The following is a 114288-nucleotide window of genomic DNA, read 5'->3' as shown; positions in this document are numbered from 1 at the left end:
CGCGCGGCGATCACCGCCGGCGAGCCCGTCTCCCGCGACATCGTCGACCGGCTGGTCCTCCCCCTCGTGGACCGGTCCGTACCGGAGATGCGGTCCGCCCTGGACGCGCTCCTCGCCCTCCCGGAGGTCGACGGGCCGGTTGGCTTCTCCGGCGGCGTGATCGCCGTCGGCGTCCGCCTGGCGCTGGTCGAGCCGCGCATCGTGGCCGCCGGGCTCTTCGCCGGCAGCTACGTGCCTCGGTCCACCCTGGACGAGGCGCGCCGTGTCACCATCCCGCTGCACGTGCTGCTGCAGTGGGACGACGAGGGCAACGACCGCCAGGCCGCCCTCGACCTGTTCGACGCCTTCGGGTCCGCCGAGAAGACCCTGCAGGCCAACCTCGGCGGCCACACCGGCGTCCCCGCCTTCGCCGGCGAGGACGCGGCACGGTTCTTCGCGCGGCACCTCCGGTGAGGCGGCGCCCCGCCCGCCGCCCGGGCGGGCGGGGCCCGGCCTGCGCCATGATGACGCCGTGGACCTCGACCTCGAGCCCTACCGCCGCGAGCTCGTCGCCTACTGCTACCGGATGACGGGCTCGTTCCACGAGGCCGAGGACCTGACGCAGGACGTGATGCTGCGGGCGTGGCGCGCCCGCGACCGGTACGACCCGGCGCGGGCGTCGCAGCGGACGTGGCTCTACCGGATCGCGACGAACGTCTGCCTCACCGCGCTCGAGCACCGGGCGCGGCGGCCCCTGCCGTCCGGGCTCGGCGCGCCGAGCGACGACCCGGGGGCGCCGCTCACCCCGGCCGCCGACGTGCCGTGGCTGCAGCCGTTCCCCGACGCCCGGTACGACACGGCCGCCCGCACCGACCTCCGGCTCGCCCTGGTGGCCGCGATGCAGTCCCTCCCGCCCCGCCAGCGCGCCGTGCTGCTGCTGCGCGAGGTGCTCGAGCTCAGCGCGGCCGAGGTGGCACAGCTGCTCGGCACCAGCGTCGCGGGCGTCAACAGCGCGCTCCAACGGGCCCGCGCGGCCGTGGCCCACGTGGGCCCGGCCGAGGACGTCGGCGACCCGGACGACGCCGCGACCCGCGCCGCCGTCCAGCGGTACGTGCAGGCGTTCGAGGCGGCCGACGTCACCGCGCTGGTGCGGCTGCTCACCGCCGACGCGGTGCTCGAGATGCCGCCCGTGCCCCTCTGGTACCGCGGGCGGGACGACTACGGCCGCTTCATCGCGCGGGTGTTCGCGATGAACGGGACCGGCTGGTCGGTGCGCACCCTGACGGCGAACGGGCAGCCGGCCCTCGCCGCCTACGCGCCGGCGCCGGGCGGAGGGCACCGGCTGCACACCCTCCAGGTCCTCACGGTGACCGGCGGCCTCGTGTCGTCCAACGTGGTCTTCATCGACCCCGGCGTCCTCGCGTCGTTCGACCTGCCCCCGACGCTCGACGGCGAGGGGCTCGCGCCGCCGCGATGAGTTCCGGTGCCCTCGGCGGTACGTACGGACGACCTGTCCGACCGTCGACCGAGAGGCACCACCATGAGCACCGTCGTGATCGAGTTCGTCACCCTGGACGGCGTCGTCTCCGACCCCGACCCGTCGACCGGCGCGCCGCACGCGGGCTGGGCGTTCCGGCACGGCCCCGAGCCGGTCTCCGGCGACGCCTTCCGGCTCGGGAGCACCCTGGACGAGGGCGTCCTGCTGCTCGGGCGCCGCACCTGGGAGCTGTTCGCCCGGATCTGGCCGCACCGCGACGACCCGTTCGCCGCGCGGATGAACGCCGCGGCCAAGCTCGTCGCGTCCCGCAGCCTCGCCGACGAGGCCGCCGGGCGGACCTGGCCGGGCTCGCGGGTGGTCGCGGGCGACCTGGTGGACGCCGCACGCCGCGAGGAGCGGGACGTCGTCGTCATGGGCAGCGTGAGCGTGGTGCGCGCCCTGCAGGCGGCCGACCTCGTCGACGAGTACCGGCTGCTGACGTTCCCCACCGTGCTGGGCGACGGGGAACGACTCTTCCCCGCGGGGTCCGCACCCGCGGAGCTGGAGTGCCTGGCCGTGGAGCAGGCCGGGGCGGCGGTCCGGACGCGGTACCGGCGGGTCCGCGCCTGACCGCGAGCGGCAACGGAGGCCGGGCCCGGGGCGCGCGCGCCCGGGCTCAGGCCCCGTCGCGCAGCGTGCGCCGCTGCTGCTCGATGGCGAGCAGGTCGGTGAACGCCTGCTGGTAGGCGGCCGGGTCCTTCTCGGCGTCGAGGCGCTGCAGTCGGCTCTTGGCGTCGGCGATGCGCCGCGTGAGCCCGAGGTCCACGAGGGCGCGCACGACGTCGGCCACGTACTTGCCGATGACCGCCTCGCGGTCCTCCGGGACCGGGGCGACGGCGAGCTCCGTCACCAGCGGCGCGACGGTCTCCGGCGCCTGCTCCGCGACGCTCTCCACCCACCGGCCGCCGTCCACGTCGCGACCGGCCGCGACGCCGCCCGCGGCGCGCACGGCGTCGTGCACCGCGCGCCACGCGGGGACGCCGAACGCCGCCTCGCCCAGCTCGTCGAACGACGCGGGCACGTGCTGCGGGTACTGCAGGACGACGATCAGGGCCTGGCGTTCCAGCCGAGCCACCGGGTCGCGCGGGTCGGGCGCCGCGAGGACCGGCACCGCGGGCGCGGCCTCCGGCTCGGCCCGGGAGTCGCGGCGCTGGTCGTGGTCGGGCCTGGCGCGCGCCGGCGTCGAGGCCGCGCGCGCCACCTCCCGGCGCACGTCCTCGGTGTCGATGCCGATCCACCGCGCGAGCGAGCGGGCGTAGCCGAGCTGCATCGACCGGTCGCGGATGCCCGCCACCAGCGGCGCCGCGGCGCGCAGGGCGCCGACGCGGCCCTCCACCGTGTCGAGGTCGAACGTGTCGAGGGTGGTGCGGATGACGAACTCGAAGAGCGGCTGGCGGCCGTCGACGAGCGCGCGCACCCCCTCCGGCCCGCGCGCCATGCGCAGCTCGCAGGGGTCCATGCCGCTGGGCTCGACCGCGACGAACGTCTGCGCGTGGAAGCGCTGGTCCTCGCCGAACGCGCGCACGGCGGCCTTCTGCCCGGCCGCGTCGCCGTCGAACGTGAAGATCACCTCGCCGCCCAGCGACGCCCCCGACGCGAGCTGCAGCCCGCCGCCGGCGGTGGTGTCGCCGAGCAGGCGCCGCACCACCTTGGCGTGCTCGGCCCCGAACGCGGTGCCGCAGGTGGCCACCGCGGACTCGACGCCGGACAGGTGCGCCGCCATGACGTCGGTGTAGCCCTCGACGATCACGACGCGCTTGCCCTGCGCGATCGACCGCTTGGCCAGGTCGATCCCGTACAGCACCTGGGACTTCTTGTAGAGGGACGTCTCGGGGGTGTTGAGGTACTTGGGGCCCTGGTCGTCGTCGTACAGGCGGCGGGCGCCGAAGCCGATCACCGCCCCGGTGACGTCGCGGATCGGCCACACGAGGCGCCCGCGGAACCGGTCGTAGATGCCGCGCTGGCCCTGGCTGACCAGCCCGGAGGCGACCAGCTCGGCCTGCGTGAACCCGCGGCCCTGCAGGTGGCGCAGCAGCGCGTCCCAGCCCGTCGGGGCGTAGCCGACGCCGAAGTGCTCGGCGTCGGCGCGGTCGAAGCTGCGCTCCGCGAGGAACGCGCGACCGGCCTGCGCCCCCGGGCCGAAGAGCTGCTCGGCGTAGAACTCGGCGGCCACCTTGTGCGCCTCGACGAGGCGCTGGCGCTTGCCCGGTTCCTCCCGGCGGCCGCGGTCCGCGGCGGCGCCCGTGCGGGAATCCTCGTAGCGCAGCTGCACCCCCACGCGGTCCGCGAGGAACTCGACGGCGTCCGTGAACCCCATGCCGTCGACCTTCTGCACGAAGGAGATGACGTCGCCGCCCTCGCCGCACCCGAAGCAGTGCCAGCGCCCGACGCCGGGCCGCACGTGGAACGACGGCGTGCGCTCGTCGTGGAAGGGGCACAACCCCTTGAGGGATCCCACCCCCGCGGGCTTCAGCGTCACGTGCGCGGAGACGATCTCCTCGATCCGCGCGCGCTCTCGTACCGCCTCGACATCCTCCCGCTTGATCAGCCCCGCCACGGGCCGAGTCTATGCGCGCCCGGCGCCGACCAGGTCGGCCGTCCCCCGCGTCCGGCCGGCGAGCGACCCGACCTCGTCCCGCGACGCCGCGCAGCGCCGTGCGTAGGCGGCCGGCGGCATCCCGAGGGCGCGCGCGAAGTCGGTGCTCAGGTGGGCCTGGTCGTAGTAGCCGACGGCGGCGGCCAGGTCCGCGAGGGGGCGCGCGGGGTCGGCGGCGACCAGGTCCGCCGCGAGGTGCACGCGGTGCCGCTGGAGCACCCACTTGGGGCTCACACCGACCCAGGCGGCGAACAGCCGCTGCAGGGAGCGCGGCGTCGTGCCCGCGAGCGCGGCGAGGTCGGCCACGCCGGCGTCGGGCCCGAGCTCTCCCCCGACCACCGCGGCGAGCACCCGGGCGACGCGGTCCAGCGCGTCGGCCGCGCGGGGCGTGCGCCGGACCGCCGCCGCCGCGCGCAGCAGCGGCGTGACCGCCGCGACGGCCCCCGCGTCGTCCCCGGCCAGGGCCGCGGCGACCGCGCGCCGCCCGGCGACCTCGACGTCGGCGCCGGTCGGCCCGCCCGGTCCGGTCGCCAGGGCGCTGGCCGCGGGCGCGACCAGGCCGGGGCGCAGGGCGTCGGGCCCGTCGAGCAGGACGCGCAGGGCACCCGGCCGCAGCTTGGTGCCCAGCACCGCGCCCGAGCCCCGCAGCGTCCGCTCGAACAGCCCGCCGGGGATGCCGTGCACCGCGAACCCGTCGGCCTCGGCGACCACGTTCGCGTTCGGGTGCGGGATGACCACCTGCGTGAACTCGACGCCCGGCGGCAGGTCCCACCGCACCACCCAGTGCCGCTCCACCAGGTCGGCGAGGTCCGGAGCCGGGTCCAGGCGCACCAGCGCGAACCCGCCGCGGGCCGCCGTCGGGTCGACGATGCCGCGGGTGGACGCCGTCGGTCGCGGTTCGAACACCTGTCGCATTCCTCCAAGACTGCCCCCACCCTCCGACACCAGCATGGGGAAGGTCAGCCGGCCCCGGCCGGAGCACCGCTGGAGGGAGCCCCATGGACCTGTCACCCCTGCACCCCAACCTCACGGTCGCCGACCCGCGGGCCGCGATCGACTTCTACGTCGCGGGCCTGGGCGCCGAGGTGATCGACGAGATCACCGCGGGGGACGCGATCATCCACTCGGACCTGAGGATCGCCTCCGGCTCGGCCTGGTCGACGTTCACCGTCGCCGCCGCGTTCCCGTCCGAGGGCGCGGTGGCGCCCGAGCCGGGCGGCGGCACCACGGGCTCGTTCACCCTCAACGTGGACGACGCCGACGCCGCGCACGCCCGCGCGGTCGCGGCCGGCGCCACCAGCACGCAGGAGCCGGGCGACTGGTTCCCGGGGTTCCGGCAGGCGGCCGTCCGCTGTCCGGCGGGGCACCGCTGGTTCTTCGCGCAGGTCGCCGACCACGTCACGCCCGAGGACGTGCAGCGCGCCAGCGACGCGTGGATGGCCGAGCAGTCCTGACCCGGGTCCGGCGGAGCAGCGGTCAGCGCCCGCGGACGAGCCTGTCGTGCCACTGGCTGGCCGACACGTCCGTGAGCGACGCGACCTGGTCGACGACGACGCGCAGCCGCGCGTCGTCGTCGGCCGCGGCGCGCCAGTCCGCGACGAACGGCGCCTCGAGCGCGTCCGGCCCGCGGTCGGTCAGGACGTCGACGAGGTCGGCGATCATCTCGCGCTGCGCGCCGTACACGGGCTCGGCCTCGCGCGGGGCCATGACGTACGCGACGGCGACGCCCTTGAGCGCGAGGATCTCGTCCGCCGTCTCGGGCGGCACGACCAGCCGCGCGACGTAGCGGGTGAGGGGGCCGTCGCCGAACACCTCGCGCGTCGCGTCCTGGGCCGCGCCGCTGAAGCGCCCGATGAGCTGGCTGGTCGCGTCCTTCAGCCGGGCGAGCGCACGACGCGAGCCGTCGAAGTCCGTCACCAGGTATCCGGTGTCGCGCAGGCGGCACAGCGCCGCGTCGATCGCGTCCGGCTCGTGCCACGACCCGTACCAGGCCCGCACGTGGGCGGCGACCCGCGCCCGCTCGTCGGCGTCGTCGAGCATCCGCAGGTCGAGGCGGCCGCCCACGACGGCGTCCTCGACGTCGTGCACCGAGTAGCTGATGTCGTCGGCGAGGTCCATGACCTGCGCCTCCATGCACCGCACGCGCCCGCCGGGCGCCCCGCGGCGCAGCCACTCGAAGACAGGGCGGTCGTCGGGGTAGACGCCGAACTTGCCGGTCGCGCCGCCGTCGGGCCGTGCCGGGCCGGCGCCCAGGCCCCACGGGTACTTGACGCTGGCGTCCAGGCTGGCGCGCGTGAGGTTCAGGCCGCGGGGCGAGCCGTCCGCCGCGAAGACCTTGGGCTCGAGGCGCGTCAGCAGCCGCAGCGTCTGGGCGTTGCCCTCGAAGCCGCCGATCCCCTCCGCGATCTCCGCGAGCGCCCGCTCCCCGTTGTGGCCGAACGGCGGGTGACCCAGGTCGTGCGTCAGGCAGGCGGTGTCCACGAGGTCGGGGTCGCAGCCGAGGGCGCGCCCCATCTCCCGGCCCACCTGCGCCACCTCGAGGGAGTGGGTGAGCCGCGTGCGGACGAAGTCGTCGCTGCCCGGGCCCAGCACCTGCGTCTTCGCGCCGAGCCGGCGCAGCCCCGAGGAGTGCACCACCCGGGCGCGGTCGCGCTCGAAGGCCGTGCGGTGCTTGGACTTGGGCGGCTCGGGGTACCAGCGCTCCGTGTCGGCGTCGGTGTACGACCCGAGCCACTCCTCGCCCGTGTCCGGGCGCACCGACCGGCCCATCACCTCGGCGTCGAACGCGCCCTGCTCGAACGTCTGCACGAGACGAAGCCTAGCGAGCGCCGCCGACGCGCCTCGCGGCCTCGACGACCTCCCGCAGCCCGGCGTCGAAGCTCGCGTAGCGCGCGGCGCCGACCGCGTCGGCGAGCTCGCGCTCGACGTCGGCGACGATCGCGTCGGACCGCGCCATCTGCCGGCGCCCGCGCGGGGTCGGCACGACGAGCTTGGCGCGACGGTCGTCCGGGTCGGGGTGCCGTTCCACGTAGCCGAGCGCCTCGAGCTCGTCGACGAGCTTGCCGATGACCTGCTTGTGCTGGCCGGAGCGCTGCGCGAGCTCGGTGGCGCGGCTGCCGTCGGCCTCGATCCAGGCGAGCACCGCGCCGTGCTGCGGGCGCAGGTCGTCGAACCCCTCGGCGGCGAGCCGGCCGAACAGGGCGCCCTGGACGGCGAACAGGAGCCGCCCTGCCAGCACGCCGAGGTCCGGTCGCTCCGCCTTCGCCGCCGCGCGCGACGTGCGGGCCTCGTCCATGCGGTCTCCTCCTCGGGCTGGCGGCCGGGAATATAGTCACCTATGTTGACGATATAGGTAGGTGACCACATCGTACGTCCGACGAGCGGAGCGACCATGACCACCACCCGACCCGGCGCGGCGCCCGGCCGCCCCGTCACCGTGGAGCTCACCCGGTTCCGCGTCCCTGCGGAGCGCGCCGACGAACTCCTCGCCGCGCGGCCCGGGATGCTCGCCGCTTTCGCCGTCGGCCGCCGGGGATTCGTCGACGCCGAGCTGGTGCGCCTCGACGCCGAGACCTGGGTCGACGTCGTGCGCTGGGCGAGCCCCGAGGACCTGGCCGAGTCGCAGCGTCGCGGGGGCGACGACCCCGCCGTGGCCGCCTTCTTCGCCCCGATCGCGGAGCTGCTCGCCGCCGAGTCGGGCACCGCGGTCGCCGCACCGTCGGCCGGGGACGGCCGGTGAGCGCCGCTCCCCCGGCGCAGGGCGCGCAGGGCGTGCAGGGCACCGTGGCCCCGGGCTTCGCGCCGGTGCGCGCGGCCTTCGAGCGCGCGCTCGCGCGCCACCCCGAGCCCGTCGGGGCGCAGCTGGCGGTGCGCCACCACGGGCGCGTCGTCGTGGACCTCTGGGCGCCCGACACCACCGCGGACACGGTCACGGGCCTGTTCTCCGTCGCGAAGGGCGTGGCCCACCTCGTCGGGACGCTCGCCGTGCAGGACGGTGCCGTCGACCTGGCCCGCCCGGTCGCCCACTACTGGCCGGCGTTCGCGGCCGAGGGCAAGGGCGCCGTCACCGTCGGCACGCTCTGGTCGCACGGCGCCGGGCTCGTCGCCGTGCCGCAGGGGTTCGGCGTCGACGAGCTCGCCGACGACGCGGCGCTCGCCGAGCTCCTGGCCGGTCAGCGCCCCTGGTGGCGGCCCGGCGACGGGTACGGCTACCACGCGCTCGTGGTCGGGGCGCTCGTCGCGGAGGTCGTGCGGCGCGCGACCGGGGCGACCCTCGCGGAGCTGTACGCCGAGCGCGTGCGCGAGCCGTTCGGCGTGGACCTCCACCTCGGCCTGCCGGAGGCGGACCGCGCGCGCCTCGCGCCGGTCACCCGGGCCGCCGGAGCGCCGGGACCGCGGCGCGCGCCCGTGCCGCTCGCCGAGGCCACCCTCATGGAGCTCGCCTTCAACCAGCACACCGCCGAGCCCACCGACGTCGTCGGGCTGGCCTCCGACCCGCGGGTGCACGCCGGCGGTCCGTCGTCCTCGGGCGCCTTCGGCACGGCCCGAGGGGTCGCCGCGCTGTACGCGGCGGCGATCAGCGGGTCCGGCTCACGGCCCGCGCTGCTGGCGGCGTCGACGGCCGCCGGGCTCGCGACGCCGCGGCAGGCCGGTCGCGACGTCGTGACCGGCGAGCCGGACCACTTCGGCGCCGGCTTCGAGCGCATCGCCTCCCGGTTCGCCGCCGCGCCGGCCGGCGCGTTCGGCCACTCGGGCGCCGCGGGGGCGCTCGGGTTCGCCGACCCGGGCTCCGGGATCGCCTACGGGTACGCGCGGTCCCTGTTCGGCGCGGGCGGCGGGGCCGCGCCGGAGAACGGGCTGCTCGTCGCCGCCGTGACGCGCGCGGCCGCTCAGGCCGACGAGGACGCCGCCACGATGCCGCGGTAGACGCCGGTGCGCAGCTCACGCTCCCCCTCCGCGTACCGCGACGTCGGCGAGCACCGCCTCGAGCGTGTCGACCAGGCGGTTGCGCGCGCTCTGAGCGCTCAGGACGTGCGCAACCGCCTGCTCGGCTCTCAGGCGAGGCGCACGACGGCGACACCCGGCCCGTCGCCGGCGACCTCGAGGCCGTCGGCGGTCGCGCGGACGCCGAGGCCGCCGTAGAGCACCTCGGGCGCGGCACCGGCGGCGAGCAGGTGCCCCGGGAGCCGCACGCCCGGCCACGGCGCGCGCGCCAGCACGACGAGCACCCGCTCGCCCGGCGTCTCGCGCAGGTAGGCGACGGCGTCGTCGTGCACGGCCGCCCACCGCAGCCCGCCGTCGCGCAGGGCGCCCGACGACGAGCGCAGCGCCGACAGCCGCCGGTACACCTCCAGGGTCGCCGGGTCCCAGCGCGGGCCCCCGCCGGCGGACTGGTCCCACGCCATCGTGGTGCGGGCGTGCTCGCCGTTGGTGCCGGTGGCGCCCACCTCGTCGCCCGCGAACACGACGGGTGCGCCGGGGTAGGTGAACAGCAGGGTCGCGGCGACCTCCACCAGGTCCGGCGACCCGACGATCGAGCGCAGCCGCGGCGTGTCGTGCGAGCCGAGCATGTTCCACTGCGTGGCCGTCACCCGCCACGGCACCAGGGCCGCGACCTCGCGCATCGTCTCGACCATCGACGCGGCCGGGCGGCGCGGCACCGGGACGGGCAGGTCGAGGAACGGGACGTCCGAGCCGTCCGGCACGAGCCACGACCACGCGGGCCGCGTGAAGCCGGCGTAGTTCATGTTCGCGTGCCAGCCGTCGCCGGCCAGGTCCCCCGACGCGTCGTGGAAGTGCTCGGCGACCAGCGCGCCGTCGGGCCGCTCGGCCAGGATGCGCGCGCGCAGGGCCCGCGCGACGGCGTGGGCGCGGTCCGCGCTCCCCCGGCGGCCGGTCATGTTCGCGACGTCCACGCGCCAGCCGTCGAGGGCGAACGGCTCGCGCAGGTAGCGGGCCACCACGGCGTCCTCGCCCGTGACCATCCGGCGCCACGTCTCCTCGGCGGCCCAGTCCAGCTTGGGCAGCGACCCGTGCCCCAGCCAGCCCACGTACCCGTCGGCGCCCGGGCCGTCGCCGGGGGGCACGACGTCGGGCCCGCCGTCCTCCCAGAGGTACAGGTCGCGCTCGGGGGCCGCGGCGTCGGCCCGGGCGGCGAGGAACCACTCGTGGCCGGCGCCCGTGTGGTTGGTCGTCACGTCGCCCATGAGACGCATCCCGCGGGCGTGCACGGCCCGGGCGAGGCGCGCGTAGGCCGCGTCCCCGCCGAGCAGCGGGTCGACGTGGTCGAAGGTCGACGCGTCGTAGCGGTGGTTCGACCGTCCGGGGAAGACGGGCGTGAGGTACAGGGTGCGCACGCCGAGCGCCTCGAGGTGGTCCAGGTGGTCGACCACGCCGTCGAGGTCGCCGCCGAACAGCTGGGTCCCGGCGAGCGGGCCGGAGCCGGCGGGCTCGTCGTCCCACCCGGCGGGCGCGGCCCAGGCGGGCGCGTCACGACCGGCCGCGGCCGCCGAGCGGGCGAACCGGTCGGGGAACACCTGGTACGCCAGGCCGTCGCGCAGCCAGCCCGGCGCGGGTGCGTGCGTGGTGAGGCGGAAGCTCGCGGCGTCCGGCACCTCGCGGTCGTGCACGCCGCGGCCGTCCAGCCAGCGGTAGCCGCCGGGCACGTCGAGGAAGAACCGGTACGACGTCACCGGGTGGTGCACGACGAGGTCGGCCGCGTACCAGTCCTCGTGCTCGTCGCCCCCGTCGCGGCGGGCGGGCAGCAGCCGGGGCTCGCCGTCGCGCACCGTCCGCAGGCGCACGTCGCGCACCCCCGCGCCCTTCGGCACGCGCACGCGCACCGTGACCTCGTCGCCCAGGGCGGGCGTGCCGTCGGGCGCGAAGAGCGCCGACCCGTCGTGGTGCGGCTCGTCGAGCAGCGTGCGGGTCGGCGTCGCGACCCCCGTGAAGGCCTGCGTGGTCATGTCGTCCTCTCGTCGGTCCGGCGGGCGTGCCGCCCGGCCGACGTGAGGACGGCTCAGTGGCGGCGGCGCCCGATCGCCCACCCCGCGGCGAGCGCGATCGCGATCCCGACGATCTGCCCGCCGAGGATCACCTTGTTGAGGTCCAGCACCGGCTGGTAGCGCGTGCCCTCGGCCGAGACCACGAAGACGCCCAGCGGCTTGACGCGCAGCCCGTAGCCGCCGCCACCGCCGCCACCCTCGCCGTGCCCCTCGCCCCGGGCCTCGCCGCGGGCCTCGCCCTTGAGCTCTCCCTGGGCGTCACCCTGCGCCTCGCCGGACGCGTCGCCGTGCGCCGAACCACCCTGGCCGCCGGGCGCACCCGGCGCGCCGGCCGCGTCGTCCGCGACCTCGGCCTCGCCGGCGTCGGCCGCGGTGTCGGAGGAGCCCGAGCCGAAGCTGAACGACCGGCGCCAGCCCGGCGAGCTGCCCTCCCCCGAGCTCTTGCCGGTGCCGCGGCCCGAGCCGCTGCCGGTCCCGTTGCCGGAGCCGGTGCCGGTGCCGAGCGCGGACCCGGCGCCGCCACCGCCCCCCGAGCCGGTCCCGATCCCGCCCCACACCTTGGCGACGGGGATGATCAGCTGGCCCTGGTGCTCGTAGGGCTCGCCGTACGCACGGCGCACGGAGAACGAGTCGTCGGCGGCGTCGGTGAGACGCGCGAGGTCCGGGGAGTAGGAGCGCGAGTCGTCGGTCATGACGCCCAGGCTAGGACCGCGCTGTGACGGCCGCCACAAGGATCGCGGGTGGATCCCGACGAACTTCGTGGCGGCCGCCGGTCAGCCCTTGACGGAGCCCGCCGTGAGGCCGCCCACGATGTACTTCTGCAGGAAGAGGAACAGCGCGAGCACGGGGATCGCCGACAGCACGGCGCCCGCGGCGAAGAGGCCCCAGTTGGCCTCGAGCAGCGACGACACCCAGCCGTAGAGACCCACAGCCAGCGTCCAGTTGGACTCCGACTGGAGCACCACGCGGGCGATGATGAACTCGCCGAATGTGCTGATGAAGCTCAGCAGCGCCACGACGGCGAGGATCGGCGTCACCAGCCGCAGGATGATCGTCCAGTACACCTGGGCGTGCGTGGCGCCGTCGATCTTCGCCGCCTCGTCGAGCTCGCGCGGCACGGTGTTGAAGAACCCGTACATGAGGAACGTGTTCACGCCCAGCGCCCCGCCCAGGTACACGCAGATCAGCGCGAGCTTCGAGTTGAGGCCCAGCACCGGCACGACCTGCCCCAGCGAGATGAGCAGCAGGAAGATCGCGACGAACGCCAGCATCTGCGGGAACATCTGGATGATCAGCAGCGACGTGAGCCCCACGCGCCGCCCGGCGAACCGGAAGCGCGAGAACGCGTACGCGGCCGCCGCGCCCATGAGCACGGTCCCCACCGACGTCGCGACGCCGATGACGAGCGTGTTGCCCATCCACGTCCAGAACTTCGTGCTCCCCAGGGCGGCGTAGTTCACGCCGCTCACCTGGGCGAACAGCTCGTTCGAACCGGTGAGGGTGCCGTTCGGCGACAGCGACGCCGAGACGACGTACACGATCGGGAAGACGGCGTAGAGCACCGCCACGACCCCGACGACGTGCCGCCATCCCAGCTCCCGGGCCCAGCGGCCCGGCGACATGCGGTGCCGCAGCTCCTGCGGGGCCCGCGGCGCGGTCTGCGCGGCGTGCGCGGTCTGCTCCGTCATGAGCTCAGCTCCTCAAGCTTGCGGGTCTGCCGGAAGGCGATCGCGGAGATCACGCCCACCACCACGAAGATCACGATGGACAGCGCGCTGGCCAGGCCGTAGTCGCGCGGCGCGGAGCCGTCCAGCCCGGACACGTTGTAGACCATCGAGATGAGGATGTCCGTGTGCCCCAGCGGCACCGACGCGTCGTCGAACCGTGGCCCGCCGCCCGTCAGCATCTTGATCAGCGTGAAGTTGTTGAAGTTGAAGGCGAAGCTCGAGATGAGCAGCGGCGCCGTGGCCACCAGCAGCAGCGGCATCGTGATGGAGCGCCACATGCGCCAGCGGCCGGCCCCGTCGATGCGGGCCGCCTCGTACACGTCGCCCGGCAGGGACTGCAGCGCACCCGTGCAGATGAGGAACATGTAGGGGAAGCCGAGCCAGAGGTTGACGCCCAGCACGGACAGCTTGGCGAGCCAGGGGTCGGTCAGCCACGGGATCGCCGCGCCGCCCAGCAGCACCTGGTTGATCACGCCGAAGCTCTTGTTGAGCATGCCGGACCACAGCAGGGCCGCGAGGAACCCCGGCATCGCGTACGGGAGGATCATCAGCGTGCGGTAGACCTTGCGGCCCCGCAGGCGGGGGTCGTTGAACACCATCGCGAGGAACATGCCCAGCGCGAAGGTCGTCACGACCGACAGCAGCGCGAACGCGAACGTCCACGCGAGGATCTTGACGAACGGTCCCGCGTACCGGGAGTCGCCGAACGCCGTCGCGAAGTTCTCGAAGCCCACCGTGACGCGCCAGCCCACCGGGAGGGTGGTGCCGTCCGCCGCCTCGAACTGGCCCTCGTCGTTCGGCGTGTACACCACGCCGGTCGACGTGTCCGTCATCGTGTCGGCGGCCTCGTCGTACTCGAGCACCGACTGGAAGACGTAGCCCGTGCGGGCGTCCTGGGTGCGCACCGAGCCGTCGGCCGGGTCGTCCGAGACGGGCACCCGCAGCGTCGTGACCTCCTGCTGGCGCTGCAGCACCGTCGCGCGGTCGAGCACCGTCCAGCCGGGCACCTGCGTGACCGTGGTGCCGTCGACGGTCGCGTCGGGCGCGTCGGTCAGCGGCTCCTCGGCCGTGCCGACCTCCACCGCGCCGTCGTCCAGCACGGCGAACCCGAGGTCGCCGTCGCCCGACTCCACCACCGTCAGCGGCAGCGCCGGCGAGCCCTCGACGCGGCGCTCGTTCTGCACCAGGAGGGCGTCGACCGCCTGCTCCTTGGTGGAGTTGTGGCCGTCGCCGTAGTTCGTGAAGGCGACGTACCCCGTGTACCCCACGACGTACACCTGGTACACGAGCAGGAACGCGAGCCCGGGCAGGATGTACTTCAGCGGCAGCGCACGCTTCGTGAAGTACACCCAGTTGGCCGCGGCGAGCAGCGCCACCATCGCGGCGAGGATCCCCCACGACCCGGCGCGCCACGCGGCCAGCACGGCGAGGACGCCGAGGGCGTCCACGAGGGCGATGAGCACGATCTTGACGGCGAAGCCGGCTCCGGAGAAGCTCCCGGAGCCGGCCTCGGCGCCCCTGTAGCGGGAACGCGACATCAGTCGAGCGCGCCCTGGATGTCGGAGACCATCTTGTTCCAGGCCTTCACCGGGTCGGAGGCCTTGCCCGAGATGATGCTCGCCTCGGTGACGCCCCAGAAGGACCAGACCGAGCCCATCTCGGGGATGGAGGGCATCGGCACGGCGGTGGCGCCGACCTCGCGGAAGCCCGCGACCAGCGGGTCGGAGGACGCGGCGTCCGCGGCCTCGACGAGCGCCGGCGGGCGGCCGCCGGCCTCGAACAGCGCGGTCTGCGCCTCCGGGGTCGACATGTAGTTGACGAGGAAGTCGTTGGCGACGAGCGCGTTCTTGCTCTGCGCGCTGACGTAGAAGCCCTGCACGCCCACGAACGGCTGCGCCGCCTGGTCGCCGGGGGCCGGGATCGGGTCGACCGAGAGCTTCAGGTCCTTGAACTGGTCGAGCATCCACGGGCCGCCGACGATGAACGGCGACTTGCCCTTGGCGAACGCCTCGACGGCGATGTCGTACGAGATGTCCGTGCTGAGGTTGCCCGCCTTGCCCTGCTCCGAGAGCCAGGTGGCGAACGCCTCGCCGTTCTTGCCGCCGAGCGCGAGCTCGGGACGGTACGAGCCGTCGTCGTTCTGCTCGAAGACGGGGGCGCCGAACGACGTCTGGAACGGGTAGTACGTGTACGGGTCGCCCTTGTCGCCGTCCGACTGGATGAGGAACGGGAACTTGGTGCCGGCCTTCTTCCCTGCGGCGATCATGTCGTCGTAGGACTTCGGGGCCTCGGGGGCGAGCTCCGTGTTGCGGATGAGCGCGATGTTCTCGATGGCGTACGGGAGGCCGTAGACCTGGCCGTCCTGCGTGAACGCCTGCACCGACACCGGGATGAAGTCGTCGGCCTTGTCGCCGAGCTCGATGGGCTGGACCACGCCGTTCGCGGTGAACTCGCCCAGCCAGTCGTGCGCGCCGACGGTGATGTCGGGGCCCTCGCCCGTCGGGACCTGGGCGAGGAAGTCCGCCCGGATGTCCTCGAAGTTCTTCTGGACGATCTCGACGTCGACGCCGGACTCCTCTTCGTACGCCTCGGCGGCGGCCTTGACGGCGGCCTCGCGGGTCTCGTCGACCCACACGGTGAGGGTGCCCGAGGCGGACGGCTTGGCGCTCGCGTCGGCGTCGGCGGAGGACTCCGCGGCCGGCTCGCCGCTGCCACAGGCCGCGAGGGCCAGCGTGGTGGCCAGGGCCGAGGCGAGAAGGATGCTCCTTCGCATCGTGGTTACTCCCAGCTGTCTTCGGTGGACGGTCCGCGCAGCCTCGCCGCCGGACCCTGAATGCCCACAACGTACGGACCGTTGCAGCGCGATGCAAGATCTTGCGATAACTTTTCAGCAACGCGTGGCAACGACGTCGCAGCGTCCCCACCACCCGGCGATCGGACCGCCGGTATCCCACCCCAGGACGAGGAGGTCCCGTGTCCCCTACGATTCCTCGGGTGCGCACCCGATTGAGCGACCTGGCGGAGCAGGCAGGAGTGTCGACGGCCACCGTCTCGCGCGTGCTGAACGGCAAGCCGGGTGTGGCCAGCTCCACCCGTCAGGCCGTCCTCGCCGCCCTGGACGTCCTCGGCTACGAACGACCCTCCGCGCTGCGGGGTCGCTCCGCCGGCCTCGTGGGCCTCATCGTCCCCGAGCTCACGAACCCCGTGTTCCCCGCCTTCGCCCAGGCCATCGAGTCGATCCTGGCGCAGCGCGGGTACACCCCGCTGCTGTGCACCCAGGCACCCGGCGGCACCACCGAGGACGAGTACGTCAGCACCCTCGTGGACCACTCCGTCGACGGCATCGTCTTCGTCTCCGGGCTGCACGCCGACACCCGCGCCGACCACACCCGGTACTCGATGCTGCGCAGCCAGGGCGTGCCGATCGTGCTGGTCAACGGCTACGCGCCGGGCATCGACGCCCCCTTCGTCTCCCCCGACGACGCCGCCAGCGTGGACGTCGCCGTGCAGCACCTGGTGACGCTCGGCCACCGCAGCGTGGGCCTCGCGATCGGCCCCGAGCGGTACGTGCCGTCGCGCCGCAAGCTCGCCGCGTTCCTCGCCGCCCTCGTGCGGCACGGCCTCGCGGCCGACGAGGCCGCCGCCCGCGACCACGTGCGCTCCAGCCTGTACACGCTCGAGGGCGGGCAGGCCGCGGCCGCCGAGCTCCTCGACGCCGGCCACACCGCCATCGTCTGCGCGTCCGACCTCATGGCCCTGGGCGCCGTGCGCGCCGCGCGGTCGCGCGGGTTGTCCGTGCCCGACGACGTGTCGGTCGTCGGGTACGACGACGCGCCCCTCATCGCGTTCACCGAGCCGCCCCTGACCACCGTGCGCCAGCCGGTCGAGGCCATGGCGCGGGCCACCGTGAGCGCGCTGCTCACCGAGATCCAGGGCGAGCGGGCGCCGCGCACGGAGCTCCTCTTCGCGCCCGAGCTGGTCGTCCGCGGCTCCACCGGGGCGGCTCCGCGCGCCTGACCGACCCCCTCGGGGCGGGCAGTTGCTGCAAACCTTGCTGCAACGCTTACACTCGACGGTCGTGCACGGTCCCGCCGTGCCCCGACCGTGCCCGCCCGTGCCTCGTCCGCTGTGCACGGCCCCCCGACCAGGTGAGGAAGCCAGCGATGACCTCCACCCAGACCACCCCCGCCGCGACCGCGGCGGGCACCGCCGACGACCTGCTGCGCACCGGCGTCGTCGTGCACGCCGGGAGCGACACCGCCCGGCAGTGGTGGCGCGACGCCGTGATCTACCAGGTCTACCCGCGCTCGTTCGCGGACGGCGACGGCGACGGGATCGGCGACATCCCCGGCGTCACGGCGCGCCTCGACCACCTCGAGACCCTCGGCGTCGACGCCGTCTGGCTGTCGCCCTTCTACCGGTCGCCGCAGAACGACGCGGGCTACGACGTCGCCGACTACCGCGACGTCGACCCCCTGTTCGGCACGCTCGCCGACTTCGACGACCTGCTCGCCGGCGCCCACGCCCGCGGCATCCGCGTGGTCGTCGACCTGGTGCCCAACCACACCTCCGACCAGCACGCCTGGTTCCAGGCCGCGCTCGCCGCCGCGCCCGGCTCCCCCGAGCGCGCCCGGTACCTCTTCCGCGACGGCCGCGGCCCCGAGGGCGCCGAGGCGCCGAACAACTGGCAGTCGATCTTCGGCGGTCCCGCCTGGACGCGCCTCGCCCCGCGCGAGGACGACGGCCCGCTGGGCCCGCAGTGGTACCTGCACCTGTTCGACTCCACGCAGCCCGACCTCGACTGGCAGCGGCCCGAGGTGCGCACCGAGTTCGAGGCCGTGCTGCGCTTCTGGCTCGACCGCGGCGTCGACGGCTTCCGCGTCGACGTGGCGCACGGCCTCATCAAGGCCGACGGCCTGCCCGACTGGCACGGCCACGTCGAGATGGTGGCCGGCTCCGCCGACGACACCGCCGTCGAGCCCGGCGCGCCCGAGGACGGCTCCACCGGCGCCGGCAACCACGGCCCCATGTTCGACCAGGACGGCGTGCACGACGTCTACCGCGCCTGGCACCGCGTGCTCGCCGAGTACGACGGCGACCGCTGCCTCGTCGCCGAGGCGTGGGTGGAGCCGCTGAGCCGTCTCGCCCGCTACGTGCGCCCGGACGAGATGCACCAGGCGTTCAACTTCTCGTTCCTCACCACCGGCTGGGACGCCGCCGCCCTGCGCACCGTCATCGCGGCGTCGTACCAGGCGAACGACGAGGTCGGCGCGCCCACCACCTGGGTGCTGTCCAACCACGACGTCGTGCGGCACCCCTCGCGGCTCGGCTCGGCCGACCCGTCGAAGAAGGTCAACGGCGTCTTCGCCACCGACCCGCAGCCCGACGAGGAGCTCGGCCTGCGCCGCGCCCGCGCCGCCAGCCTGCTCATGCTCGGCCTGCCCGGCTCCGCGTACCTGTACCAGGGCGAGGAGCTCGGGCTGCCGGAGCACACCGCGCTGCCCGCCGAGGTGCGCCAGGACCCGGCGTTCTTCCGCACCGGCGGCACCGAGGCCGGCCGCGACGGCTGCCGCGTGCCCCTGCCCTGGTCCGCCGACGCCCCCGGCTTCGGCTTCGGCCCCGCCGGCGACCCGTGGCTGCCGCAGCCCGCGTCCTTCGCGCGCTACGCCGCGGACGTCCAGTACGGCGTCGAGGACTCGACCTTCGAGACCTACCGTGCCGCGCTCGCGCTGCGGAAGGCCGAGGGCCTCGGCCTCGGCGGGCTCGCCTGGCTCGCGGGCTGGGAGACGTCCGCGGACGTCATCGCGCTGCGCAACCAGGACGTCGTCGTGGTGGCGAACCTGGGCACCGAGCCGGTGCTGCTGCCCCGCGGCGCCCGGGTGCTGCTCGCGTCCGGCCCGGTCGTCACCGACCGCTCCGCCGACCCGCAGACGCGCGTCCCCGCCGACACCACGGTCTGGCTGCGCGCCTGACCGCGAGCGGGCCGGGACCCGCGAGACGGAGGGGCCCCCTCGCCGAGCCGGCGAGGGGGCCCTCCGTGTCGCGGCGGGTCAGCCGCCGCTGACGCTCAGCTCGGCCTCGCGCAGCTTGGCCTCGAACTCCGCGTCGAGGTCGCGCGAGTCCAGCCAGCCGTACGGCAGGTGCGGCTGCTTCGGGGAGCCGGCGCGGCCGCGCGGTCCCTCCGCGTCCTCGCCCGGGTAGGGCAGGTCGAGGTCGAGGGCGTCGAGGCGCTCGCGCAGCTCGGCCGTCGTGGAGACCATGGCGAGCTCGTGGCGGGCGTCGCCGCCGACGGCGTAGCCCTTGAGGTACCAGGCCATGTGCTTGCGCAGGTCGCGCATGCCCTTGCCCTCGTCGCCGTCGAAGTACTCGATCATCAGCTCGCCGTGGCGGTAGATCGCGTCGGCCACCTCGCGCAGTCCGGGGCGCACGCGCGTGGTGACGCCGTGGAACGCGGCCGCGAGGTCCGCGAACAGCCACGGCCGGCCCTGGCAGCCGCGCCCGACGACGACGCCGTCGGCGCCGGTCTCGCGCACCATGCGCAGCGCGTCCTCGGCCGACCAGATGTCGCCGTTGCCGAGCACCGGGACGGTGCGGACGGCCTCCTTGAGCCGCGCGATCGCGGTCCAGTCGGCCTGGCCGGAGTAGTACTCGGCGGCCGTGCGGGCGTGCAGCGCGACGGCTGCCACCCCCAGCGACTCCGCGACGCGGCCGGCCTCGAGGTAGGTGAGGTGGTCGTCGTCGATGCCCTTGCGCATCTTCACGGTGACGGGCACGCCGTGCGGCTCGGCGGCGCGGACCGCGGCCTGCACGATGTCGGTGAAAAGCTGCCGCTTCCACGGCAGGGCGGAGCCACCGCCCTTGCGCGTCACCTTGGGCACCGGACAGCCGAAGTTGAGGTCGACGTGGTCGGCGCGGTCCTCGGACGCGATGATCTTCACCGCGGCCCCGACGGTGGCCGGGTCCACGCCGTAGACCTGCGCCGAGCGCGGGGTCTCCTCCTCGCCGAACGTGACGATGCGCAGCGACTCGACGTTCCGCTCCACGAGGGCGCGGCTGGTCACCATCTCCGCGACGTACAGCCCGGGGTCGAAGCCCTGCGACGCCCCCGCCTCGCGGCACAGGGTGCGGAAGGCGCGGTTGGTGACGCCGGCCATCGGGGCCAGCACCACCGGGGTGTCCACGGTGATCGGCCCGATCTGCAGCGGCGGCAGGACGCGCGCGGCGGCGGCGGGGACGCCGGGTCCGGGCGCCGGCGTGCTGACGGGATCGAGGGTGGAGGTCACCTCCCCATTGTCGCAAACCCCGCCGGCCGCCCTGACCTCCCAGGACGTGATCTGTCGCGCGACGGCGCCCGGTGCCCTGACGAACCGCGGGCCGGAGGCCTACAGCCAGCCGTTGTCCTGGGCGATGCGCACGGCCTCGGCCCGCGTGCGGGCGCCGGTCTTGCCGATCGCCGCGGAGAGGTAGTTGCGCACCGTGCCCTCGGACAGGAAGGCGTCCGCGGCCACCTGCGCGACGGTGCCCCCGTCGGCGGCGAGCGCCAGTACGTGCCGCTCGCGCTCGGTGAGCGGGCTCGCGCCCACGGCCAGCGACGCCACGGCGAGCTCCGGGTCGACGGCGCGCAGCCCGGCGTGCACGCGCCGCACCGCGTCGGCGAGCTGCTCGGCGGGGGTGTCCTTGACGACGAACCCGCTCGCGCCGGCGTCCAGGGCGCGGCGCAGGTAGCCCGGGCGCCCGAAGGTCGTCACGACCAGCGCCCGGCAGGACGGCAGCTCGCGGCGCAGCGCCGCGGCCGCCGCGATGCCGTCCAGCCCGGGCATCTCGACGTCGAGGAGGGCGACGTCGGCGGCGTGCTCGCGGGCCGCGTCGAGCACCTCGTCGCCGCGGCCCACCTGCGCGACCACCTCGAGGTCGGGCTCGAGGTCGAGGAGGGCGGCGAGCGCGCCGCGCACGAGGGCCTGGTCGTCGGCGAGGAGCAGTCGGATCACGGGTCGATCCTGGCACCCGCGGGCGCGACGTCGTCGCGCGCGGTCACGGCGAGACGGAAGCCGCCGAGCGGGCTGGGGCCCGTCTCCAGCACGGCGCCGGCCTGCCCGGCGCGCGCGGCGAGGCCGGCGAGCCCGTGCCCGCCGCCCTCCTCCCGGGCCGCGGGCACGCCGCGGCCGTCGTCCTCGACGGCGAGCGTGCCGGCGGTGAGGGTCACGACGACGCGGGTCGCGCCCGAGTGCCGCAGCACGTTGGTGGTGCCCTCGCGCAGCACCCAGGCGAAGAGCTCGCGCCGCTCGGCGGGGACGGCGTCGACGGTGCCGGGGAGCTCGGCGGCGACCCCCGCGGCGTCGAGGGCCGTGCGGGCGGCGGCGAGCTCGCCGGCGAGGGTGACGCGCCGGGCGCCAGCGACGGTGCCGCGCACGTCGGCGAGCGCCCCGCGGGCGAGGTCCTGGATGTCCGCGACCTCGGCGGCGGCCCGCGCCGTCGGAGAGGAGGCCGCGCCGACGACGGGCGCGGCGCCGGCCGCGGCGAGGAGCTTGGCCGCCAGCTCGGCCTTGACGGAGATGACGGTGAGCGAGTGGCCGAGCACGTCGTGCATGTCGCGGGCGATGCGCTCGCGCTCGCGGGCGACGGCGAGGTCGGCGAGCTCCTGCTGCGCGGCGATCAGCCGCCGGTTGCGGTCGATGACCTGCGTGAACCCGTAGACGGCGGCGCTGGCCAGGACGACGGCGAGCGCGTTGCCGTCCTCGGGCGCCCAGCCGGGCAGCACGCGAGGCAGGACGAGCATGACGACGATGCTCGCCGCGACGATCCACAGGGCCGGACGGCCTCCGAGGGAGTAGATCGCCGTGACGCACACGAAGACGAGGCCCACCAGGCCGTGCTCGTGCGCGGCGAGGCACGACAGCCCGACGCAGGCGATCTGGACCACGATCAGCACGGTGGCGGCACGGCGCGGCACCCGGCCGCGGCGCTGCAGGGTGAGCACGGTCCCGGCGAAGATCCCGGCCACACCGAGCACGCCGAGGACGCCGACGACCCGCAGCGCGAGGTTCTCGGCGTCGAGCGACGCCGTGAGCGGTTCCGCGAGGAAGACGACCCAGACGACCGAGACGAGCAGCCCGATGCGCCGCCGTGCCCAGGGCGGCGCGCCCGGGGCCACGGGGCCGACGGGGTCGGACGCGAGGCCGCCCGCGGGCTCGGCGGGCGACGCGGCGGGGGACGTCGAGGTCACGTCCCCCACCGTGCCACGGCCGCGCACGCGGGCGCCGGAGCCGGTGCTCACACCCGCGCCGTGTCCTTGCGGAACCGCCAGGCGGCGCCGACGAAGAAGATCGCGGCCCAGGCCACGACGTTGAGGACGGCGGCGACGCCCAGGTCGCCGCCGAGCGGGGCGTGCACCAGCTCGGCGAGGCCGTACGTCGGGAAGAACCGGGCGACGTCCGCCCACCAGCCGTCGCCCAGCGGCACGAACAGGCCGCCGCCGAAGGACAGGAGCGCGAGCACCGGGCCGAGGATCTGCATGACGTTCTCCGCCGGCAGCAGGTAGCCCATGAACAGGCCGAACGCCGCGAAGACGAGCGAGCCCACCCAGGCGAGCAGGGCGCACAGGATCCAGGCGCCCACGGGCATCTGCGCCCCGGCGACCCCGGCCACCACGAGGGTGATGAGGACGGACCCGGCCCCGAGGGCCATCGCGGCGGCGAGCTTGACCGCCACGTAGACCGCGGGCCGCAGCGGCGTCAGGCGCAGCTGCCGGGTCCAGCCCTGGGCGCGCTCGACGGAGACGCTCGCGCCGCCGCCGGTGGCGGTGACCATCGCCCCGTACAGCGCCATCGAGACGGCGATCCAGGCGGTGACGTTGCCGTTCCCGGCGCTCTGGTCCTGGTAGTCGCCCTGCAGCCCGAAGATGAGGAAGAAGACGGGCGGCATCACGACGGAGAAGACGAGGTTGCGCCGGTTGCGCAGCGCGCGGCGCAGCTCGACGGCGAGGTAGGTGCGCACCGCGGTCGTGGTGCGGATGCGCGGCCGCGCGGCGGGGGTGCCGGCGAGGGCCGGCGTCGTGCCGGCGGTCGAGGTCGTGGCGCTCATCGGGTGGCTCCGTCCGTGCTGGGTGCTGCGGTGGCGGTGAGGGCGACGAACGCGTCCTCGAGGTTCTCGGAGGCGACCTCGAGGTCGCGCGCCGCGGTCTGGGTGAGCAGGAACCGGGCGACGACGTCGGAGTCGGGCGTGCGCACGACGAGCCGGGCGCCGCGGTGGTCGATGGCGTCCACGGCGGGCATCTCCCGCAGCCGCGCGGCGACGGCGGCGCGGTCGCCGTCGTCGTCGATCCGCGCGCTGACGGTGCGGCCGGACGCGAGGCTCTTCACCTCGGCGGTGGACCCGTCGGCGACGACCCGGCCCTGGCTGACCAGCACCACGCGGTCGGCGTACGTGTCGGCCTCCTCCAGGTAGTGGGTGGCGAACACGACGGTGCGGCCGGCGGCGGCGTCGGCACGGATGGCCGACCAGAACTCCCGGCGGCCCTCCACGTCCATGCCGGTGGTGGGCTCGTCCAGGAGGAGCAGGTCGGGCTCGCTGACCAGCGCCATCGCGAAGCGGAGGCGCTGCTGCTGGCCGCCGGAGCACTTGCCCACCATGCGGTCGGCGAGGTCGGCGATGCCGGCGCGCTCCAGGTACGGCACCGGCGAGCCGGTCTGGCCGAACAGCGCTGCGGTGAGGGCGACCGTCTCCCCCACGGTGATGTCGCGCAGCAGGCCTCCGGTCTGCATGACGGCGGCCACACGGCCGGCGGCGATCGCGGCGGCCGGGTCGGCGCCGAACACCTGCACAGTGCCGGAGCTGGGGGCGCTCAGGCCGAGCACCATGTCGATGGTGCTGGTCTTGCCGGCGCCGTTGGGGCCGAGGAAGGCCACCACCTCGCCGGGGGCGATCTCCAGGTCGATGCCGTCGACCGCGCGGACCGGGCCGGCGGACGACGGGAACTCCTTGCGCAGCCCGCGCAGGCTCAGCGCGGGGACGGGGCGGGTCGTCGAGGTCATGTCTCGATCCTCGCCGCGGGACGCTCTGACCTGCAGGGTCGCCTGTCACGACGTGGCCATGACATCTGTCACGGCGCTGGTGAGCACCCCACTACTCGTGCGAGAGTAGTCGGGTGTCAACGATCCGTCTCTTCGTCCTCGACTCCCTGGCGCGCCGCGGCGCGATGCACGGCCACCAGATGCGGGCGCTCGCCGACGAGGAGCACGTCGACCAGTGGACCGACATCACCGTCGGCTCCCTCTACGGGGCGCTCAAGCGTCTCGAGGCGGACGGCCTCATCGAGGCGGTCCGCACGGAGCGCGAGGGCAACTACCCCGAGCGCCGCGTGCTCGGCATCACGGCCGCGGGCCGTGCCGCACTGTCCCGGCTGCACGCCGCCACCCTGAGCGAGGTCGGGCTGCGCCCCGACCCCGTCGACCTGGCCGTCGCCCGCCCCCAGCCCGACACCCTGGACGACCTCCCCGACGTCGTGGCCGCGCGCCTCGCCGCCCTGCGGGACGCCCTCGACCACCACGACCAGCACCGGGCGCAGATCGACCGCTACCTCACCGTCGCCGAGCGCCTGTCCGTCTCCCACACCACCGACCGGCTCCGGGCCGAGATCACGTTCCACGAGCGCCTCCTGGCGTCCGTCCCCGAGATCGTCGCCGACGAGCGCTCCCCGAAGGACCCCTCATGACCGACACCACCCCGCCCGCGCGGGCCGCCGCACCGACCGTCGACCGCCGCACCTGGGTCTCCCTGGCGGTGATCCTGCTCGGCGTCGCGATGGCCCTGCTCGACACCACCATCGTCAACGTCGCCCTGCCCACGATCCGCACCAGCCTCGACGCCTCCGAGGCCACCCTGTCGTGGATCATCTCGGGCTACGCCCTGGCCTTCGGCCTCGCCCTCATCCCCGCCGGCCGCGTCGGCGACCGGTTCGGCCACACGTGGGTGTTCGTCGTGGGCCTCGCCGGCTTCACGCTGGCCAGCCTGTGGTGCGGGCTCGCCGACGGCCCGACGTCGCTGGTCGTGGCCCGCGTCGTGCAGGGCCTGTTCGGCGGCATCTTCTTCCCCGCCGTCACCGCGCTGATCCAGCTCATGTTCCCCGGCCCCCTGCGCGGCCGGGCGTTCGCCGTCATGGGCGCCACCATCGGCTTCTCCACCGCGCTCGGCCCGATCGTCGGCGGGCTCCTCATCGAGTGGTTCGGCACCGGCGACGGCTGGCGCTCGATCTTCTTCGTCAACCTCCCGTTCGGCGTGATCGCCGTCGTGGCCGCGCTCGCCCTGCTGCCGCGCATCGTGGCGGGCGGGGAAGCCCGGGGCGTCGACGGGGTCGGCCTCGTGCTGCTCGCCGGGTCGCTGGTCGCGATCCTCGTGCCGCTCATCCAGGGCCAGGACGCGGGCTGGCCGGTCTGGACCTGGGTGAGCCTGGTCGGCGGCGTCCTGCTCCTCGCGGCGTTCGGCGCGTGGGAGGTCGCCGTGGACCGGCGCGGCCGCAACCCCCTGGTCCCGCCGAAGCTGTTCGCGCACGGCCACTTCACGGGCGGCGTCATCCTCGCGCTGGTCTACTTCGCGGCCTTCACCAGCATCTTCTTCACCATCTCGATCCTCTGGCAGGCCGGCCTGGGGCACACCGCGCTGGAGTCGGGCCTCGTCTCGATCCCGTTCGCGATCGGCTCGATCATCGGGGCGTCGCAGAGCGACCGGCTGGCCGCCCGCCTCGGGCGCACGGTGCTCGTCGCGGGGACCGCGATGGTCGCGGTCGGCCTCGTCGCCCTGTGGATCCTGCTGGCCACGGTGCCCGCCACCGACCTCAACCACTGGATGCTGCTGCCCCCGCTGCTGGTGGCGGGCCTCGGGTCCGGCATGTTCATCGCGCCGAACGCGCAGTTCATCGTCGCCACGGTGGAGCCGTCGAGCGCGGGGGCCGCCTCCGGCGTCGTCGGCACCGCGCAGCGCGTCGGGTCCGCGGCCGGCATCGCCGTCGTCGGCTCCGTGCTCTTCGGCGCCCTGACGTTCCCCGCCGGGGCGCCCACGCCCGACGTCGTGGCGGAGGTCTTCACGCACGCCGCGTCGCTCGCGATGGCGGTCAGCGCCGCCCTCGCCGTGGTGGCCTTCGCCCTCGTGTTCGCCCTGCCGCGGCAGGTCTCACGCGGGCACTGACCACCACGGCGGGGCCGCCCGTCAGCCGAAGTTCACGCCCTGCGCGAGCGGGAGCTCGGTCGAGTAGTTCACGGTGTTGGTGACGCGTCGCATGTACTGCTTCCACGAGTCGGAGCCGGACTCGCGGCCGCCGCCCGTGGACTTCTCGCCGCCGAACGCCCCGCCGATCTCGGCGCCGGAGGTGCCGATGTTGACGTTGACGATGCCGCAGTCGGAGCCGACCTCGGACAGGAAGGTCTCCGCCTCGCGGACGTCGAGCGTGAAGATCGCGCTGCTGAGCCCCTGCGGGACGTCGTTGTGCAGGGCGATGGCCTCCTCCAGCGTGTCGTAGGTCAGCACGTACAGCAGCGGGGCGAACGTCTCCCGGCGCACGACGTCCGTCTGCCCCGGCATCCGCACCAGCGCCGGCGACACGTACGCCGCGGCGGGGGCGCCGTCCACGGCCACGGCCTCCCCGCCGACGACGACCGTGCCGCCGTCCGCCCGGGCCTCGTCGAGCGCGGCGAGCATCCGCTCGCGCGCGCCGGCGTCGGTGAGCGGCCCGACCAGCGTGCCCGCGGCGCGCGGGTCGCCCACCGGCAGCCCGGCGTACACGGACCGGAGGCGGTCCACGAGGTCGTCGACCACCGACGTGTGCACGATGAGGCGGCGCAGCGAGGTGCACCGCTGCCCGGCGGTGCCGGCCGCGGCGAACACGATGCCGCGCACGGCGAGGTCCAGGTCGGCCGACGGGGCGACGACGGCCGCGTTGTTGCCGCCGAGCTCCAGCAGGTAGCGGCCCCCGCGCCCGGCGACGACGGGCGCCACCTGCTGGCCCATGCGCTCCGAGCCGGTGGCGGACAGCAGCGCGACGCGCCGGTCGGCGACGAGCGCCTCCCCCGCCTCGCGGGCGCCGAGCACCACGGTGCTCACCGCCTCCGGGAACCCGGCCTCGGCCAGGGCCCGACGCAGGAGGGCGTTCGAGGCGAGGGCGCTGAGGGGCGTCTTCTCGCTCGGCTTCCACACGACGGTGTCGCCGCAGACCAGCGCGACGGCCGTGTTCCACGACCACACCGCGACCGGGAAGTTGAAGGCGCTGACGACGCCGACGACGCCGAGCGGGTGCCACTGCTCCATGAGGCGGTGGCCGGGGCGCTCGGACGGCATGGTGCGCCCGCCGAGCGACCGCGACAGTCCGACGGCGTAGTCGCAGACGTCGATCATCTCCTGCACCTCGCCGAGGGCCTCGGAGGTGATCTTGCCGGCCTCGATCGTCACGAGCTCGGCCAGGTCCGCCTTGTGCTCGGTGAGGAGCTCGCCGAGACGGCGCACGACGGCGCCGCGCACCGGGCCGGGCACCGAGCGCCAGGTGCGGAACGCCTCCGCGGCGGCGGTGACGGCCGCGTCGACGTCGGCGGCGCCCGCCTCGGGCAGGGTCAGCAGCGCCTCGCCGGTCAGCGGCGAGACGACGGGCAGCCCGCCGTCGGCCGCCGCGGGGGCATCGGCGCCGATCCGGCCGAGGGCGGCCAGCGCGGCGTCGCGCAGCTCGGCGGTGAGCGTGCTCGAGGTCGGGGTGTGGGTGGTCGACGTGGTCATGCCTGGGCTCCCTGGGTGGTGGAGGAACGGTCCCCGAGGGACGGGGTCTCGAGGGACTCGGGGTCGACGCCGAGGCGGGCCGCCGCGCGGTCGCGCGACGCCGCCACCTGCGCGGCGTACAGGTCGAAGGGGTCGAACAGCTCGCGCCCGACGGCGCCGGCCATCCAGTCGGCGTCCCGGTCCTCGCCGGCCTGGCTGGCGTCCTTGGAGCCCTCCTCGGTGAGGTTGGACTGGAAGATGCCGGCCGCCGAGCGGGGCAGGAAGTCCTCGTACACGATCGGCTCGCGGGTGAGCGCGCCCGGCCCGGCGGCCGCGGCGGGCACCTCGTAGGTGAAGTAGCCGAGCCCCTGCTCCACCAACCCGGCCTCGGTGTCCGGGAACGTCTCGCGCCAGACGTCGGGCGTCGCGCCCTGCACGATGGCGGCGTCGTAGCGCGCCCGGCCCTGCGGGGTGAGGGCGATGCCGCGCGCCTCGACCTCGCCGAACCGCACCCGCAGGGAGTCCTGCACCACCAGGCCGTCCGGCGTGCGGAACGTGCGCGGCTCCGCGAGCGCCCGGAACGACGTCTGCCGCAGCAGCACGTCCGGCCCCTCCCACAGCGGCGGGCCCTGGATGGCGTCGATCATCGTGATGCCGCGCGCCTCCATGCGGGCGTACAGGTCGTCGATGTCGAGCACGCGGGGCGTGAGGTGGTTGATGTGCGTGGAGGCGACGCCGCCGATGTCGGCGGCGACCGCGGAGACCGCCTCCAGCTCGCGGTACCAGGCCTGGTCGACGGGCTCGTGGGACAGCTCGAACGCCTCCGTGGCCAGCCGGAGGAACGTGGCGGCGTCATCGCCGGACAGGCCGCCGTCGGCCTCGGCGCGGTCCGCGAGCGCCAGCAGCTCGGGCCCGAAGAGCGTCCTGCTCCCCAGGAAGCGCTCGAGCCGCTGCTGCAGGTCCGCGCTGAAGAACCGGCGGTCGCCGGGCACCAGCAGGGACGTGAAGACGCGGAACGGGTTGCGGGCCAGCTCCTCGCGGTCCACGGGTCGGAACGCCGTCGAGACCACCGGCACGGACGACGACGAGGCGTCGCGCAGGTCGTAGAAGCCCACCGGGTGCATGCCCATCGCGCCGAAGACCCGCGCGACCTGCCGGATCTCCTCGGGCGTGCCCACCCGGATGGCGCCGTGCCGCTCCGCGGTGACCCGGTCGATGGAGCCCAGCCGCTCGGCGTCGGCGCCGCGGGCGCGCACGACGTCGGCGTTGACGTCGTGGGAGACCTCGAGCAGCGTCGTGTAGGCGGGCACCTCGCGGCCGTACATGTCGGACAGGGAGCGCGCGAACGCGGCGCGCAGCTGCCACGGTTCGAAGAAGGCGTCGGTCGTCACGGTGCGTTGCTCCCTCGCTCAGATGATGTTGGCCTCGGTGCGCGCCCGTCGCGCCCCGAAGCGGCCGGCGTCGAACGCGGACACGTCGACGCCGCGCGCCGCGGGCGTCCCCGCCCGCCCCAGGTAGAGGTCGGTGACGGCCTCGCCCACGGCGGGCGCCTGCAGGAAGCCGTGCCCGGAGAACCCGCAGGCGTACAGGACGCGGGCGCCGCCGGGGCCGGTGGGGGCCTCGCCGATGAGGGCGTCGTGGTCGGGCGTCAGCTCGTACAGCCCGGCCCAGCCGCCGGTCAGCGGCGCGTCGGCGAGCGCCGGGGTGGCGCGCGCGGCCAGGCCGCGCAACCACGGCTCCCACGCGGGGTCGTAGGTGGTGTCGAACCCGACCGGGGTGGCGGGCTCGGAGGCGCCGAGCAGCAGCGTGCCGCGGGCGTCGGCGTTGTGCAGGTAGTAGGTGGTGCCGAAGTCGATGGTGAACGGGAGGGTCGGCGGGGCCGGCTCCAGCGGCGCCGTGAAGGCGATCTGGCGGCGCACCGGCTCCACGGGCAGGTCGACGTCCACGAGGGCGCCGACGGCGCGCGACCACGCCCCGGCGCACACGACGACGGCGGGCGTGGTGACCCGGCCCCGTGGCGTCACGACCGTCGCCCGGCCGTCCGGGGCGGCCTCGACGGCCGTCACGGGCGCGTGGGTGACCACGGTCGCGCCGCGGGCCCGAGCCCCGCCCGCGTACCCGGCGACGACCTCGGCGGGGTGCGCCCAGCCGTCGCGCGGCGCGAAGGCCGCGCCGGCGTACGCGGTCGCGGCGAGGTAGGGGTTGAGACGGCGTGCCTCGGCCATGGTGAGCAGGCGGCTGTCGACGCCGCGGGAGCGCTGCATCGCGACGGACCCGGCGAACAGGTCGACGTCGTCGTCGGTCGGCAGGACGAACAGGTACCCGGCCTGGCGCAGCCCGACGTCCGCCCCCGGCCGGCGCCCGAAGTCCTCGAAGAGCTCCAGGCTGCGGTGGCCGAGGTCCACGTTGGCAGGGTCGGAGAACTGCGCGCGCACGCCGCCGATGGGCTTGCCCGAGCTCCCGCGGCCCAGCTCGCCGGACTCCAGCAGCACGACGTCCGCGCCCGCCTCGGCCAGGTGGAACGCGACGGACGCGCCCATCACCCCGCCGCCGACCACCACGGCGTCGGCCGTCCCGGGCACCGCCACGGGTCCTGCGTCCGGCACCCGACCTCCCTCGCTCGGCGTCCTGCGCTGCGGGCGGTCCGTCATGACGTCGACGGCGCTCGCCCGGTCTCATCGTGCCGAGCGGGAGCGGTCAGCACCATCGAAGGTTCCTCGTGCCTACCGTGCAGATTCTCTCTACGGTAGGAGGCGCGCGACCGGGCGCACGATGGAGTGTGGAGGTGGTCGGTGGACACGTCGTCGCACGATCTGCCCTGGCCCGCGCTGCGGGCCCTGCGAGCGCTGGCCGAGCACGGCACGATGACGGCCGCCGCGGCCGCCCTCGGGTACACGACGGGCGCCGTCTCCCAGCAGCTCGCCGTCCTCGCGCGGCACCTCGGCACGGAGGTCGTGCGCCCGCACGGCCGCGGCGTCGCGCTCACCGAGGCTGGCGCCGTGCTCGCCGCACGGGCCGAGGACCTGCTGGTGGCCCAGCGCGACGCCGTCGACGCCGCGCGGGCCGCCACCCGCGACACGGTCGGCACGGTGCGCGTCGGGGCGTTCGCCACCGTGGCCGCGAACATGCTGCCCCGCCTGGTGGCGGGGCTCGCCGCCACCCACCCCCGGGTGACGCTCGAGGGCTTCGAGCTCACGGTCGACGACGTGGCGGCAGCGGTGCGCCGCGGCGACGTGGACCTCGGCCTCGGCCTCGACTACCCGGGCGCGCCGATCCCCCGCGTCCCCGGCACCACGCTGCGCCCGCTGCGCACGGAGCGGTTCGCCCTCGTCTCCGCGCCGACGTCCGACCTGCCGGACCGCCTCGCGCTCGCCGACCTGGCGGAGGTGCCGTGGATCCTGCCGCCGCAGGCCACGCACTACGGCGCGGCGGTGCGGCACGCGTGCCGGGCCGCGGGGTTCGAGCCGCGCGCGGCGCACGAGGTGAACGACACGTCCACCACGCTCGCGCTCGTCGCGCAGGGCCTGGGCGTCGCGCTCGCGACCCCGATGATGCGCACCCTGCGCACCTGGGGCGACCTGCACACCAGCACGCTGCGCGACCTCGTCGAGCGCGAGGTGGTGCTGCTGGAGCCCAGCGGCGCGCCGCGGCGGCCCGCCGTCGACGCGCTCACCCGGGTGATCGAGTCGGTGGTGCACGGCAGCCTCACGGGCGACGACGGCGCCCCGCACCCAGGATGGTGACCGGGGCACCGGCGCACCCGCGGGCCCTGTCGACCGCGCCCACCACGGCGACCGCGCCCACCGAGGAGACCCCGTGCGGATCAGCATCAACGTCACCGACCAGTCCTGGCCCGGCGCCCTGCCCGACGGGCTCGCCGACGTCGCGCGCCGCGCCGAGGACGCCGGCGCCGACACCCTCTGGCTGCCCGACCACCTGGTGCAGGCCGACCCGACGCTGCCGCCGGAGCACGACGACCAGCTCGAGGCGTACACGGCGCTGGGCTACCTCGCCGCGCGCACGTCGCGGATCCGGCTGGGCACGATGGTGAGCGCCGCGACCTTCCGGGCGCCGGCGCTGCTCGTCAAGGCCGTCACGACGCTCGACGTGCTCAGCGGCGGCCGCGCCTGGTTCGGGGTGGGCGCCGGCCACCAGGCGCAGGAGGCCGCGGACATGGGCCTGGACCTGCCCGGCACCAGGGCCCGGCTGGACCGGCTGGCCGACGTGCTGCGCCTGGCCCGCCGCATGTGGGCCGGGGACGAGTCGCCGTTCACCGGCAGCGACGGGCTGCGGCTGGAGCGGCCGCGCTGCCGGCCCGCGCCCGCCACGCCCGGCGGCCCGCCCGTCCTCGTGGGCGGCGCGGGCGAGCGCCGCACGCTGCGCCTCGTGGCCGAGCACGCCGACGCCTGCAACGTCTTCGACCTGCCCGACGACGGCGCCACGGTGCGGCACAAGCTGGCCGTCCTGGCCGACCACTGCGCCGACGTCGGGCGGGACGTCACCACGATCGACCGCACGCTCAGCGCCCGGCTCGCGCCCGGGACCACCGCCGACGAGCTGGCCGCGAAGGCGGAGACCGCCGCCGGATGGGGCATCACCCACCTCGTGCTCATCACGCCGCGGCCGTGGGACGCCGGCGCGCTGGCCGCCGTCGGCGGCGCCGTGGAGCGGGTCGCGGACGCGTGAGCGCACCCCACCCCGCGCGGCGCCTCCCCTCGGCCGAGGACGGGCATCACGGACGTACCCGACACCGTGCGTGCATCCAGAAGACGTGGCACGGTCGGTCCGCCACGCCGTCGCACGGACGGCGTGCGGAGACTGGAGGTTCCCATGCCCGCGTGGCTCGTCCTCATCATCATCGGCGTCGTCCTGGTGATCCTCGGCGTCGCGACCAACATCGGCCAGTTCCTCATCTGGATCGGCGTGATCGTCCTGGTCGTGAGCCTGGTGCTCGGCCTGCTGCGCAGGAACCGCGCCTAGCGGGGACGGCGCCTCGCACGACGGTGCCCGGGTCCGCCGCAGCGGACCCGGGCACCGTCGTGCGGGGCGGGTCAGAACGCGGCGAGGTGCTCCGCGAGGTAGGCCGTCACCTTGGGCAGCGCGACGCGCTCCTGCGTCATCGTGTCGCGGTGGCGGATCGTGACCGCGTCGTCGTCGAGGGTGTCGAAGTCGACGGTGACGCAGAACGGCGTGCCGATCTCGTCCTGGCGGCGGTAGCGGCGGCCGATGGCGCCGGCGTCGTCGAAGTCGACGTTCCAGCTCCGACGCAGCTCCGCGGCGAGGTCGCGCGCCTTGGGCGACAGGGCCTCGTTGCGCGACAGCGGGAGGACGGCGGCCTTGACCGGCGCGAGGCGCGGGTCGAGGCGCAGCACCGTGCGCTTGTCGACGCCGCCCTTGGTGTTGGGCGCCTCGTCCTCGGCGTACGCCTCGACGAGGAACGCCATGAGCGAGCGGGTCAGGCCCGCGGCCGGCTCGATGACGTACGGCAGCCAGCGCTCGTTCGTGGACTGGTCGAAGAACGACAGGTCCTTGCCCGAGTGCTCCGAGTGCGTCTTGAGGTCGAAGTCGGTGCGGTTGGCGACGCCCTCGAGCTCGCCCCACTCGCTGCCGGAGAAGCCGAAGCGGTACTCGATGTCCACCGTGCGGGTGGAGTAGTGCGACAGCTTCTCGGCCGGGTGCTCGTACAGGCGCAGGTTCTCGGGGTCGATGCCGAGGTCCGTGTACCAGGCCATGCGGGTGTCGATCCAGTACTGGTGCCACTCGGCGTCCGTGCCCGGCGCGACGAAGAACTCCATCTCCATCTGCTCGAACTCGCGGGTGCGGAAGATGAAGTTGCCCGGCGTGATCTCGTTGCGGAACGACTTCCCGATCTGCGCGATGCCGAACGGCGGCTTCTTGCGCGACGCCGCGGCCACGTTCGAGAAGTTCACGAAGATGCCCTGCGCGGTCTCGGGGCGCAGGTAGTGCACGCCGGACTCGTCCTCGACCGGGCCGAGGTACGTCTTGAGCATCATGTTGAAGTCGCGCGGCTCGGTCCACTGGCCACGGGTGCCGCAGTTCGGGCAGGCGATCTCGGCGAGGCCGCCCTCGGGCGCGCGGCCCTTCTTCTCCTCGAACTCCTCGATCATGTGGTCCTCGCGGAACCGCTTGTGGCACGAGAGGCACTCGGTCAGCGGGTCGTTGAACGCGCCGAGGTGGCCGGACGCGTGCCACACCGGGGTGGGCAGGATGACCGCGGAGTCGAGGCCCACGACGTCGTCGCGGCGCGTCATCGCACGCCACCACTGCTGCTTGATGTTCTCCTTCAGCTCCACGCCGAGGGGCCCGTAGTCCCACGCGGAGCGCGTACCGCCGTAGATCTCGCCGGACTGGAACACGAAACCTCGCCGCTTGGCGAGGGAGACGACGGCGTCGAGCTTGGCGGTCGGGGACGGTGCTGCCACGGATCACTCCTGGGTGTCGGGCCGCCACGTGGCTCGTGGGGCCGGTGCGGGGAACGCCGCAGCCTCAGCACGTCGGGGTCCGACGTCGGCCGGCTGCGGTGGCACCAGCCTACCGGGGCGCGTCGCCGGGTCGGGGTGACGATCTCGCGCCCGCTCGATCGTCATGGGGGTACGCACGACAATGATCGAGACCCGAGGAGGCGCACCATGCGCTACGCACTGCTGCTGCACAACCCCGAGCCCGCCCCCGGCGAGATCCCCGCGGAGGGGATCGCCGAGATGGAGCGGCTGTTCTCCGAGTACGCCGACGCGCTCGTGGGCGCCGGCGTCCTCGTCGGGGCCGACATCCTGCAGTTCTCCCACGCCACCACCACCGTCACGCGCCGCACCGGAGCCACGCAGGTCCAGGACGGCCCGTTCGCCGAGACCAAGGAGGCGCTCGCGGGCGTCTTCGTCGTCGACGTGCCGGACCTCGACGCCGCAGTCGCCTGGGCCGAGAAGTGCCCCGGCGCCACCTACGGGTCGGTCGAGGTGCGCCCGGTCGCGACGTCGGTCGTGGGCGGTTCCTGGACCGGGAACGGCCCGGCGGAGTAGGAGCCGTCGTGCCGGTCACGACGACCGCCGGCGACGGCGCGTCCGACGCGGCGGCCGCGGCCGCGCGGGACGGCTACGGCCGCCTCGTCGCGCTGCTGGCCGCCGGGTCGGGCGACCTGCAGGCCGCCGAGGACGCGCTCGGCGACGCGCTGGAGCGTGCCCTGCGGACGTGGCCCGCCGACGGCGTGCCCGACAACCCCGCCGGCTGGCTCCTCACCGTCGCGCGCCGCCGCCTGCGCGACCGGCAGCGGTCGGCCGAGGTGGCGCGCACCGTGCCGCTGGTGCCCGAGCGCCACGCGCCCGCGCGGCTCGAGGACGTGGACCCGGACGCGGTGGGCGACCGCCGGCTGGAGCTGATGCTCGCGTGCGCGCACCCCGCCGTCGACCCCGTGGCCCGCACGCCGCTGATGCTCACCACCGTGCTCGGGTTCACCGCGGCCCAGGTGGCGCCCGCGTTCTCGGCGCCCGCCGCGACGATGGCCACGCGGCTCACGCGCGCCAAGCGGCGGATCCGGGACGCCGGCGTGCCGTTCGCGCTCCCCGACCGCTCCGCTCTGCCCGGCCGCATGGTCGACGTGCTCGAGGCCGTCTACGGCGCGTACGTCGTGGAGTGGGCGACCGCCGACGCCGAGCCCCGCCCCCTGCCCTCCGAGGCCCTGCGCCTCGCCGAGGTGCTCGCGCAGCTCGCGCCCGACGACCCGGAGGTGCGCGGCCTGGCCGCCCTCGTCCTGCTCTCCTCCGCCCGTGCCGCCGCCCGCACCGACGCCGCCGGGCGGTTCGTGCCCCTGGCCGACCAGGACCCGGCGCGGTGGGACGCCGCGGCGATCGCCCGCGCCCACGCGCACCTGCGGGCGGCGCACGCCCGCGGCGCGGTGGGCCGGTTCCAGCTCGAGGCGGCCGTCCAGGCGGTGCACTGCGCCCGCCGGCCCGGTGAGCCGCCCGACCTGGACGCGCTGCGGCGGCTGCACGACGCGCTGCAGCAGGTGGCGCCCTCGCTCGGCGGCGCCGTGGCGCGCGCGGCCGTGGTCGCCGAGACCGACGGCCCCGCCGCCGGGCTGGCCGCCCTCGACGCGCTGGGCGACCCGGACGGACCCGGCAGGTCCGAGGCCCGAGTCTCCCGGTTCCAGCCCGCCTGGGCCGTGCGCGCCGACCTCCTCGCCCGCCTCGGCCGCCCGGGCGACGCCGCGGTCGCCTACGACCGCGCGCTCGCGCTGACCTCCGACCCCGCCCTCCGCGCCCACCTCCGGTCCCGGCGCGCCGGGCTGCCGTCGCCCCGTGCGAGTTGACAACGGTTCTCAACTTCCTGAGAATCGTTCTCATGCTTCGCCGACGCGCGGCCCTCGCCGCCCTGCCCGCCCTCGCGCTGCCCGCCCTCCTGGCCGCGTGCGCCCCGACCGACGACGGCGGCTCCGACGGCACGCTCGAGGTCCTCGCCTCCTACTACCCGCTGCAGTACGTGGCCGAGCAGGTGGGCGGCGACCTCGTCTCCGTCTCCAACCTCACGCCGCCGGCCGCGGAGCCGCACGACCTGGAGCTCTCCCCCGCGCAGGTGCGCGAGATCGGCCGGGCGGACCTCGTCGTCTACTCCTCGGGCTTCCAGGCCGCGGTCGACGAGGCGGTCGGCACCCAGGACCCGGAGCACGTCGTCGACACGAGCGACGTCGTGCACCTCGAGGCGCACCCTGGCACGGCGGCGGGGACGGCCGCCGAGGAGGACGAGGGCGACGGGCACGACCACGACGAGGCGGCCCTCGACCCGCACTTCTGGCTCGACCCCACGCGGCTGGTCGACGTCGGCCACGCCGTCGCCGCCCAGCTCGGCGCCGTCGACCCGGAGCACTCCGCCGTGTACGCGGAGAACGCCGACGCGCTGGCGGCGTCCCTGAAGGACCTCGACGGCCAGCTCTCCGCGGGCCTGAAGGAGTGCGCCACGCGCACCCTCGTGACCTCGCACGCCGCGTTCGGCTACCTCGCCGAGCGCTACGACCTCACCCAGGTCGGCATCGTCGGCCTGGACCCCGAGGCGGAGCCGTCCCCCGCGCGCCTGCGGGAGGTGGGTGCGATCGTCGAGGAGAACGACGTCAGCACGATCTTCACCGAGACGCTGACCAGCCCGAAGGTCGCCGACACGCTCGCCCAGGACATCGGGGTCACGACCGCCGTGCTCGACCCGCTCGAGGGGCTGTCCAAGGACGACGCCGCGTCCGGGGCGGACTACGTCTCGGTCATGCAGGACAACCTGGCCGCGCTCACCGAAGGGCTCCAGTGCTCATGACGACGCCCGCCACCGATTCCCTGCCCGCGGCGGCCACGCCGCCGGAGGGCGACGCTCCCCCGATCGAGGCCCGCGACGTGCACGTGCGCCTCGGCGCGAGCCCGGTGCTGCGCGGGGTGGACCTCACGGTCCGGCGCGGCGAGGTCGTCGCGCTGCTCGGCGCCAACGGCTCCGGCAAGTCCACGCTGGTGCGCACGCTGGTGGGCGTGCTGCCCGCCACCGCGGGCAGCGTGCGGCTGTTCGGCCACGAGCTCGGCAACGACGTGCCCTGGTCGCGGGTCGGCTACGTGCCCCAGCGCGTCAGCGCGGTCGCGGGCGTCCCGTCGACGGCGGCCGAGGTCGTCGCCTCCGGCCTGCTGCACGGCCGCCGCCTGCGCCTGCCGCGCGGCTGGCGCGCCCAGGTCGGCGAGGCCCTCGACCTGGTCGGCCTCGCCGACCGCGCCCGGTACGCCACGCACCAGCTCTCGGGCGGGCAGCAGCAGCGCGTGCTCATCGCCCGCGCCCTGGTGCGCAGGCCCGAGCTGCTGGTGCTCGACGAGCCCGTCGCGGGCGTCGACCGCCCCAGCCAGGAGGCGTTCGCCGCCACCATGACGCGGCTCGTCGACGACGGCATGACCGTGCTCGTCGTGCTGCACGAGCTCGGCGAGCTCGCGCCGCTGGTGCAGCGCGCCGTCGTGCTGCGCCACGGGCGCGTGGTGCACGACGGCGCCCCGCCGACGCCCCGCCCGGGGCACGGCGGCGAGGCGCACGAGCACGTGCACCCGCACGCCCATCCGACCGCCCGGCCGCGCACCGACGAGGTGCGGCTGGCCGAGGGCCCCTTCGAGGCCCGACCCGAGAGCACCGAGGACGAGGTGGCACCGTGAGCGGCCTGTGGGAGATGGTCACCGACCCGTTCATGCAGCGCGCGCTCGTCGCCGCGCTGCTCGTGGGCCTCAGCGCGCCCGTCGTCGGCACCTACCTGGTGCAGAAGCGCCTCGCCCTGCTGGGCGACGGCATCGGGCACGTCGCGCTCACCGGCGTCGCGCTGGGCTGGCTCGTCGGCGCCGCGATGGGCCTCGTGCCCGACGACGCGCTCGCCGTGCCGGGCGCGGTCGTCGCCGCCGTCGCCGGCTCCGTGCTCATCGAGGTCGTCCGCCGCCGGGGCCGCACGTCCGGGGACCTGGCGCTCGCCATCCTCTTCTACGGCGGCATCGCCGGCGGCGTGCTGCTCATCGGCCTGGCCGGCGGCTCGTCCGGAAGCCTCATGGCGTACCTGTTCGGCTCGATCTCGTCGGTCACCCTGTCCGACGTCTGGGTCACCGTGGCGCTGTGCGGGCTGATCCTGCTGATCGGGCTCGGCCTGCGCGCCGCGCTGTTCTCCGTGAGCCACGACGAGGAGTTCGCCATCTCCTCCGGGCTGCCCGTGTGGGCGCTGAACATGGCCGTGGCCGTGCTCGCCGCGCTGACCGTCACGGTCGCGATGCGCGTGGTGGGGCTCCTGCTGGTGTCGGCGCTCATGATCGTCCCGGTCGCGATCGGGCAGCTCCTGACCCGGTCGTTCCGGCGCACCATGCTGGTCGCGTCCGTCATCGGCGTCGCGGTCTGCGTCACCGGGCTCTCCGTCACCTACTGGTACAACGTGTCGCCCGGCGCGCTCATCGTGGTGCTCGCGATCGCCATCTACGCGGTCGTCGCGCTGGTGCACCCCGTGCTCGCCCGCCGCCGCCCGCCCGTCGACCCGCACCCCGACATCCCCGACGACGTCGCGCTCGCCCCCACCACCGGCCGGGCGACCGCCCAGGAGGAGTGCACCCCGTGAACGCCACCACCTCCCGCGCCACCACCGGGACCGCGCCCCGGATGACCCGGCAGCGCGCCGCCGTCGCCGACGCGCTCGGCGAGACCGACGAGTTCCGCAGCGCGCAGCAGCTCCACGAGCTGCTGCACGCGCGGGGCGACGCCGTCGGCCTCGCCACCGTCTACCGCACCCTGCAGGCCATGGTCGACGGCGGCGACGTCGACGTGCTGCGGGCCGAGGACGGCGAGAGCCTGTACCGCCGCTGCGAGCGCCGCGAGCACCACCACCACCTGGTCTGCCGGGCCTGCGGGCGGGCCGTCGAGATCGACGGGCCCACCGTCGAGGCGTGGGCCGCGTCGGTCGGCGCCGCCCACGGCTTCGCCGACATCGACCACACGGTGGAGCTGTGGGGCACGTGCGCCCAGTGCCGCGCCGGGGAGGCCCCGGCGGCGGCCGGGTCCGACCGGTGAGGAATTAGGGCAGCCATACCTCAGTCGGGCACAATGAGTGCCGTGCATCCGACCACCCCCGCGCTCACCCTGGCGTCCGACGGCGCCACCGCCACCGGCGTCTTCACGATCGCCGGCGTGCCGTTCTGGGTGGTGTACGCCGCGGCGTTCGCGATCGTCCTCGTGCGCGCCCAGGCCACGTACTGGGCCGGCCGCGGCGTGGCCCGCGGCACCGCCCGCGGCCGGTTCGCCGAGATGCTGGCCCGGCCGGGCGCGGTCGCCGTCGTGGACCGGGTGCACCGGTGGGGCCCGCCCGCGGTCACGCTCTCGTTCTTCACCGTCGGCGTGCAGACGCTCGTCAACCTCGCCGCGGGCTACCTGCGCATGCCGTTCGGCCGCTACCTCGTGGCGCTGCTCGCCGGCTGCGCCGTGTGGGCCGGCATCTGGACGACGATCGGCACCGCCGCCGTGAACGGCGCGATCGCCGTCGGGCTGCACCACCCCGTGACCCTCGCGGTCGTCGGGGCCGCGGCCGTGGCCCTCGTGGCGTGGGTCGCGAGCCGCCTCACCCGCCGCTCCCGCGCCGCTTCCCTCGACCTCGCGGACGCCGCGACCGACGCGACGCCCGGCACCCTGCCCGACACCCTGCCCGACACCCTGCCGGACGCCGACCGGGAGGCCCGGTGAGCGCGCCCGCCGCCGTCGCGACCACCCCGAGCGAGGCGGCCGCGCTCGTCGCCCGGCGCACGCGCGGGCGCCTGCTCGTCGTCGCGCTCACCCTCCTGGTGCTGCTCGCGATCGCCGCGGCGAGCCTGGCCCTCGGTGTCCGCGACATCGACCTCGGCACCGTCTGGCAGGCGCTCACGCACCCGGTGGCGGGCAACGTCGACCACGACGTCGTGCGCGACCAGCGCGTGCCACGCACCCTCATCGGCCTCGCGGCGGGCGCCGCGCTCGGCGTGGCCGGCACCCTCATCCAGGGCGTCACCCGCAACCCCATCGCCGACCCCGGCCTGCTGGGGCTCAACGCGGGCGCGTCGCTCGCCGTCGTCGTCGCGGTCTCCCTGCTCGGCGTGACGTCGCCGCTGGGTTTCGTCTGGTTCGCGTTCGCCGGTGCGGCCGTCGCGGCGCTGCTGGTCTTCTCGATCGGCGCGGGACAGCCCGTGAAGCTGGCGCTGGTGGGCGCCACGGTGACCGCGCTCATCACGCCGATGATCACCCTCGTGCTGCTGCGCGACCCGGCCGCGTTCAACACCTACCGGTTCTGGGCCGTCGGCTCGCTCACCGGCCGCGGCATGGAGACGCTCGACAAGCTCTGGCCGTTCGTCGCGATCGGCGTCGTCCTCGCGGGCGCACTGGCGCACCGCCTCACGATGCTGGCGCTGGGCGACGACGTCGCGCGGGCGCTCGGCCAGCGCGTCGGCCTCACGCGCGGGCTGACCGCCGCCGCGGTCGTCCTGCTCGCCGGCAGCGCCACCGCGCTGGCGGGGCCGATCGCCCTCGTCGGCCTCGCCGTGCCGCACGCCGCGCGCCGGCTCGTGGGCACCGACTACCGCTGGATCGTGCCGCTCACCGCCCTGCTCGGCCCGGTGATGCTGCTCGGCTCCGACGTCATCGGGCGCCTCGTGCTGCCGCACGCCGAGCTCGAGGCCGGCGTCGTCGCCGCCGCGATCGGCGCCCCCGTCCTCGTCGCGGTCGCCCGCGGCAAGTCCGTGGCGGGGGTCTGACATGGCCACCGGGACCACCGCCCTGGACCTCGACCCCGGCGCCGACCTGAGCCCGGTGACCGCGCTGCGCGCCCGCCGGCGGCGCCGCCTCGCGATCGTGGTCATCACCCTGGTCGTGCTCCTCGTCGCGGTCGCCACGCTCGCGCTCACGCTCGGGGAGGCCTCCCTCTCCCCCGGTCGCGCCCTCGCCGCGCTGTTCGGCGTCGGCTCCGACGCGGACGTGTTCGTCGTGCACCGGCTGCGCCTCCCCCGCCTCGAGACGGCCGTCCTCGCGGGCGCCGCGTTCGGCCTCGCGGGCGCGCTCTTCCAGACGACGCTGCGCAACCCGCTGGCCAGCCCCGACATCCTGGGCATCGCCAGCGGCGCGAGCCTGGGCGCCGTGTGGGCGCTGCTCGTCGCGGGCCTCACCGGCCTGGCGGTCTCCGGCGCCGCCTTCGCGGGGGCGCTGGTCGTCGCGCTGCTGATCTGGCTGTTCGCGTGGCGCCGCGGGCTGCACTCCATCCGGTTCGTGCTGGTGGGCGTCGGCTTCGCCTACCTGTGCTCGTCCCTGCTCGCGTGGCTGCTGGCCAGCGCCGACGTCCGCGAGGCGCAGTCCGCGCTGCTGTGGACCGTGGGCAGCGTCGCCGACGTGCGCGGCGCCGAGCTCCTCACCCTCGCGGTGGCCGTCGTGGCGCTCGGCGCCGGGGTGGCGCTGGCGTCGCGCTGGCAGGCGCCGCTCGCACTCGGCGACGACCACGCCCGCGGCCTCGGCGTCCGGGTCGACACCGCACGTGTCCTCACGCTGCTGCTGGCGGTCGGCCTCGTCGCCACCGCCACGTCGTTCGTCGGGCCGCTCGCGTTCGTCGCGCTGGTGGCGCCCGCCATCGCCCGCCGGCTGGTGGACGACGGCGGCGCCGCCCTCACCACGTCCGTCCTCACGGGCGCCCTCCTCGTCCTCGCCGCCGACGTCGTGGGCCAGCACCTGCTCTTCGGCATCCAGGCGCCGACGGGCATCGTCACCGGCCTCATCGGCGCCCCGTACCTGCTGTGGCTGCTCGCCACCGACGGAAGGAAGTCCCTCGCATGACCGACGTCACCCTGCGCGCGCACGGCGTCAGCCTGGGCTACGACGGGCGCCGCGTGATCGAGGGGCTCGACCTCGAGCTGCCCGCGGGGAGCGTCACGGCGATCGTCGGACCCAACGCCTGCGGCAAGTCGACGCTGCTGCGCGGCCTGGCACGGCTGCACCCCCTGGAGGCCGGCAGCGTCACGCTCGGCGGCGAGGACGTGGGAGCCCTGCCCCGCAAGGAGCTCGCGCGGCGCGTGGGCGTGCTCCCGCAGGCGTCGATCGCCCCCGACGGCGTGCGGGTCGCCGAGCTCGTGGCGCGCGGCCGCTACCCCCACCAGGGCTGGTTCGGGCGGCACAGCTCGACCGACGACGCCGCGGTGCTGCGCGCGCTGGACGCCACCGGCGTCGCCGACCTCGCCGACCGACCCGTGGCGGAGCTCTCCGGCGGGCAGCGGCAGCGCGTGTGGATCGCGATGGTGCTGGCCCAGGAGACCGACATCGTGCTGCTCGACGAGCCCACGACATACCTCGACGTCGCGCACCAGGTGGACCTGCTCGACCTGCTGTCGGAGCTGAACCGCACCCGCGGCACCACGGTCGTCATGGTGCTGCACGAGCTGAACCTCGCCGCCCGCTACGCCGACCACCTCGTGGTGATGAGCGCGGGGCAGGTCGTGGCGGGGGGCCGGCCCGGGGACGTCCTCACCGAGGAGACGGTGCACGCCGCGTTCGGCCTGCGGTCCCGCGTCGTGCCCGACCCGGTGTCGGGAACGCCACTCGTCGTGCCCCTCGGACGGACTCATTCCGGCAACGCTGCATAGGTTAGGCTCTCCTCACCTACCGTTCCTCTCGCGCCGCGTCGGCGCGAGCACACCGAGGAGAACCCGTGCGTCTTCGCCGTCCTCTCGCCGCTGCCGCCGCCCTGGCGGCGACGGCAGCCCTGACCCTCGCCGGCTGCGCCTCCGGCGACTCCCCCGAGGGCGACGGGTCCGCCGCCCCGAGCGGGTCGGCGTCCGGCGCCACCGACGAGTTCCCGATCACCATCGAGCACGCCTTCGGCGAGACCGTGATCGACAAGGCGCCCGAGCGCGTCGCCACCTGGGGCTGGGGCTCCACCGAGGCCGCCATCTCCGTCGGCGTGTACCCCGTGGCCGTGGCCGAGCAGGTCTGGACCGTCGGCGAGGACGCGCTGCTCCCCTGGGTCGAGGAGGCCTACGACGAGGCCGGCGTCGCCAAGCCGACCATCCTCGACGACCCCGAGGCCGGCGCGTCCGTCCCCTACGAGGAGTTCGTCGAGGCCAAGCCCGACCTCATCGTGGCGCCGTACTCCGGCCTCACCAAGGAGCAGTACGACGTCCTCAAGGACATCGCGCCCGTCGTCGCCTTCCCCGACACGGCCTGGACCACCCCGTGGGACGACACGATCCGCATCACCGCGCAGGCGCTCGGCCGCTCGGCCGCCGGCGACAAGGTGCTCTCCGACATCGACGCCTTCGTCGCCGACAAGGCCGCGAAGCACCCCGAGTTCGCCGGCAAGACGTTCGCGGCCGTCGTCGACTCGCCCACCGAGGGCAAGGTCTACGTGTACCCGCAGGCCGACCCGCGCGCGGGCTTCCTCGAGGGCCTCGGCGTGAAGATCGCGCCCTCGGTGGCCGAGCTCGACACCTCCGACGGCGGGTTCTTCTACGCCCTGTCGTACGAGGAGCTCGACAAGCTGACGTCCGACTTCATCGTCGACTACGCCTACACGCCCGAGGACGCCAAGGCGTTCCTCACCAAGAAGGAGCTGCAGGCGATCCCGGCCGTCAAGGCCGGCAAGGTCGCGCAGATCGTCGGCACCGCGCCCGTCTCGTCGGTCTCCCCGCCCACCGCCCTGTCGGTGTACTGGGAGGACGGCTTCCCCGCCCTCGTCGACTCGATGGCGACGGTGCTCGGCGACTGACGTCGCCGCCCGGACGCACCGAGACCCCCGTCCGCTCCTCGGGAGCGGGCGGGGGTCTCCGTCGTCCGGCCGGCATGCTCAGCCGTGCGCTCGGCCGGGGTTCTCGTCCGGCGCGCTCACTCGGCGTCGGGCGTGTCCACCGCGCCGCCGTAGCGCCGGTCGCGGCGCGCGAACTCCTCGACCGCGCGCCACAGGTGCCGGCGGTCGACGTCGGGCCACGGCTCGGGCAGGAACACCATCTCCGCGTACGCGGCCTGCCAGATCATGAAGTTGGACGTGCGCTGCTCCCCCGACGAGCGCAGGAACAGGTCGACGTCCGGCAGGTCCGGCTCGTCGAGGTAGCGCTGCACCGTCTTCTCGGTGACCCGCGCCGGGTTGAGCCGGCCGGCGGCGACCTCGCGCGCGATGGCGGCCGCGGCGTCCGCGATCTCGGCCCGGCCGCCGTAGTTGACGCACATCGTCAGCGTGCAGCGGTCGTTCTCCTTGGTCATCTCCTCGGCGACCTGCAGCTCCTTGATCACCGACCCCCACAGCTTCGGCCGGCGACCCGCCCAGCGGATGCGCACGCCCCACGACGACATCTCGTCGCGGCGGCGGCGGATGACGTCGCGGTTGAAGTTCATGAGGAACTTCACCTCGTCCGGCGACCGCTTCCAGTTCTCCGTGCTGAACGCGTACGCCGACACGTGCTTGACGCCGATCTGCACGGCGCCGGCCACGACGTCGAGCAGCGACTTCTCGCCCTGCTTGTGCCCCTCCACCCGGGGCAGGCCCCGCGCGTTGGCCCACCGGCCGTTGCCGTCCATGACGATCGCCACGTGGTTCGGCACGAACTGGGCCGGGATGTCCGGCGGCGTCGCCCCCGAGGGGTGCGGGTAGGGCTCGGCGTACCGGGCGTCGGGGGTGCGGGGCATCAGGCCTCTCTCTCGGTCGTGCGCGATCCGGTCATGCGCGATCCAGTCATGCGCGCTCGATCATGCGCAGGGAACGCAGCGTGCGCTCCAGGTAGTACTGCGAGTAGGCCGCGACCAGCCCGGACGCCTCGGTGCGGTGGCGCGCGTCGGAGGCGTCCGCCGTCTCCCAGTCGCCGCCGAGCAGGGCGCCCAGCAGCGCGAACGTCTCCGGCGCGGGCGCCGTCGAGCCCGGCGGGCGGCAGCGCGAGCAGACCGCCCCGCCCTGCCCCACGGAGAACGCGTGGTGCGGGCCCGGCTCCCCGCAGCGGGCGCAGTCGGTGAACGACGGCGCCCAGCCGGCGACGGCGAGGCCGCGCAGCAGGTAGGAGTCGAGCACGAGGCCCGGGGCGTGCGCGCGCTCCGACAGGGCCCGGAGCGCCCCCGCGAGCAGCCAGTACTGCTGCACCGCGGGCTCGTGCTCGGCCGCCACCAGCCGGTCGGCGGCCTCGAGCATCGCCGCGCCGGAGGTGTACAGGGCGTAGTCCTCGCAGATGGCGCGGGCGTACGGGCCCACGGTCTCGACCTGCGTGACGGTGTCGAGGTTGCGGCCCGTGTGCAGCTGCACGTCCACGACCATGAACGGCTCCAGCCGCGCGCCGAAGCGCGACGACGTGCGGCGTACCCCGCGCCCCACCCCGCGCACCTTGCCGTGCTCGCGGGTCAGGAACGTCACGATGCGGTCCGCCTCGCCCAGCTTGTGGGTGCGCAGCACGATCGCGTCGTCTCGGTACAGGGGCACGGTCCCATTGTCCCAGCCCCCACCCACGAAAGGTGTCAGGACCAGGGCGAGGTGTACCCCACCCTGGTCCTGACGGCTCGCGGGGCGGGTCAGCCCCGGGCGGCGCGGTTCACGGCGGAGACCACGGCCTTGAGCGACGCGGTGGTGATCGACGGGTCGATGCCGACGCCCCACAGGACGTCGTCGCCCACCTGGCACTCGACGTACGCCGCGGCGGTGGCGTCGCCGCCCTCGGACAGCGCGTGCTCCGCGTAGTCCAGCACGCGCACGTCCACGCCGACCTTCGAGATCGCGTCGACGAACGCCGCGAGCGGGCCGTTGCCGGAGCCCTCCAGCGTCACGTTCTCGCCGTGGTCGACGACGTCGACCGACAGCGCGGTGGCGCCGCCCTCGGCCGACGTGGTGCGGGTCTCGCGCAGCCGCAGGCGGCCCCACGGCTCCAGGCCCCGGGCGTCGTGCTCCTCGACGGGCAGGTACTCGTCGCTGAACATCCGCCAGATGTCGGAGCCGGTCACCTCGCTGCCCTCGGCGTCCGTGTAGTGCTGCACCACGCCGGAGAACTCGATCTGCAGGCGACGGGGCAGGTCCAGCGAGTGCTCGGCGGAGAGCAGGTACGCGATGCCGCCCTTGCCGGACTGCGAGTTCACGCGGATCACGGCCTCGTACGACCGGCCCACGTCCTTCGGGTCGATCGGCAGGTACGGGACGCCCCAGGTCAGGTCGTCTATGGCCTTGCCCTCGGCCTCGGCGCGGGCCGCCATGTGCTCGAAGCCCTTCTTGATCGCGTCCTGGTGGGAGCCGGAGAACGCGGTGAAGACCAGGTCGCCCACGTACGGGTGCCGCTCGTGCACCGGGATCTGGTTGCAGTGCTCCACGGTGCGGCGGATGCCGTCCATGTCGGAGAAGTCGATCTGCGGGTCGATGCCCTGGCCGAACAGGTTCATGCCGAGCGTCACCAGGTCGACGTTGCCCGTGCGCTCGCCGTTGCCGAACAGGCAGCCCTCGATGCGGTCCGCGCCGGCCTGGTAGCCCAGCTCCGCGGCGGCGACCGCGGTGCCGCGGTCGTTGTGCGGGTGCAGGGACAGCACGACGTGCTCGCGGAAGGCGAGGTTCCGGTTCATCCACTCGATCGAGTCGGCGTAGACGTTCGGGGTGGCCATCTCCACCGTCGCCGGCAGGTTGATGATCACGGGCCGCTCGGCCGTGGGCTCCAGCACCTCCAGCACCTCGTTGCAGATGCGGGCGGCGAACTCGAGCTCCGTGCCGGTGTACGACTCGGGCGAGTACTCGTAGTAGACCGTCGTCTCGGGGACGGTCTCCTCGAGCTTGCGGCACAGGCGGGCGCCCTGCAGGGCGATGTCGACGATGCCGTCCATGTCGCTGCGGAAGACGACCTCGCGCTGCAGGATCGACGTCGAGTTGTAGATGTGCACGATCGCCTGCTTGGCGCCGCGGATCGCGTCGTAGGTGCGCTCGATGAGGTGGTCGCGGCACTGGGTGAGCACCTGGATGACCACGTCGTCGGGGATGCGGCCCGTGTCGATGAGCTGGCGCACGAAGTCGAAGTCCGTCTGCGACGCGGACGGGAAGCCGACCTCGATCTCCTTGTAGCCCATCTGCACGAGCAGGTCGAACATGCGCAGCTTGCGCTCGGCGTCCATCGGCTCGATGAGGGCCTGGTTCCCGTCACGCAGGTCGACGGCGCACCAGCGGGGCGCCGTGCTGATCCGCCGGTCGGGCCACGTGCGGTCCGGCAGGTCGACGCGGATCTGCTCGTGGAAGGGGACGTAGCGCGTGTACGGCATCCCGGAGGGGCGCTGCGGGTTGGCGCCGGCGATGCCGTCGGGGTGGTGGGTCATGGTGTCGCGTCCTTCGGTGGGGGCTCGGTGACCGTGGTCCCGGGTTCGGGACCGACGGTCGTGACCAGTCGGCCGGCGCGCCACAACCTCCGCGACGGGGGGTCCGGCCTTAGAGGGCCCCGCCGCGGCACCGAAGGAGGAGGCTCACCGTGCGATGCACGCTGCCACGGTACACCTTCGTCACGGCCCGTCAGCGCCGTGACCGCAGGGCGGCGTCGACGGCCGGGTCGCCGAGCGCGCCGAGCCAGTCGAGCAGCGCCGGGTACGTCGACGGGTTGGCCGCGACGTACGACCGCAGGTGGGGCGCCTCGGCCGCGATCCGCGCCAGGTCGGCGAGCGGCGTGGCCGGGTCCATCGCCTGCGCGGCGCTCCAGCCGGGGGCCTGCGCCACCGGCGCCTGGACGGGCGGCAGCACCTGCGTGGAGTCGGGCGCCTGCTGGACGCGCACCGGCTCCATCTGCTGGGTGGCGTCCATCGGGCGCTCCGCCGCGACGGGCCGCGTCGCGGCGACCGGGGCGGAGGCCGGCCTCGACCTCGGCGCGACCGAGGTGGGTGCGGACGCCGGCCGGCCCGCGTCCGGAGTGACGGCCGCCGGGGCGGCCCCGGTCGTCGGCGCGACGACGGCGACGGGGACGGCCTCGCCGAAGGACGGCTCCGCGGCCGGCTCGGTCAGGGGCTCCGCGGCGGGCTCGGGCGCCTCGGGCGCCGAGGCCGCGAGCTCGCGGACCGACGGCGGCACCAGCAGCACGGCCAGCGCGATGCCCGGCAGCCCGAAGGCGATCAGCAGCTCCTCCACGTTGGACTGCGTGCCCAGGCCGGCGCGCGCGACGACGATCACCAGGCCCAGCACGACGAGGACGCAGGAGGCGCCGACGGCGGTGACGTGACCCGAGCGCGGGTCGCGCTCCAGGGCGCGCCGGGCGGCGAAGGCGACCGCGACCATGAGGACGCCGACGACCAGGCGCAGCACCAGGGCCACCGCGACCCCGTCGTCGATGATCCGGACCAGGGCGACCAGGGCCACGAACGCCGCGACGAGCGCCACCAGGCCGAGGGCCCGCTCGGCCACCGCGACCCAGCGCCGCGCCCGCACGTCGTCGGGCTCGTCGGCCGTCCGCGCGCCGTCGTCGACGATGCGCCGCGCGGTGACGGCCGCGACCACCGGCAGCAGGAGCAGGCCGAGGCGCTGCTCGTGCACGCTCTCGAACCACGGGCGCAGGTTGCCGCCGGAGAACAGGACGAGCTCGAGGGCCACCGCGCCGCCCAGCGCGAGGAGCACGTAGCCGGCCGACAGGTCGCCGGACCGCAGGTAGGTGCCGACGGTGAACCACAGGACGCCGAGCACCACGAGGGCGTTGAGGGTGCCGACGACCGACGTCGTCCACGACGCGCCCTGCACGAGCGAGGCGAGGGGCGTGGCCAGCGTGCCGAGCGCGACGACCCCGGCGACGACGGCGGGCAGGTGCACCCAGCGGGTCGCCGCCGCGAGCGCGGCGCCGGCCAGCCCGACCGCGAGCCCGGCCCCGACGCCGCCCGCGGCGTCCGCGGGCGCGGTGGCGTCCAGCACGAGGTACACGACGGCGACGACCGCGTACGGGACGCAGGCGATCGCGACGGTGCGGCGCGCGGTCAGCACGTCCCAGGAGGACGGGCCGATACCGCCGCGGCGCAGGTAGGGGGCGGCGACGGCGAGCAGCGCCAGCACCGTGACGAGCACGATCTCGAGGCGGTCGCTGCCACGGTGCGCGTGGTCCCACGGGAGCGGGAGCGCGACGAGGAGCGCGAACGCCGCCACGACGTCGCGCACGAGCTCACGGACCGGCACCCCGCCGAACGGCGAGCGCTCCTGCTCGGGTGCGTCGGTGGTTGCGGGATCGGTCATGCGGGTCTCTCCATGGTGCTCCGGGGCGGGCGGCGGCGCGTGCACGCCTCCGCTCCGTTTCTACCCGACGCGGCGCCCCGGCGTCGTGTCCCGCGCGGGTGGGTTGGTCACACCACCCGCGCGAGGGGTCAGATCCCGAGCTGGTACACGCCCCAGTACGCGAGGGTGCACAGCAGCAGGAGCGCGCCGGCCAGGGTGGCCCAGAAGGTCACGACCGCGGGCCACCCGCGCGCCACCGCGACGTCCGCGCCGCCCCGGCGCTCCGCGCGGGCGTCGGCCACCCGCCGGATCACGAGCGCCCCGGCCACCGCCGTCGCGACGCCGAGCAGCCGCACGACGATCCAGCCGCCCTGCACGACGAGGTCGTCGCGCTGGTAGTCCAGGGCGAGCCGCGCGACCGACAGCAGGTAGAACACGAGCGCCGCCATCGTCGCGACGGTGCCCAGCCCGAGCCCCAGGAGGGACGAGCGCAGCCCGCGGGCGAGCCGCGGCGCCGTCGTCGTCGACCGCCGCAGCACGACGCGACGCACGAGCGCGTGCGCCGACCAGACCAGCGGCCCGAGGACGAGCAGCCCGATCCCCACGATCACCGCGCCCACGACGATGTCGCCGTTGCCCCACCAGCGCGGCTGGGGCACGGCGGACGCGAGGTAGAGCTGGTTCGGGGTGTCGCCGGCGATGCGGGGCGGCGCGGCGGCCGTCCCCGGCATCCCCTGCACCCAGGTCGCGACGTCGCGCGCGAAGTCGGGGTGCACGTGCAGCTCGCCGTCCTGGGGCACGTTGATGCCGTGGTTCGCGCCCTGGTAGTAGCGGACGGTCACCGGGGCCTGGTCGCCGTTCACGGAGGTGTCGGCGATGACCTGCCGGGCGCCCTGCTCGATCGGCATCGACGGGTCCGCCGTGCCGTAGACCACGAGGACGGGCGCGGTCTGCTTCTCGAGCCAGGGGCGCACGTCGAAGTCGGCGTACTGGAACCCGCCGCCGGGCAGCTGCATGCCCACCGCGCGCGGGATCGCGCGGAACACCTGCTCGGGCACGCCGGTGTTGCGCAGGTAGCTGTCCACGGCGAAGGCCGCCTGCTGGCGGGGCGGCACGACGGGCGCGGACACGAGGATGGTGAACGCGATCGTCGGGTCCTGCGCCTGCATCACCGGCACGATCCAGGTGCCCTCGGACTCGCCGTAGACGCCGACCTCGTCCGGGTCCACCCCGTCGACGGTGCGCAGCAGCTGGACCGAACGCTCGTAGTCGCCGGCCATCGCGACGTAGTCCCGGTCGCGGGTGGTGTAGGTGTCCAGGCGCTTGTCGGGCACCAGCGTGACCACGCCCGCGCTCGCGAGCGCCGTGGCCGACTCGATGAAGGCGACGGTGGACTTGCCCGTGCCCGCGCCGTGCACGTAGACGACGCCGGGGCGGTCGTGCAGGGGCGCGCCGTCCTCGCCGAGGGGCTGGCGCAGCAGGCCCTGCACGACGGCGCCGTCGAGCGGGATCGTCACGGTGGTCTCGCGGACCTCGAACTCGCCGACGGTCCCGATGTCGGCGTCGGGGTCGACGCCGCCGATCGTGGTGTCCGTCGTGGCGGGGACCAGGTGGTCGGTGACGGGCACCGGGTCCCACTGCGGGCCGGCCACCGCCCCGGTCAGTGCCAGACCCACCAGGATCGCCGCCGTCGTCGCAATAGTCCGGAACACCACGTAGCGATGCTACTCGGCGTGGCCTGCGCCGACGGCCCGGAAATCCCCCGCGGCCTCGGGGGACGTCCCCCGTGCCGAGGGGCGCCCCCGCCGCCCCGGCGGCGGGGGTCGGAGCACGCGGACCGCTCAGAACCCCAGGCGCTGGAGCTGCTTCGGGTCGCGCTGCCAGTCCTTCGCGACCTTCACGTGCAGGTCGAGGTACACCCGCGTGCCGAGCAGCTTCTCGATCCCCTGACGCGCGGTGGTGCCCACCTCGCGCAGTCGGGCCCCGCCCTTGCCGATGACGATCGCCTTCTGGCTGTCGCGCTCCACGAACAGGTTCACCCGCACGTCGAGCAGCGGCGGGCGCCCCTTCGCGGGGTCGCCGCTGCCCTCGCGCTCGAGGATCTCCTCGACCACGACGGCCAGGGAGTGCGGCAGCTCGTCGCGGACGCCCTCCAGGGCCGCCTCGCGCACCAGCTCCGCGACCATGACCTGCTCGGGCTCGTCGGTCAGCTCGCCGCCCGGGTAGAGCTCGGGCCCCTCGGGCAGGTGCGCGACCAGGACGTCGGTGAGCTCGTCGACCTGGTAGCCGTCGCGCGCCGAGACGGGCACGATGGCGGACCAGTCGCGGTCCACCGAGCGGGCGAGCTCGTCGACGGCGAGGAGGTGCTCCATCAGCCGGCCGCGGTCGACGAGGTCCGACTTGGTCACGACGGCGACGACGGGCACCGCGCGCCGGCCCTCCATGAGCGGCGCGAGCTGGGCCGCGATGTACCGGTCGCCCGGGCCGATCTTCTGGTCGGCGGGCAGGCAGAACGCGATGACGTCGACCTCGCCGAGCGTGTCCTGCACCAGCGCGTTGAGCCGCTCGCCCAGCAGGGTGCGCGGGCGGTGCAGCCCGGGGGTGTCCACCAGCACGAGCTGGGCGTCGTCACGGTGCACGATGCCGCGGATGGTGTGCCGCGTGGTCTGCGGCCGCGCGGACATGATCGCGACCTTCTCCCCCACCAGGGCGTTGGTGAGCGTCGACTTGCCGACGTTGGGTCGCCCGACGAGGCAGGCGAAGCCGGAGCGGTGCGGGGCGCCGCCGGGGCGCGCGGGGTCGGTGGTCATGCGTGTGCTTCCTTCTGGTCTGGCGGTGCGACTCCGTCGCCCGCTGCTGTGTCGTCGTCCGTGGGTGCCGCGCGCTGCACGAGCAGCGTGGCGAGCTGCTTGCGGCGGCCCTCGACGCGGTCGGCCACGAGGTGCAGGCCGCCGACGTCGGCCGTCGAGCCGGTGAGCGGCACCTTGCCGAGCGCCTTCGCGAGCAGGCCGCCGGCCGTGTCCACGTCGTCGTCGTCGAGCCGCAGGTCGAACAGCTCGCCGAGCTCGTCGACCGGCATCCGGGCGGACACGAGGAACGTGCCGTCCCCCAGGTCCTCCGGCTCGACGACGGGCGCGGTGTCGTGCTCGTCGGTCAGCTCGCCGACCAGCTCCTCGATGACGTCCTCGACGGTGACGAGGCCGGCGATGCCACCGTACTCGTCCACGACGAGGGCGATGTGGGAGCGGGAGGCCTGCATCTCGCGCAGCAGCTCGTCCGCGGGCTTCGACTCGGGCACGAAGACGGCGTCGCGGGCGACCGAGACCACGGGGCGGGAGCCCGCGCCGGGCTCGCCCTCCAGCACCCGCGCGACGTCCTTGAGGTAGGCGACGCCCACCAGGTCGTCCACCTCCTCGCCGACGACGGGGACGCGCGAGTACCCGGAGCGCAGGAAGAGCCGCATGGCCTTGCGCAGCGGCGTCGCCGCCGTCACCGTCACCATGTCGGTGCGCGGCACCATCACCTCGCGGGTCAGGGTGCCGCCGAGCTCGACGACCGAGCGGATGAGCTCGCGCTCGGCGTCCTCGATCGCCTCGTTGTCGCGCACGCGCTCGGCCACCTCGCGCAGCGCGTCCTCGCCCGGGTCGTGCTCGCCGTCGCGCTCGCCGGACCGGCCGGCGGCCCGCTCGCTCGTCCGGTCGGTGAGCCAGGCCGCGCCCCGGTGCACCCCGGAGAGCGGGCCCGCCAGGGCCAGGAGCACCGGCAGCGGCCGGCGCAGGCCGAGGGCGCGCGGGCTCAGGCGCACGAAGACGACGCCCGCCGCGAGGCCCACGACCGCGGCGACGAGCAGCACCTGCCACCACGTGTCGAACCAGTCCGCGATCATGAGGGTGGCCGCCGCGAGGGCGACGGTCTCGGCGAAGACGCGCACGAGGGCGAACGCCGCCACCGCCGCCGGCGGGTCCACGACCAGGCCCTGCACGGCCCGCAGCCGGGCCAGCCGGGTGCGGCGCGCGGTGGGCGTGAGCTCCTCGGACGTCTCGGCCTCGATGACCGCGTCGGCCACCGAGGTGCGCGTGATCCGCAGCACCGCCGCCTCGCCCGCCGACAGCATCCCCGCGAGGGCGAGCGCGACCAGCGCCACCAGGGCCAGCAGCAGCTCGGGTCCGTCCATCAGGCCACCGCCGCCGTCACCGGCCGGCGAGGAAGGTGAGCAGGAGGCGTCGCTGCAGCGCGAACATCTCCTTCTCCTCCTCCGGCTCGGCGTGGTCGTAGCCGAGCAGGTGCAGGATGCCGTGCGTGGTGAGGAGCAGCAGCTCCTCCGCCGTCGAGTGGCCCGCGACCTGCGCCTGCTGGGCGGCCACCTCCGGGCACAGCACGACGTCGCCGAGCGTGCCGGGCGGCGCCTCCTCGCCCTCGCGGCCCGGGCGCAGCTCGTCCATCGGGAACGACAGCACGTCCGTGGGGCCGGGCTCGTCCATCCACTGCACGTGCAGCTCCGTCATGACCGTCGTGTCGACGAACATGATGGAGAGCTCGCTGCGCGGGTGCACGTGCAGCGCGTCCAGCACGTACCGTCCCAGCGCCGCGAACTCGGCCTCGTCGACCTCGACGCCCGACTCGTTCGCCACCTCGATGCTCATGACCTGCGTGCCCCTCGTTCGTACGGGCCGCGGCCCTGTCGTCCTTGTCGCGCTTGTCGCCCCTGGTCGGGTCGCGCCGTCGCGACGTCCCACCGCGCGTACGCGTCGATGATGTCGCTGACGAGCTTGTGCCGCACGACGTCCGCCGAGGTCAGCCGGCAGAACTCAACGTCGTCGACGCCGGTGAGGATGTCCTCGACGACCCGCAGGCCCGACGTCGTGCCACCGGGCAGGTCGACCTGCGTGGCGTCCCCCGTGATGACCATCGTGGAGCCGAAGCCGAGGCGCGTGAGGAACATCTTCATCTGCTCGGCCGAGGTGTTCTGCGCCTCGTCCAGGATGATGAAGGAGTCGTTGAGCGAGCGGCCCCGCATGTAGGCCAGGGGGGCCACCTCGATCGTGCCGGCCTCGATGAGCCGCGGGATCGCGTCGGGGTCCATCATGTCGTGCAGCGCGTCGTACAGCGGCCGCAGGTACGGGTCGATCTTGTCGCTCAGGGAGCCGGGCAGGAAGCCGAGCTTCTCCCCCGCCTCGACGGCCGGCCTGGTGAGCACGATGCGGTTCACGCGCTTGGCCTGCAGCGCCTGCACGGCCTTGGCCATCGCGAGGTAGGTCTTGCCGGTGCCCGCCGGGCCGATGCCGAACGTGATGGTGTTCGCGTCGATCGCCTCGACGTAGTGCTTCTGGCCCACCGTCTTGGGGCGGATGGTGCGGCCGCGGCTCGACAGGATGTTGAAGGTGAGCACCTCGGCCGGACGCTGGGCGGAGGCCGCCGTGAGCATCTGGACCGACCGCGCCACGACCTCGGGCGTCAGCGGCGTGCCCGACTCGACCACCTCGACGAGCTCGTCGAGCAGGCGGGAGACGAGGGCGACCTCGCCGGCGGGGCCGCTCACCACGATCTCGTTGCCGCGCGCGTGCACGTCGACGCCCGGGAACCCGTCCTCGACGGCCCGCAGCACGGAGTCCCTGCTGCCGAGCAGGGCGACCATCGGCACGTGCGTGGGCACCACGATGCGGTGCTCGGTGGACCGTTCGGCGTGCGCGGCCGACGCGCCGGGGGTGCCGGAGGCGGCGTGGGGTGTCGATGTCATGGGGCCGGCTGCGCCGGGGCCCTCCTTCGCGAGACGGGTTTCGTGGGCGACACGAGTCTATCGAGCGGGCGCCCACCCCGGCACGCCGTTTCCGTCAGGCGGGGGTCCAGCCGAGCTTCGCGCCGGCCAGCACGTGGCCGTGCACGTGGAAGACGCTCTGCCCGGCGCGGGGGCCGGAGTTGAAGATGAAGCGGTACTGGCCGTCGGCGAGGTCGCCGGCCACGCGGTCGGCCAGGCCGACCACCTCGGCCAGCAGGGCCGGGTCCGCGACGGCGAGCGTCGCGACGTCGCCGTGGTGCTCCTTCGGCACCACGAGGACGTGCACCGGGGCCTTCGGGTCGATGTCGCGGAACGCGATCACGCGGTCCGAGCTGGCGACCACGTCCGCGGGCAGGTCGCCGGCGACGATCTTGCAGAACAGGCAGTCGGTGGTGGCGCTCGTCATGCCCCGGACGTTACCGCGCCGCGGTGCCTCCCCGCGCGGTCGCGCCGGCCGGGGGTGCCGCTCCGGACGCGTCGGGTCAGGACCAGCGCCCGAGGCGCTCGCACAGCAGCGCGACGGCGACGGGGCCGGCGGTGGACGTCCGCAGCACGTGCGGGCCCAGCCGCGCGGCGACGGCGCCCGCCTCCTCGAGGGCGGCGACCTCCGCGTCGGCGATGCCGCCCTCAGGACCGACGACGAGCAGCACCGCCGGGGCGCCGGCCCCGTCCGTCCCCGCCCCGGGCGTCGCGCCCGTCGACCCCGCGGGCAGCGGGACCCGTGCGAGCGGGACGGTCGCCTCCTCGTGCAGCACGACGGCGGCCCCGCCCGCCGCGACGACCTCGCGGACGCGGGCGGCGAGCTGGCGCGTGGTGACCGGCTCGGCCACGGGCGGCAGGCACGCGCGCCGCGCCTGCTTCACGGCCGAGCGCACGGTCGCGACCCACTTGGCGTGCGACTTCGCCGCCCGCTGCCCGCGCCACACGACGACGGACCGGTCGGCCTGCCACGGCACCACGGCGTCGACCCCGACCTCGACGGCGGCCTCCACGGCCAGCTCGTCCCGGTCGCCCTTGGCCAGCGCCTGCACCAGCGTGAGCACGACGGCGGGCGCGGGCTCCGCGACCACCTCGTCGACGCGCAGGCGCACCTCGCCGCCCTCGACGACGTCGACCACGCAGCGCAGCCGCGTCCCCGCGCCGTCGACGACGTCCAGCCGCTCGCCGGGGCCGCGGCGCTGCACGACGCCCGCGTGCCGCCCCTCCGCGCCGTCGAGCACGTAGACGTCGCCCGCGGACAGCGCGCCGAGCGCGCCGCCCTCGGCGAGGAAGACGGGCGCGCTCACGTCAGCGGCCGCTCAGCTTGTCGCGCAGCCGCGAGAAGACCCCCGGGTGCGCCGCGGTCAGCCGCGGCTCCGGGCGTTCCTCGCCGCGCAGCGTGGCCAGCGAGCGCAGCAGCTCCGTCTGCTCCTCGTCCAGGGCGGTGGGCACCTGGACGTCGACGTGCACGTTGAGGTCGCCGCGCCCGCCCGCGTGCAGGTGGCCGACGCCCAGGCCCTTGAGCGTCACGACCTGCCCCGGCTGGGTGCCCGGGCGCAGGTCGATCTCCTGCTCGCCGTCGAGCGTCTCCAGGTCGAGGACGGTGCCGAGCGCGGCCGCCGTCATCGGCACCTGCAGCGTGCAGTGCAGGTCGTCGCCGCGCCGCACGAACGTGTCGTGCGGCTTCTCGCGGATCTCGACGTACAGGTCGCCGGCGGGGCCGCCGCCGGGGCCGACCTCGCCCTGCGAGGTGAGCTTGATGCGCGTGCCCGTGTCGACGCCGGCCGGCACGTTGACCGTGAGGGTGCGGCGCGAGCGCACGCGCCCCTCGCCGGAGCAGTCCGCGCACGGCTCGGGGATGACGGTGCCGAACCCCTGGCAGGCGGCGCAGGGCGCCGTCGTCATGACCTGGCCGAGGAAGGAGCGCGCCACACGCTGCACGTTGCCGCGGCCCTGGCAGACCTCGCAGGTCTTGAGGTCGGTGCCGGGCCGGCAGCCGTTGCCGCCGCAGGTGCCGCACACGACGGCGGTGTCCACCTGCAGCTCGCGCTTGGCGCCGAACGCGGCCTCGGCGAGGTCGATGTCCATGCGCACGAGGGCGTCCTGGCCGCGGCGGGCGCGCGGCACGGGGCCGGCGGGCGCCCCGCCGCCGCCGAAGAACGTCTCGAAGATGTCCTGGAAGCCGAACCCGTTGCCGAAGCCGGCGCCGGCGCCGCCGGACGGCGAGCTCGGGTCCACCCCCATGTCGTACTGCTGGCGCTTGTCCGGGTTGGACAGCACCTCGTAGGCGCGGGCGACGTCCTTGAAGCGGTCCTCGCCGGCCTCGCCGGCGACGTCGGGGTGCAGCTCGCGGGCGAGCTTGCGGTACGCCTTCTTGATCTGCTCGGCCGAGGCGTCGCGGGGGACGCCCAGGATCTCGTAGTAGTCGGTCACAGGTCTCTCTTCGGTGACGTGTCGGTGACGTGCACGGTCAGGTCGTCTGGTTCGGGGGTTCCCCGGGGGCCGTCAGCTGGGCAGCACCCGGGACAGGTAGCGGGCGACGGCGCGCACCGAGGCGATCGTGCCCGGGTAGTCCATCCGGGTGGGGCCGATCGACCCCAGGATGGCCACCGTGTCGCCGTCGGTCCCGTAGCCGGAGGCGACGACGGAGGTCTCGATGAGGCCGTCGAGACGGTTCTCGTGGCCGATGCGGATCCCGACCCCGGGGCCGGGCTCCGCGGCCAGCTCGGTGAGGAGCCCGAGCAGCACCACCTGCTCCTCGAGCGCCTCGAGCACGGGGCTGAGCCCCTGCTCGAAGCGCATCTCGGCGCGGGCGAGGTTCGCGGTGCCGGCGAGGACGATGCGGTCCTCGCGCTGTGCGCCGAGGGTGTCGACCACGAGGTCGGCGATCCCGCGGGCCAGCGGGGCCAGCTCGGCGTCCAGCCCGCCCACGACGCGCGCGAACGCGTCCGGCAGGTCCACGAGCCGCTGGCCCGCGGCCGCCGCGTTGAGGCGGCCCCGCAGCTCGCCGAGCGTGCCCTCGTCGAGGGCACCCAGGTCGGGCGCCGGGCCGGCCGGCGAGTCCACCGTGACGACGGCGGGCTCCGCGCCGGGCCCCGCGCCGACGTCGAGGAAGCGCTGCTCCACGCGGCCGGTGTCCGTGATCACGACGACCAGGAGGCGCGCGCCCCCGACGGGGACGATCTCCAGGTGGCGCAGGCCGGACACCCGCAGCGACGGGTACTGGACCACGGCGACCTGCCCGGTGAGCTGGGCGATGAGCCGCCCGGCACGGCCGAGCACGTCGTCCAGGTCGATCGCCTCGGAAAGGAACGTCTCGATCGCCCGGCGCTGCGGGCTGGTCAGGGGCCGCACCTCGGCGAGGCGGTCGACGAAGAGGCGGTACCCCTTGTCGGTGGGGATGCGGCCGGCCGAGGTGTGCGGCTGGGCGATGTACCCGGCCTCCTCGAGCGCGGCCATGTCGTTGCGGATCGTGGCGGGCGAGACGCCGAGGCCGTGCCGCTCCGTGAGCATGCGCGACCCCACCGGCTCGCGCGTGTGGACGTAGTCCTCCACGATCGCGCGCAGCACGGCCAGCCGACGTTCCTCGCTCACGGTCCTCCCTCGTGTGGCGCGCACGTGCACGACGCTTAGCACTCTCGTATCCCGAGTGCCATCCTACGCGGGGTCACGACAGGTCCGCGGGAGGCCCGCCCGGCATGCCCCGGCCCCCGTCTGAGGTACCCCGGCCCCCGTCTGAGGTACCCCTCCGCCCGAAGATGCGGCACCTGACCGATCCGCCGCCGTACCTCAGGAGCCGAAGGTGGAACCACCGGCAGCCACCGGGGCTTCCGGCGAAGGAGATCCGTGATGAACGAGTTCCTGTACTACGACGAGTTCCGCCTCCGCGAGGCGGAGGCCGAGCAGACGCTGCTCCGGGACGTCGAGCGTCGGGAGGCCATGACCGGCGGCGACCGGCGGGGGCGCGTCCGTGCCGCGGCCCGTCGCCGGGCCGACCGTCGCGCCTGGGGCCTGCTGCCCGCGGGCATGAGCCGGTCCTGGACGCTGTGACCGACCCGGTGACGGCGGCCGCGGCGCCCGCCGCGGACCACGTCTCGCCGGTCGGCGCGACCCCGGCGGGCGCACCGCCGGCCTGGCACGATGACGAGGTGCCCGCCACCTCGACCGGGTCGGCCCTCGGGCCGCACCCCACCCTCCCCTCGCGACCGCCCATGATCGGTCGCGAGGCCGACCTCGCCGCCCTTCGCGACGCGTTCGCCGCAGCCCTCGGGGGCACCGGCGGCACCGTCGTGGTGGGCGGCGAGGCCGGTATCGGCAAGACCCGGCTCGTGGCCGAGTTCCTCACCGGGCTCGCCGGGCTCACCGGGCTCACCGACGCCGCGGGCGCCGGCACCCTCGTGCTGCACGGGCAGTGCGCCGACTCCGGCTCCGGCCCGCTCCCCTACGCGGCGCTCACGGGCGTCCTCGCCGACGTGCTGGACGCGCTCGGCCCCGAGGGCACCCTCGAGGCGGCCGGGCCGGCCGCCGACGCGCTCGGCACGCTCGCCCCCGGGCTGGTCGAGGTGCGGCGCGACGTCGACCACGGCCGCCTGCCCGAGGTGCTCGCCGACCTCGTCTCGGCCGTCTCCGCGACGCGGCCGGTCGTCCTCGTGCTCGAGGACCTGCACTGGTCCGACGACGTGACCCGGACCGTCGTCGCCCGGCTGGCGCGGTCCGCACCGCGGTCGACCCTCCTGGTGGTCGCCACCTACCGCAGCGACGACGTCGGGCGCCGCCACCCGCTGCGCACGACCCTGGCCGAGCTGGAGCGCTCGCGCCTGGCCGCCCGCGTCGAGCTGGCCCGCCTGGACGCCGCCGACGCCGCCCGCCTGGTCACGACCCTCGTCACCACGCGCGGCCGAGGCCGCGAGCTGCCCGGCCCGGTGCTCGGCGAGCTCGCCGAGCGCTCCGAGGGCGTGCCGTTCTACGCCGAGGAGCTCGCGGCGTTCGCGGGCGAGGCGATGCCGGTGTCCCTGCGCGACCTGCTGCTGCTGCGCTACTCGGCCCTGAGCGACGCCGCCCAGACCTTCTGTCGCACGGTGGCGGCCGCCGGCCCGCACGCCCCCCACGGCCTGCTCACCGCGATGCTCGGCGAGGACGGGCTCGAGGACGCCGAGGACGCCGCCCGCGAGGCCGTCGAGGCGCACGTGCTCGTGGCCGACGGCGACGGCTACCGGTTCCGCCACGCCCTCATGCAGGAGGCGGTCGACCACGAGCTGCTGCCCGGCGAGGCGCGCCGCCTCCATGCCGCGTGCGCCCGCGCCCTCGAGGAGACCGGCCGCACGCTCGCGGACGCCGCGGCCGCCGCCGACCACTGGTGGCGGGCCCGCGTGCCCGACCGCGCGCTGGCCGCGGCGGTCCAGGTCGTCACGTCCTCCGAGCCGGACGGCGCCACGTCGACGGCCGTCGCGGCCGGCGAGCGCGCGCTGGAGCTGTGGGACCTGGTGCCCGACGCGGACCGGGTGGCCGGGCAGCACCGCGCGTCGCTCCTGCGGCACGTCGCCGCCGCGCTGCAGGACGCCGCACAGGTGGACCGGGGGGCCGGCCTCGCCCGGGAGGCCGTCGCGGAGTGGCCCGCCGACGACCCGGCCGGGCGGGCGCAGGCCCTCTCGACGCTGGCGCACATCCTCGGCAAGGCGGGCGACCCCGCGTCCGACGGCCTCATCGACGAGGCGCTGGCCCTCCTCCCCGCGGACGACCACGCGGGACGGGCGCCGCTGCTGCGGCTCAAGGCCCGCAACGCGATGATGGACGCGCGCGACGTCGAGGCGGTCGCGGTGGCCGGCGAGGCGCTCGCCGCCGCGCGGGCGGCCGGGGACGAGAAGAACTCCTCCCTCGCCCTCAACATGCGGGCCATGAGCCGGATCAACGGCGGGGACCTCGACGGGCTCGAGGAGCTCGAGCTGTCGGGCGTGGTCGCGGGCGACGACTGGCGCGCCCAGTGCCACTACTACACGAACGCCGCGGACATCCGGCTCAAGCTCGGGCAGTACGCGGCGGCGGAGTCCCTGGCCGAGACCGGCGCACGGCTGGCGCGCACCCTCGGCGCGGGGTGGGCCACCCGCGCGATGCTCGAGGGGAACGTGGCCGAGGCCTGGATCGAGCTGGGGCGGTGGGCCGACGCCGCGGACTGGTACGAGCGGTCGGTGCCGCTGATCGACCTCAGCGACTACTCCGTCTACCTGGGTGAGCGGTGGACGTGGCTGACGATGTGGCGCGGGGACGTCGGGGCGGCCCAGTCGCGGGCCCTCGCGCACCGGGCGACCTGGCTCCGGTTCGGCCGGGTCGAGGAGCAGATCCGGGCACGCGTCGCCGGGACGCTCGCGGAGCTCGCGCTCCTGCGCGACGACCTGGACGACGCGCTCGACCTCGTGTCCATCGCGCTCGAGGAGGGCTCCCTGTCCTCCTACTACCGTCTGTCCGTGCTGGCGGTCGCCGCCCGGGTGCTCGACCGTGCGCGCGCCGCCGGCCGGCCCGTGGACGTCGCCCCGTACCGGGCCGCGCTCGCGACCTGCGCGTCGTGGCCCACCTACCCCACGTGGGCGGCGGTGTTCGCGGCGGAGCTCGGCGACGGCTCCTGGGAGGCCGTGCTCGCCGCCGACGGGCCGGCGTCCCTGCGGCCCTACGCCCTGTTCCGCGACGGCGGGTCCCTGCTCGCGACGGGCGACCGCCAGGCCGCCAGGGTGCGCCTCGAGGCCGCGGTCGAGGCGGCCGAGGCCATCGGCTGCGGGCTCGTCGCCGACCAGGCGCGGGCGCTGCTGGACGGTGCCGGCCTCGGCCGCGTCCGTGGCCGAGGCGGCCGCGCCCCGGCGGCGGAGCGGGCGCTCACGGAGCGCGAGAGCCAGGTGCTCGCGCTCGTCGCCGAGGGGCTGACGAACGGGCAGATCGCCGAGCGCCTGTTCATCAGCCGCAAGACGGCGTCGGTCCACGTGTCCGCCATCCTGCGCAAGCTCGGCGTCGCCAGCCGCACCGAGGCCGCCGTCGTCGCGCGCTCCGAGACCCCGTGACGAGCTCCCGGCGACCGCGCTGACGTCGCCCGACGCACCTGTACACATGCCCTGAGCAGTCGTGTACGGACCGCCCGGGTGCCCCCTCTCTAGCCGTGTCACCACACCCGGCTGGGAGGCCATCATGGATCCGCACGTGTACGACATGCTCTTCGAGCGCCGGCAGGAGGAGCTCGAGCGCGAGGTCGCCCTGCGCCGTCTGGCGCACGAGCTCCGCGCCTCACGGCGGGCGCTCCGGGACGATGCCGTGGCACCAGCCCCCCGCGAGCCGCGGCGTCGCGCCGCGGCCGCGTCGCTGGGCCTGCCGCGCCACGCCTGACCCGCCAGGCGCACGGTCGGCCGCACCGACCGCCCGCCGTCCTCGAACCGTCGACGAGCCACCCGCTCGCCCCGCACGCGCCGCCCGGTCCCGACCGGGCGGCGCGTGCCGCGTGTCGGGACCGTCCCGGGCCCGGGCACGACCGTAGGCTCGCGGCCGTGCACGACCGCTACGGCTCCGACATCCTGTCCTCCGCCGGCTCCCGCGCCCCCGGCGCGCCGGACGGCTCCGCCCACCACCGCCGCCGGCCCGTGTCGCGGCCCCAGCCGGCGGAGCACGGCCTCGTCGTCGAGGAGGTCACGTCCGGATGGGTGGGCGCCGTCGTGCGCGTCGAGAAGTCGGGCGGCATGCACCTGGTGGTGCTCGAGGACCGGCGGGGCCGCACCCGGTCGTTCCCCCTCGGGCCCGGGTTCTGGGTGGACGGGCAGCCCGTCGAGCTCACCGCCCCCGTCACGCGGCGTGCCCCCGGACGCCCGACGCGCACCGCGTCCGGCTCCGTCGCCGTGCACGACCAGCGCGCGCGCGTCGCACGCGGCAGCCGCATCTGGGTGGAGGGCAAGCACGACGCCGAGCTGGTCGAGAAGGTGTGGGGCGACGACCTGCGGGTCGAGGGCGTGGTCGTCGAGATGCTCGACGGCGTCGACAACCTCGCGGACGCCCTCGACGAGTTCGCCCCGACGGCCGAGCGCCGCGTCGGGGTGCTGGTCGACCACCTGGTGCCCGGGTCGAAGGAGCGCCGCCTCGCCGACGAGGCGCTGCGCGGGGTGCCGCGCGGGACCGTGCTGGTCCTGGGCCACCCGTACGTCGACGTCTGGCAGGCGGTGAAGGCCGAGCGCCTGGGTCTGGCGTCGTGGCCGAGGATCGAGCGCGGCACGGAGTGGAAGCGCGGCATCCTGCGCGAGCTGGGGTGGCCGGCGTCGTCGACGGAGGACGTGGGCCGCGCCTGGCAGCGGATCCTGGGGACGGTCCGCGACTACCGCGACCTCGACCCGGCCCTGCTGGGCCGGGTCGAGGAGCTGATCGACTTCGTCACGGCGTGAGGCTCGGCCCGCGCCGCACCGTGCCCGGGCCGCCCCGGCTCAGATGATGCCGTCCCGCTTCGCGTAGGCGTTGACCCGCTCCGACACGGAGATCACGGCCATGAAGAACTCCAGCGTGATGCGCGCGATCGCGAGGTAGACCAGCGCGATGATCCACCCGAACACCAGGTAGAGGATGCCGGCCCACACGGACGCCTGGAACGCGGCGACGATCCCGCCGAGCCAGGCGATCGCGACCAGCACCGTCACGATGATGTAGACGACCTTCACCACGCTCGGCGTGATGTAACGGCCGAAGGAGTAGTCGAACATCGCGGACAGGAAGCCGCTCCCCTGCCCGCCGCCCGGCATGTGCGGGCCCGCGGACCGGTCCGGCGGGTACTCGAACCCCCCGTACAGGCCGGGGTCGGGCATCTGTCCCTCGTACGGCTGCTGCGCCGGCGCGTAGGGCTGGTCCCCGTACGGCGGCTGCCCGCCGTGCGGCGGCGGCCCGGCCGGCGGCTGACCGTGCGCCGGGCCCGGCCGGGCGGGCGGCGGCTGCTGCGGCGGCTGGTGCGGCGGCTCCTGCGGGTCGCCGGGCTGCTGCGGCGTGTTCTCGCTCATGGTTCCTCCTGAGTCGTCCAGGTGACTCACCCGGCGGGGTCTGGCCGGCTAGGCCCACTGTGGCCCGAGCCGTGCCGCGTCGCCACCGCACGTGACCTCCACGGATGCGCGAGGATGGGGTCATGAGCCAGCCGCCGTACGGGCCCCCGCCGCAGCAGCCCCCGGCCGGTCCGCCGGGCCAGCCCCCGGCCGGTCCGCCGCCCGGGCACCCGCCCTACGGGTACGGCCCGCTGCCCCTGTCGCCGTCGGACGAGCGCACCTGGGCGATGGTCGCGCACCTGGGCCCGCCGGTCCTGTCGCTGCTGAGCTTCGGGTTCCTCGGGTTCCTCACGCCGCTGCTGGTCTGGCTGTTCCTGCGCGACCGCAGCGCCTACGTGGGCGACCAGGCCAAGGAGTCGCTGAACTTCCAGATCACGCTGCTGATCGGCTACGCGATCTCGGTGGTCCTGTTCCTCGTCTTCATCGGGTTCGTGCTCTGGATCGCGGTCTGGGTGCTGTCGATCGTCTTCGGGATCCTCGCCGCGGTCGCCGTCAACCGGCACGAGGCGTACCGCTACCCCATCAACATCCGCATGGTCTCCTGACCGGCGGACGCATCGAGCGTGCCGTCAGGCGGTGAGCTCGCGGACGACGGAGTCGGCGAGCAGGCGACCCTGGCGGGTGAGGACGACGCGGCCGCGCACCGCGGCGACGCCGTCGAGCAGCCCGCGCGCCACGAGCCCGGCGACCGCCGCGCGGCGCGAGGGGTCCAGCGCGTCGACGTCGAGGCCCTCGCGCACCCGCACCCCGAGCAGCACGCGCTCGAGCTGGGCCTCGGCGGGCGTGAGCAGCTCCCGCCCGGCGCCCGGCGACGCGCCGTCCTCGAGCAGCGCCGCATAGCGACGCGGGTGCTTGACGTTCCACCAGCGCACGCCGGCGTGCTCGCCGTCGCCCGCCCCCGCGACGTAGGAGTGCGCACCGGGGCCCACGCCCCACCAGTCGTCCCCGCGCCAGTACGCGCGGTTGTGCCGGCACGCGTGCTCGGGCCCGCGGGCCCAGTTGCTCACCTCGTACCAGCCGAGCCCCGCCTCGGTGAGGAGGTCGTCGGCCAGCTCGTACTTCGCGGCCTGGTCGTCCTCGTCGGGCAGCGCCAGCTCCCCGCGACGCACCTGGGCGTGCATCTTCGTGCCCGGCTCGACGACGAGCGCGTACGCCGACACGTGGTCGACGCCGGTGGCCAGCACCGCCTCCAGCGACGCGCGCCAGTCGTCGAGGGACTCCCCCGGCGTGCCGTAGATGAGGTCGAGGGAGACGTCCAGGCCGGCGTCGCGCGCCCAGGCCACCGCATCGGGCACCCGACGCGGGTCGTGGGTGCGCTCCAGCGTGGCCAGCACGTGCGGCACCGCCGACTGCATCCCGAAAGAGACCCGGGTGAACCCGGCGTCGGCCAGCACGCGCAGCGACGCGGGCGTCACCGAGTCCGGGTTGGCCTCGGTGGTCACCTCCGCGTCGTCGGCCAGCCCCCACGCGTCGTCGACGCCGCGCAGGACCCGCGCCAGGTCGGCGGCGGGCAGCATCGTGGGCGTGCCGCCGCCGAAGAACACGGTGGAGACGGGGCGCCCGCCGAGGCCCGCGTCGTCGAGCACGCGCGCGGCCAGCTCGACCTCGCGCAGCGCCGTCGTCGCGTACGCCGCCTGGTTGGCGCCGCCGCCCAGCTCCGCCGCCGTGTAGGTGTTGAAGTCGCAGTACCCGCAGCGCACCGAGCAGAACGGCACGTGGACGTAGACGCCGAACGGGCGGGGCTCCGCGCCCGCCGCGGCCGGGCGCACCCACGGCGGCAGGGCGCCGTCGGCCGGGACGGGGACGCCGTCAGGCAGCGCGGGCACTACTTCTTCTTGTCCTTGGTCTCCTTGCCGCCGGCGCCGTCGGAGGAGAGCGCGGCGATGAAGGCGTCCTTCGGGACCTCGACGGACCCGATGTTCTTCATGCGCTTCTTGCCCTCCTTCTGCTTCTCCAGCAGCTTGCGCTTGCGGCTGATGTCGCCGCCGTAGCACTTGGCGAGCACGTCCTTGCGCATCGCGCGCACCGTCTCGCGGGCGATCACCCGGGCGCCCACGGCGGCCTGGATCGGCACCTCGAACTGCTGGCGCGGGATGATCTCCTTGAGCTTCGCCGTCATCATGACGCCGTAGTCGTAGGCCTTGTCCTTGTGCACGATGGCGCTGAACGCGTCCACCTGCTCGCCCTGCAGGAGGATGTCGACCTTCACGAGGTCGGCCGCCTGGTCGCCCGTGGGCTCGTAGTCCAGCGACGCGTAGCCGCGGGTCCGGGACTTCAGCTGGTCGAAGAAGTCGAACACGATCTCCGCGAGGGGCAGCGTGAACCGCAGCTCGACCCGGTCCTCCGACAGGTAGTCCATGCCGAGCATCTGGCCGCGGCGGTCGTTGCACAGGCCCATGATCGTGCCCACGAACTCGCTCGGCGCAAGGATGGTCGCGCGCACGACGGGCTCGCGGACCTCCTTGATCTTGCCGCCGGGGAATTCGGACGGGTTGGTCACCTTCACCTCGGTGCCGTCGTCGAGCGTGACGTCGTAGACCACGTTCGGCGCCGTCGAGATGAGGTCGAGGTCGAACTCGCGCTCGAGCCGCTCGCGCACGATCTCCAGGTGCAGCAGGCCGAGGAACCCGACGCGGAAGCCGAAGCCCAGCGCCACCGACGTCTCGGGCTCGTAGTTGAGCGCCGCGTCGTTGAGCTTGAGCTTGTCGAGGGCGTCGCGCAGCGCCGGGTAGTCCGTGCCGTCCACCGGGTACAGGCCGGAGAACACCATCGGCTTCGGGTCGCTGTACCCGCCGAGGGCCTCGTCGGCGGGCTTGGCCATGTTGGTGACCGTGTCGCCGACCTTCGACTGGCGCACGTCCTTCACGCCGGTGATGAGGTAGCCGACCTCGCCGACGCCGAGCCCCTTGGTGATGATCGGCTCCGGGGAGATGACGCCGATCTCGAGCAGCTCGTGCGTCGCGCGGGTCGACATCATGGCGATGCGCTCGCGCGGGCTGAGGTTGCCGTCCACGACGCGCACGTACGTCACCACGCCGCGGTAGGTGTCGTAGACCGAGTCGAAGATCATGGCGCGGGCCGGGGCGTCCGCGTCGCCGACGGGCGCCGGGACCCGCTCGACGATGCGGTCGAGCAGCTCCTCGACGCCGGCGCCGGTCTTGCCGGAGACCTTGAGCACGTCCGCCGGGTCGCCGCCGACGAGGTTCGCGAGCTCCTCCGCGTACTTCTCCGGCTGCGCGGCGGGCAGGTCGATCTTGTTGAGGACCGGGATGATCTCGAGGTCGTTCTCCATCGCCAGGTACAGGTTGGCGAGCGTCTGGGCCTCGATGCCCTGCGCGGCGTCCACGAGCAGCACGGCGCCCTCGCACGCGGCGAGCGACCGGGACACCTCGTAGGTGAAGTCCACGTGGCCCGGCGTGTCGATCATGTTGAGCGCGAACGGCTCCTCCGCCACCTGCCACGGCATCCGCACGGCCTGCGACTTGATGGTGATGCCGCGCTCGCGCTCGATGTCCATGCGGTCGAGGTACTGCGCGCGCATGGCCCGCGGCTCGACCACGCCGGTGAGCTGCAGCATGCGGTCGGCGAGCGTCGACTTGCCGTGGTCGATGTGCGCGATGATGCAGAAGTTGCGGATGAGCTCCGGCGCAGTGGCGTTCGGCTCGATGCGCGCGCTGAGCGCGGGTCCGGGGATGGGCAACGCGATCTCGCTCCGTCAGGTCGCTGGGTGGGTGCCGTCGGTGGTGGCGAGGCCCGGCCATTGTCCCATGACCCCGCCCGCGTGCGGGCAGGCGGGGCCCCTGCCTACGGTCGACGACCACCCACCGATGCGACAGGAGGTTCCCCGCCATGGCCGACCTGACCGGAAGGCGAGTGCTCGCGATCGTGACGAGCTACGGAGTCGAGCAGGACGAGCTGGTGGTGCCGCTGGAGCACCTGCGCGCCGCGGGCGCCGAGGTGGTCGTCGCCTCGAACGAGCCGGGCGAGGTGCAGACGCTCGTCGGGGACAAGGACCCGGGCCGCGCCGTGCCCGTCGACGCCACCTACGCCGACGTGGACCCCGCCGGGGCCGACCTGCTGCTCGTGCCAGGCGGCACGATCAACGCCGACACGCTGCGGCTCCAGGACGCCGCGGTCGGCCTCGTCAGGGAGTTCGCGCGCAGCGGCAGGCCCGTGGCCGCGATCTGCCACGGCCCGTGGGCCGTGATCGAGGCGGGGTGCGCCGACGGGGCGACGCTCACGTCGTACCCCTCGCTCGCCACCGACGTGCGCAACGCCGGCGGCACCTGGGTGGATCGACCCGTGGTGCGGGACGACGGCGCCGGCTACCCCCTGGTGACGTCCCGCACCCCCGACGACCTCGACGACTTCCTCGGCGAGGTCGACGCGGTACTGGCCCGCTGACCGTCGTCGGGCGCTAGCCTCGGCGCCATGCCGAGCGAGCCCGACACCGTGCAGCGACGCCCCCTGGTCGACCCGCGCAGCGGGCGACGCGCGGACGGCGGGCCCGAGCCGGACCGCCTCACCCTCCTCGCGCGGCTGCAGGACGAGTTCGCCGCGGCGGTGCCCGGCGTCGACCCGGACGCCCGCGTGCCCGCGTGCGGCGACTGGCGGGCGCGCGAGCTCGTCGTGCACCTCGCCGGCGTCCACCACTGGGCCGCCGGGATGGCCCAGGGCGACACGTCCCGCTCGGAGGACCTGACCGAGCCCGACGGCGGCGCGCCCGCCCTCGCGGCCCTCTACCGCCGGCACGCGGCCGCGCTGCTCGCCGCGCTCGACGTCGCCGGGCCCGACGGCGCGGCGGTCACGCTGGTCGGGGACGGGCCGGCGTCGTTCTGGTGGCGGCGGCAGGGCTACGAGACCCTCGTGCACCTGCACGACCTGCACGCCGCGCGCGCCGGCTCCGGGGCGGCCGCCCTGGGCGCGGTCGACGTCGGGCCCGACGTCTGGGCCGACGCCGTGGACGAGGTCGTGACGCTCTTCCAGCCGCGGCAGGTGCGCCTGGGCCGGATGGCCCCGCTCGCCGACGTCCTGCGCCTCGAGGCGGACGACCTCGGCTGGTCGTGGACGCTCGGTGCGGGCGCGCTCGGCGCGGCACCCGGGGCCGTCGTCCGCGGACCGGCGCGCGGGCTCGCCCTGCTGCTGTGGGGCCGCCTGACCCTCGCCGAGGCGGGCGCCGTCGTCGAGGGCGACGAGGCCGCCGCGCGTCGCGTGCTGGACGCGCCCCTCGTCCCCTGACCTCGCGCGGCAGCACGGGACGCGCTCGACCGATGAGTCCGCCCGGGCCGCCCGGTCCACCCGCCATGACCCAGAACACGACCGGCGGCACGGCCGCCGCGCCCGCGTCCACCACCACGACCACCGGCAGGACGGCGCGCGGCGACCGCATCACCGCCGACGTGCGCGGCTCCGGCCCCGGGGTGGTGTTCGTCGCCGGCGCCGGGCCGTTCCGCGCCGTCGACCCGATCACCACCCGGACGGCGGAGCTCCTCGCCGACGCCGGCACCACGACCGTCGTCTTCGACCGGCTGGGCCGCGGCGACTCCCCCGCCCCGGGTCGGCTCGACCTCGACCGGGAGCTCGACGCGGTCGCCGCGGCGATCGACCTCGCGGGTGGCTCGGCCGTGCTGTGCGGGCACTCGTCGGGCTGCGCGATCTCCCTCCGCGCGGCGGACCAGGGCCTGCCCGTGACCGGCCTGGTCCTGTGGGAGGCGCCCCTGGAGCTCGGCGCCGAGGAGACCCGCGCGTGGGCGGCGGAGATCGAGCGCCGCATGGACGCCGGAGACCTCGAGGGCGCCACCGAGCACTTCATGAAGGACATGCCCCCGGAGTGGCTGGCCGGCGCCAAGGCGTCACCGGACTGGCCCGCGATCGCCGCGTCCGTCGTCTCGCAGCGCGCCGACGCCCAGGCCCTCACCTGGGCCACCCGGGCCCTGGCGGACGGCGGGCTCGCCGGCGTGCCCGTGCCGCTGCTCGCCCTCACCGGGACCGAGACCTTCCCCGGCATGCCCGAGGCGGCGGCGCGGCTGGCGGCCGCCGTCCCCGAGGGCTCGGCCGAGACGCTGGCCGGCGCCGAGCACTCGTGGGACCCGGAGCCGATGGCGGCCCGCCTGGCCCGGTTCGTGCTCGCCTGACCCGCACGTAGGCTGTCGGCCGTGGCGAACCGATGGCTGAACCTGCTGGTGGACGTGCTGCGATCGGCGACGCGGCCGTCGTCGCGCGGCACGTCCCGCCCGTCCACCACGCCCCGCCCGCGAGGCGGGACGCCGACGCCCGGCCGCGGCCCGGCCGGCGCCTATCCCGGCGACTTCACGGGCACCGTGAAGCCCGTGTACTCCCCGCGGCCGGACGGCGACCCGGACCCGGGCGAGGTCGTGTGGACCTGGGTGCCGTTCGAGGAGGACCACGCGCGCGGCAAGGACCGCCCCGTGCTGCTGGTCGGCAGGGACGGGCCGTGGCTGCTCGCGCTGCAGCTCACCAGCAAGGACCACGACCGCGACGCCGCACAGGAGGCCCGCTACGGGCGGCTGTGGATGGACGTCGGCACCGGCGCGTGGGACTCCCAGAAGCGCCCCAGCGAGGTGCGCCTCAACCGGGTCGTCCGGGTGGACCCGGGCGCCGTCCGCCGCGAGGGCGCCGTCATGGACCGCCGGTCGTTCGACCGGGTGGCGCGGGCGATGGCCGAGGCGCGGCGCTGACCTGCGCGCCGGGGCCGGGTCGGAGCCCGACCGGGCCCCGATCCGGTGCGGTACGCCACAGCCGGCGACGGTTCTCCGGCCGAGGGTGCCTCTGCTATCGTTGATGTTTGCGTGTCCGCCCAGGTCGGCGGGCACAGCCGCAGTTCCTCTCCACGGGTTCCCCACCCCAGTCCCGGAGCTGTGGCCGCCCTCTACGACCTATCCGCTCGCCGGCAGGCGAACACACCAGGAAGTCCACACGTGGCAAACATCAAGTCCCAGATCAAGCGCATCAAGACGAACGAGAAGGCGCGCCTGCGCAACAAGGCCGTCAAGTCTGAGCTGAAGACCTACGTGCGCAAGGTGCGCGAGGCCGTCGCCGCGGGCGACAAGGAGGCCGCCACCACCGCGCTGACGGCCGCGTCGCGCAAGCTCGACAAGGCTGTCTCGAAGGGCGTCATCCACGCCAACCAGGCCGCGAACCGCAAGTCGGCCATCGCGAAGTCGGTCGAGGCTCTCTGAGTCGTCGCGCTCCGTCCGCCTGACGGCGGGCCGGCAAGACTTCGAAGGGCGTCGCACCTGAGGGTGCGGCGCCCTTCGCGCGTCCCCGGGCGACGTGCCGCGCCGCGCGACGGCCCGCCCGGGCGCGGAGACGGGCGGCCACGGTCCCGCTCATCGCGGGACGGCGTCAGCCCCGGCGCGAGCGGGCGATGGTCAGCACGGCCTTCTCGACGGCGTAGACCGGGTCGCGCCCGCCACCCTTGACGTCGGCGTCCGCCTGCGAGACCGCGCCGATGGCGGTGGCCAGCCCCTCGGGGGTCCAGCGCGACAGGTCCCGCTGCGCGTTGCGCACCTGCCAGTCCTGCAGCCCGAGCTCGCGCGCGGTGACGGCGCCGCCACGGATCGCCGCGACCCGGGCGAGCGTGCGCAGCCGCAGCGCGAGGGCGGCGACGATCGGCACCGGGTCCCCGCCGGTGGCCAGGGAGTGCCGCAGGAGCGCGACGGCTCCCCCGGCGTCGCCCGCGACCGCAGCGTCGGCCACCTTGAAGCCCGTGGCCTCGACGCGGCCGCCGTAGTACCGGTCGACGACGGCCTCGCTGATCGTGCCGGTCGTGTCGGCGACGAGCTGGGAGCACGCGGACGCCAGCTCTCGCAGGTCGGTGCCGAGAGCGTCGACCAGCGCGCGGACCGCCGCGGCGTCGGCCCGGCGGCGCGCCGCCCGGAACTCGGCCGTGACGAACTGGACCTTGTCGGCGTCCTTGGTGATCGGGTCGCACTCGAGCACCGGGGCGCCGGTGGCGACGATCGCGTCGAGCATCTTCTTGCCGCGCTGCCCGCCGCCGTGCACCACGACGACGACCGTCTCCGGGTCGGGCGACGCCACGTACGCGACGACGTCCGCCACCAGGTCCTCGGTGGCCGCCTCGGCGCCCCGCACGACGACCACGCTGGGCTCGCCGAAGAGCGACGGGCTGGCCGCGACGGCGAGCTGACCGGCGGTGTAGGTGCCGCCCTCGAGCTCGGCCTTCTCCGTGGTCGCGTCACGCTCGCGCGCCAGGCCCACGACGCCGTCCACCGCGCGCTCGGCGAGCAGCCCCTCCGGGCCGCGCACCAGCAGCACGGGCGCCAGCGTCGGGTCGTCCCAGGGCCGGCTGTTCGCCGCCGTGGAGCGGCCGCCTCGACGGGGCGAACGGGACTGGCGGGAGGCGGGGGCGGCGGGCACGCCCCCAGCCTGCCACGAACGACCGACGCGCCCGGTCACCCGCACGCCAGGCCGATCTCCGCTCCCCGGGGCACCAGGGCGGCCGTGCCGCACTCGTCCGTGCGGACCAGGGCGGAGCCGACCGAGGCGTACAGGTCCAGGGCGTCGTCGGTGGGGTGACCGTACGTGTTGCCCGCGCCCACGCTGACCAGCGTCACCCGCGGGGACAGGTGCCGGGCCAGCGCCTCCGACTGCGACCGCGAGCCGTGGTGGGCCATCTTGACGACGTCGACGTCCGCCGCCCGGCCCGACGCGGCGAGCGATGCGGCCAGCGCGTCCTGGCCGGGCTCCTCCAGGTCCCCGAGGGCGACCAGGTCGAGGCCGCCCGACGTCCACAGCTCGAGCGCGACGCTCCCCTCGTTCGCCCCGCCGGCCCCGGCGCCCGGACGGCGTCCGGACCCGTCTCCCGCCGGGCCCCCTCCGCCGGCGGCCCCCGCGGCGGCCAGGACCTGCCACGCGACCGAACCCGCCGTCCCGGAGGCGCCCGGCGCGGCGTCGCGCACCGGCACGCCGGCCTCCGCGAGCCGCGACCGCACCGCGGCGGCCTGCGCGGCGGGGTCGTCCAGCGGCGAGACCAGCGCGGACGTCACCGTCCGTCCCCGGAGGACGGGGGCGAGACCGCCCACGTGGTCGGCGTGGAAGTGGGTCAGCACGAGCAGGTCGATCCGCGTGACGCCCAGCCGGTCCAGGCAGGTCCCGGCCGCGCCGGTGTCCGGCCCGACGTCGACGACCACCGCCGATGCCGGTCCCGTGCGAACGACGAGCGAGTCCCCCTGCCCGACGTCGCACGCGACGACCTGCCAGTCCGGCGGCGCCCGGTGCCCCGCGGCGACCAGCCGCGGGACCGCGAGCACCAGGGCGGCGACGAGGGCGACCCCCGCCAGCCCAGCGAGGCCGGCGACGGCCGCGGTCCGGCCACGTCCGTGGCGCGCGGCCGCCCGCCGGACCCGCCGCCGCACGCGCCGGACCGTGCGCGGGCCGGCCTCGCGCCACTCACGCCGCCAGCCCTCCCCGGGCGGGCGGCGGAGGACGAGGACCAGCCCGGCGACCGTCAGCAGGGCGAGCGCCGCGGCGCCCGCCAGGCCGCCGGGCCACGGGAGCCGGGCCCCGGGCACGGCCGCGAACGCCCGGGCGACCGTCGCGATCCACGCCGTCGCGCCGCCCGCGAGCCAGGCCACGGGGAGCGCGAGCCCGGGCGCCCAGGGCGCGAGCAGCGTCGCGACGAGGCCGAGCACCGTGGCCGGCACCAGCGCGGGGGTGGCCAGCAGGTTGGCCGGCACGGACATCAGCGGGACGTGCGGGTCGATGAGGAGCAGCACCGGGCCGCACGCCGCCTGCGCGGCCCACGGCACCGCGAGCGCGAACGCCAGGGGGCGACCTGTCCACGGGGCCAGCCGTCGTGCCAGCGGCCCGGCGAGCAGCACGAGCCCGGCGGTCGCCGCGCACGACAGCACGAACCCGTAGGAGCGGGACAGCCAGGGGTCCACGACGAGCAGGGCCGTCGCCGCGGCCGCCAGCGCGGGCGCGCCCGACGACGGCCGCCCGAGCGCGAGCCCGAGCAGCGCCGCCGCGCACGTCCACGCCGCGCGCAGCACGCTGGGCTCGGGCCGCACGAGGAGCACGAACGCGGTGGCCGCGAGCGCCACGACGGCCACCCGCACGCCCCGCGGCGCCCGCACCAGCGCGCACAGGGCGGTGAGGGTCGCGACCACGATCGCGAAGTGCCCGCCCGAGACGGCCGTGATGTGCGTGAGGCTCGTGGCGCGCATCGCCTGGTCGACGTCGTCCGGCACCAGGCTCGTGTCGCCGACCGCGACGCCCGGCACCAGGCCCCGCGCCTGCGGCGAGAGCGACGCCGTGACGTCGAGCAGCGCGGACCGCAGCGTGTGCGTCGCGCGCAGCACGGCGGACGGCGGCGCCCGCTCGGCGACGGGCCCCGAGGCGGCCAGCCGCGCCACGGGGCCGTCGCCGCCGGCCACGGGGCGCAGCACACCGGTCGCCGCGACGGTGGCCCCGTACCGCGGCGCCGTGCCGTCGGCCGTCATCTCGACGAGCCCCGCGGCGCCCGTCGTCACGCCGCGTCCCGCGACCTCGCGGACGGAGACCACCCAGCGGGACCCGCCGCCGAACGCCGACGCCCGCGCCTCGGAGACGACCCGTCCGACCAGCTCGGCGCGGGCGCCCTGCGCCGCGAGCTCGCGCAGCGGGGCCTGGCGGGCGGCCTGGGCGTGCGCGCCGAGAGCCACCGCCGCGAGGCACACCAGCACCAGGACCGCCTGCACGGCGACCCGCCGCACCCGTGATCCCGTCCCGGTCCCCGCGCCAGGGCGGCGGCGGGCCGCCGCCCCTGCCCACCGGAGCGCCGCTCCCCCGCCGGCCGCGGCGACCACCGCGACCACCACGGCGGTGCCCGCCCACGGAGCGGCGGGCCCCGTGAGCGCCCAGGCCGCTCCCCACGACGCCAGCGCCGCGGGCACCAGGCGCAGGTCCACGCGCCGGGCCGGCGGCCCCGGCCGCGCGGCGCCACCACCACCCAGGGCAGCGCCAGGACCGGCCGCCGCGGTGACGTCGTCCGCGGGCCGGCCCGCCCGCTCGTCGGGGGCGGTCGCGACGGTCACAGCCGGACCAGGTCGCGGACCTGCCCCAGCACGGACGGGCCGATGCCCGACACCTCGTCCAGCTCGTCGACGCTCGTGAACGGGCCGTGCTCGTCGCGCCACTGGACGATCCGCCCGGCCAGCGCGGGCCCGATGCCGGGAAGCTCCTCGAGCTCCGCGGCCCCGGCGGAATTGAGGGGCACGAGCCCGCCGCCGTCCGCCCCGCCCGCGCCGGGGTCCGCGTCGCTCGTGCCGCCGCCCTCCGCCTCGGGCTGCTCGCCCGGGCGAGGCACGCGGATCTGCTCGCCGTCCACGACCGCGCGGGCCAGGTTGAGCGCCGCGGGGTCCGCCCGCTTCGTGGTTCCGCCCGCCGCCGCGACCGCGTCCGCCACGCGGGCCCCGACCGGCACGGTCACCAGGCCGGGCTCGCGCACCTCGCCCACGACGTGCACGACGACGGTGCCGGGTCCCGGACCGGCCGCACCCTCCGCGTCGCCGTCCTGCCCCGGCGTCACCTCCCCGTGGCCCGCCGGCCCCGGGGTCGCGGGCGGGTCCGGGGCCGACGCGGCCGGGGACGCCGCGGCGGAGGCGGCCCCTGCGCTCCCGGCGTCCCCGGCACCCGCGAGGGTGACCACCTCACCCGGCCGCAGCGTCGCCACGACCGCGACGGCGACCGCCACGAGCAGCACGGCCACCGACGCGACCACGGCGGCACGCAGGCCCAGGGACCACCGTGGCCGGCCGCCGTCGTGGTCGGCGTGGTCGTCGAGCTGCGCGTGCCCGTGCGCAGCGGCATAGGCGGCCGCGACGTGGCGCGCCGACCGGCGCGCGCGCAGGCGCGCGGCGAGCTCGTCCTCGTCGTCGCGCTCGGGGCCGGGCGGCCCGCCCAGGTCCCCTCCGTGGTCCCACGGGTCGGCACCCGGTCCGTCGCCGGCGCCTGCCGCCGCGGGCCCCCGGACGGCGTGCCAGGCAGCGAGGCGCGCCGCCGCCTCGTCCAACGGCGACGCCGCGCGCGCGTCGGGCCGGGCGCCGTCGGACGGTCCGTCGTGCCGTCCGGCGGCGTCCGGGCCGAGGGGTGCGGCGCCGTCGGTGTGGTGCGGAAGGGTCGAGGTCACGCCGCGACGCTAGGTTCGCGGGGCCCTCACTCGACCGGCCGAGGAGGCCTCTGTGGACGACGCCGACCTGGGGGCAGGCTCCTCAGCCCGTGGCGCCGTGCGAGTGTCCTCCGAGCTCGGCGACGACCACGGCGAGCGCCCCCGGCCCGGCGTGCGCGCCCAGCACGGCGCTCACCGGCGTGACGACGGGCTCGGCGCCGCACCCGTCCCGGAGCCGCCGGGCGAGGTCGGCGGCCCGCTCCGGCGCGCCGAGGTGGTGCACGGCGACGCCCGGCTCCTCGCACGACTCCGCGCGGCGCAGCGCCAGCTCGACCAGCCGGTCCGTCGCGGCCCGGCGCGTTCGCACGCGCTGCGCCATCTCGAGGCGCCCGTCGCGGACGGCGAGGATGGGCCGCACCCCGAGCGCGGTGCCGAGCGCCGCCGCGGGGGCGGACAGACGCCCGCCGCGGCGCAGGTGGTCGAGGGAGTCGACGAGGAAGATCGTGGTGCTCGACGCCGCCACCTGGCGCGCCCGTGCGGCGACCGCCGCGGCGTCGTGGCCGTCGGCGGCGCACCGGGCGGCCTCCTGGGCGGCGAACCCGAGCGCCATCGCCACCGTGCGGGAGTCGATCGCCTGCACCGGGATCATGCTGCGCTGCCCGGCGCCCGCCGCCACCCGGACCGTGCCGGACAGGTCGCCCGACAGGTGCACCCCCACGACCGCCCGCGCGCCGTCGGCGGCCAGGTCCCGGTAGACCGCCGCGAACTCCGCCGGCGCGGGCTGCGACGTGCTCAGCCGCTCGCCCGCGGCGATCCGGGCGGCGACCTCCTCCGGGGTGATGTCCACGCCCTCGCGCCACGACTCCTCCCCCGCCACGACGCGGAGCGGGACGACGACGGGGGCGTCGGAGCCGGAGAGCTCGGCGGGCAGGCACGCGGTCGAGTCGGTGACGACGCGGACGCTGGGCGGGTCGGTGGGCATCGGCGGGGAGTCTACCGACGCCGCCCGGGCGCACCAGGGCGCACCGGGCGGCGACGGCGGTCAGTCGTGCTCGTGCGCCCCGTGCTCGTCGTGCCCCTCCCCGTGCCCGGAGTCGTGCCCGGAGTCGTGCCCGGAGTCGTGCCCCGGCTCCTCGGCACCGCCCGGCACGCCGGAGATCTCGTTCGGCACGACGTCCAGCGTCGCGCTCTTCCACACGGAGCGGGACTCGACGTCGACGGCGTGCACGGACCGGGTGGCCGGGTCGGTCACGTAGACCGACCCGTCGAGGGCGAGCACGGCGGGCCGCGGCTCCTGCCACTCGGCAGGCTCCTCCCACGCGTCGATCACGGGGATGGACGCCTCCACCGTGCCGCTCTCGGGGTCGACGACGTGCAGCGCGCCGTCCGTGCCGAGCACCAGGGCCTCGCCGTCGTCGCCCCGCGCGAGGGAGCGGAACGTGTAGCTGGCGGGCAGGTCGACCAGCGTCAGCGTCGCCGTGCGCGTGTCGACCAGGGACACCCGCGTGGGCCGCTCGAGCTCCGCGTCCGGGTCCACCTTGTAGTCGCCGAGCACGACCGGGGAGGCCGCGGAGCCGGCCTGGTTGCCGATGCGGCCGTAGGCGTCGGGGGCGTCGACCTTGGTCAGCTCGCCGCCCGCGTAGACGAGGACGCCGTCCTCGCAGCCCAGCACGACGGCCTCGTCGGCCGCGACCGCCTCCCCGTGGACGCCCGGGCACGCGTCGCTCGCCGCCACCTCGTGGTCGTCGGAGTCCAGGACACGCACGCCGGAGCGCGACTCCTCGGTGCCCTCCGTGACGACCAGCGTGTCGTCGGCGAGCGCCACGGCCACGCCGTGGTGGGCCGACGGCGTGGTGAGCTCGCGCACCGGCGCCTCCCCGTCGGCGACGTGCGCGGCGTCCAGCACGGTGACCCGGCCGGTCCCGTCGTCGAACAGGGCGGTGCGCCCCTCGTGCACGACCACGTGCCCCGGCTCCTGGGCGTCGTAGGCGACGTCGGTGAGCCGCGGCTCGGCGCGCCAGTAGTGGTGGTGGTCGCCGTGCGCCTCGCCCCACGCGCCGAGGTCGAGGGCGCGGAAGCCGCCGGTGGTGGAGGCCAGCAGGTGGCGCCCGTCGCCGGCGGGGTTGAGCCGGGTGAAGCCGTCGAGCGGCAGGTCGGCGACCTGGTCGAGCGTCTGCGCGTCGAGGACGACGACGCCCCCGTCGTACGTGAGCGCGAGGCGCGGCGTGGGCGCCGGCGCCTCGGTCGCCGGCCCGGCCGTCGTCTCCGGCGACCCGGCGGCGCCGGCGGCCGGGTCGGCGGTGGCGCAGCCGGCGAGCACGGCCGGCACGGACAGGGCGAGCCCGAGCGCCGGCAGGCGGCGGGCGCTCGGGCGGTGACGGGTGGGCGAAGGCATGGGTGTCTCCAGGGTCGGACGGTCGAGGACGCAAATGAGAACGCTTCTCAGGTGCGCGATCAGTGAAGCAGATGTGAGAATCGTTCTCAACTCTCGCGCACGTCGGGTGCGGCGTTCCCGGCAGCCCGGCGGCCGGCGGCCGGCGGCGGCACCCGCTCGCCGCGCAGCCCTCCCGGCCGCGCGCTAGCGTGCGGCCCATGGCTGAGGGGACACCGCCCACCGACGACGCCGGGCTCGCCGCGCTGCGGGCGGCCGCCGCCCAGGCCGCGGCGGAGGCCGCCGAGGCCAAGGCCGCGGCCGCGCAGGCCGCCCTCGAGGCGGCGGAGGCCGCGAGCCGGACCACGACGTCGGCACCGGCCACGCCGCCCCCCCGACGCACCGGCCGCCGACGCACCGGCCCCCGAGCCCGGGCCTGCGACGACGGCCGCACCGGAGGCCGCACCGGAGGCCGCACCGGAGCCCGCACCGGAGCCGGCGGCGGCCCCCACGGCGGAGACGCCCGACGGCGAGGCCGCGGCGCCGGCCTCGTACGCGGACGAGGTGCGCGCGGGCTACGCCTCGGACGGCCCGACGCTCCCGCTGGGCGCGCTGCTGTCGGGGGCGCTCGGCGGCGACCCGACCCCGGACGCGACGGTCCAGGTGGGCTTCCCCCTCGCGACGCTCAACCGGCACGGCCTGGTCGCGGGCGCGACGGGCACCGGCAAGACGAAGACCCTCCAGGGCATGGCCGAGGGCCTGTCGGCGCAGGGCGTCCCGGTGTTCCTCGCCGACGTCAAGGGCGACCTGTCGGGCCTGGCCGTCGCCGGCCCGGACAACCCGAAGGTCGCGGCGCGGGCCGCGAGCATCGGGCAGGAGTGGTCCCCGACGTCGTACCCGGTCGAGTTCTACTCGCTCGGCGGCCTCGGGACCGGCGTCCCGATCCGCACGACCGTCACCGACTTCGGGCCGCTGCTGCTGAGCAAGGTGCTCGGCCTCAACGCCACGCAGTCCTCCAGCCTCGAGCTGATCTTCCACTGGGCGGACGGGCAGCAGCTGGCGCTGCTCGACCTCAAGGACCTGCAGTCGACGATCGCGTACCTCACCTCCGACGAGGGCAAGGCACAGCTCAAGGGCATCGGCGGCGTGTCCGCGGCGACGGCGGGGGTCATCCTGCGCGAGATCGTGGGGCTGCAGGCGCAGGGCGGGGACGTGTTCTTCGGCGAGCCCGCGTTCGAGACGTCCGACCTGCTGCGCACCGCCCCGGACGGGCGCGGGCTCGTCTCCGCGCTCGAGCTGCCCGGCGTGCAGGACCGGCCCGCGCTGTTCTCCACGTTCCTCATGTGGCTGCTCGCCGAGCTGTTCCAGGAGCTCCCCGAGGTGGGCGACCCCGACAAGCCCAGGCTCGTGTTCTTCTTCGACGAGGCGCACCTGCTGTTCACGGGCGCCTCGAAGGAGTTCCTCCAGCAGGTGGTCCAGACGGTGCGCCTGATCCGCAGCAAGGGCGTGGGCGTCTTCTTCGTCACCCAGTCCCCCAAGGACGTGCCCGCCGACGTGCTGGCCCAGCTCGGCAACCGCGTGCAGCACGCGCTGCGCGCCTTCACCCCCGACGACGCCACGGCGCTGCGGGCGGCGGCGCGCACCTTCCCGACGTCGCCCTACGACCTCGAGCGGCTGCTGCAGTCGCTGGGCACCGGCGAGGCCGTCGTCACGCTGCTCGACGAGAAGGGCGCGCCGACTCCCGTCGCGTGGACGCGGGTGCGCGCGCCGCAGGCCTCGATGGACCCCGCGCCGCAGCAGGTGCTGGACGCGGCGGTCGCCGCGTCGCCCGGTCAGGCGCGCTACGGCGCCGCGGTCGACCGCGAGTCCGCCTACGAGCTGCTGCAGGCGCGCGCCGCGCAGGACGCCGCCACGCGGGAGGCGGCCGAGCGCGCCGCCGAGCTGGAGAAGGAGGCGGCGCAGGCGCGCAAGGAGGCCGAGGCCGACGCACGCCGGGCGCAGAAGACCTCACGCCCGTCGGGCTCCTCGCGCGGCAGCGCCCGGAACCCGATGGACGCCATCCTCACGACCGTCGGCACCACGCTGGCGCGGGAGATCACCCGCAGCGTCTTCGGCACGCGCCGCCGGCGCTGACCCGCGTCAGGAGGTCGTGAGCGGCGCCGCGTGCCAGATGCGGTCGAGGTAGTCCCGCATCGAGCGGTCGGAGGAGAAGAAGCCCGAGCGCGCCACGTTGAGCACGGCCGACCGGCTCCACGCGTCCGGGTCGGCGTACGCCCGCTCCACCCGCTCCTGCGCGTCGAGGTAGGCCTGATAGTCCGCGAGCACCATGAACCGGTCCTCGGTGAGCAGGTTGGACACGATCGGCTCGAAGACGGAGGCGTCGCCGCCGGAGAACGTCCCGCGCGCCACCAGGTCCAGCGCCCGGCGCAGCGACGGGTTCTCCTCGTAGTACGCCGCCGGGCGGTAGCCCGCCTCGGAGATGGCGCTCGCCTCCGGCTCCGTGAGCCCGAAGAGGAAGAAGTTCTCGTCGCCGACGAGCCGGCGGATCTCGACGTTCGCGCCGTCGTCGGTGCCGATGGTCAGCGCGCCGTTGAGCGCGAACTTCATGTTGCCGGTGCCGGACGCCTCCTTGCCGGCCAGCGAGATCTGCTCCGACAGGTCCGCGGCAGGGATCAAGGTCTCGGCGACGGTGACGTTGTAGTTCGCCGGGAACGCCACGTGCAGCACCCGCGAGACGTCGGGGTGGGCCTCGACCACCGCCCCCACGTGGTTGATCAGCGCGATGATCTCCTTGGCCATCACGTAGCCCGGCGCCGCCTTCGCCCCGAAGACGACGGTGCGCGGCGTGACGTCGCCGATCGCCAGTTCGCCGGAGGTCATGCGGTCGTACAGCGTCACGACGTGCAGCAGCTTGAGGAGCTGTCGCTTGTACTCGTGCAGGCGCTTGACCATGACGTCGAGCATCGTCGCCGGGTCGACGGCGATGCCGTCGCGGGCGGCGAGCAGCGACACCAGGCGGTCCTTGTTCGCGGCCTTGACCTCGCGGAACCGGCGCCGGAACTCGGCGTCGTCCGCGAGCGGCTCGAGCTCCCGCAGCCGGTCGAGGTCGGTGACCCACCCGTCCCCGATCGCCTCCGTGATCAGCCCCGACAGCCCCGGGTTGGCGAGCTTGACGAAGCGTCGCGGCGTGACGCCGTTGGTGACGTTCGTGAACTTCTCCGGCCAGAAGGCGGCGAAGTCGGCGAGCACCTTGTCGCGCAGCAGCTGCGAGTGCAGCTCGGCCACGCCGTTGACCTTCGAGCCGCCCACGGTCGCGAGGTAGGCCATCCGGACCGACCGCTCGGGGTGCTCCGCGATGATCGACATGCGCCGCACCAGCAGCTCGTCCCCGCCCGAGCGTTCGCGCACCTGCGCCAGGAACTCGTCGTTGATGCGGTAGATGATCTCCAGGTGGCGCGGCAGGAGGCGCCCGACCAGCTCGACGGGCCAGACCTCCAGCGCCTCCGGCAGCAGCGTGTGGCACGTGTACGCGAAGCAGCGCTGGGTGACCTGCCAGGCGTCGTCCCACTCGAAGCCGCGCTCGTCCACGAGGATGCGCATGAGCTCGGGGATCGCGATGACCGGGTGGGTGTCGTTGAGCTGGAAGACGATGCGGTCGGGCAGGTCGTGCAGGTCGAACCCCGGCGGCAGCAGCTGGTCCAGGAAGTCGCGGATCGAGCACGCCACGAAGAAGTACTGCTGCTGCAGCCGCAGCTCCTTGCCCTGCGGCGTGGAGTCCTCCGGGTACAGGACCTTGGAGATGTTCTCGGCGAACGTCTGGGACCGCACCGCCTCGGCGTAGTCGCCGTAGTTGAAGATCTTGAGGTCGAAGGCGTGCGTGGCCCGCGCGCTCCACAGCCGCAGCGTGTTGACCCGGCCGTTGCGGTAGCCCGGCACCATGTAGTTGTACGGGACGCCGAGCACCTGCCAGCCGGGCACCCAGCGCGAGCGCTCGCGGCCGTCGTCGTCGGTGTACTTCTCCGTGTGCCCGCCGAACCCGACGGTCACCTCGTGCTCCGGGTGGGCGAACTCCCACGGCGCCCCGTTGTCGAGCCAGGTGTCGGGCTCCTCGACCTGCCGCCCGTCCTCGAACTTCTGCCGGAAGATGCCGTACTCGTACCGGATGCCGTACCCGATCGCCGGCACGCTCATCGTCGCCAGCGAGTCGACGAAGCAGGCGGCGAGCCGCCCCAGACCGCCGTTGCCGAGGCCGGGCTCGACCTCCACCGCGCGCAGCTCGTCGAGGTCGATCCCCAGGCTGGCCAGCGCCTCGCCCGCGATCTCCTCGAGCCCGGTCGCGATGAGCGCGTTGTCGAGCTGACGGCCCAGCAGGTACTCCGCCGACAGGTACGCCACCGCCTTGGCCTGCGTGCGGTACTGGCTCACCGTGGTCTGCATCCACCGGGACATCAGGTAGTGCCGCACCGTGCGCGCGAGCGCCAGGTACTCGTCGTTGGTGGTGGCCCGCTCCAGGATCGTGCCCTGGGAGTAGTTCAGCTCGCGCAGGTACTCGCGCACGAACCCCTCCACGGAGTGCTCCGGCGTGGTGATCAGAGGCGTGGTCTCGGTCACGTCCCGACCCTACACACGCCGCCGGCCGGCGGCCCGGGGTGCGGGCGCCGGCCGGCGGCTGTCGGGGGCCGTCGGCGGGACGACCGCGGCTCAGGCCTCGACGGGCCGCAGCCCGGCGAGGGCGCCGGCCGGGACCCCGACCGCCGTCGTCGTGCGCCGCTCGCGCGCGGCGCGGGTGCGGAAGAGGGCCACGGTGAGCAGCGCGCCCACCAGGAAGATGCCCGCCGACCAGGTGAACGCGAGGTCGTAGCTCTGCACGGCCGCCTGCGCGAGGACGCCGGGCGTGGCCGGGAGGTGGTCGGCGACGTAGGTGGTCGCGGCGGTCGCCGCGAGCGTGTTCAGCACGGCGGTGCCGACCGCGCCGCCCACCTGCTGGGAGGTCGAGACCATCGCGGACGCCACGCCCGCGTAGGGGCCCTGGACGCCGACGGTCGCCGTCTGGATCGACGGCGGCATCACGCTGCCCATGCCGATCCCGAGGAGGACGAGCGCGGGCAGGACCCCGGTGGCGTAGGTGCTGTCGACGTCGAGCCGCGCGAACCAGAGCATCGCCACCACGCAGACCGCGAGCCCGACCGGGACCAGGACCTTCGCGCCGAGGCGCGGCAGCGTGAGGTTGTTGGACACCTGGGCCGTCGCGACGAGGGCCAGCACCATCGGCAGGAACGCGACGCCGGTGCGCATCGGGTCGTAGCCCATCGTCGCCTGGAGGTAGTAGGTGAGGAAGAGGGAGACGCCGAACATCCCGACGCCCGCCACGAAGATCGCGACGTACGAGCCCGCCCGGTCCCGGTCGCGCACGATCGAGAGCGGCAGCAGCGGCTGCGCGGCGCGGCGCTGCCAGCCCACGAAGGCCACGAGCAGGACCACCGAGGCCACGAGCGAGCCCCACGTCCAGGCCGACCCCCAGCCCTGGGGCTCCGCCTGCGAGAAGCCGTACACCAGCAGGAACAGCCCGCCGGAGCCCAGGGCGACGCCGGGCACGTCGAGCCGCTGCCGGCGCCCCTGCTCGCCGCGGGGCAGGAGCAGGAGCCCGGCGACGACGGCGATCGCCGCGAAGACGAGGTTGACGTAGAGGTTCCAGCGCCAGTCGAAGTTCTGGGTGAGGAAGCCGCCGAGCAGCAGGCCCACGGCCCCGCCCACCCCGGCGATCGCGCCGAAGACGCCGAAGGCGCGGCCGCGCTCGGCGGGCTCGGTGAAGGTCGTGGTCAGCACGGACAGCGCGGCGGGTGCCAGGACGGCCGCGAAGACGCCCTGCAGCGCACGGGCCGCGACGAGCATCTCGAAGCTCTGCGCCGCGCCGCCGAGCGCGGAGGCGACGGCGAACCCGACAAGGCCGACGAGGAAGGTGCGCCGTCGACCGAGGAGGTCGGACAGCCGGCCGCCCAGCAGCAGCAGGCTGCCGAAGGCGAGCGCGTAGGCGGTGACGACCCACTGGCGGTCGTTGTCGCTGAAGCCGAGCTCGGCCTGGGCGGAGGGCATGGCGATGTTCACGATGGTCGCGTCGAGCACGACCATGAGCTGGGCGATGGCGACCGTCGCCAGGACCAGCCAGCGGCGGGGGTCCGTGGCGCGCGAGGGCGCCGGAGGAGTGGTCATGGAGGGTGCTCCCGAGGAGGCGGAGGGGACCGGGGCGCCGGACGGGCCGGCGCGGGTAGGATCGACACTAAGCGGTACTCACCGGTTTCGAAACCGGTGAGTACCGGAATTAACCTCGGGTTCACCGACGGCGAACACGTCGCCCGCGGTGATCGGCCGTGGCACCCGAGGAACGGACGGAAGGACCACCATGAAGGCCGCCGACGACGTCGTCGACGACGCGCCCCCCGCCCCCGCCGTGCGCGGCGGGCGCCCGCGCGACGCCTCCCGTGACGTCGCGATCCTCGACGCCGCCCGCGAGCTCCTCGCCGAGGTCGGCTACGGCGGGATGACGATGGGTGCCGTCGCCGGGCGCGCGGGCGCCAGCAAGGCCACGCTCTACCGCCGCTGGACGACGAAGTCGGACCTCGCCGTCGACGCCGTCACCTGCGGGCTGGGCCACGACCTGGACCCCGCCGACATCCCGGACACCGGCTCGCTCGAGGGCGACCTGCTGGCGCTGGAGGAGCTGCGGCGCGCGCGCAAGTCGGCCGCCACGGACCGCCTCATCCCCGGCCTGATGGCGGAGGTCCGCCACGACCCCGAGCTCGCGCGCCAGTTCCACGCGAGCTTCGTGCGGCCCAAGATCCGGCAGATGCGCACGCTCCTCGAACGTGCGCGCGACCGCGGCGAGGTCCCCGCCGACCGCGACCTCGACCTCGTGAGCACGGTGGTGCCGGCGCTCATCTCCTACCGCAAGGTGGTCGAGGGCGTCGAGCTGACCCCGGCGTACGTGGAGCGCCTCCTGCGCGAGATCCTCATCCCCCTCGCGACCGCACCCACCACGCCCTGACGGCTGCGCCCGCGGGGACGGGGCCTCACTCCCCCACGAGGGTCACCAGCCGCGAGCGGCCGGTCGCGTCCTTGATCGCCTGCAGCACGACGTCGGCGTGGGGCTCCAGCGCGCTCACCTTGTCCAGCGGCGCGCCCACGACGAGCTGGAAGCCCAGCCCGCGCCAGGCGCCCACGGCGCGGCCGGCGAACCGGGCGTCGGCCTTGATGAACGCCTCGTCGAGGAAGACCGGCGCGTACCGGGGCCGCTCGGCCCCGGCGTCGCCGAGCTGGTAGCGCAGCGCGGCCCCGACGATGAACGCCACGAGCTCCTGCGACTCGCCGCCGGACTTCCCGGCGATGTGGTCGTAGACGCTCACGTGGTTCCCCTCGAGGTCCACGCACTCGGCGCTGATGCGCACGTGGTCGCGCACGTCCACCAGGCGGCGCCGCTCGGGGCTGTCCGGGCGGATGCGGTCGATCAGCCGCGTCATCCGCGCGTAGCGGCGCTCGTGCTCGGCGAGCGGCACGTCGCCCGCCGGGGCGGTGGCCAGCTCGCGCAGCAGGCGGCGGAACGACGCCACGTCGTTGCCCTCGACGGGTGTGGCCGTGATCCGCAGCCGGTGCTCGTCGTCGCGGAACGGCAGCGTCGCGAGGATGGCGTTGACGGGCTCCATCCGGTCGCGGATCTCCGCCACCGCCTGCGCGATGCCGTTGTTGAGCCGGGTGAGCTGGTCGCCGGACATCTGGCGCAGGTGCGCCGACCAGCGGTCGCGCAGCCGGTAGAGCTGCTGGTACTCCAGCTCCTCGAAGATGCGCTGGAAGTCCGCATAGGCCGCGTCCGGGTCGGCGGTGCGGTTCGGGTCCGGCCAGGTGTCGTTGAACCGCTCGAAGAGTGCCTGCAGGGCGGCTCGGGCCGCCCGCTCGGCGTCGGCGGCCGTCTCCTGCTCGTGGCGCAGCTCGCGCACGACGGCGGCCACCGCGGTGGTGAGGTCGGCGAGCCCGCCGCCCGGGCCGCCCGCGACGCCCGACCAGCCGACCTGGGTCATGAGGTCGGCGAGACGCCGCTCCTGCTCCGCGGTGGGCTCGACCTCGTCGGCGTCGGCGCGCTCGACGGCGTCCGCCACCTGGTCCACCTGGTCGCTGATCTGCTCCCACGCGGAGCCCAGCTCGGTGACGCGGTGCTGGGCCGCGGCGCGCTCGCGGTGCAGCTCGGTCACCCGCGCCCGCAGGGCGTCCTCGTCCGCCTTGAGCGCGCGCAGCACGTCCGACCCCGCGACCAGCGTCTCGAGCCGGTCGCGCCGCTCGGCGAGCCGGTCCTCGGCGCCGCGCCCGTCGACGTCGTCCCACGCGGCGCGCAGGGCCTGGCTGTACGCGACGAAGTGGTCGGCCTCGCCCTTCTGCCGCAGCCGGGCGCCCGCGAGGGACTCGGCGGCCTGCCGCAGCTCGGCGTGCGCCGCGCCGATCTGCTCGGCGAGCTGCTCCAGCCGCCGGTGGTTGCTGAAGCCCAGCGCGGACGACCGCCCCTGGCCGCCGTGCGCGCCGCGGCGCCCCTCGGACGTCTGCCCGGAGCGGGTGAGCGCCAGGTCGTGGCGGTGCAGCTCGGTCGGGTCGTCCACGCAGACGTACGCGAAGCGCTCGGCGAGCCGGCCGGCGAGCCAACCGCCGAACGGCCCCGCCTTCACCTCGAGGCGCCCGGGCAGCAGGGCGCGGTCCGCCTCCTCGTGCAGGGGCAGCCCGGTGGGCACGCCCTCGAAGCGGACCCGGACCGGCGAGCGCACGGCGTCGATCGCCGCGCGGAACGCGTCGAGGCGCGCGTCGTCGACGAGGATCGTCACGGCGAACCCGCCGAGGGCGAGGCCGATCGCGTCGCGCCACGGCTCGTACTCGCCCCGGACCTCGAGCAGCTCGCCGACGAACGGCACGTCCTCGGCGCGCAGCCCGGCGGCGCGCGCCAGCGCCTCGCGCGCCTCGTGCAGCTCGCGGGGCACGTTGCCCCGGCGCGCCTTGAGGGAGGCCTCCTCGCGCTCGAGGTCGGCCAGCGCGCGCATCGCGTCCTTCTCGCGCGCGGACGCCTCGACGACGGCCTCGGACAGCGCGTCGGTGTGCCCGTCGCGCGCCTCGAGGTAGCGGCGGGCGTCGGCGTGCAGCGCGTCGAGCTCGCGGCGCGTGCCCACCTCCCGCTCCAGCGGCGCCAGGTGGCCCTCGAGCTCGGCGCGGGCGCGGCGCACCTCGGCGAGCCGCTGCTCGGCGGTCCGCACGTCGCGCTCCGCCGCCTCGATGGCGTCGCCGCCGTTGCGCCGCTGGTCCGCGCGCACCTGCTCCAGCTCGGCGTCGGCCGCGCCGAGCCTCTCGTCGGCGACGGCGACCCGCTCGGCGGCCGCCTTGTGCTGGGCCCGGTTCTCCGACTCGGCCGCCCGCAGGAGGTCGAGCTGGGTGCGGTCCCGCCAGGCGGTGAAGGGCGTGACCGCCCCGTCGGGACCGCCGTCGGGGCCGAGCGCCTCCACCAGGCGCGCCGCCGCGGCGGCCTCGTCGATCGCGGCCCGGTGCTCGAGCATGGGGCGCAGCACGTCCACCTGGCGCTGCGCCGTCGTCATCTCGGCGCGCACCTCGCTGAGCTCGTCGAAGTGCTCGACGGCGCGCTCGGCCACGCGGATCGTCTCCGGCTCCTCGAGCACCATGGCCTTGTAGAGCGAGTCGACCGTGGTGATCTGCTGGCCCGCCTGGATCCGGCCGAGCAGCTGCATCGCCTTCTCGCCGTCGCCGGCGGCGCCGATGCCGAGCGCGGCGTGCAGGCGCGTGGCGAACGCCTTGTCGGTGTCGAAGGTCGCCAGCCCCGCCGCCGTGAGCCCGGGCTTGGCGAACCGCTGCGCGACGAGCGGCTCGAGCGCGCGCAGGCTGAAGTCCGCGTCGACGACGGCGCGCACCGCGACCGTCTCGTCGGCGCGCTGCGCCCCGCGGGGCACGTACCAGGCGCGCAGGGCCGTGAACCGCTCGCCCGACTGCGAGGACCAGGTCATCGCGATCGCGGACCAGGTGTCCGACGTCTCGCCGCGCAGCACGCGGTCCTTGGCGCGCGCCGACCCGGCGCTGCGCTCCTCGTCGAGCTTGCCGCGGGCGTAGGAGACGACGTTGCGCTGCTCCAGCCCGCGCGCCCGGCCGCTGGTCGCCGTGTTCGACGCGCCGTTGAACGGCGTCGTGTGGCTCATCATCAGCGCGATGTACGCGTCGAGCAGCGTCGACTTGCCGGACCCGGACGCGCCCGTGAGGAGCGTCGTCGTGCCCGCGAACCGCACCTCGTGGAAGCCGTGGTAGCCGCCCCAGCTCACCAGCTGCATGGAGCGGGCCGTCCACTGCCGCCCGTCCGACGCCGTCGGGATCAGCCCGAACAGCGACTGCTGCATGCGCGGGGCAGCGGTCTGCTCCGCGGGGTCGCTCGTGATCGTCACGCGCGGGCCTCCTCGTCCTCGTCGACCGCGTCGGTCTCGTCGTCCCCGGCCTCGGTCCTGCTCAGGTCCGCCGCCGCGGGGTCGCGGAGCCACGCCGTCAGCTCGCGCAGCCGCTCCACCGGCAGCAGGATCTCCACGACGGGCTGCACCCGGTAGCGCCCCTCGGCGACCTCGTCGAGCACGTGCTCGCGCACGAGCGTCGCGACCGCGTTGTCGATCTCGCGCCGCCGCGCGGCCAGGTTGGTCTCGTCCGCGGCGAGGAAGCCGAGCGCGTAGTCCACCAGCTCCTCGGCGTCGACGTGCGCGGCCCGCTCCCCCGCGCCCTGCTCCTGGCGGAAGCGGTTGCGCGCGAACAGCATGAGCAGCGTCTCGACCCGCTTGTACGGCTCGTCCTTGAGCAGCACGGGGATGCTGAGGCCCGCCTCGCGCACCTGCCGCTTGTAGGCGATCTCGTAGTCGCGGTCCACGACGAGCTCCACGAAGAGGTCGTGGCAGCGCGACGCGAGGGCGTTCTGGTGCGCCAGCAGCGCCTTCCACTCCGCCGGGTGCGCGGCCGCCGACAGGTAACGGCGCTGCAGCACCAGCGCCAGCGCGCGGCGCGCCTCGTACGGCAGCACGCCCGTGTCGCCCGCGAACAGCGCCGCGTCGTCGTCCGCCATCGCCGGGGCCTCGACGAAGGTGCCCGCCTCGTCGTGCGTCTCGAGCGCCGTGTCGGTCATGCGTCGTCCTCCATGTCGTCGGTGCCCGGCACCTCGATCGGCACGCGCGGCACCACCAGCTCGCGGGTGCTGCCGTCCGCGCGCACGGTCGTGACGCGGCTCAGGCGGGCGGCGGGCACGTCGCCGATCCCGCTGCCGTCGCCGAGCGCGTCGTCGAGCGCGCCCGGGGCGGCGAGCTCCAGGTAGCCCAGCAGCTCGACGGGGCGGCGCAGCTCGGCGGGCGCCGCCGCGAACACCTCGTCGGCGGTCGCGCCGCCCCGCTCGCGCAGGACGCGCGCGGCGTGCGCGACGGTCTCCTCGTAGCGGGGTCCGCCCATGCCTCGCAGGCCGCCCAGGACCTGGCCGGGCTCGCCGCCCGCGTCGTGAGCGGGGTCGTCGAGGTCGGCCAGGGCGTCCGGGAGGGTCTCGGGGCGCAGGTCGTGGAGCTGGGCGCGGAACCGCCCGAGGCGCGCCCGCTCCAGCCACCGCAGCGGCTCGACCCGCGCGGCGCGGCCGGACCCGGGGAACCACTCCGCCATCGCGGCGGTCGCCTCCCGCAGGGCGGCGTCGAGTTCGCGGTCGCGCAGCGGGTTGTGCACGGTGAGCTGCTGCGTGATGGTCCGCGACGCACGCGCCTGGGCGTCGAGGACGCCGTCGACGGCGGCCAGGAGCTGGGAGTACAGCGCCCGCACGGCCTCGCGCCGGTCCGCGGGCAGGCCGGCCGCGAACGGGTGCGCCAGCACCGCCCGGACCCGCTCGTCCACCTGACCCAGCAGCAGCGGGTCGCGCAGCAGCTCCATCGCGCCGGAGAACGCCCGCCCCTCGGGCGTGCGCTGCATGAGCGAGTCGGACGCCTCGAGATAGGCGCCCAGCACCTCGCCCGTGGGCCGCTCGTCCTGGCGCAGGCTCGTGACGATGCTGCGCTGCAGCTCGGCGATCGACTCGGCGACGCGGGCGAAGTCGGCCGGCAGCTCGCGCACGAGGGCGGCCACGTTGTCGAACTGCTCGACGAGGCGCTCGGTCGGCGCCTGCACGACCTCGCCGCCCGCCTCGAGGCGGGCGAGCTCGGCCTCCGCGGCCGCGATCTCGTCGCGCGCGCGGGCCGCCTGCTCGCGCAGCGCGCGCTGCTGCGACTCGCGGTCGGGGCGGGCGTCGCGCGCGAGGCCGTCGAGGGCGACCAGCAGCGTGCGGATGCGCGACTCGCTGACCAGGGCGCGCGCGCCCTGGGTGCGGTCGACGAACGCCAGCGCCTCGGCCGCGTGCGAGCTCACCTGGTACTGCTCGACACCGTCGTCGTCGAGCGCGCGGACCAGCCACCGGCCGGCGACCCACCGCGAGCACAGCGCCCGCGCGGCGTCGTCGGGCACGTCGTGGCCGGCCGACCTCGCCTCGGTGAGCAGGTCCTCGACCTCCACGTGCATCTGCTCGGTGGGGACCGTGGCCCGCCCGGGCGTGAAGATCAGGGAGAGGAGCGCGACGACCAGCGGCCCCTCCTTGCGGTGCAGCAGGGCGAGCGCGGGCGTGCCGAAGGCGCCCTGGCTGCGTGCCAGGGCGCCCTCGAGGCGAGAGCCCGCCTGCCGGGATCCCGTGCGCGGCGTCGACAAGCTCAGACGACGATGTTGACGAGCTTCGGCGCGCGCACGATCACCTTGCGCACGGGGGCACCGTCGATCGCGCGGACCACGTTCGGCTCGGCGAGGGCGGCGGCCTCCAGGTCGGCGTCCGAGATAGACGGCGGCACCTCGAGGCGACCGCGCACCTTGCCCTTGACCTGCACGACGCAGGTCACCGTGTCCTCGACCAGGTACTGCTCGTCGGCGGCCGGGAACGGCCGGCGGGCCAGCGAGCTCTCGTGGCCGAGCCGGCCCCACAGCTCCTCCGCGATGTGCGGGGCGATCGGCGCGACCATCAGCACCAGGGGCTCGACGGCCGCGCGGGGCACGCGGTCCAGGGACGTCAGGTGGTTGTTGTACGTGATGAGCTTCGCGATCGCCGTGTTGGGACGCATGTGCTCCATCTCGACGCGCACGTCCGCGATCGCACGGTGCATCGCCCGCAGCGTGGCGGTGTCCGGCTCGTCGTCGGTGACGACCAGCGCGCCCGTCTCCTCGTCCACGACGTTGCGCCACAGGCGCTGCAGGAAGCGCTGCGACCCGACGACGGCGCGCGTCTCCCACGGCCGCGACAGGTCCAGCGGACCCATCGACATCTCGTAGACGCGGAACGTGTCGGCGCCGTACTGCTCGTACATCTCGTCCGGCGTCACGACGTTCTTCAGGGACTTGCCCATCTTCCCGTACTCACGGGTGACGGCCTCGCCCCGGTACGTGAAGCCGGTCTGCTCGTCGCCCTCGACCTCGCCGGCGGGCACGTAGAACCCGCGGGAGTCGGTGAAGGCGTACGCCTGGATGTAGCCCTGGTTGAACAGCTTGCCGAAGGGCTCCACCGAGGAGACGTAGCCCAGGTCCAGCAGCACCTTGTGCCAGAACCGCGCGTACAGCAGGTGCAGCACGGCGTGCTCGACGCCGCCGACGTACAGGTCGACGCCGCCGGCCGGGCCGGAGGTCGCATTGTGGCGCGGGCCCATCCAGTAGGACTCCAGCGCGGGGTCGACCACGGCCGTGCCCTCCGACGGCCCGTCGGTGGAGTCCGTCGGGTCCAGGTAGCGCAGGTAGTACCAGCACGACCCGGCCCAGTTCGGCATGGTGTTGGTGTCGCGGCGGTAGGTCTTCGGCCCGTCGCCCAGGTCCAGGGTGACGTGCACCCACTCCTCGTTACGGCCCAGCGGCGCCTCGGGGTTCGATTCGGCGTCCTGCGGGTCGAACGTGCGCGGCGCGAAGTCCGGCACCTCGGGCAGGTCGACGGGCAGCAGGTGGCTCGGGATCGCGACCGGGCGGTCCTCGGAGTCCCACAGGATGGGGAACGGCTCGCCCCAGTAGCGCTGACGGCTGAACAGCCAGTCGCGCAGGCGGTAGGTGGTGGTGCCCTCGCCGGCGCCGCGGGCCTGCAGCCACGCGACGACCTTCTCCTTGGCCTCGGCCACGCCCAGCCCGTCCAGGCTGATCTCGTCGTTGGCGGAGTTCACCGTCACGCCGTCGCCGGTGTACGCGCCGGCGAAGTCCGCCGGCAGGCCGTCGGCGGGCTCCACGGTGCGGATCACGGGCAGCTCGAACGCCTCGGCGAAGTCGAAGTCGCGCTGGTCGCCGCCGGGCACCGCCATGATGGCGCCGGTGCCGTAGCCCATCAGCACGTAGTCGGCGGTGAACACCGGCACGGTGGCCCCGTTGACGGGGTTCACGGCCAGGTGGCCGGTGAAGACGCCGGTCTTCTTGCCGGCGTCGGCCTGCCGCTCGACGGCGGTCTTGGACGCCGCCTCGCGGCGGTACGCGGCCACGGCCTCGATGGGGGTGGCGTGCCCGCCGGTCCACGCGCCGCGCGTGCCGTCGGGCCAGGCCGCGGGCACCTCGTCCAGCAGCGGGTGCTCGGGCGCCACGACCATGAAGGTCGCGCCGAACAGCGTGTCGGGGCGGGTGGTGAAGACCTCGACCTGCGCGCCCGCGCCGGCCGCGTCGTGGTCGGCGGTGCCGACGACGTCGAACCGGACGTTGGCGCCGGTGGAGCGGCCGATCCAGTTGCGCTGCATCGACTTGACCTTCTCGGGCCAGTCGATCAGGGCCAGGTCGTCGGTCAGGCGGTCGGCGTACGCCGTGATCCGCATCTTCCACTGGCGCAGCTCGCGCTGGAAGACGGGGAAGTTGCCACGCTCGGAGCGGCCGTCCGCCGTGACCTCCTCGTTGGCCAGCACGGTGCCCAGGCCCGGGCACCAGTTCACGACGGACTCGTCGACGTACGCCAGGCGCTGGGCGTCCAGCACGTCGCGGCGCTCCAGGTCGGTCAGCGCGGACCAGGCGCGGCCGTCCTCCAGCGCGCGGGAGCCCGAGGCGTACTCCGCCTCCAGCTCGGCGATGCGGCGGGCGCGGCCCGTGCCGCCGTCCGCCTCGGTGTCGTACCAGGAGTCGAAGATCTGCAGGAAGATCCACTGCGTCCAGCGCACGTAGTCCGGGTCGATGGTGGCGAACGTGCGGCGCTCGTCGTGCGCGACGCCCAGGCGGCGCATCTGGCGCTTCATCGTGACGATGTTCTGCTCGGTGGTGACCCGCGGGTGCTGGCCCGTCTGCACCGCGTACTGCTCGGCGGGCAGGCCGAACGCGTCGTAGCCCAGCGCGTGCAGCACGTTGTCGCCGCTCATCATGCGGAACCGGCCCACGACGTCCGTCGCAATGAAGCCCAGCGGGTGGCCCACGTGCAGCCCCGCCCCGGAGGGGTACGGGAACATGTCCATGATGAAGAACGGCTTGCCGGAGCCGTGCTCGCCGTCGCCGTCCGTGAGCGCGCCGGTCGGGTTCGCCGCCCAGAAGGTGCCGCGCTCCTCCCACAGGTCCTGCCAGCGCTCCTCGATCTGCTGGGCGAGGGCGGGCGTGTAGCGGAAGGTGGGCTCGGTCGGAGCCTCGGTTCGGGCGGGTGCGGTGTCGGGCGTGCTCACCCGGCGAGTCTACCGGCCGGGGCTGTCGCCCCCGGCCGGTATTTCACACCCCGAACGACTCGACGAGCGGGCCGCCGACGGCCGCGAGCAGCCAGCCCACCGCCACGACGTAGCCGATGATCAGCACCAGGCCCCGGTTGCGCACGACGGCGCGGCGCAGGCCGTCGCTCACGGGCAGGTGCCGCTCCTGCACCGCGTGCACCACCTGGAACCACAGCAGCGGCCAGAGGATGGTCCACACGACCATGCAGGCGGGGCACAGGCGGACGAGGGCGTAGAAGCTCGTCCACATGAGGAAGAAGATGAGCAGCTGCGCCACCGCGGTCACGGCGAGCAGCGCCAGGTGGTACCACCGCGGCAGCCGCGCGCCCGCCAGGAGCACCACGCCGGTCGTGACCACCACGGGGAAGGCCGCGACGCCCAGGTAGGGGTTCGGGAAGCCGAGCAGCGTGCCCTGCCAGGACATCATCGCGACGCCGCAGTCGAGGAAGACGTTGAAGCTGCAGGTCGTGACCCGGTTCGGGTCCAGCAGCTTGAGGTACTCCTCGATGGCGAGCCACGACGCGGCGCCGAATCCGATCGCGCCCAGCACCGTCAGCAGCGTGCCGTAGGCACGGGACGACAGGCCGCGGGGGCCGGCCGCGAGCGCGGCCTCGGCCGCGTCGTCGTCAGGGGTGTCGTGGGTCTCGTCGCGCACGCTCGGGCTCACGAGCGCGACCGTACCGCACGTTCCTGGGGGCGGCGGACCGACGTCGGGCACGGTGCCGGGCAGGGCGCCGGGCACGGTCCGCGACGCAGGTCAGCCCGCGTGCGCGACCCGCTGACGGCCGAACGCGAGCACCATCGCCAGGCCGACGACCGTGAGCGCGAGTCCGACCCAGGCGGGCGCGAGGTACCCGTACCCGGCGGCGATGACGAGGCCGCCGAAGAACGCGCCGCTCGCGTTGCCGATGTTCAGCGCGGAGTGGCACAGCGCGGCGCCGAGCGACTGGGCCCGGGGCGAGAGGTCCATGAGCCGCGTCTGCATCGCGAGGCCCAGCACCTGCGACGCGACGGCCAGCAGGAACAGGCCCGCCACGGCGGCCACCGGGGACGTCGCGGTCAGGGCGAACACGACGAGGGAGACGGCGGTGGCGACGAACCCGCCCACCACGGTGCGCAGCACGTTCCGGTCCACGAGGCGGCCGCCGAGCAGGGTGCCCACCGTCATGCCGACGCCGAACACCGCGAGCACCCACGGGACGGCGCTCTCGGACAGGCCGGCCACGCGGGTGACCGTGGGTGCCACGTAGGTGTAGACGGCGAACAGCCCGCCGAAGCCGATCGCGCCGGCGGCGAACGAGATCCACAGCGGCCCGTTGCGCAGCGTCGCGAGCTCCTGGCGGACGCTGGAGTCGACCGGCCCGCGCTCGGGGACGAAGCGCCAGATGCCCAGCAGCGTCACGGCCCCGAGGGCCCCGATGACGACGAACGCGGCGCGCCACCCCAGGCTCTGGCCGACGGCGGTGGACAGGGGCACGCCCACGACGTTCGCGACGGTCAGGCCGGTCATCATCATCGCCACCGCGTGCCCGCGCCGCCCGGGCCCGGCCACCGCGGCGCCGACGGCCGCACCGACGCCGAAGAAGGCGCCGTGCGGCAGCCCGGCGAGGAACCGGCCCACGACGAGGGACTCGATGCCCGGTGCCGCCGCCGAGACGACGTTGGCCACGGTGTAGAAGCCCATGAGGCACAGCAGCAGGCGCTTGCGGGACATCCGCGCGGCCGCGACGGTCAGCAGCGGAGCCCCGACCACCACGCCGACCGCGTACGCGGTGATGGCGTGGCCCACTACCGGGTCGCTGACCCCCAGGTCCGCCCCGATCTGGGGCAGCAGGCCCATCGTGGCGAACTCGGTGGTGCCGATGGTGAACCCGCCGACGGCGAGCGCGAACAGCGCCGCCCCGACGTGCTCCGGGCGGGGTCCGCGGGAGGTCGCCTCCCGGGGAACGGTCGTCTGGGTCACGGTGCACTCGCTCTCGGCGGTCGGGCCCGAGCCGGGACACGTCGCGGCTCGAAACGATTCGACGACGTGACACGGGTGAGCCGTGAGCACGTCGTCGGGGAACCGGGTCAGCCTACGCGGGCACGACCCAGATGCGCGAGGCCGCCAGCAGGCCGAGGTCCACGGACACCTCGCGGCCGTCGGCCTCCCACGCGACGCCGACCGTGCCCGCGAACTCGCGGCGCGACGTCAGCCGCACCAGCAGGTCCAGGTCGATGCCCAGGTCCGCCAGGTAGCGCAGCGCCTCCGGGTCGGCGTCCGAGATGCGCGCCACGACTCCCCCGGCGCCCGCCGCGAGGTCGACCAGCGGCACGGCGTCCGGGCGCACCACGCGGCCGTCGGCGAACGGGATCGGGTCGCCGTGCGGGTCCCGCTCCGGGTGGCCGAGGCGCGTCGCGATGCGGTCGACCAGCCGCTCGGACACCGCGTGCTCCAGCACCTCGGCCTCGTCGTGCACCTCGTCCCAGCCGTACCCGAGGTCGCGCACCAGCCACGTCTCCAGCAGCCGGTGGCGCCGCACCATCACCAGCGCGTAGCGGCGGCCCAGCTCGGTCAGCCACACGCCGCCGTACGGCTCGTGACCCAGCAGGCCCTGCGTCGTGAGGCGGCGCACCGTCTCCGAGACCGTCGACGGCCCCACGCCCAGCCGGTCCGCCAGCAGCCCGGTCGTCACCTTCTCGTCGGACCACTCCTGGGCCGACCAGACCGCCTTGAGGTAGTCCTGGGCGACGGGGGTCAGCTCGTCGGGGTCGACGGGGGGGTCTTCGGCACGGGCGGGCAGCGCAGGTTCGGGCACGTCCCGAGCCTATCCGGCGCGTTCCGACGGCGTCCGTCGCCGGCTCGTCCGACGAGCCGGCGACGCACCGCCTCGAGCTCTCCCTGGTCGACGCCCGACCCCGCGAGGTAGGCAGCGGCCCCGGCGTAGCGCTCCTCCAGGTGAGCCAGCGTGCTCAGCATCGTGCGGGCGTCGCAGCCGTCGGTCCGCGCGTAGTCCTCGGCGACGTGCCCGGGCGCGACCCGGGCGACGCTCAGCAGCAGCGCGACGAGGACCCCGGTCCGGTCCCGCCCGGCCTGGCAGTGGACGACCACCGCCCCGGACGGCGCCTCCGCGACGGCCCGGAATGCCGCGCCGATCCGGTGGCGGTGCCGGTCCAGCATCGGCGCGTAGGTGTCCGGCGGAGGCACGTAGTCGAGCACCTCGGCGACCATCGGGACGTGCCGGTAGAGGGGCTCGCCCGCGAACGGGCTCGGGCGTTCCTCGCACTCCGAGCGTCCGCGCAGGTCGACGATGCGGGCGACCCCACCGCCGCGGACGGCGGCAGCCGCCGTCTCCGGGAGGAGGTCGTGGCTGCCGGAACGCACGAGCGCTCCCTCGCGGATGTGGCGACCGTCGGCCGTCGGGAGGCCGCCGAGATCACGGGCGTTGCGGCAGCCGGACCAGTCGAGGGTCACGAGGGCAGCGCGTCGTCCGACGGCGGCACGATCTCGGGCACCGGCTCCCGGTCGCCGATCGTGGCGTCCCCGTCGGGCGTGACGCTCACCACCTGGACGTCCACCATGCGCCGCGCCTCGGGGTCGAAGCGCAGCAGGGTCATCTGCGCGGTGCCGTGCAGCGGACCGACCGTGGGCTGGCTCGGGGCCGCGCCCGCCGTGGAGCCGTTGACGTAACGGATGCCCTGGCCCACCTGCTCGGGCCCGGACCGCTTGTGGGTGTGGCCGGAGACCTGGAACGGCACGCAGCCGGTGTCGAGGGCGTCGAGCCCCACGGCCGGGGTGTGGATCAGCAGCAGGTCCACGCCGCCGTCCTCGCAGGCGGTGGCGGCGAGGTCGGCCGCCTGCTCCTCCGGGGTCCGCTCGCGCGCCACGTTGGTGCCCCCGCCCACGCGGGTCTCCAGGGCGTCGCGGTCGCCGAGGATGCGCACGCCCTTGACCTCGACGACCTTGCCGTCGAGCACCGTCTGCCCTCGCGCGGCCTCCATGTTGGAGGTGAGCTGCGAGTCGTGGTTGCCGTCGGAGACGACCATCGGGACGCCCCGCGGCGGGGCCGTCGCAAACGAGTCGACGCAGACCTTCTCCACCGACGTGCCGTTCATGGTCGTGTCGCCCGCGTTGAGGACGACGTCGACACCCGCGCGCTCCGCGGTGGTGCGGATCAGCGGGGTCATGCCGGTGTTGCAGTGCAGGTCGGAGACGACCAGCAGGGTCACGAGGTCGTCGTCCGACGGCGAGGGCGACGGCGTGGCCGACCCGTCGGGCGGCGCCACCGCCTCATCGGGCGTGCCCGACGGCGACGGCGAGCCGGAGGCGTCCGCCGCGTCGGCGTGGGTGGCGTCCCACGCGTCCCAGGCAGCGACGAGGTCGTCGTCCGCGGCGGCGTAGAACTCCTCGTTCTGCTTGTAGAGGCCCACGAGCTGCCCGCCGTAGGTGTCCACGACGCCGGCCAGCCGGCCGGTGATCGTCGCCCCCTCGAGCGCGGTGCCCGCGAACACCGACGACGCGGGCCGGCCCTGGGTGTCCGGCTGCACCACTCCCCCGGACGCCACGGTCACCACCACGAGGCTCGTCACGGCCACGCCGGCGGTGATCTCCCACGTGCGCGGGGCGAGCCGGGCCGACAGCTCGCGCCGCCGGGCCGCGCCGAGCAGCAGCCGCAGCCCGAAGCCGACGGCCACGACGACGACCATGGCCGCGACGGTGCGCCGCCCGGCGTCCCACAGCAGGGCCCGCGCGACGGTGCTCGCCGTCTCCTGCGGGCTGGAGAAGAACTGCAGGTAGTTCTGGAGGTCGCCGGCGAGCATGTCGAGCGTGCCCGCCTGGTCGACGGCGGACAGGTCCGCCGGGATCTCCTTGACGACGACGTCCAGCCCCAGCCCGAGCGGGAGCGGCGAGTCGATCTCGAGCGTGCCCAGCGGGCCCAGGTCGGCGACGACCAGGCCGTCGGTGTCGACCTCGTACACGGCCTCGTGCGGGCCGAGGCTCAGCTCGGCCTGCGCCGTCGTGACGCCGACGACGACGCAGGCCAGCGCGGCCGCCACGGAGACGAGGGTCCACCGCACCCAGCGCGGCGGCGTGCGCCGTGCCGGAGCGCCGTGCGCGACGGGGGCGTCGTCGTCGGGCCGGCCGGAAGGGGCGGCGGGGCGGGCAGGGGCGTCGGGGCCGGGCTTCTCGTCGTGCTGGTCGCTCATCGCGTCCCACCTTCGCGGAACACGGGCGACGGCGCCACCCTGCTCACCGGGTGGCGCCGTCGTGCCCGCAGGTCAGGACCGCGCGTCGCGCAACGTCGTCAGGGCGATCCCGGCGGCGACGAGCACCGCGACGAAGCCGATCACGGACGTCACGACCACGCCGCTGCCGAACGCCGCGTGCGCGGAGTCGAGCAGGGCCTGCGCCTGCCCGGCGGGCAGGTCGGCCGCGACGCTCGTGGCGCCGCCGAGGGTCTCCGCCGCCGCGCCGGTGTCCGCGGCGGACAGCCCGGCCGGCACCACGACGTTGGCGTGGTACGACCCGGTGAGGATCCCGCCGAGGACGGCGGTGCCCAGCACCGCGCCGACCTCGTACGCCGTCTCGGAGATCGCCGAGGCCGCGCCGGCCTTGGCCGCGGGCACGGTCGAGACGATGAGGTCGTTCGACACGGTCTCGGCCGAGCCGACACCGATCGCGAGGACGACGAACGCGAGGCCGAGCCACCCGGACTCGCCGCGCCCGGCGACGAGCGCCGTGACGAGGTAGCCCACGGCCGACATCGCCAGGCCCGCGGCGACCACGTGCGACGGCCGCACGTGACGCACGACCTTCACCACCGCGAGGCCCGCGACGACCATCGCGACGGTGCCCGGCAGCAGCACCATGCCCGCCTGCACGGGAGACAGCCCGATGACGAGCTGCAGGTCCTGCGAGACGAAGAACAGGAAGCCGACCAGCGAGAACACGGACAGCAGGTTCACCAGCACGCTGCCGGTGAAGGCCGGGACGGCGAACAGTCGCACGTCGAGCATGGGGTCGGGGCGGCGCAGCTGGCGGCGCACGAAGAGCACGCCCATGAGCAGGCCGACGGCGATCGCGGCCAGGCCCAGCGACGGCAGCCCGCCCTTGGCGAGCGTCTTGATGCCGAACACGACCGGCGTCATGGCGGCCATCACGAGGACGATCGAGACCGGGTCGAGGCGCCCCGGGGCGGGGTCGCGCGACTCCGGCACGAAGATCGGCGCGAGCACGAGGAGCAGCGCCAGCACGGGCACCGCGAGGAGGAACACGGAGCCCCACCAGAAGTGCTCGAGCAGCAGGCCGCCGACGATCGGCCCCACGGCCGAGCCCGCGGCGAAGCCGGCCGCCCAGATCGCGATGGCGAGGCGGCGCTCGTCGCGGTCGGTGAACACGTTGCGCAGCAGCGACAGCGTGGACGGCATCAGCATCGCGCCGAAGAAGCCGAGGCCGGCGCGGGCGGCGATCAGCGCGCCCGCGGTGGGCGCGAACGCGGCGACCGCGGACACGGCGGCGAAGCCGACGGCCCCGATCAGGAGCAGCCGGCGGCGGCCGACGCGGTCGGCGACCGACCCCATCGGCACGAGCAGGCCGGCGAGGACGAGGGGGTAGACGTCGACGATCCAGAGCAGCTGCGTGCCGCCGGGGGCCAGGGCCTCCGAGATCTGCGGCAGGGCGAAGCTGAGGACCGTGTTGTCGATCGAGACGAGGAGCACCGGCAGCATCAGCACGGCGAGGGCCGCCCAGCGACGCCCGGCGGTCCGGAGACCGCGGGGGCGCGCGGGGACGGCGGGGCGTCGCGCGGCGGAAGGGGCGCGGTGCGTCGTCACCTGGGTGGAGACCATGAGGTGCCTTTCACACACTGCGGGACGGCCGGGGCGACATGGTGATGCCGAACTTCCGTACCGTCCAGCCGGTACAGTAACACCTCGCCACTAGGCTGTCGACATGCCGCCTCCCCCCGCCGCCCGAGCCAAGGTCCTGCGCGCGTTCGCCGAGCTCCTCGTCGAGTCCGGGGAGCGCTCCGCGACCCTCGAGGCCGTCGCCGAGCGGGCCGGCGTCTCCAAGGGCGGCCTGCTCTACCACTTCCCCTCCAAGGACGCCCTCGTCGACGGCCTCCTCGACCACCTGGGCGTCCTCACGGCCGCCGACGTCGAGGCCATGCGCACCGCGCCCGAGGGCGCGTCCGACTACCTGCTGCGCACGTCGACCGTCATCGGCGGCGAGTTCGAGGTCGTCTACCTCGCGGCCTCGCGCGTGGCGCAGGGCGCGTCCCCCCGCGCCCGCGCCGTCCTCGACGACGCCCAGGCCGCCTGGACCGAGGCCGTGCGCGACGAGCTCGGCGACCCCGTGCTCGCCCGCGCCGTGTCCCTCATGGGCGAGGGCCTGTACGCGCTCGCCTCCGTCGGCGCCAGCGGCCCCTCCGACCACGAGATCGACGAGCTGCTGTCGCTGGTGCGCGAGGTCGCCGCGGCCCGCGGCGCGGGCGCCGGGGCCTGAGCCGGGCTCAGCCCGTCTTCCGCTCCGCCGTCTTCGCCGTCTTCGCCGCCGGCTTCTTCGCCGGGCTCTTCTTCGCTGGGGCCTTCTTGGCGGGAGCCTTCGTCGCGGGCGCCTTCTTCGCGGCCGGCTTCTTCGCCGGCGCCTCGTCCTTCGACGCCTTCGCGCCCTTCGAGCCGGAGACGCTCCGCCGCAGAGCCTCCATGAGGTCGATGACGTCGGCCTCCTCCTTCTCCGGCTGCTCGCCGAACGTCTCGGAGGTGTCGAGCGCCTCGCCCTGCTCGATCTTGGCGTCGATGAGCTGGCGCAGCTGCACCTGGTACTCGTCCTCGTAGTCCTCGGGCGCGAAGTCCGCCTCGTAGCTGGCGACGAGCTGGCCCGACATCGCGAGCTCCTTGTCCGAGACGGTGACCGACCCGTCGAGGGACGGGAACGCCGCCTCGCGCACCTCGTCGGCCCACAGCAGCGTCTGGATGACGAGCACCTCGTCGCGCACCCGCAGCGCCGCGAGCCGCGTGCGCTGGCGCAGCGCGAACTTCACGATCGCCGTGCGGTCCGTCTCCTCCAGCGTGCGGCGCAGCAACACGTACGCCTTCGGGCTGTTCGAGTCCGGCTCCAGGTAGTAGGTGCGGTCCAGCATGATCGGGTCGATCTGGTCGCTCGGCACGAACTCGACCACCTCGATCTCGCGGTTCGCCTCCGCCGGCAGCGCCCCGAGGTCCTGCTTGGTCAGCACCACCGTGCGCTCGCCGTCGTCGTAGGCGCGGTCGATGTGCTGGTACGCCACCTCCTCGCCGTCCAGCTCGCACACGCGCCGGTAGCGGATGCGTCCGCCGTCCGCGTCGTGCACCTGGTGCAGCGGCACGTCGTGGTCCTCGGTCGCGCTGTACAGCTTGACCGGCACGTTGACCAGGCCGAAGGTGACAGCGCCCTTCCAGATCGCCCTCATGTGACCATCGTCACGCGAGCCGGCAGACCCCGCCAGCGTGCGCCGGCGCCGGCCGGGCGCCTGTCGGGCGCCTGTCGGAGGCGGTGCCTACCGTCACGGCATGGACACCGCCACGACGCGCGACGTCGCGCACGCCTACGTCGGGACGCTCGAGCGCCGTGACTGGGCGGCCTTCGGCGCGCTCCTCGACCCCGACGTCGTCTACGAGATGCCGCAGAGCCGCGAGCGCATCCGCGGCCGCGACGCGTACCTCCGCTTCAACCAGGAGTACCCGGGCGACTGGCACCTGTCGGTGCGGCACGTCGTCGCGGACGGCGCCCGCGCCGCCCTGTGGCTCGACGCGCGCGTGGGCGACGAGCCGATGATCGCGAACGTCTGGCTCGACGTCTCCGACGACGGCCTGGTCCGGCGCGTCACCGACGTCTGGCCCGAGCCGTTCGAGCCGCCCGCCGGGCGCGAGCACCTGGTCGAGCGGTACGACGCGGACTGACCGGCCGGGCCGACCGCCCGGCGTCAGCCGACGAGGCCGAGCACCCCCACGACGCCGACCAGCACGGCGAGCAGCATCGACACGCCCACCAGCACGGCGTGCACGGTGAAGAAGCGGGTGGGGCGGCCGGCCTCGTCGCGGGCCCGCGGGTCCTTGGTCACCCGCCGCCAGAACGAGGGCCACACCATGAGGTTCCACACGGCGGCGACGAGCAGGACGACGGACCAGACGACGGGGATCTCCACGCCGTCGAGTATCCCCCGGCCGCCGCTCAGCCCAGGCGGCCGGTCTGGAGCGCCAGGAGCACCGCGCGGGTGCGGTCCTTGGCGCCGAGCTTGAGCAGCACCGCCGAGACGTGGTTCTTCACGGTGCCCTCCGCGAGGTAGAGGGCGCGGGCGATCTGCCGGTTGGACCAGCCCTGGGCCATGAGGCGCAGCACCTCCAGCTCGCGCTCGGTGAGGTCGGCCCGCGCCGCGTCGTGCAGCGCCGGACCGGAGCGGACGGCGCGCAGGAGCCGCGCGGTCACGGCGGGCTGCACGAGCGTGGCGCCCGCGGCCAGGGTGCGCACCGCGTCCGCGAGCTGCTCCAGGGTCACGTCCTTGAGCAGGTAGCCGCGCGCCCCCGCCCGCAGCGCCCGCAGCACGAGCTCGTCGTCGTCGAAGGTCGTGAGGACCAGGACCGCGACGTCGCGCCCCTCGGCCTGCAGCGTCTCGAGCGCCCAGATCCCGTCACGGCCGGGCATGCGGAGGTCGAGCAGCAGCACGTCGGGGTCGTGCTCGCGCACCGCGTCCACCGCCGCGGCGCCGTCGTCCGCCTCCGCCACGACGTCCATGCCGCCCGCGATCTCGAGCAGGCTGCGGATGCCGTGCCGCACCAGCGTCTGGTCGTCGGCCAGCACGAGGCGCACGCGGTCCGCCGCGGCCGTCACGACGCCGCCCGCCCGGCGAGCCGCGCCTCGACGGTGAACCCGGCGGACGCGTCGAAGGTGGCGCCGCCCCCCAGCGCCTCGGCGCGCTCGACGATCCCGGACAGCCCGTGGCCCAGCCGCACCGGCCCGGACGCGAGGCCGTCGTCGCGCGCCACCAGCGTCAGCGCGCCGTCGTCGTCCGTGGCCACCTCGATCCGCAGCACCGTGGCCATCTCGGCGTGCCGCACCGCGTTGGTCACGACCTCCTGGGTGACGCGCACCAGGGCGGCCGTCTGCTCCTCGTCGGCCACGACGTCCGGCGCGACGTGGACCTCCACGCGCGGGGCGGGGACGGCGGCGGCCACCGCGCCGAGGGCCTCGCGCAGGTCGGGGGCGCGGCGGCGCAGCTCGCCGACCGTGGCACGGACGTCGCCGAGCAGCTCGCGCGCCACCGTCCGGGCGCGCTCGACGTGCTCGGCCGCGCGGTCGCCCGGCAGGTGGGCGGCGGACTCGAGCTCGAGCGTGAGCACCGTGAGCTGGTGGCCGATGAGGTCGTGCAGCTCGCGCGAGATGCGCAGCCGCTCGGACGCACGGGTCGCCTCCTGGTCCAGCACCGCCGCCGCCGCGAGCTCGGCGTGCGCGACCGTCAGCTCGGTGCGCATCCGCTGCTCGCGCTGCAGCGCGACGCTCACGGCCGCGCTCGCCACCTGCAGCAGCAGGTACAGGCCGAGGGACAGCGCCACCTCGAAGCCGTGCGCCGGGCCCGGCGCGAGCAGGAACGCGACGAGCAGGGCCACGGTGTTGACCGCGATCACCGCCGCGGTCACGCGGGTGGGGCCCACGTAGGTGCTCAGCGCCGCGCCGAAGACGAGCAGGATGGGCAGCCAACCGATGCCGGGCACCGTCACGACGAGTGCCGCCGTCAGCAGGATCTGCGCCGCGAGCGCCAGGTACGCGGCCCCGGTGCGCGGCGGCCGCACGACGGTGACGACCGTCGTGGCGAGCCAGGCGACCGCGAGCGCCACCCACACCGCGAGGGGCACGAGCATGCGGTCCGGCCCGGCCACGAAGGGCACGGGCACGACGATCGCCAGGCAGACGACCAGGATCGTCAGCCCGGACGTCTCCTCGGGTCCCAGCCGGCGCACGGCACCACGCTAACCGGCCCGGGCGCCGCGGGGACCGTGCCGATGGTCATGGGTGCGGGTCGTGACGGGCGGCACGCGCGACGGCGCCCGGCCCGTCCGTAGCGTCGCCGCCATGACCGCACTCGTGGCGCAGCACCTGCGCAAGACGTACCGCACCCGGGGGCGCGGCCGCCCACCGGTGGTCGCGCTCGACGACGTGAGCCTCTCGGTGGCGCCGGGCGAGGTGGCGGGGGTGCTGGGCCGCAACGGGGCCGGGAAGTCCACCGCCGTGCAGCTCCTCGCCGGCGCCCGCGCACCGGACGGCGGCCGCGCGCGGGTGCTGGGGCTCGACCCGCGCGCCGACCGGCGGCGGGTGCGCGCCGTGCTCGGCGTGCAGCTGCAGGGCGCGGACCTGCACGGCGCGCTGACGGTGCGCGAGCTGGTCCACCTGTACCGGTCGTTCTACGCGCGCGGCGTCGACCCGGACCGGCTCGTGGAGCGGGTCGGCCTGGGGGCGTCCCGGGACACCCGCTTCGAGAAGCTGTCGGGCGGCCAGCAGCAGCGGGTGTCGATCGCCCTCGCCCTCGTGGGCGCGCCGCGCGTCGTCATCCTCGACGAGCTCACCACCGGGCTCGACCCCGAGGCCCGGCGCAGCATGTGGGCGCTGGTGGAGGACCTGCGCGCCGACGGCGTGACCGTGCTGCTCGTCAGCCACCTCATGGAGGAGGTGGAGCGGCTGTGCGACCACGTGACGATCCTCGACGCCGGCCGCGTCGTCGCGCGGGGGACGCCTGCCCAGCTCGTCGACCGGGCGGGGCTGCGCCCCACCGTGACGCTGCGCACCGACGACCCGGCCGCCGCCGACCTGCTGGCCCGGCTGCCCGCCGTCGGGCGCGTCGACGCGGCGGGCCCAAGGCTCACCGTCACCGGCGCCGACCCCGCGCCCGGGGCGAGCGGCACGGCCCTCCCCCGGCACGGCGACCTGCTGCACGAGGTCGGCGCGGCGCTGGCCGCCGCGGGAGTCGTCGCCACCGAGACCCGGCTGCGGCGTCCCACGCTGGACGACGCGTTCCTCACCCTCACCGGCAGCGCCCTGGAGGCACCATGACCGCCCACCGCACGATGCGCGACAGCGCGACCCGCGACGACCTGCCGCGGGTGCTGGAGCTGCCGGAACCGGGCGTGCCCCCGCGCGTGGCGCGGCCGGGCGCGGGCGCCTGGCTGGCCCTCACCGTCGCCGAGGCGCGGATGGTGGCCCGCGACACCGCGGGCCTCGTGATCCCGCTCGGCATGCCGCTGCTCGTCCTCGTGATGAACGGCCTGGCGCCGGGCCTGGACCAGGTGGTCCCCGGCACCGGGGGGCGCACCGCGCTCGACGTCTACGTGCTGCCCCTGACGCTGACGATGGTGGTCGCGACGGTCGGGGTGATCAACATGCCGAGCTTCCTCGCGACCTACCGGCGCACCGGGGTGCTGCGGCGCCTGGGCGTCACCCCCGCGTCGCCGGCGATGGTGCTCGGCGCGCAGGCGTTCGTCGGCGTGGCGCAGATCCTGGTCGGCGTCGCCCTGGCGCTCGGCGTCGCGTTCGCGTGGAGGGGCGCGTCCCCACCGGCCGACCCGGGAGCGGCGGCGGGAGTGCTGGCGCTGACCATCACCGCGATGTACGCGGTGGGGATGCTCGTGGCGGCCGTCGCGCCGACGCCGGGGTCGGCCGTGGCGATCGGCCTCGTCGCGTTCTTCGGGCTCGCCGCGCTCGGCGGGATGTTCGGCCCGCGCGAGAACCTGCCGGAGTCGCTCGCCGCGCTGGGCGGCTGGCTGCCGTTCGGCGCCGCCGTCGACGGCCTCGGGGCGGCGTGGGCCGGGGTCGCGGTGCCGGCGTCCGCCCTGGTCGGCCTGGGCACGAGCACCGTCCTGGCCGGCGGCGCGGCGGCGCTGTGGTTCCGGTGGGAGTGACGCACCCCGACCCGGGCGGGGTGCGCCTCAGGGAGACGTCGGTCAGAGGCCGACGGCGTCCAGCTTCGCGCTGAGCTCGGCGTCCGTGGGCTCGACGAAGAACTCGCCGTCGGGGAACACCACGACGGGGATGTTCTTGCGGCCGCTGATCGCCTCGGCGTCGTCGGCGCGCGTCGGGTCGACCACGAGGTCCACGTTCACGTACTCCACGCCGCGGGTGTCGAGCACGCGCTTGGCGCGGCGGCAGTCGCCGCACCACTGCGCCCCGTACATCGTGAGGGTCTGGGGGCGCTTGATGTCGTCGGTCATGCGCAGCACCATACCCCCCGAGGGTTAGTGCACCGAGAATCCGCCGTCGACGTGGATCGACTGCCCCGTGACGTAGGCGGAGGCGCCGCTCGCCAGGAAGACGGCCGCGCCCGCGAAGTCCTCCGCCAGGCCGTTGCGCCCCACCATCGTGCGCGCCGCGAGCGCCTCGACCCGCGCCGGGTCCGACTGCAGCCGCGCGTTCAGGGGCGTGAGGACGAAGCCGGGCACCAGGGTGTTCGCCGTGACGCCGCGGCCCGACCAGGCCTCGGCCTGCGAGCGCGCCAGGGACTCCAGCCCGCCCTTGGACACCCCGTACACGCCGGACTGGACGAACGCGCGGTGCGCCTGCTGGGACGACACGTGGATCAGCCGCCCGAAACCGCGCTCGGCCATCCCGGGCCCGAACCGCTGGCCCAGCAGGTGCGGCGCCTCGAGGTTCACCGCCATCGTCGCGTCCCAGGTGGCGTCGTCCGTCTCCCCCAGCGGGGGGCGCAGGTTGATGCCCGCGGAGCTGACCACGACGTCCGGCTCGCCGAAGACGGCGGCGGCCTCCTCGGCCGCGGCGCGCACACCCGCGCGCGTGCCCAGGTCGGCGCTGACGCGGTCGGCGGTGCACCCGTCGGCGCGCAGCTCGGCGACCGTGTCGTCCAGCTCGGCCTCCCTCCGTGCCACGACCACGACGCGTGCGCCCGCCCGCGCCAGTGCGCCGGCGATCGCCCGGCCGATGCCGGAGCTGCCTCCGGTCACCAGCGCGACGCGGCCGTCGAGGGCGAACAGGGAGGACAGGTACGCGTCGGTCACGCGGACACTCTGCCATCCCGCGGCCCCCGGGCCGGCCCGCGCCGAGCCTCAGGCCTCCGCCGCGGCCGACACCCACAGGAGCCACGCGAGCTCGACCCGGTTGCGCACGCCCGCACGGTCGATCGCCGCGCTCACGTAGGCCTTGACCGTGGACTCGGCCAGGTGGAGCCGCCGGGCGATCTCGGCGTTGGTGGCGCCCTCCGCCAGCGCCGCGACGACCTCACGTTCACGCGGCGTCAGGGCGTCGAGCCGTCGTGCGGCGTCCGCACCGGCCTGGCGCCTGGCACGGCCCCGCCTGAGCTCGGCGGCCGCCGTGTGCGCGACGCCGGGCGAGAGGTAGGTCTCCGCGTCGGACCGCCCGTGGACCGCACGCAGCAGCTCGTGGGGGTCGCCCGACTTGAGGAGGAACCCGTCCACGCCCAGATCGATGGCGGCGCGGACGTACTCGGACTCCCCGAAGCTGGTCAGGATGAGCACCCGGGGGGCGTCCGGTCGGGCCCGGAGCCGGCGGAGGGTGGCGATGCCGTCCAGGACCGGCATGCGCACGTCCAGGACGACGACCTCCGTGGCCCAGCGGTCGAGCAGCGCCAGCGCCTCCCGGCCGTCGCCCGCCTCGCCGACGACGGAGAGGCTCGGGTCGCTGGCCAGGATCTCGCGCAGGGTCTGGCGGACCCGGGGGTCGTCGTCGACGATGGCGACCCGGACGGGGCGGGCGCCGGCAGCAGCGGTCGTCGCAGGAGCCACAGGTGTCACAGGAGAGGCATCTCCCTCAGGTCGGTCACCCGCACGACGATCCCGTCCTCCGTGCACACCTCGAGCGTGGCCATCGCGAGCGGCACGTTGCCGTCCGTGTACTGCCGGCACTCCCAGCCGGGTCCGGGTCCCGGCGCGCGGGCGAGCCGGACCGGCGCCTCGCGGCCGGGCAGGAGCTCCGCCGCGTCGGCCGCGCGCATGCCGACCCGGAGGGCGGCCGCGTCCACCGGTTCGACGGTGGCGTCGTGCGACGCCCACGCCCAGTAGCCGGCCCCGCCCAGCAGCACCAGGACCGCGGGGAGCACGAGCGGCCCGACGAGCGCCGCGAACGGCAGGCGTGCGCGGGAGCGGGCACGGGAGGCCTCGGGAGCCCGCCCTCGAGGGGCCTCGGGCTCCTGCTCGAGCACGGCCCGCGCCGGCAGCCGCGCGACGACCCGGTGCCCGTCCGCGCACGTGGCCGCCTGCCAGGTTCCCCCGATCGCCTCGACCCGGCGGCGCAGGGAGTCGAGGCCACGGCCCTCCCGCTCGTCGCGGTCGACGGCGGGCGCGGGCCCGCCGGAGCCGTGCGTCCGGACCTCGAGGGTCACCATGTCGTCCGCGCGCCGGACCACGACGGTCACCGCGTCGCCGGGTGCGTGCCGGGCAGCGTTCGTCAGGGCCTCCCGCACCACCCGGTGCGCGGTGACGCGCGTCGGCACCGAGGCCCGGGTGAGCACGTCCGGGTCGCCGACGAGTCGCACGTCAGCGCCCGCGCGGCGGAACCGCTCGACCACCGCGGCGACGTCGGCGTCGGCCGGGTCGCTCCAGGGCGTGCGGTGCAGCGTGGCCACCGTCTCGTGCAGCATCACGACGGCGCGCTCCGCGTCGCTGCGCACCTGGCCGGCGAGCACCGCCTCGTCGCCGGTGGTGCGGAGCTGCAGCAGGGCGGCCCGCATCCCGATCACGCTCAGCTCGTGGCCGACCAGGTCGTGCACCTCGTCGGCGAGCTGCCGGCGTTCGGCGACCTGGCGCGCCGACTCCTGCTCGCGCCGGTACCGGTCGCGGAGGTCGCGGTAGCGGACCACACCGTACAGACCGACCCCGCCGACCAGCAGGGCGAGCTCGCCGAACGCGAGCAGGATCCAGCTCCGGGACTGCCAGGCCAACGCGCCCACGACCACCTGTGCCGCGACCAGGAGCACCGGCAGCCAGCGTGCTGCACCCGAGCGAGCCATGGGGACGAGGTTAGGCGTCACGCCGCTCGACGCTCACCATGGCCGCGCCCACGCTCGCGACGACCCAGGCGAGGAGCACCAGCAGGGCGGCCCACCGCGCGTACGGGTCGCCGGTGCCGGAGACGAGCGCGCTGCCCGCCACCCCCGGGAAGACCTGACCTGTCGCCGCGGGGGCGGCCAGCGTGAGGACCAGCAGCACGAAGGCGACGCTCAGCGCGGCCACCCCGCTCCGGGTGAGGAAGCCGAGGGCCACGGCGACGATCGCGGCGCACGCGAACACGCCCGCCGTCACGACGGCCGCCTCCGCCACCGGGACCGTGGCCCGTGGCGCGTCGCCCAGGGCGAGCTCCGTCGCCGCGACGCCCAGGGGGCCGGTCAGCAGGCCGGTGAGCCCGCCGAGGACCCCCGCGACGGCGGCCTTGGTGAGCACCACCGCCCACCGGCGCGGATGGGACAGGAACGTGGTGGCGATCTGACCGCCGGCGTACTCGGGCGTCACGAGCTGGAGGGCCGCCAGCACGACGACCAACTGCGCGAACACGACGGACGACGCCAGGACCTCCGGGACGGGCACCAGGGTGCCGACCGGGAGCTCCCCGGTCTGCACGGCGCGGACCTGGTCGTTCGCCAGGGTGAACGCCGTGGCCACGGCGAGCAGCACCGCCCCCGCCAGGCCCGCGGCCGGCGCGCGCACCGACCATGCCTTTCCCCACTCCGAGCGGACCAGGCCGACCAGTGCCGCGGGCGTGGCTCCCACCTCGATGGTGGCGTTCCGCCCGGGCATCAGCGGGCCTCCACGCCGTCGACCTGCGGCACCCGGTCGCCGACCAGCGTCAGGTACCCCGCCTCGAGGTCCGCCGTCTCCCGTGCCAGGTGCAGCACCGTGAGGTCGGCGCCGCGCGCCGCGAGCCCCACCTCCCGCTCGGACGCGCCGGTGACCCGCCACGCCCCGTCGTCACCGGGCCGGATCGCGGCGCCGGGCAGCAGCGCCCGCAGCCGGTCGTCGGCGCCGTGCTCCGCCGTCCGCAGCACCACCTCGTCGCGCGCCCGACCCGCGAGCTCGGCGACCGTCGTGTCGGCGAGCAGGCGCCCGGCGCCGAGCACGACGACCCGGTCCGCCACCAGCTGGACCTCGCTCATCAGGTGGCTGGAGACCAGCACGGTCCGGCCCTCGTCGGCGAGCAGCCGCAACAGCCGCCGGATCCACCGGACGCCGTCGGTGTCCAGCCCGTTCACGGGCTCGTCCAGCACCAGGGCCGCCGGGTCGCCCAGCAGGGCGCCGGCGAGGCCCAGACGCTGCCCCATGCCCAGGGAGAAGCCGCCCGCCGCGCGGTGCCCGACCTCCGCGAGGCCGGTCAGCTCCAGCACCTCGTCGACGCGCGCCCGCGCCAGGCCGTGGGTCTGCGCCACGCTCGTCAGGTGGGCACGGGCCGAACGACGGCGGTGCACCGGACGGCCGCCCAGGTGGGTGCCGATCACCCGCAACGGCCAGCGCAGGTCCCGGTAGCGGTGGCCGGCCACGGTCGCGGACCCGTTCGTCGGACGGTCGAGACCCACCAGCAGCCGCATGAGCGTCGACTTGCCCGCGCCGTTGGGCCCGAGCAGCCCGGTGACCGTCCCCTCCTCGACGCCGAAGGAGACGTGGTCCAGGGCCGGCACCGGCCCGTAGCGCTTGCTGACCTCTGCGAACTGGAGCATGGGCCACACGATGGCGGTTCCGCTCTCGCGCCCGGTACCGACGAAAGTACGGAACGCCGGCCGGCGTGCGCGTCGGACTCCCGTGGCCGCCGGTTGACCACCGCGTGCCGTCGCGCCGATAGCCTCGGGCGATGAGCGACGACGAGGTCCGCGTGGTGTGGCGCAAGTTCGACGGCGGCCTGCACTGGCGCCACCCCATGACACGACTCGGCGAGGACGAGTTCGGCGTGTGGCTCGGGGCGCCGGCCGGCACGGTCTACCGCCGGGGCGAGCCGGGGCGGGAGACCGCCGTCGTGGCGGTCGAGGACGACCGGGTGCTGCTGATCCCCCGCGACGACTGGTGGACCGCCGAGTTCCAGGCGGACCCGGCACGGCTCGACGCGTACTGCGACGTCGCGACCCCGGCCTCGTGGCCCCACCCGGGCGAGGTGACGATGGTCGACCTGGACCTCGACGTCTGCCGCGTCCGCGACGACATGTCCGTCTACGTCGACGACGAGGACGAGTTCGCCGACCACCAGGTGCGCTACGGCTATCCGGCCGACGTCGTCGAGCGGGCGGAGGCCGCGTCCGCGTGGCTGACGGTGGCCCTGCGCGACGGCGTCGAGCCGTTCGGCAGCCGCTACCGCACCTGGCTCGACCGGCTCGCCGCAGTCACGGGTGCCGAGGACCGCCGCCCGGCCTGATCCTCGACGTCGAGAGGCCCTTCCGTCAGCGACTCGACCGTGAAGCGTCCGTACGACAGGTGACCGCGATCCGGATCCACCACCACCCGGCACCGAGCCCGTGGCTGACGGTCCTCGACCGTGCCCGGACGCGACCTCGGTCGCAGGGCATGCATGGACTCGGGTCCGGTGGGAACCTGAGCATCGTGACCCCACCGCCGGAGGTTCGTTCGCGTCAACACCGACCGGGCACCCGCCGCCGGACGGCGGGCTCCGTCGCCGCACTGTGCCTGCTCGGGGTCGGCGCGGGGGCCGGCGTCGCCGCCGCTCAGGGCGCCGTCTTCGTGGACGAGACGTTCACCGGGGCGACCGCGGACCCGCTGTTCTCGGCGTACGGCTCGGCCTGCCTCACGGGCGCCACCGAGGGGAACCCCACCGCGGGCGCCCATCCCCTCGCCGGCTGCGACCCCAGCCGGACGGTGAACTCGCCACCGCTCGGCGGCGCGCCCGACGGCTACCTGCAGCTCACGGACGCGTCCAACGACCAGTCGGGGGCGGTGCTCTTCGACACGCCGATCCCGGCCGAGCAGGGCCTGGTCGTGCGGTTCGAGCAATGGCAGTACGGCACGACGACGGCCGACCCGGCGCCCGCCGACGGCATCGCGTTCTTCCTGGTCGACGGCGAGGCGGAGCTCGTCGCACCCGGCGCCTTCGGCGGTTCGCTCGGGTACGCGCAGAAGCGGCCGGACGGGATCCCCACCAACGACATCGTCCCGGGCGTCGTGGGCGGCTACCTCGGCATCGGGCTGGACGTGCTGGGCAACTACTTCGGCGACTGGGAGGACCGCGGGCTCGGCTGCCCGGCGGACCAGGCGTCCCCGGCGGGGACGGGGTTCCGGATCCCGGAGCCTGAGAAGATCACCGTGCGCGGCCCGGTGGGCACCGACACGACGCAGGGCTACTGCTTCCTCACCTCCACGGCGGAGAACCTCGACGACCCCACGGCGACGTCGTGGCCGTCGACGCTCCCCGTGACGCTCCAGGGCACCACCACGTCGCTGCCCGGAGGCATCGGCGCGGGCGAGGCCGCGGCGCTCCTGGAGGGGGACAAGCGGACCGTCGAGGTGACGGTGAGCCCGGAGCCGAACCCGCGCGTCACCGTGTCGATCGCGGGCGCCGACGGGGACCTCCAGCAGGTCCTCGACATCCCGGCTCCCGAGCCCGTCCCCGAGACGTACAAGTTCGGTTTCTCCGCCTCGACCGGCCTGTTCACCGACGTCCACCTCATCCGCAACGTGGTGCTGGAGTCCGTGGACCCGTCGCCCATCCTCACGCTCACGAAGGTGGCCGACGACCCCGGCCCCTACCGGCTCGGCGACACCGTGACCTACACCTACACGGTCACCAACTCCGGCCTCGCCCCGGTCACCGACCTGGAGGTGGTCGACGACCGCATCCCGGACGTCGTGTGCCAGTCGACGACGCTCGGCGCCCTCGGCGACGCCCCCGCCAACGAGACCACGTGCCGCGGCGAGTACACCGTGACGGCCGAGGACGTCCAGGCCGGCGAGGTGGTCAACACCGCGACCGCGTCGGGCGACGACGGTGGGGCGATCTCGCCCCCGGTCACCGAGACCGTCC

At 75.3% G+C, this 114288-nt stretch carries 103 protein-coding genes (2 of these 103 cut by a window edge); 42 read left to right on the top strand and 61 right to left on the bottom strand.

All coding sequences use genetic code 11. From position 1 onward, the window contains the following. The 3 genes from ACFU5J_RS08905 to ACFU5J_RS08895 all read left to right on the top strand — a co-directional run. On the top strand, positions 1–453 hold the 3' portion of the coding sequence (locus ACFU5J_RS08905) for an alpha/beta hydrolase (protein ID WP_430578488.1). The gene continues 315 nt to the left of window position 1, outside the view; 453 of the gene's 768 nt are visible here — the last part of the coding sequence; the start codon falls outside the window, past its left edge; its stop codon occupies positions 451–453. Positions 454–511: 58 nt separating this feature from the next. Further along, complete coding sequence (locus ACFU5J_RS08900; protein ID WP_430578487.1) at positions 512–1456, top strand: RNA polymerase subunit sigma-70; 945 nt, start codon at positions 512–514, stop codon at positions 1454–1456. A gap of 63 nt (positions 1457–1519) precedes the next feature. Continuing rightward, entirely contained in the window at positions 1520–2086 is a 567-nt protein-coding gene (locus tag ACFU5J_RS08895) for a dihydrofolate reductase family protein (protein ID WP_430578486.1), read from the top strand. Positions 2087–2132: 46 nt separating this feature from the next. Here ACFU5J_RS08895 and dnaG read toward each other — a convergent pair whose 3' ends face one another. Then, positions 2133–4073: a DNA primase gene (gene dnaG, locus ACFU5J_RS08890; protein ID WP_430576099.1), complete on the bottom strand. Its 1941-nt coding sequence runs from the start codon at positions 4071–4073 to the stop codon at positions 2133–2135. A gap of 9 nt (positions 4074–4082) precedes the next feature. Next, positions 4083–5018 carry a helix-turn-helix domain-containing protein gene (locus ACFU5J_RS08885; RefSeq protein ID WP_430578485.1) on the bottom strand — a complete coding sequence of 312 codons (936 nt, stop codon included), beginning with the start codon at positions 5016–5018 and terminating at the stop codon, positions 4083–4085. Positions 5019–5110: 92 nt separating this feature from the next. Between ACFU5J_RS08885 and ACFU5J_RS08880 the strand changes: the two genes are divergently transcribed. Continuing rightward, positions 5111–5566: a VOC family protein gene (locus tag ACFU5J_RS08880; RefSeq protein ID WP_430576101.1), complete on the top strand. Its 456-nt coding sequence runs from the start codon at positions 5111–5113 to the stop codon at positions 5564–5566. A gap of 22 nt (positions 5567–5588) precedes the next feature. Here ACFU5J_RS08880 and ACFU5J_RS08875 read toward each other — a convergent pair whose 3' ends face one another. Both ACFU5J_RS08875 and ACFU5J_RS08870 read right to left on the bottom strand, forming a co-directional pair. Beyond that, on the bottom strand, positions 5589–6881 hold the full coding sequence (locus tag ACFU5J_RS08875; protein ID WP_430578509.1) for a deoxyguanosinetriphosphate triphosphohydrolase: 1293 nt from the start codon (positions 6879–6881) through the stop codon (positions 5589–5591). Positions 6882–6930: 49 nt separating this feature from the next. Then, complete coding sequence (locus ACFU5J_RS08870; RefSeq protein ID WP_430576102.1) at positions 6931–7407, bottom strand: MarR family winged helix-turn-helix transcriptional regulator; 477 nt, start codon at positions 7405–7407, stop codon at positions 6931–6933. Positions 7408–7503: 96 nt separating this feature from the next. On the opposite strand from ACFU5J_RS08870, the gene ACFU5J_RS08865 reads away from it, so the two are divergent. Together ACFU5J_RS08865 and ACFU5J_RS08860 are read left to right on the top strand one after the other, a co-directional pair. Next, positions 7504–7851, top strand: a complete 348-nt coding sequence (locus tag ACFU5J_RS08865) for a hypothetical protein (protein WP_430578484.1) — start codon at positions 7504–7506, stop codon at positions 7849–7851. After that, positions 7848–9038, top strand: a complete 1191-nt coding sequence (locus tag ACFU5J_RS08860) for a serine hydrolase domain-containing protein (RefSeq protein WP_430578483.1) — start codon at positions 7848–7850, stop codon at positions 9036–9038. The genes ACFU5J_RS08865 and ACFU5J_RS08860 overlap by 4 nt, the downstream gene beginning before the upstream one ends. A 128-nt stretch (positions 9039–9166) precedes the next feature. Here ACFU5J_RS08860 and ACFU5J_RS08855 read toward each other — a convergent pair whose 3' ends face one another. From ACFU5J_RS08855 to ACFU5J_RS08835, 5 genes are all read right to left on the bottom strand, one after another. Beyond that, positions 9167–11077, bottom strand: coding sequence for a glycoside hydrolase family 13 protein (locus ACFU5J_RS08855; protein WP_430578482.1), 1911 nt, complete (start codon positions 11075–11077; stop codon positions 9167–9169). A 53-nt stretch (positions 11078–11130) separates the two neighbouring features. After that, positions 11131–11808 carry a hypothetical protein gene (locus ACFU5J_RS08850; protein ID WP_430576106.1) on the bottom strand — a complete coding sequence of 226 codons (678 nt, stop codon included), beginning with the start codon at positions 11806–11808 and terminating at the stop codon, positions 11131–11133. A gap of 81 nt (positions 11809–11889) precedes the next feature. Beyond that, complete coding sequence (locus tag ACFU5J_RS08845; RefSeq protein WP_430576107.1) at positions 11890–12804, bottom strand: sugar ABC transporter permease; 915 nt, start codon at positions 12802–12804, stop codon at positions 11890–11892. Beyond that, positions 12801–14381 carry an ABC transporter permease subunit gene (locus ACFU5J_RS08840; protein ID WP_430578481.1) on the bottom strand — a complete coding sequence of 527 codons (1581 nt, stop codon included), beginning with the start codon at positions 14379–14381 and terminating at the stop codon, positions 12801–12803. Before ACFU5J_RS08840 ends, ACFU5J_RS08845 begins: the two co-directional genes overlap by 4 nt. Continuing rightward, complete coding sequence (locus tag ACFU5J_RS08835; protein WP_430578480.1) at positions 14381–15616, bottom strand: extracellular solute-binding protein; 1236 nt, start codon at positions 15614–15616, stop codon at positions 14381–14383. Before ACFU5J_RS08835 ends, ACFU5J_RS08840 begins: the two co-directional genes overlap by 1 nt. Before the next feature lie 221 nt (positions 15617–15837). Between ACFU5J_RS08835 and ACFU5J_RS08830 the strand changes: the two genes are divergently transcribed. Next, positions 15838–16860: a LacI family DNA-binding transcriptional regulator gene (locus ACFU5J_RS08830; protein WP_430578479.1), complete on the top strand. Its 1023-nt coding sequence runs from the start codon at positions 15838–15840 to the stop codon at positions 16858–16860. A gap of 146 nt (positions 16861–17006) precedes the next feature. Continuing rightward, positions 17007–18815: a glycoside hydrolase family 13 protein gene (locus tag ACFU5J_RS08825; RefSeq protein WP_430578478.1), complete on the top strand. Its 1809-nt coding sequence runs from the start codon at positions 17007–17009 to the stop codon at positions 18813–18815. 78 nt (positions 18816–18893) lie between these two features. Here the strand turns inward: ACFU5J_RS08825 and dusB are convergent, their stop codons facing one another. The 5 genes from dusB to ACFU5J_RS08800 all read right to left on the bottom strand — a co-directional run bounded on the left by dusB (position 18894) and on the right by ACFU5J_RS08800 (position 23873). Further along, on the bottom strand, positions 18894–20126 hold the full coding sequence (gene dusB, locus ACFU5J_RS08820; protein WP_430578477.1) for a tRNA dihydrouridine synthase DusB: 1233 nt from the start codon (positions 20124–20126) through the stop codon (positions 18894–18896). Positions 20127–20225: 99 nt separating this feature from the next. After that, complete coding sequence (locus tag ACFU5J_RS08815; RefSeq protein ID WP_430576113.1) at positions 20226–20831, bottom strand: response regulator; 606 nt, start codon at positions 20829–20831, stop codon at positions 20226–20228. Further along, complete coding sequence (locus ACFU5J_RS08810; RefSeq protein ID WP_430578476.1) at positions 20828–22066, bottom strand: sensor histidine kinase; 1239 nt, start codon at positions 22064–22066, stop codon at positions 20828–20830. The genes ACFU5J_RS08815 and ACFU5J_RS08810 overlap by 4 nt, the downstream gene beginning before the upstream one ends. Positions 22067–22113: 47 nt before the next feature. Beyond that, positions 22114–22923, bottom strand: a complete 810-nt coding sequence (locus tag ACFU5J_RS08805; protein ID WP_430578475.1) for an ABC transporter permease — start codon at positions 22921–22923, stop codon at positions 22114–22116. Continuing rightward, the gene (locus ACFU5J_RS08800; protein WP_430576116.1) at positions 22920–23873 is read right to left on the bottom strand and encodes an ABC transporter ATP-binding protein; all 954 of its coding nucleotides are present in this window, start codon (positions 23871–23873) and stop codon (positions 22920–22922) included. Before ACFU5J_RS08800 ends, ACFU5J_RS08805 begins: the two co-directional genes overlap by 4 nt. Positions 23874–23986: 113 nt before the next feature. Here ACFU5J_RS08800 and ACFU5J_RS08795 point away from each other — a divergent pair, with 113 nt between their 5' ends. Together ACFU5J_RS08795 and ACFU5J_RS08790 are read left to right on the top strand one after the other, a co-directional pair. Further along, complete coding sequence (locus ACFU5J_RS08795) at positions 23987–24553, top strand: PadR family transcriptional regulator (protein WP_430578474.1); 567 nt, start codon at positions 23987–23989, stop codon at positions 24551–24553. Continuing rightward, entirely contained in the window at positions 24550–26022 is a 1473-nt protein-coding gene (locus ACFU5J_RS08790) for an MFS transporter (RefSeq protein ID WP_430578473.1), read from the top strand. The genes ACFU5J_RS08795 and ACFU5J_RS08790 overlap by 4 nt, the downstream gene beginning before the upstream one ends. A 21-nt stretch (positions 26023–26043) precedes the next feature. On the opposite strand, the gene ACFU5J_RS08785 is transcribed toward ACFU5J_RS08790, so the two are convergent. From ACFU5J_RS08785 to ACFU5J_RS08775, 3 genes are read right to left on the bottom strand one after another with little or no spacing between them, the layout of a single operon-like run. Then, positions 26044–27597, bottom strand: a complete 1554-nt coding sequence (locus ACFU5J_RS08785; RefSeq protein WP_430578472.1) for an aldehyde dehydrogenase family protein — start codon at positions 27595–27597, stop codon at positions 26044–26046. Then, positions 27594–28967 (bottom strand): 2-oxoadipate dioxygenase/decarboxylase family protein, encoded by a 1374-nt coding sequence (locus ACFU5J_RS08780; protein ID WP_430578471.1) that lies wholly within the window; start codon positions 28965–28967, stop codon positions 27594–27596. Before ACFU5J_RS08780 ends, ACFU5J_RS08785 begins: the two co-directional genes overlap by 4 nt. A gap of 18 nt (positions 28968–28985) precedes the next feature. Then, entirely contained in the window at positions 28986–30182 is a 1197-nt protein-coding gene (locus ACFU5J_RS08775) for an NAD(P)/FAD-dependent oxidoreductase (protein WP_430578470.1), read from the bottom strand. Positions 30183–30368: 186 nt separating this feature from the next. On the opposite strand from ACFU5J_RS08775, the gene ACFU5J_RS08770 reads away from it, so the two are divergent. The 3 genes from ACFU5J_RS08770 to ACFU5J_RS08760 all read left to right on the top strand — a co-directional run bounded on the left by ACFU5J_RS08770 (position 30369) and on the right by ACFU5J_RS08760 (position 32556). Next, positions 30369–31319 (top strand): LysR family transcriptional regulator, encoded by a 951-nt coding sequence (locus ACFU5J_RS08770; RefSeq protein WP_430576122.1) that lies wholly within the window; start codon positions 30369–30371, stop codon positions 31317–31319. A 73-nt stretch (positions 31320–31392) separates the two neighbouring features. Then, on the top strand, positions 31393–32262 hold the full coding sequence (locus ACFU5J_RS08765; RefSeq protein WP_430578469.1) for an LLM class flavin-dependent oxidoreductase: 870 nt from the start codon (positions 31393–31395) through the stop codon (positions 32260–32262). 144 nt (positions 32263–32406) lie between these two features. Further along, positions 32407–32556, top strand: coding sequence for a hypothetical protein (locus tag ACFU5J_RS08760; RefSeq protein WP_430576124.1), 150 nt, complete (start codon positions 32407–32409; stop codon positions 32554–32556). A 71-nt stretch (positions 32557–32627) separates the two neighbouring features. On the opposite strand, the gene ACFU5J_RS08755 is transcribed toward ACFU5J_RS08760, so the two are convergent. Beyond that, positions 32628–34019: a glycine--tRNA ligase gene (locus tag ACFU5J_RS08755; RefSeq protein ID WP_430578468.1), complete on the bottom strand. Its 1392-nt coding sequence runs from the start codon at positions 34017–34019 to the stop codon at positions 32628–32630. A gap of 207 nt (positions 34020–34226) precedes the next feature. Here ACFU5J_RS08755 and ACFU5J_RS08750 point away from each other — a divergent pair, with 207 nt between their 5' ends. From ACFU5J_RS08750 to ACFU5J_RS08700, 11 genes are all read left to right on the top strand, one after another. Continuing rightward, positions 34227–34613, top strand: coding sequence for a YciI family protein (locus ACFU5J_RS08750; RefSeq protein WP_430576126.1), 387 nt, complete (start codon positions 34227–34229; stop codon positions 34611–34613). An 8-nt stretch (positions 34614–34621) separates the two neighbouring features. Continuing rightward, positions 34622–35899 (top strand): RNA polymerase sigma factor, encoded by a 1278-nt coding sequence (locus ACFU5J_RS08745; RefSeq protein ID WP_430578467.1) that lies wholly within the window; start codon positions 34622–34624, stop codon positions 35897–35899. 32 nt (positions 35900–35931) lie between these two features. Further along, entirely contained in the window at positions 35932–36888 is a 957-nt protein-coding gene (locus ACFU5J_RS08740; protein WP_430576128.1) for a metal ABC transporter solute-binding protein, Zn/Mn family, read from the top strand. Further along, positions 36885–37754, top strand: coding sequence for a metal ABC transporter ATP-binding protein (locus ACFU5J_RS08735; RefSeq protein WP_430578466.1), 870 nt, complete (start codon positions 36885–36887; stop codon positions 37752–37754). The genes ACFU5J_RS08740 and ACFU5J_RS08735 overlap by 4 nt, the downstream gene beginning before the upstream one ends. Before the next feature lie 14 nt (positions 37755–37768). Beyond that, positions 37769–38689: a metal ABC transporter permease gene (locus tag ACFU5J_RS08730; RefSeq protein ID WP_430578508.1), complete on the top strand. Its 921-nt coding sequence runs from the start codon at positions 37769–37771 to the stop codon at positions 38687–38689. Between the two features lie 41 nt (positions 38690–38730). Next, positions 38731–39138, top strand: a complete 408-nt coding sequence (locus ACFU5J_RS08725) for a Fur family transcriptional regulator (protein WP_430576478.1) — start codon at positions 38731–38733, stop codon at positions 39136–39138. 42 nt (positions 39139–39180) lie between these two features. After that, entirely contained in the window at positions 39181–39804 is a 624-nt protein-coding gene (locus ACFU5J_RS08720; RefSeq protein WP_430576130.1) for a DedA family protein, read from the top strand. Continuing rightward, positions 39801–40844: a FecCD family ABC transporter permease gene (locus tag ACFU5J_RS08715; RefSeq protein WP_430576131.1), complete on the top strand. Its 1044-nt coding sequence runs from the start codon at positions 39801–39803 to the stop codon at positions 40842–40844. Before ACFU5J_RS08720 ends, ACFU5J_RS08715 begins: the two co-directional genes overlap by 4 nt. A 1-nt stretch (position 40845) precedes the next feature. Then, positions 40846–41910: a FecCD family ABC transporter permease gene (locus ACFU5J_RS08710; RefSeq protein WP_430576132.1), complete on the top strand. Its 1065-nt coding sequence runs from the start codon at positions 40846–40848 to the stop codon at positions 41908–41910. Then, complete coding sequence (locus ACFU5J_RS08705; protein ID WP_430576133.1) at positions 41907–42713, top strand: ABC transporter ATP-binding protein; 807 nt, start codon at positions 41907–41909, stop codon at positions 42711–42713. Before ACFU5J_RS08710 ends, ACFU5J_RS08705 begins: the two co-directional genes overlap by 4 nt. Positions 42714–42778: 65 nt before the next feature. After that, a complete protein-coding gene (locus ACFU5J_RS08700; RefSeq protein WP_430576134.1) occupies positions 42779–43834 on the top strand; it encodes an iron-siderophore ABC transporter substrate-binding protein in 1056 nt (351 codons plus the stop codon). A gap of 116 nt (positions 43835–43950) precedes the next feature. Here ACFU5J_RS08700 and ACFU5J_RS08695 read toward each other — a convergent pair whose 3' ends face one another. The 13 genes from ACFU5J_RS08695 to ACFU5J_RS08635 all read right to left on the bottom strand — a co-directional run bounded on the left by ACFU5J_RS08695 (position 43951) and on the right by ACFU5J_RS08635 (position 58595). After that, positions 43951–44748 carry an isoprenyl transferase gene (locus ACFU5J_RS08695; protein ID WP_430576135.1) on the bottom strand — a complete coding sequence of 266 codons (798 nt, stop codon included), beginning with the start codon at positions 44746–44748 and terminating at the stop codon, positions 43951–43953. A 46-nt stretch (positions 44749–44794) separates the two neighbouring features. Further along, positions 44795–45526 carry a DNA repair protein RecO gene (gene recO / locus ACFU5J_RS08690; protein ID WP_430576136.1) on the bottom strand — a complete coding sequence of 244 codons (732 nt, stop codon included), beginning with the start codon at positions 45524–45526 and terminating at the stop codon, positions 44795–44797. Between the two features lie 89 nt (positions 45527–45615). Continuing rightward, complete coding sequence (leuA, locus tag ACFU5J_RS08685; protein WP_430578465.1) at positions 45616–47385, bottom strand: 2-isopropylmalate synthase; 1770 nt, start codon at positions 47383–47385, stop codon at positions 45616–45618. Positions 47386–47575: 190 nt separating this feature from the next. Next, positions 47576–49267, bottom strand: coding sequence for a hypothetical protein (locus ACFU5J_RS08680; protein ID WP_430578464.1), 1692 nt, complete (start codon positions 49265–49267; stop codon positions 47576–47578). A gap of 128 nt (positions 49268–49395) precedes the next feature. After that, positions 49396–50961, bottom strand: coding sequence for an alpha/beta hydrolase family protein (locus ACFU5J_RS08675; RefSeq protein ID WP_430578463.1), 1566 nt, complete (start codon positions 50959–50961; stop codon positions 49396–49398). 126 nt (positions 50962–51087) lie between these two features. Continuing rightward, positions 51088–52056, bottom strand: a complete 969-nt coding sequence (gene era / locus ACFU5J_RS08670) for a GTPase Era (RefSeq protein ID WP_430578462.1) — start codon at positions 52054–52056, stop codon at positions 51088–51090. Further along, positions 52053–53420: a hemolysin family protein gene (locus tag ACFU5J_RS08665; protein WP_430576141.1), complete on the bottom strand. Its 1368-nt coding sequence runs from the start codon at positions 53418–53420 to the stop codon at positions 52053–52055. The genes era and ACFU5J_RS08665 overlap by 4 nt, the downstream gene beginning before the upstream one ends. A 16-nt stretch (positions 53421–53436) precedes the next feature. Continuing rightward, positions 53437–53889 (bottom strand): rRNA maturation RNase YbeY, encoded by a 453-nt coding sequence (ybeY, locus tag ACFU5J_RS08660; RefSeq protein WP_430576142.1) that lies wholly within the window; start codon positions 53887–53889, stop codon positions 53437–53439. Then, complete coding sequence (locus ACFU5J_RS08655; RefSeq protein ID WP_430576143.1) at positions 53886–54983, bottom strand: PhoH family protein; 1098 nt, start codon at positions 54981–54983, stop codon at positions 53886–53888. Before ACFU5J_RS08655 ends, ybeY begins: the two co-directional genes overlap by 4 nt. Before the next feature lie 94 nt (positions 54984–55077). Continuing rightward, on the bottom strand, positions 55078–55428 hold the full coding sequence (locus ACFU5J_RS08650) for a histidine triad nucleotide-binding protein (RefSeq protein WP_430576144.1): 351 nt from the start codon (positions 55426–55428) through the stop codon (positions 55078–55080). Between the two features lie 76 nt (positions 55429–55504). Next, positions 55505–56308, bottom strand: coding sequence for a 16S rRNA (uracil(1498)-N(3))-methyltransferase (locus tag ACFU5J_RS08645; protein WP_430578461.1), 804 nt, complete (start codon positions 56306–56308; stop codon positions 55505–55507). A 1-nt stretch (position 56309) separates the two neighbouring features. Beyond that, positions 56310–57434, bottom strand: a complete 1125-nt coding sequence (dnaJ, locus tag ACFU5J_RS08640) for a molecular chaperone DnaJ (protein ID WP_430576146.1) — start codon at positions 57432–57434, stop codon at positions 56310–56312. A gap of 72 nt (positions 57435–57506) precedes the next feature. Beyond that, entirely contained in the window at positions 57507–58595 is a 1089-nt protein-coding gene (locus ACFU5J_RS08635) for an HrcA family transcriptional regulator (RefSeq protein ID WP_430576147.1), read from the bottom strand. Positions 58596–58850: 255 nt separating this feature from the next. On the opposite strand from ACFU5J_RS08635, the gene ACFU5J_RS08630 reads away from it, so the two are divergent. The 4 genes from ACFU5J_RS08630 (at position 58851) to ACFU5J_RS08615 (ending at position 63406) form a co-directional block, all read left to right on the top strand. Beyond that, on the top strand, positions 58851–59051 hold the full coding sequence (locus ACFU5J_RS08630; protein WP_430578460.1) for a hypothetical protein: 201 nt from the start codon (positions 58851–58853) through the stop codon (positions 59049–59051). Then, the gene (locus ACFU5J_RS08625) at positions 59048–62047 is read left to right on the top strand and encodes an ATP-binding protein (RefSeq protein WP_430578459.1); all 3000 of its coding nucleotides are present in this window, start codon (positions 59048–59050) and stop codon (positions 62045–62047) included. Before ACFU5J_RS08630 ends, ACFU5J_RS08625 begins: the two co-directional genes overlap by 4 nt. Positions 62048–62171: 124 nt before the next feature. Further along, positions 62172–62366 carry a hypothetical protein gene (locus ACFU5J_RS08620; protein WP_430576150.1) on the top strand — a complete coding sequence of 65 codons (195 nt, stop codon included), beginning with the start codon at positions 62172–62174 and terminating at the stop codon, positions 62364–62366. Between the two features lie 158 nt (positions 62367–62524). Next, complete coding sequence (locus ACFU5J_RS08615) at positions 62525–63406, top strand: DUF3097 domain-containing protein (protein ID WP_430576151.1); 882 nt, start codon at positions 62525–62527, stop codon at positions 63404–63406. Between the two features lie 39 nt (positions 63407–63445). Here ACFU5J_RS08615 and ACFU5J_RS08610 read toward each other — a convergent pair whose 3' ends face one another. Then, positions 63446–64009 (bottom strand): DUF4282 domain-containing protein, encoded by a 564-nt coding sequence (locus ACFU5J_RS08610; protein ID WP_430576152.1) that lies wholly within the window; start codon positions 64007–64009, stop codon positions 63446–63448. 122 nt (positions 64010–64131) lie between these two features. Here ACFU5J_RS08610 and ACFU5J_RS08605 point away from each other — a divergent pair, with 122 nt between their 5' ends. After that, complete coding sequence (locus ACFU5J_RS08605; protein WP_430576153.1) at positions 64132–64593, top strand: DUF4870 domain-containing protein; 462 nt, start codon at positions 64132–64134, stop codon at positions 64591–64593. A gap of 24 nt (positions 64594–64617) precedes the next feature. Here ACFU5J_RS08605 and hemW read toward each other — a convergent pair whose 3' ends face one another. Together hemW and lepA are read right to left on the bottom strand one after the other, a co-directional pair. Then, a complete protein-coding gene (gene hemW, locus ACFU5J_RS08600) occupies positions 64618–65874 on the bottom strand; it encodes a radical SAM family heme chaperone HemW (protein WP_430576154.1) in 1257 nt (418 codons plus the stop codon). Beyond that, positions 65874–67748 (bottom strand): translation elongation factor 4, encoded by a 1875-nt coding sequence (lepA, locus tag ACFU5J_RS08595; RefSeq protein WP_430576155.1) that lies wholly within the window; start codon positions 67746–67748, stop codon positions 65874–65876. Before lepA ends, hemW begins: the two co-directional genes overlap by 1 nt. 149 nt (positions 67749–67897) lie before the next feature. On the opposite strand from lepA, the gene ACFU5J_RS08590 reads away from it, so the two are divergent. From ACFU5J_RS08590 to rpsT, 5 genes are all read left to right on the top strand, one after another. Then, a complete protein-coding gene (locus ACFU5J_RS08590) occupies positions 67898–68452 on the top strand; it encodes a type 1 glutamine amidotransferase domain-containing protein (RefSeq protein ID WP_430578458.1) in 555 nt (184 codons plus the stop codon). A 27-nt stretch (positions 68453–68479) separates the two neighbouring features. Next, on the top strand, positions 68480–69286 hold the full coding sequence (locus ACFU5J_RS08585) for a maleylpyruvate isomerase family mycothiol-dependent enzyme (RefSeq protein WP_430578457.1): 807 nt from the start codon (positions 68480–68482) through the stop codon (positions 69284–69286). A 65-nt stretch (positions 69287–69351) separates the two neighbouring features. Further along, a complete protein-coding gene (locus ACFU5J_RS08580; protein ID WP_430578456.1) occupies positions 69352–70182 on the top strand; it encodes an alpha/beta fold hydrolase in 831 nt (276 codons plus the stop codon). A gap of 21 nt (positions 70183–70203) precedes the next feature. Next, complete coding sequence (locus tag ACFU5J_RS08575) at positions 70204–70746, top strand: type II toxin-antitoxin system PemK/MazF family toxin (protein ID WP_430578455.1); 543 nt, start codon at positions 70204–70206, stop codon at positions 70744–70746. A gap of 240 nt (positions 70747–70986) precedes the next feature. After that, complete coding sequence (gene rpsT, locus ACFU5J_RS08570; RefSeq protein ID WP_380315990.1) at positions 70987–71247, top strand: 30S ribosomal protein S20; 261 nt, start codon at positions 70987–70989, stop codon at positions 71245–71247. A gap of 166 nt (positions 71248–71413) precedes the next feature. Here the strand turns inward: rpsT and holA are convergent, their stop codons facing one another. The 5 genes from holA to aztD form a co-directional block, all read right to left on the bottom strand. Continuing rightward, the gene (gene holA / locus ACFU5J_RS08565) at positions 71414–72448 is read right to left on the bottom strand and encodes a DNA polymerase III subunit delta (protein ID WP_430578454.1); all 1035 of its coding nucleotides are present in this window, start codon (positions 72446–72448) and stop codon (positions 71414–71416) included. Positions 72449–72483: 35 nt separating this feature from the next. Then, entirely contained in the window at positions 72484–75105 is a 2622-nt protein-coding gene (locus ACFU5J_RS08560) for a ComEC/Rec2 family competence protein (RefSeq protein ID WP_430578453.1), read from the bottom strand. Then, complete coding sequence (locus ACFU5J_RS08555) at positions 75102–76199, bottom strand: ComEA family DNA-binding protein (RefSeq protein WP_430578452.1); 1098 nt, start codon at positions 76197–76199, stop codon at positions 75102–75104. The genes ACFU5J_RS08560 and ACFU5J_RS08555 overlap by 4 nt, the downstream gene beginning before the upstream one ends. An 82-nt stretch (positions 76200–76281) precedes the next feature. Further along, a complete protein-coding gene (locus tag ACFU5J_RS08550) occupies positions 76282–77160 on the bottom strand; it encodes a DegV family protein (RefSeq protein ID WP_430576162.1) in 879 nt (292 codons plus the stop codon). Between the two features lie 60 nt (positions 77161–77220). Then, positions 77221–78573, bottom strand: a complete 1353-nt coding sequence (aztD, locus tag ACFU5J_RS08545; RefSeq protein WP_430578451.1) for a zinc metallochaperone AztD — start codon at positions 78571–78573, stop codon at positions 77221–77223. A 540-nt stretch (positions 78574–79113) separates the two neighbouring features. Here aztD and ACFU5J_RS08540 point away from each other — a divergent pair. Further along, positions 79114–80682, top strand: a complete 1569-nt coding sequence (locus ACFU5J_RS08540; protein WP_430578450.1) for a helicase HerA-like domain-containing protein — start codon at positions 79114–79116, stop codon at positions 80680–80682. A gap of 6 nt (positions 80683–80688) precedes the next feature. On the opposite strand, the gene ACFU5J_RS08535 is transcribed toward ACFU5J_RS08540, so the two are convergent. Beyond that, positions 80689–83160 (bottom strand): glycogen/starch/alpha-glucan phosphorylase, encoded by a 2472-nt coding sequence (locus ACFU5J_RS08535; protein WP_430578449.1) that lies wholly within the window; start codon positions 83158–83160, stop codon positions 80689–80691. A 90-nt stretch (positions 83161–83250) separates the two neighbouring features. Further along, a complete protein-coding gene (locus ACFU5J_RS08530; RefSeq protein WP_430576166.1) occupies positions 83251–84759 on the bottom strand; it encodes an MFS transporter in 1509 nt (502 codons plus the stop codon). Positions 84760–84949: 190 nt separating this feature from the next. On the opposite strand from ACFU5J_RS08530, the gene ACFU5J_RS08525 reads away from it, so the two are divergent. After that, positions 84950–85591: a TetR/AcrR family transcriptional regulator gene (locus ACFU5J_RS08525; protein WP_430578448.1), complete on the top strand. Its 642-nt coding sequence runs from the start codon at positions 84950–84952 to the stop codon at positions 85589–85591. Between the two features lie 25 nt (positions 85592–85616). On the opposite strand, the gene ACFU5J_RS08520 is transcribed toward ACFU5J_RS08525, so the two are convergent. The 10 genes from ACFU5J_RS08520 to ACFU5J_RS08475 all read right to left on the bottom strand — a co-directional run bounded on the left by ACFU5J_RS08520 (position 85617) and on the right by ACFU5J_RS08475 (position 101129). Next, on the bottom strand, positions 85617–89018 hold the full coding sequence (locus ACFU5J_RS08520; protein WP_430578447.1) for an ATP-binding protein: 3402 nt from the start codon (positions 89016–89018) through the stop codon (positions 85617–85619). Further along, positions 89015–89737, bottom strand: coding sequence for a DUF4194 domain-containing protein (locus ACFU5J_RS08515; RefSeq protein WP_430578446.1), 723 nt, complete (start codon positions 89735–89737; stop codon positions 89015–89017). The genes ACFU5J_RS08520 and ACFU5J_RS08515 overlap by 4 nt, the downstream gene beginning before the upstream one ends. Further along, positions 89734–91320, bottom strand: a complete 1587-nt coding sequence (locus ACFU5J_RS08510) for a DUF3375 domain-containing protein (protein ID WP_430576170.1) — start codon at positions 91318–91320, stop codon at positions 89734–89736. The genes ACFU5J_RS08515 and ACFU5J_RS08510 overlap by 4 nt, the downstream gene beginning before the upstream one ends. Before the next feature lie 2 nt (positions 91321–91322). Then, positions 91323–94259, bottom strand: a complete 2937-nt coding sequence (leuS, locus tag ACFU5J_RS08505; RefSeq protein ID WP_430578445.1) for a leucine--tRNA ligase — start codon at positions 94257–94259, stop codon at positions 91323–91325. Positions 94260–94302: 43 nt separating this feature from the next. Continuing rightward, entirely contained in the window at positions 94303–94968 is a 666-nt protein-coding gene (locus ACFU5J_RS08500) for a vitamin K epoxide reductase family protein (RefSeq protein WP_430578444.1), read from the bottom strand. A 90-nt stretch (positions 94969–95058) separates the two neighbouring features. Next, complete coding sequence (locus ACFU5J_RS08495) at positions 95059–96264, bottom strand: MFS transporter (RefSeq protein ID WP_430578443.1); 1206 nt, start codon at positions 96262–96264, stop codon at positions 95059–95061. A gap of 112 nt (positions 96265–96376) precedes the next feature. Continuing rightward, entirely contained in the window at positions 96377–97099 is a 723-nt protein-coding gene (locus ACFU5J_RS08490) for a metal-dependent transcriptional regulator (RefSeq protein ID WP_430578442.1), read from the bottom strand. Next, positions 97039–97755, bottom strand: a complete 717-nt coding sequence (locus ACFU5J_RS08485) for a tyrosine-protein phosphatase (RefSeq protein ID WP_430578441.1) — start codon at positions 97753–97755, stop codon at positions 97039–97041. The genes ACFU5J_RS08490 and ACFU5J_RS08485 overlap by 61 nt, the downstream gene beginning before the upstream one ends. Next, on the bottom strand, positions 97752–99488 hold the full coding sequence (locus ACFU5J_RS08480) for a metallophosphoesterase family protein (protein WP_430578440.1): 1737 nt from the start codon (positions 99486–99488) through the stop codon (positions 97752–97754). The genes ACFU5J_RS08485 and ACFU5J_RS08480 overlap by 4 nt, the downstream gene beginning before the upstream one ends. Positions 99489–99560: 72 nt before the next feature. Beyond that, on the bottom strand, positions 99561–101129 hold the full coding sequence (locus ACFU5J_RS08475) for an MFS transporter (RefSeq protein WP_430576176.1): 1569 nt from the start codon (positions 101127–101129) through the stop codon (positions 99561–99563). A gap of 103 nt (positions 101130–101232) precedes the next feature. Between ACFU5J_RS08475 and ACFU5J_RS08470 the strand changes: the two genes are divergently transcribed. Then, on the top strand, positions 101233–101784 hold the full coding sequence (locus tag ACFU5J_RS08470) for a TetR/AcrR family transcriptional regulator (RefSeq protein ID WP_430576177.1): 552 nt from the start codon (positions 101233–101235) through the stop codon (positions 101782–101784). Between the two features lie 7 nt (positions 101785–101791). Here ACFU5J_RS08470 and ACFU5J_RS08465 read toward each other — a convergent pair whose 3' ends face one another. Further along, a complete protein-coding gene (locus ACFU5J_RS08465; RefSeq protein ID WP_430578439.1) occupies positions 101792–102730 on the bottom strand; it encodes a Ku protein in 939 nt (312 codons plus the stop codon). Between the two features lie 100 nt (positions 102731–102830). Between ACFU5J_RS08465 and ACFU5J_RS08460 the strand changes: the two genes are divergently transcribed. Beyond that, a complete protein-coding gene (locus ACFU5J_RS08460; protein ID WP_430578438.1) occupies positions 102831–103220 on the top strand; it encodes a nuclear transport factor 2 family protein in 390 nt (129 codons plus the stop codon). 23 nt (positions 103221–103243) lie between these two features. On the opposite strand, the gene ACFU5J_RS08455 is transcribed toward ACFU5J_RS08460, so the two are convergent. The 3 genes from ACFU5J_RS08455 to ACFU5J_RS08445 are packed head-to-tail and all read right to left on the bottom strand — an operon-like array spanning position 103244 to position 105275. Further along, complete coding sequence (locus tag ACFU5J_RS08455; protein ID WP_430576180.1) at positions 103244–103465, bottom strand: SCO4848 family membrane protein; 222 nt, start codon at positions 103463–103465, stop codon at positions 103244–103246. Positions 103466–103491: 26 nt separating this feature from the next. Then, positions 103492–104148, bottom strand: coding sequence for a response regulator (locus ACFU5J_RS08450; RefSeq protein ID WP_430576181.1), 657 nt, complete (start codon positions 104146–104148; stop codon positions 103492–103494). Further along, on the bottom strand, positions 104145–105275 hold the full coding sequence (locus ACFU5J_RS08445) for a sensor histidine kinase (RefSeq protein WP_430576182.1): 1131 nt from the start codon (positions 105273–105275) through the stop codon (positions 104145–104147). The genes ACFU5J_RS08450 and ACFU5J_RS08445 overlap by 4 nt, the downstream gene beginning before the upstream one ends. 112 nt (positions 105276–105387) lie before the next feature. Between ACFU5J_RS08445 and ACFU5J_RS08440 the strand changes: the two genes are divergently transcribed. Beyond that, entirely contained in the window at positions 105388–106362 is a 975-nt protein-coding gene (locus ACFU5J_RS08440; protein WP_430578437.1) for an ABC transporter ATP-binding protein, read from the top strand. Then, positions 106359–107207: an ABC transporter permease gene (locus ACFU5J_RS08435; protein WP_430578436.1), complete on the top strand. Its 849-nt coding sequence runs from the start codon at positions 106359–106361 to the stop codon at positions 107205–107207. The genes ACFU5J_RS08440 and ACFU5J_RS08435 overlap by 4 nt, the downstream gene beginning before the upstream one ends. 42 nt (positions 107208–107249) lie before the next feature. On the opposite strand, the gene ACFU5J_RS08430 is transcribed toward ACFU5J_RS08435, so the two are convergent. Genes ACFU5J_RS08430 through ACFU5J_RS08405 form a run of 6 tightly spaced genes read right to left on the bottom strand, consistent with a single transcriptional unit; the run spans position 107250 to position 111982 of the window. After that, on the bottom strand, positions 107250–107516 hold the full coding sequence (locus ACFU5J_RS08430) for a glutaredoxin family protein (protein ID WP_430576185.1): 267 nt from the start codon (positions 107514–107516) through the stop codon (positions 107250–107252). 24 nt (positions 107517–107540) lie between these two features. Beyond that, on the bottom strand, positions 107541–108317 hold the full coding sequence (locus ACFU5J_RS08425) for an SDR family NAD(P)-dependent oxidoreductase (RefSeq protein ID WP_430578435.1): 777 nt from the start codon (positions 108315–108317) through the stop codon (positions 107541–107543). A gap of 48 nt (positions 108318–108365) precedes the next feature. Beyond that, positions 108366–109061 (bottom strand): response regulator, encoded by a 696-nt coding sequence (locus ACFU5J_RS08420; protein WP_430578434.1) that lies wholly within the window; start codon positions 109059–109061, stop codon positions 108366–108368. Between the two features lie 5 nt (positions 109062–109066). Beyond that, the gene (locus ACFU5J_RS08415) at positions 109067–110284 is read right to left on the bottom strand and encodes a sensor histidine kinase (protein WP_430578433.1); all 1218 of its coding nucleotides are present in this window, start codon (positions 110282–110284) and stop codon (positions 109067–109069) included. A gap of 10 nt (positions 110285–110294) precedes the next feature. Continuing rightward, entirely contained in the window at positions 110295–111068 is a 774-nt protein-coding gene (locus ACFU5J_RS08410) for a hypothetical protein (protein ID WP_430578432.1), read from the bottom strand. Next, the gene (locus tag ACFU5J_RS08405; protein ID WP_430578431.1) at positions 111068–111982 is read right to left on the bottom strand and encodes an ABC transporter ATP-binding protein; all 915 of its coding nucleotides are present in this window, start codon (positions 111980–111982) and stop codon (positions 111068–111070) included. The genes ACFU5J_RS08410 and ACFU5J_RS08405 overlap by 1 nt, the downstream gene beginning before the upstream one ends. A 131-nt stretch (positions 111983–112113) precedes the next feature. Here ACFU5J_RS08405 and ACFU5J_RS08400 point away from each other — a divergent pair, with 131 nt between their 5' ends. After that, on the top strand, positions 112114–112668 hold the full coding sequence (locus tag ACFU5J_RS08400) for a DUF402 domain-containing protein (RefSeq protein ID WP_430578430.1): 555 nt from the start codon (positions 112114–112116) through the stop codon (positions 112666–112668). Between the two features lie 323 nt (positions 112669–112991). Next, positions 112992–114288 carry the 5' portion of an LPXTG cell wall anchor domain-containing protein gene (locus tag ACFU5J_RS08395; RefSeq protein ID WP_430578429.1) on the top strand. 284 nt of this gene lie beyond the right edge of the window, so 1297 of the gene's 1581 nt are visible here — the first part of the coding sequence; its start codon is at positions 112992–112994; its stop codon lies off the right edge, out of view.

Origin of the sequence: Isoptericola sp. NPDC057559 (genome assembly GCF_042801555.1) — a bacterium.
In the GTDB taxonomy this organism is placed as follows: Bacteria; Actinomycetota; Actinomycetes; order Actinomycetales; family Cellulomonadaceae; genus Isoptericola.
This window is presented reverse-complemented; position numbering and strand designations above follow the sequence as displayed.

Bases quoted from the DNA above. Each gene is read 5' to 3' on its own strand.
- ACFU5J_RS08895 (WP_430578486.1), top strand. From the start codon at position 1,520: ATGAGCACCGTCGTGATCGAGTTCGTCACCCTGGACGGCGTCGTCTCC.
- ACFU5J_RS08415 (WP_430578433.1), bottom strand. From the start codon at position 110,284: ATGGCTCGCTCGGGTGCAGCACGCTGGCTGCCGGTGCTCCTGGTCGCG.
- ACFU5J_RS08785 (WP_430578472.1), bottom strand. From the start codon at position 27,597: ATGACCACGTCGACCACCCACACCCCGACCTCGAGCACGCTCACCGCC.
- ACFU5J_RS08695 (WP_430576135.1), bottom strand. From the start codon at position 44,748: ATGCCCCGCACCCCCGACGCCCGGTACGCCGAGCCCTACCCGCACCCC.
- ACFU5J_RS08850 (WP_430576106.1), bottom strand. From the start codon at position 11,808: ATGACCGACGACTCGCGCTCCTACTCCCCGGACCTCGCGCGTCTCACC.
- ACFU5J_RS08730 (WP_430578508.1), top strand. From the start codon at position 37,769: ATGGTCACCGACCCGTTCATGCAGCGCGCGCTCGTCGCCGCGCTGCTC.
- ACFU5J_RS08400 (WP_430578430.1), top strand. From the start codon at position 112,114: ATGAGCGACGACGAGGTCCGCGTGGTGTGGCGCAAGTTCGACGGCGGC.
- ACFU5J_RS08735 (WP_430578466.1), top strand. From the start codon at position 36,885: ATGACGACGCCCGCCACCGATTCCCTGCCCGCGGCGGCCACGCCGCCG.
- ACFU5J_RS08835 (WP_430578480.1), bottom strand. From the start codon at position 15,616: ATGCGAAGGAGCATCCTTCTCGCCTCGGCCCTGGCCACCACGCTGGCC.
- ACFU5J_RS08585 (WP_430578457.1), top strand. From the start codon at position 68,480: ATGCCGAGCGAGCCCGACACCGTGCAGCGACGCCCCCTGGTCGACCCG.
- ACFU5J_RS08515 (WP_430578446.1), bottom strand. From the start codon at position 89,737: ATGACCGACACGGCGCTCGAGACGCACGACGAGGCGGGCACCTTCGTC.
- ACFU5J_RS08580 (WP_430578456.1), top strand. From the start codon at position 69,352: ATGACCCAGAACACGACCGGCGGCACGGCCGCCGCGCCCGCGTCCACC.
- ACFU5J_RS08655 (WP_430576143.1), bottom strand. From the start codon at position 54,983: ATGACATCGACACCCCACGCCGCCTCCGGCACCCCCGGCGCGTCGGCC.
- ACFU5J_RS08525 (WP_430578448.1), top strand. From the start codon at position 84,950: ATGAAGGCCGCCGACGACGTCGTCGACGACGCGCCCCCCGCCCCCGCC.
- ACFU5J_RS08480 (WP_430578440.1), bottom strand. From the start codon at position 99,488: ATGAGCGACCAGCACGACGAGAAGCCCGGCCCCGACGCCCCTGCCCGC.
- ACFU5J_RS08725 (WP_430576478.1), top strand. From the start codon at position 38,731: ATGACCCGGCAGCGCGCCGCCGTCGCCGACGCGCTCGGCGAGACCGAC.
- ACFU5J_RS08550 (WP_430576162.1), bottom strand. From the start codon at position 77,160: ATGCCCACCGACCCGCCCAGCGTCCGCGTCGTCACCGACTCGACCGCG.
- ACFU5J_RS08790 (WP_430578473.1), top strand. From the start codon at position 24,550: ATGACCGACACCACCCCGCCCGCGCGGGCCGCCGCACCGACCGTCGAC.
- ACFU5J_RS08805 (WP_430578475.1), bottom strand. From the start codon at position 22,923: ATGAGCGCCACGACCTCGACCGCCGGCACGACGCCGGCCCTCGCCGGC.
- ACFU5J_RS08440 (WP_430578437.1), top strand. From the start codon at position 105,388: ATGACCGCACTCGTGGCGCAGCACCTGCGCAAGACGTACCGCACCCGG.
- ACFU5J_RS08430 (WP_430576185.1), bottom strand. From the start codon at position 107,516: ATGACCGACGACATCAAGCGCCCCCAGACCCTCACGATGTACGGGGCG.
- ACFU5J_RS08470 (WP_430576177.1), top strand. From the start codon at position 101,233: ATGCCGCCTCCCCCCGCCGCCCGAGCCAAGGTCCTGCGCGCGTTCGCC.
- ACFU5J_RS08800 (WP_430576116.1), bottom strand. From the start codon at position 23,873: ATGACCTCGACGACCCGCCCCGTCCCCGCGCTGAGCCTGCGCGGGCTG.
- era (WP_430578462.1), bottom strand. From the start codon at position 52,056: ATGACCACCGACCCCGCGCGCCCCGGCGGCGCCCCGCACCGCTCCGGC.
- ACFU5J_RS08650 (WP_430576144.1), bottom strand. From the start codon at position 55,428: ATGACGAGCGCCACCACCGACTGCCTGTTCTGCAAGATCGTCGCCGGC.
- ACFU5J_RS08710 (WP_430576132.1), top strand. From the start codon at position 40,846: ATGGCCACCGGGACCACCGCCCTGGACCTCGACCCCGGCGCCGACCTG.
- ACFU5J_RS08680 (WP_430578464.1), bottom strand. From the start codon at position 49,267: ATGACCGATCCCGCAACCACCGACGCACCCGAGCAGGAGCGCTCGCCG.
- ACFU5J_RS08740 (WP_430576128.1), top strand. From the start codon at position 35,932: ATGCTTCGCCGACGCGCGGCCCTCGCCGCCCTGCCCGCCCTCGCGCTG.
- ACFU5J_RS08630 (WP_430578460.1), top strand. From the start codon at position 58,851: ATGAACGAGTTCCTGTACTACGACGAGTTCCGCCTCCGCGAGGCGGAG.
- ACFU5J_RS08705 (WP_430576133.1), top strand. From the start codon at position 41,907: ATGACCGACGTCACCCTGCGCGCGCACGGCGTCAGCCTGGGCTACGAC.
- ACFU5J_RS08465 (WP_430578439.1), bottom strand. From the start codon at position 102,730: ATGAGGGCGATCTGGAAGGGCGCTGTCACCTTCGGCCTGGTCAACGTG.
- leuA (WP_430578465.1), bottom strand. From the start codon at position 47,385: ATGACCCACCACCCCGACGGCATCGCCGGCGCCAACCCGCAGCGCCCC.
- ACFU5J_RS08880 (WP_430576101.1), top strand. From the start codon at position 5,111: ATGGACCTGTCACCCCTGCACCCCAACCTCACGGTCGCCGACCCGCGG.
- ACFU5J_RS08840 (WP_430578481.1), bottom strand. From the start codon at position 14,381: ATGTCGCGTTCCCGCTACAGGGGCGCCGAGGCCGGCTCCGGGAGCTTC.
- ACFU5J_RS08845 (WP_430576107.1), bottom strand. From the start codon at position 12,804: ATGACGGAGCAGACCGCGCACGCCGCGCAGACCGCGCCGCGGGCCCCG.
- ACFU5J_RS08605 (WP_430576153.1), top strand. From the start codon at position 64,132: ATGAGCCAGCCGCCGTACGGGCCCCCGCCGCAGCAGCCCCCGGCCGGT.
- ACFU5J_RS08750 (WP_430576126.1), top strand. From the start codon at position 34,227: ATGCGCTACGCACTGCTGCTGCACAACCCCGAGCCCGCCCCCGGCGAG.
- ACFU5J_RS08760 (WP_430576124.1), top strand. From the start codon at position 32,407: ATGCCCGCGTGGCTCGTCCTCATCATCATCGGCGTCGTCCTGGTGATC.
- ACFU5J_RS08405 (WP_430578431.1), bottom strand. From the start codon at position 111,982: ATGCTCCAGTTCGCAGAGGTCAGCAAGCGCTACGGGCCGGTGCCGGCC.
- ACFU5J_RS08610 (WP_430576152.1), bottom strand. From the start codon at position 64,009: ATGAGCGAGAACACGCCGCAGCAGCCCGGCGACCCGCAGGAGCCGCCG.
- ACFU5J_RS08870 (WP_430576102.1), bottom strand. From the start codon at position 7,407: ATGGACGAGGCCCGCACGTCGCGCGCGGCGGCGAAGGCGGAGCGACCG.
- ACFU5J_RS08460 (WP_430578438.1), top strand. From the start codon at position 102,831: ATGGACACCGCCACGACGCGCGACGTCGCGCACGCCTACGTCGGGACG.
- ACFU5J_RS08475 (WP_430576176.1), bottom strand. From the start codon at position 101,129: ATGGTCTCCACCCAGGTGACGACGCACCGCGCCCCTTCCGCCGCGCGA.
- ACFU5J_RS08665 (WP_430576141.1), bottom strand. From the start codon at position 53,420: ATGGACGGACCCGAGCTGCTGCTGGCCCTGGTGGCGCTGGTCGCGCTC.
- ACFU5J_RS08855 (WP_430578482.1), bottom strand. From the start codon at position 11,077: ATGACCACGCAGGCCTTCACGGGGGTCGCGACGCCGACCCGCACGCTG.
- ACFU5J_RS08590 (WP_430578458.1), top strand. From the start codon at position 67,898: ATGGCCGACCTGACCGGAAGGCGAGTGCTCGCGATCGTGACGAGCTAC.
- ACFU5J_RS08410 (WP_430578432.1), bottom strand. From the start codon at position 111,068: ATGCCCGGGCGGAACGCCACCATCGAGGTGGGAGCCACGCCCGCGGCA.
- ACFU5J_RS08875 (WP_430578509.1), bottom strand. From the start codon at position 6,881: ATGGGCCGGTCGGTGCGCCCGGACACGGGCGAGGAGTGGCTCGGGTCG.
- ACFU5J_RS08825 (WP_430578478.1), top strand. From the start codon at position 17,007: ATGACCTCCACCCAGACCACCCCCGCCGCGACCGCGGCGGGCACCGCC.
- ybeY (WP_430576142.1), bottom strand. From the start codon at position 53,889: ATGAGCATCGAGGTGGCGAACGAGTCGGGCGTCGAGGTCGACGAGGCC.
- aztD (WP_430578451.1), bottom strand. From the start codon at position 78,573: ATGCCTTCGCCCACCCGTCACCGCCCGAGCGCCCGCCGCCTGCCGGCG.
- ACFU5J_RS08620 (WP_430576150.1), top strand. From the start codon at position 62,172: ATGGATCCGCACGTGTACGACATGCTCTTCGAGCGCCGGCAGGAGGAG.
- ACFU5J_RS08435 (WP_430578436.1), top strand. From the start codon at position 106,359: ATGACCGCCCACCGCACGATGCGCGACAGCGCGACCCGCGACGACCTG.
- ACFU5J_RS08530 (WP_430576166.1), bottom strand. From the start codon at position 84,759: ATGACCACTCCTCCGGCGCCCTCGCGCGCCACGGACCCCCGCCGCTGG.
- ACFU5J_RS08865 (WP_430578484.1), top strand. From the start codon at position 7,504: ATGACCACCACCCGACCCGGCGCGGCGCCCGGCCGCCCCGTCACCGTG.